Origin of the sequence: Bifidobacterium anseris, assembly GCF_002860345.1 — a bacterium.
In the GTDB taxonomy this organism is placed as follows: domain Bacteria; phylum Actinomycetota; class Actinomycetes; order Actinomycetales; family Bifidobacteriaceae; genus Bifidobacterium; species Bifidobacterium anseris.
The window spans coordinates 115344-230686 of record NZ_NMYC01000001.1; the positions used below are offsets into that span (position 1 = coordinate 115344).

At 65.7% G+C, this 115343-nt stretch carries 90 protein-coding genes, 1 other RNA gene and 5 pseudogenes (2 of these 96 cut by a window edge); 66 read left to right on the forward strand and 30 right to left on the reverse strand.

All coding sequences use genetic code 11. The features are described from left to right. From CGZ88_RS00490 to CGZ88_RS00510, 5 genes and pseudogenes are all read left to right on the forward strand, one after another. Window positions 1-327 carry the 3' end of a DUF3375 family protein gene (locus CGZ88_RS00490; protein ID WP_101670850.1) on the forward strand. Its footprint begins 1278 nt before the window's first position, so the window shows 327 of its 1605 coding nt (coding positions 1279-1605); its start codon lies off the left edge, out of view; the stop codon is at window positions 325-327. Window positions 328-434: 107 nt separating this feature from the next. Further along, window positions 435-1089: pseudogene (locus CGZ88_RS00495) on the forward strand (DUF4194 domain-containing protein); the annotation flags it as partial. Window positions 1090-1441: 352 nt separating this feature from the next. After that, a complete protein-coding gene (locus tag CGZ88_RS00500) occupies window positions 1442-4975 on the forward strand; it encodes an ATP-binding protein (RefSeq protein WP_243390014.1) in 3534 nt (1177 codons plus the stop codon). After that, a complete protein-coding gene (locus CGZ88_RS00505) occupies window positions 4975-6150 on the forward strand; it encodes a DUF3322 and DUF2220 domain-containing protein (RefSeq protein WP_243390015.1) in 1176 nt (391 codons plus the stop codon). Before CGZ88_RS00500 ends, CGZ88_RS00505 begins: the two co-directional genes overlap by 1 nt. A 105-nt stretch (window positions 6151-6255) precedes the next feature. Then, the gene (locus tag CGZ88_RS00510; protein WP_165778675.1) at window positions 6256-6906 is read left to right on the forward strand and encodes a DUF4190 domain-containing protein; all 651 of its coding nucleotides are present in this window, start codon (window positions 6256-6258) and stop codon (window positions 6904-6906) included. A 139-nt stretch (window positions 6907-7045) separates the two neighbouring features. On the opposite strand, the gene dtd is transcribed toward CGZ88_RS00510, so the two are convergent. The 6 genes from dtd to CGZ88_RS00540 form a co-directional block, all read right to left on the reverse strand. After that, complete coding sequence (gene dtd / locus CGZ88_RS00515) at window positions 7046-7525, reverse strand: D-aminoacyl-tRNA deacylase (RefSeq protein ID WP_026645164.1); 480 nt, start codon at window positions 7523-7525, stop codon at window positions 7046-7048. 94 nt (window positions 7526-7619) lie between these two features. Continuing rightward, window positions 7620-8519 (reverse strand): carbohydrate kinase family protein, encoded by a 900-nt coding sequence (locus CGZ88_RS00520; protein WP_026645163.1) that lies wholly within the window; start codon window positions 8517-8519, stop codon window positions 7620-7622. Between the two features lie 81 nt (window positions 8520-8600). After that, window positions 8601-9812, reverse strand: coding sequence for an ROK family transcriptional regulator (locus CGZ88_RS00525; RefSeq protein ID WP_101670852.1), 1212 nt, complete (start codon window positions 9810-9812; stop codon window positions 8601-8603). Window positions 9813-10084: 272 nt separating this feature from the next. Continuing rightward, entirely contained in the window at window positions 10085-10771 is a 687-nt protein-coding gene (locus tag CGZ88_RS00530) for an NAD(P)H-binding protein (protein ID WP_034523768.1), read from the reverse strand. Between the two features lie 259 nt (window positions 10772-11030). Next, window positions 11031-11558: an NUDIX hydrolase gene (locus CGZ88_RS00535; RefSeq protein WP_101670853.1), complete on the reverse strand. Its 528-nt coding sequence runs from the start codon at window positions 11556-11558 to the stop codon at window positions 11031-11033. Beyond that, complete coding sequence (locus CGZ88_RS00540; RefSeq protein ID WP_026645159.1) at window positions 11555-13138, reverse strand: aminopeptidase P family protein; 1584 nt, start codon at window positions 13136-13138, stop codon at window positions 11555-11557. The genes CGZ88_RS00535 and CGZ88_RS00540 overlap by 4 nt, the downstream gene beginning before the upstream one ends. 454 nt (window positions 13139-13592) lie before the next feature. On the opposite strand from CGZ88_RS00540, the gene CGZ88_RS00545 reads away from it, so the two are divergent. The 4 genes from CGZ88_RS00545 to CGZ88_RS00560 all read left to right on the forward strand — a co-directional run bounded on the left by CGZ88_RS00545 (window position 13593) and on the right by CGZ88_RS00560 (window position 17221). Next, window positions 13593-14156, forward strand: coding sequence for a GNAT family N-acetyltransferase (locus CGZ88_RS00545; protein ID WP_026645158.1), 564 nt, complete (start codon window positions 13593-13595; stop codon window positions 14154-14156). Window positions 14157-14296: 140 nt separating this feature from the next. Further along, entirely contained in the window at window positions 14297-14887 is a 591-nt protein-coding gene (locus CGZ88_RS00550; protein ID WP_133120864.1) for a hypothetical protein, read from the forward strand. Between the two features lie 113 nt (window positions 14888-15000). Continuing rightward, window positions 15001-15489 carry a hypothetical protein gene (locus CGZ88_RS00555; RefSeq protein WP_101670854.1) on the forward strand — a complete coding sequence of 163 codons (489 nt, stop codon included), beginning with the start codon at window positions 15001-15003 and terminating at the stop codon, window positions 15487-15489. A gap of 115 nt (window positions 15490-15604) precedes the next feature. Continuing rightward, window positions 15605-17221: a bifunctional folylpolyglutamate synthase/dihydrofolate synthase gene (locus tag CGZ88_RS00560; protein ID WP_051198602.1), complete on the forward strand. Its 1617-nt coding sequence runs from the start codon at window positions 15605-15607 to the stop codon at window positions 17219-17221. Window positions 17222-17557: 336 nt separating this feature from the next. Here CGZ88_RS00560 and CGZ88_RS00565 read toward each other — a convergent pair. Beyond that, window positions 17558-18550 (reverse strand): annotated as a pseudogene (locus CGZ88_RS00565) (lipid II:glycine glycyltransferase FemX); the annotation flags it as partial. Between the two features lie 136 nt (window positions 18551-18686). Further along, window positions 18687-20216 (reverse strand): UDP-N-acetylmuramoyl-L-alanyl-D-glutamate--2,6-diaminopimelate ligase, encoded by a 1530-nt coding sequence (locus CGZ88_RS00570; protein ID WP_101670855.1) that lies wholly within the window; start codon window positions 20214-20216, stop codon window positions 18687-18689. Between the two features lie 167 nt (window positions 20217-20383). Between CGZ88_RS00570 and CGZ88_RS00575 the strand changes: the two genes are divergently transcribed. Both CGZ88_RS00575 and CGZ88_RS00580 read left to right on the forward strand, forming a co-directional pair. Continuing rightward, window positions 20384-21103: a sigma-70 family RNA polymerase sigma factor gene (locus CGZ88_RS00575; protein WP_081664094.1), complete on the forward strand. Its 720-nt coding sequence runs from the start codon at window positions 20384-20386 to the stop codon at window positions 21101-21103. A 74-nt stretch (window positions 21104-21177) separates the two neighbouring features. Beyond that, window positions 21178-21387: pseudogene (locus CGZ88_RS00580) on the forward strand (hypothetical protein); the annotation flags it as partial. An 83-nt stretch (window positions 21388-21470) separates the two neighbouring features. Here CGZ88_RS00580 and CGZ88_RS09215 read toward each other — a convergent pair. Both CGZ88_RS09215 and CGZ88_RS00585 read right to left on the reverse strand, forming a co-directional pair. Further along, complete coding sequence (locus CGZ88_RS09215) at window positions 21471-21545, reverse strand: 50S ribosomal protein bL37 (protein ID WP_369803150.1); 75 nt, start codon at window positions 21543-21545, stop codon at window positions 21471-21473. An 85-nt stretch (window positions 21546-21630) separates the two neighbouring features. Then, the gene (locus CGZ88_RS00585) at window positions 21631-22602 is read right to left on the reverse strand and encodes an aldose 1-epimerase family protein (RefSeq protein WP_026645151.1); all 972 of its coding nucleotides are present in this window, start codon (window positions 22600-22602) and stop codon (window positions 21631-21633) included. 187 nt (window positions 22603-22789) lie between these two features. Between CGZ88_RS00585 and CGZ88_RS00590 the strand changes: the two genes are divergently transcribed. Next, a complete protein-coding gene (locus CGZ88_RS00590) occupies window positions 22790-23770 on the forward strand; it encodes a 4-hydroxy-3-methylbut-2-enyl diphosphate reductase (RefSeq protein ID WP_026645150.1) in 981 nt (326 codons plus the stop codon). A gap of 86 nt (window positions 23771-23856) precedes the next feature. Here the strand turns inward: CGZ88_RS00590 and ybaK are convergent, their stop codons facing one another. The 3 genes from ybaK to CGZ88_RS00605 form a co-directional block, all read right to left on the reverse strand. After that, complete coding sequence (gene ybaK / locus CGZ88_RS00595; protein WP_026645149.1) at window positions 23857-24366, reverse strand: Cys-tRNA(Pro) deacylase; 510 nt, start codon at window positions 24364-24366, stop codon at window positions 23857-23859. A 224-nt stretch (window positions 24367-24590) separates the two neighbouring features. Continuing rightward, a complete protein-coding gene (gene gap / locus CGZ88_RS00600; protein WP_026645148.1) occupies window positions 24591-25649 on the reverse strand; it encodes a type I glyceraldehyde-3-phosphate dehydrogenase in 1059 nt (352 codons plus the stop codon). A 195-nt stretch (window positions 25650-25844) separates the two neighbouring features. Beyond that, window positions 25845-26600, reverse strand: coding sequence for a thiamine diphosphokinase (locus CGZ88_RS00605; protein ID WP_243390017.1), 756 nt, complete (start codon window positions 26598-26600; stop codon window positions 25845-25847). A 137-nt stretch (window positions 26601-26737) separates the two neighbouring features. On the opposite strand from CGZ88_RS00605, the gene CGZ88_RS00610 reads away from it, so the two are divergent. The 8 genes from CGZ88_RS00610 to CGZ88_RS00645 all read left to right on the forward strand — a co-directional run bounded on the left by CGZ88_RS00610 (window position 26738) and on the right by CGZ88_RS00645 (window position 34916). Further along, window positions 26738-28372 carry a spermidine synthase gene (locus tag CGZ88_RS00610; protein WP_243390018.1) on the forward strand — a complete coding sequence of 545 codons (1635 nt, stop codon included), beginning with the start codon at window positions 26738-26740 and terminating at the stop codon, window positions 28370-28372. 279 nt (window positions 28373-28651) lie between these two features. Continuing rightward, window positions 28652-29341 carry a translation initiation factor IF-3 gene (gene infC / locus CGZ88_RS00615; RefSeq protein WP_101670857.1) on the forward strand — a complete coding sequence of 230 codons (690 nt, stop codon included), beginning with the start codon at window positions 28652-28654 and terminating at the stop codon, window positions 29339-29341. A gap of 17 nt (window positions 29342-29358) precedes the next feature. Then, window positions 29359-29550, forward strand: coding sequence for a 50S ribosomal protein L35 (gene rpmI / locus CGZ88_RS00620; RefSeq protein ID WP_026645144.1), 192 nt, complete (start codon window positions 29359-29361; stop codon window positions 29548-29550). 47 nt (window positions 29551-29597) lie between these two features. Beyond that, a complete protein-coding gene (gene rplT / locus CGZ88_RS00625) occupies window positions 29598-29981 on the forward strand; it encodes a 50S ribosomal protein L20 (RefSeq protein ID WP_026645143.1) in 384 nt (127 codons plus the stop codon). Between the two features lie 420 nt (window positions 29982-30401). Next, window positions 30402-31325, forward strand: a complete 924-nt coding sequence (gene xerD, locus CGZ88_RS00630; RefSeq protein WP_026645142.1) for a site-specific tyrosine recombinase XerD — start codon at window positions 30402-30404, stop codon at window positions 31323-31325. A gap of 106 nt (window positions 31326-31431) precedes the next feature. Beyond that, on the forward strand, window positions 31432-32271 hold the full coding sequence (locus CGZ88_RS00635) for a ParA family protein (RefSeq protein WP_026645141.1): 840 nt from the start codon (window positions 31432-31434) through the stop codon (window positions 32269-32271). A gap of 290 nt (window positions 32272-32561) precedes the next feature. Then, the gene (locus CGZ88_RS00640; protein WP_026645140.1) at window positions 32562-33383 is read left to right on the forward strand and encodes an NUDIX hydrolase; all 822 of its coding nucleotides are present in this window, start codon (window positions 32562-32564) and stop codon (window positions 33381-33383) included. Between the two features lie 126 nt (window positions 33384-33509). Then, the gene (locus CGZ88_RS00645; protein WP_026645139.1) at window positions 33510-34916 is read left to right on the forward strand and encodes an MFS transporter; all 1407 of its coding nucleotides are present in this window, start codon (window positions 33510-33512) and stop codon (window positions 34914-34916) included. Window positions 34917-35098: 182 nt separating this feature from the next. Here CGZ88_RS00645 and CGZ88_RS09060 read toward each other — a convergent pair whose 3' ends face one another. Next, window positions 35099-35248 (reverse strand): hypothetical protein, encoded by a 150-nt coding sequence (locus CGZ88_RS09060; RefSeq protein ID WP_231371443.1) that lies wholly within the window; start codon window positions 35246-35248, stop codon window positions 35099-35101. Between CGZ88_RS09060 and typA the strand changes: the two genes are divergently transcribed. From typA to CGZ88_RS00670, 4 genes are all read left to right on the forward strand, one after another. Continuing rightward, a complete protein-coding gene (typA, locus tag CGZ88_RS00650; protein WP_231371441.1) occupies window positions 35189-37087 on the forward strand; it encodes a translational GTPase TypA in 1899 nt (632 codons plus the stop codon). The two genes, CGZ88_RS09060 and typA, sit on opposite strands and share 60 nt — an antisense overlap. A gap of 139 nt (window positions 37088-37226) precedes the next feature. Beyond that, entirely contained in the window at window positions 37227-37742 is a 516-nt protein-coding gene (locus CGZ88_RS00655) for an alcohol dehydrogenase (RefSeq protein ID WP_243390019.1), read from the forward strand. Beyond that, complete coding sequence (locus CGZ88_RS00660) at window positions 37742-38785, forward strand: prephenate dehydratase (RefSeq protein WP_101670858.1); 1044 nt, start codon at window positions 37742-37744, stop codon at window positions 38783-38785. The genes CGZ88_RS00655 and CGZ88_RS00660 overlap by 1 nt, the downstream gene beginning before the upstream one ends. Before the next feature lie 50 nt (window positions 38786-38835). Then, entirely contained in the window at window positions 38836-39879 is a 1044-nt protein-coding gene (locus CGZ88_RS00670) for a prephenate dehydrogenase (protein ID WP_051198643.1), read from the forward strand. A 17-nt stretch (window positions 39880-39896) separates the two neighbouring features. Here CGZ88_RS00670 and CGZ88_RS00675 read toward each other — a convergent pair whose 3' ends face one another. From CGZ88_RS00675 to CGZ88_RS00685, 3 genes are all read right to left on the reverse strand, one after another. Next, complete coding sequence (locus CGZ88_RS00675) at window positions 39897-40154, reverse strand: DUF6725 family protein (RefSeq protein ID WP_101671092.1); 258 nt, start codon at window positions 40152-40154, stop codon at window positions 39897-39899. A 165-nt stretch (window positions 40155-40319) separates the two neighbouring features. Then, window positions 40320-43154, reverse strand: coding sequence for an ABC transporter permease (locus CGZ88_RS00680; RefSeq protein ID WP_101670859.1), 2835 nt, complete (start codon window positions 43152-43154; stop codon window positions 40320-40322). Between the two features lie 7 nt (window positions 43155-43161). Continuing rightward, on the reverse strand, window positions 43162-43974 hold the full coding sequence (locus CGZ88_RS00685) for an ABC transporter ATP-binding protein (RefSeq protein ID WP_034523765.1): 813 nt from the start codon (window positions 43972-43974) through the stop codon (window positions 43162-43164). Window positions 43975-44594: 620 nt separating this feature from the next. On the opposite strand from CGZ88_RS00685, the gene CGZ88_RS00690 reads away from it, so the two are divergent. The 8 genes from CGZ88_RS00690 to CGZ88_RS00720 all read left to right on the forward strand — a co-directional run bounded on the left by CGZ88_RS00690 (window position 44595) and on the right by CGZ88_RS00720 (window position 53975). Continuing rightward, window positions 44595-45191 (forward strand): IS607 family transposase, encoded by a 597-nt coding sequence (locus CGZ88_RS00690; RefSeq protein ID WP_026645131.1) that lies wholly within the window; start codon window positions 44595-44597, stop codon window positions 45189-45191. Further along, a complete protein-coding gene (gene tnpB, locus CGZ88_RS00695) occupies window positions 45184-46470 on the forward strand; it encodes an IS607 family element RNA-guided endonuclease TnpB (RefSeq protein WP_101670860.1) in 1287 nt (428 codons plus the stop codon). The genes CGZ88_RS00690 and tnpB overlap by 8 nt, the downstream gene beginning before the upstream one ends. 115 nt (window positions 46471-46585) lie before the next feature. Then, window positions 46586-47503: a tyrosine recombinase XerC gene (locus CGZ88_RS00700; RefSeq protein ID WP_101670861.1), complete on the forward strand. Its 918-nt coding sequence runs from the start codon at window positions 46586-46588 to the stop codon at window positions 47501-47503. A gap of 353 nt (window positions 47504-47856) precedes the next feature. Further along, window positions 47857-49479, forward strand: coding sequence for a peptide ABC transporter substrate-binding protein (locus CGZ88_RS00705; RefSeq protein ID WP_101670862.1), 1623 nt, complete (start codon window positions 47857-47859; stop codon window positions 49477-49479). Between the two features lie 73 nt (window positions 49480-49552). Further along, window positions 49553-49792, forward strand: coding sequence for a hypothetical protein (locus CGZ88_RS08805; RefSeq protein ID WP_133120865.1), 240 nt, complete (start codon window positions 49553-49555; stop codon window positions 49790-49792). A gap of 254 nt (window positions 49793-50046) precedes the next feature. Then, window positions 50047-50973 carry an ABC transporter permease gene (locus CGZ88_RS00710; RefSeq protein ID WP_026645127.1) on the forward strand — a complete coding sequence of 309 codons (927 nt, stop codon included), beginning with the start codon at window positions 50047-50049 and terminating at the stop codon, window positions 50971-50973. Window positions 50974-50984: 11 nt separating this feature from the next. Then, window positions 50985-51938 carry an ABC transporter permease gene (locus CGZ88_RS00715; protein WP_101670863.1) on the forward strand — a complete coding sequence of 318 codons (954 nt, stop codon included), beginning with the start codon at window positions 50985-50987 and terminating at the stop codon, window positions 51936-51938. A gap of 21 nt (window positions 51939-51959) precedes the next feature. After that, a complete protein-coding gene (locus tag CGZ88_RS00720) occupies window positions 51960-53975 on the forward strand; it encodes a dipeptide ABC transporter ATP-binding protein (RefSeq protein WP_026645125.1) in 2016 nt (671 codons plus the stop codon). A 101-nt stretch (window positions 53976-54076) separates the two neighbouring features. Here CGZ88_RS00720 and CGZ88_RS00725 read toward each other — a convergent pair whose 3' ends face one another. Then, on the reverse strand, window positions 54077-54706 hold the full coding sequence (locus CGZ88_RS00725; protein WP_243390020.1) for a hypothetical protein: 630 nt from the start codon (window positions 54704-54706) through the stop codon (window positions 54077-54079). A 235-nt stretch (window positions 54707-54941) separates the two neighbouring features. On the opposite strand from CGZ88_RS00725, the gene CGZ88_RS00730 reads away from it, so the two are divergent. The 8 genes and pseudogenes from CGZ88_RS00730 to acnA all read left to right on the forward strand — a co-directional run bounded on the left by CGZ88_RS00730 (window position 54942) and on the right by acnA (window position 66040). Next, window positions 54942-55802 carry an exodeoxyribonuclease III gene (locus CGZ88_RS00730; protein WP_026645123.1) on the forward strand — a complete coding sequence of 287 codons (861 nt, stop codon included), beginning with the start codon at window positions 54942-54944 and terminating at the stop codon, window positions 55800-55802. 203 nt (window positions 55803-56005) lie between these two features. Further along, window positions 56006-57004 (forward strand): DUF3710 domain-containing protein, encoded by a 999-nt coding sequence (locus tag CGZ88_RS00735; RefSeq protein WP_101670865.1) that lies wholly within the window; start codon window positions 56006-56008, stop codon window positions 57002-57004. A gap of 4 nt (window positions 57005-57008) precedes the next feature. Next, entirely contained in the window at window positions 57009-57821 is an 813-nt protein-coding gene (locus CGZ88_RS00740) for a DUF3159 domain-containing protein (protein WP_081664067.1), read from the forward strand. A 1-nt stretch (window position 57822) separates the two neighbouring features. Then, a complete protein-coding gene (locus tag CGZ88_RS00745; protein WP_051198595.1) occupies window positions 57823-58416 on the forward strand; it encodes a type 1 periplasmic-binding domain-containing protein in 594 nt (197 codons plus the stop codon). A gap of 82 nt (window positions 58417-58498) precedes the next feature. Further along, window positions 58499-59809: a class I SAM-dependent RNA methyltransferase gene (locus tag CGZ88_RS00750; protein WP_101670866.1), complete on the forward strand. Its 1311-nt coding sequence runs from the start codon at window positions 58499-58501 to the stop codon at window positions 59807-59809. A 10-nt stretch (window positions 59810-59819) separates the two neighbouring features. Beyond that, a pseudogene (locus CGZ88_RS00755) lies at window positions 59820-60440 on the forward strand (GyrI-like domain-containing protein); the annotation flags it as partial. A 300-nt stretch (window positions 60441-60740) separates the two neighbouring features. After that, a complete protein-coding gene (locus tag CGZ88_RS00760; protein ID WP_026645119.1) occupies window positions 60741-63221 on the forward strand; it encodes an HAD-IC family P-type ATPase in 2481 nt (826 codons plus the stop codon). Window positions 63222-63337: 116 nt separating this feature from the next. Then, complete coding sequence (gene acnA, locus CGZ88_RS00765; protein ID WP_026645118.1) at window positions 63338-66040, forward strand: aconitate hydratase AcnA; 2703 nt, start codon at window positions 63338-63340, stop codon at window positions 66038-66040. A 133-nt stretch (window positions 66041-66173) separates the two neighbouring features. Here the strand turns inward: acnA and CGZ88_RS00770 are convergent, their stop codons facing one another. Then, entirely contained in the window at window positions 66174-66437 is a 264-nt protein-coding gene (locus CGZ88_RS00770) for a DUF6019 family protein (RefSeq protein WP_034523763.1), read from the reverse strand. Window positions 66438-66576: 139 nt separating this feature from the next. Between CGZ88_RS00770 and CGZ88_RS00775 the strand changes: the two genes are divergently transcribed. Genes CGZ88_RS00775 through CGZ88_RS00785 form a run of 3 tightly spaced genes read left to right on the forward strand, consistent with a single transcriptional unit; the run spans window position 66577 to window position 69991 of the window. After that, the gene (locus tag CGZ88_RS00775) at window positions 66577-67233 is read left to right on the forward strand and encodes a sugar O-acetyltransferase (RefSeq protein WP_051198591.1); all 657 of its coding nucleotides are present in this window, start codon (window positions 66577-66579) and stop codon (window positions 67231-67233) included. A gap of 6 nt (window positions 67234-67239) precedes the next feature. Next, window positions 67240-67929, forward strand: coding sequence for an isochorismatase family protein (locus CGZ88_RS00780; RefSeq protein ID WP_081664062.1), 690 nt, complete (start codon window positions 67240-67242; stop codon window positions 67927-67929). Further along, complete coding sequence (locus CGZ88_RS00785; protein ID WP_026645114.1) at window positions 67919-69991, forward strand: GmrSD restriction endonuclease domain-containing protein; 2073 nt, start codon at window positions 67919-67921, stop codon at window positions 69989-69991. Before CGZ88_RS00780 ends, CGZ88_RS00785 begins: the two co-directional genes overlap by 11 nt. A 76-nt stretch (window positions 69992-70067) precedes the next feature. On the opposite strand, the gene CGZ88_RS00790 is transcribed toward CGZ88_RS00785, so the two are convergent. From CGZ88_RS00790 to CGZ88_RS00800, 3 genes are read right to left on the reverse strand one after another with little or no spacing between them, the layout of a single operon-like run. Then, entirely contained in the window at window positions 70068-71363 is a 1296-nt protein-coding gene (locus CGZ88_RS00790; RefSeq protein WP_243390021.1) for an ABC transporter permease, read from the reverse strand. Continuing rightward, the gene (locus tag CGZ88_RS00795; RefSeq protein WP_101670869.1) at window positions 71350-72627 is read right to left on the reverse strand and encodes an ABC transporter permease; all 1278 of its coding nucleotides are present in this window, start codon (window positions 72625-72627) and stop codon (window positions 71350-71352) included. The genes CGZ88_RS00790 and CGZ88_RS00795 overlap by 14 nt, the downstream gene beginning before the upstream one ends. Window positions 72628-72663: 36 nt before the next feature. Further along, window positions 72664-73662: an ABC transporter ATP-binding protein gene (locus CGZ88_RS00800; RefSeq protein WP_026645111.1), complete on the reverse strand. Its 999-nt coding sequence runs from the start codon at window positions 73660-73662 to the stop codon at window positions 72664-72666. Between the two features lie 269 nt (window positions 73663-73931). On the opposite strand from CGZ88_RS00800, the gene CGZ88_RS00805 reads away from it, so the two are divergent. From CGZ88_RS00805 to CGZ88_RS00820, 4 genes are all read left to right on the forward strand, one after another. Next, the gene (locus CGZ88_RS00805; protein WP_081664060.1) at window positions 73932-75161 is read left to right on the forward strand and encodes a sensor histidine kinase; all 1230 of its coding nucleotides are present in this window, start codon (window positions 73932-73934) and stop codon (window positions 75159-75161) included. Between the two features lie 5 nt (window positions 75162-75166). After that, window positions 75167-75811: a response regulator transcription factor gene (locus CGZ88_RS00810; protein ID WP_026645110.1), complete on the forward strand. Its 645-nt coding sequence runs from the start codon at window positions 75167-75169 to the stop codon at window positions 75809-75811. Between the two features lie 377 nt (window positions 75812-76188). After that, window positions 76189-76824 carry a BUD32 family EKC/KEOPS complex subunit gene (locus tag CGZ88_RS00815; RefSeq protein ID WP_243390022.1) on the forward strand — a complete coding sequence of 212 codons (636 nt, stop codon included), beginning with the start codon at window positions 76189-76191 and terminating at the stop codon, window positions 76822-76824. A gap of 34 nt (window positions 76825-76858) precedes the next feature. Continuing rightward, window positions 76859-77659, forward strand: coding sequence for a DUF4037 domain-containing protein (locus tag CGZ88_RS00820; RefSeq protein ID WP_026645109.1), 801 nt, complete (start codon window positions 76859-76861; stop codon window positions 77657-77659). Window positions 77660-77812: 153 nt separating this feature from the next. On the opposite strand, the gene CGZ88_RS00825 is transcribed toward CGZ88_RS00820, so the two are convergent. Continuing rightward, complete coding sequence (locus tag CGZ88_RS00825) at window positions 77813-78838, reverse strand: NAD(P)H-dependent amine dehydrogenase family protein (protein WP_101670870.1); 1026 nt, start codon at window positions 78836-78838, stop codon at window positions 77813-77815. 294 nt (window positions 78839-79132) lie between these two features. Here CGZ88_RS00825 and CGZ88_RS00830 point away from each other — a divergent pair, with 294 nt between their 5' ends. Further along, the gene (locus CGZ88_RS00830; RefSeq protein ID WP_101670871.1) at window positions 79133-79963 is read left to right on the forward strand and encodes a Bax inhibitor-1/YccA family protein; all 831 of its coding nucleotides are present in this window, start codon (window positions 79133-79135) and stop codon (window positions 79961-79963) included. 99 nt (window positions 79964-80062) lie between these two features. Here CGZ88_RS00830 and CGZ88_RS00835 read toward each other — a convergent pair whose 3' ends face one another. After that, complete coding sequence (locus tag CGZ88_RS00835; RefSeq protein ID WP_026645106.1) at window positions 80063-80839, reverse strand: GTP pyrophosphokinase; 777 nt, start codon at window positions 80837-80839, stop codon at window positions 80063-80065. Window positions 80840-80979: 140 nt separating this feature from the next. On the opposite strand from CGZ88_RS00835, the gene miaB reads away from it, so the two are divergent. From miaB to CGZ88_RS00880, 9 genes and pseudogenes are all read left to right on the forward strand, one after another. After that, window positions 80980-82425: a tRNA (N6-isopentenyl adenosine(37)-C2)-methylthiotransferase MiaB gene (gene miaB / locus CGZ88_RS00840; protein WP_165778676.1), complete on the forward strand. Its 1446-nt coding sequence runs from the start codon at window positions 80980-80982 to the stop codon at window positions 82423-82425. Between the two features lie 131 nt (window positions 82426-82556). Next, window positions 82557-83567: a tRNA (adenosine(37)-N6)-dimethylallyltransferase MiaA gene (gene miaA / locus CGZ88_RS00845; protein WP_051198635.1), complete on the forward strand. Its 1011-nt coding sequence runs from the start codon at window positions 82557-82559 to the stop codon at window positions 83565-83567. Between the two features lie 67 nt (window positions 83568-83634). Further along, window positions 83635-86514 (forward strand): DNA translocase FtsK, encoded by a 2880-nt coding sequence (locus CGZ88_RS00850; protein ID WP_101670873.1) that lies wholly within the window; start codon window positions 83635-83637, stop codon window positions 86512-86514. A 74-nt stretch (window positions 86515-86588) separates the two neighbouring features. After that, window positions 86589-87227: pseudogene (gene pgsA, locus CGZ88_RS00855) on the forward strand (CDP-diacylglycerol--glycerol-3-phosphate 3-phosphatidyltransferase); the annotation flags it as partial. Window positions 87228-87549: 322 nt separating this feature from the next. Then, window positions 87550-88143 carry a CinA family protein gene (locus tag CGZ88_RS00860; protein ID WP_034523754.1) on the forward strand — a complete coding sequence of 198 codons (594 nt, stop codon included), beginning with the start codon at window positions 87550-87552 and terminating at the stop codon, window positions 88141-88143. 63 nt (window positions 88144-88206) lie between these two features. Next, window positions 88207-88722: a helix-turn-helix domain-containing protein gene (locus CGZ88_RS00865; RefSeq protein WP_026645101.1), complete on the forward strand. Its 516-nt coding sequence runs from the start codon at window positions 88207-88209 to the stop codon at window positions 88720-88722. Between the two features lie 171 nt (window positions 88723-88893). After that, window positions 88894-89133: a DUF3046 domain-containing protein gene (locus CGZ88_RS00870; protein ID WP_026645100.1), complete on the forward strand. Its 240-nt coding sequence runs from the start codon at window positions 88894-88896 to the stop codon at window positions 89131-89133. 356 nt (window positions 89134-89489) lie between these two features. Next, complete coding sequence (recA, locus tag CGZ88_RS00875) at window positions 89490-90605, forward strand: recombinase RecA (protein WP_165778700.1); 1116 nt, start codon at window positions 89490-89492, stop codon at window positions 90603-90605. Next, window positions 90605-91504 (forward strand): regulatory protein RecX, encoded by a 900-nt coding sequence (locus CGZ88_RS00880; protein ID WP_081664058.1) that lies wholly within the window; start codon window positions 90605-90607, stop codon window positions 91502-91504. The genes recA and CGZ88_RS00880 overlap by 1 nt, the downstream gene beginning before the upstream one ends. A 7-nt stretch (window positions 91505-91511) precedes the next feature. Here CGZ88_RS00880 and rnpB read toward each other — a convergent pair. Continuing rightward, window positions 91512-91893, reverse strand: an RNA gene (rnpB, locus tag CGZ88_RS00885) — RNase P RNA component class A. Between the two features lie 193 nt (window positions 91894-92086). On the opposite strand from rnpB, the gene hpf reads away from it, so the two are divergent. Both hpf and secA read left to right on the forward strand, forming a co-directional pair. Then, complete coding sequence (gene hpf, locus CGZ88_RS00890; RefSeq protein WP_026645099.1) at window positions 92087-92773, forward strand: ribosome hibernation-promoting factor, HPF/YfiA family; 687 nt, start codon at window positions 92087-92089, stop codon at window positions 92771-92773. Window positions 92774-93014: 241 nt separating this feature from the next. Beyond that, entirely contained in the window at window positions 93015-95942 is a 2928-nt protein-coding gene (gene secA / locus CGZ88_RS00895; protein ID WP_101670874.1) for a preprotein translocase subunit SecA, read from the forward strand. An 85-nt stretch (window positions 95943-96027) separates the two neighbouring features. Here the strand turns inward: secA and CGZ88_RS00900 are convergent, their stop codons facing one another. Continuing rightward, window positions 96028-96975: a DUF6892 domain-containing protein gene (locus tag CGZ88_RS00900; protein WP_026645097.1), complete on the reverse strand. Its 948-nt coding sequence runs from the start codon at window positions 96973-96975 to the stop codon at window positions 96028-96030. 164 nt (window positions 96976-97139) lie between these two features. Here CGZ88_RS00900 and trpD point away from each other — a divergent pair, with 164 nt between their 5' ends. After that, the gene (trpD, locus tag CGZ88_RS00905) at window positions 97140-98189 is read left to right on the forward strand and encodes an anthranilate phosphoribosyltransferase (protein WP_026645096.1); all 1050 of its coding nucleotides are present in this window, start codon (window positions 97140-97142) and stop codon (window positions 98187-98189) included. 68 nt (window positions 98190-98257) lie between these two features. Here the strand turns inward: trpD and CGZ88_RS00910 are convergent, their stop codons facing one another. Next, window positions 98258-98788, reverse strand: a complete 531-nt coding sequence (locus tag CGZ88_RS00910) for a hypothetical protein (protein WP_101670875.1) — start codon at window positions 98786-98788, stop codon at window positions 98258-98260. Between the two features lie 48 nt (window positions 98789-98836). On the opposite strand from CGZ88_RS00910, the gene CGZ88_RS00915 reads away from it, so the two are divergent. Continuing rightward, window positions 98837-99562 (forward strand): lysophospholipid acyltransferase family protein, encoded by a 726-nt coding sequence (locus CGZ88_RS00915; protein WP_026645094.1) that lies wholly within the window; start codon window positions 98837-98839, stop codon window positions 99560-99562. Window positions 99563-99693: 131 nt separating this feature from the next. Here CGZ88_RS00915 and CGZ88_RS00920 read toward each other — a convergent pair whose 3' ends face one another. Together CGZ88_RS00920 and CGZ88_RS00925 are read right to left on the reverse strand one after the other, a co-directional pair. Then, window positions 99694-101916 (reverse strand): Stk1 family PASTA domain-containing Ser/Thr kinase, encoded by a 2223-nt coding sequence (locus tag CGZ88_RS00920; protein WP_101670876.1) that lies wholly within the window; start codon window positions 101914-101916, stop codon window positions 99694-99696. 84 nt (window positions 101917-102000) lie between these two features. Next, window positions 102001-103089, reverse strand: coding sequence for a polyprenyl synthetase family protein (locus CGZ88_RS00925; protein WP_101670877.1), 1089 nt, complete (start codon window positions 103087-103089; stop codon window positions 102001-102003). 280 nt (window positions 103090-103369) lie between these two features. Here CGZ88_RS00925 and CGZ88_RS00930 point away from each other — a divergent pair, with 280 nt between their 5' ends. The 3 genes from CGZ88_RS00930 to CGZ88_RS00940 all read left to right on the forward strand — a co-directional run bounded on the left by CGZ88_RS00930 (window position 103370) and on the right by CGZ88_RS00940 (window position 108247). After that, the gene (locus CGZ88_RS00930) at window positions 103370-104134 is read left to right on the forward strand and encodes a hypothetical protein (protein WP_155802789.1); all 765 of its coding nucleotides are present in this window, start codon (window positions 103370-103372) and stop codon (window positions 104132-104134) included. Between the two features lie 151 nt (window positions 104135-104285). Beyond that, on the forward strand, window positions 104286-105746 hold the full coding sequence (locus tag CGZ88_RS00935; RefSeq protein ID WP_101670878.1) for an RNA polymerase sigma factor: 1461 nt from the start codon (window positions 104286-104288) through the stop codon (window positions 105744-105746). A 170-nt stretch (window positions 105747-105916) separates the two neighbouring features. Then, a complete protein-coding gene (locus CGZ88_RS00940; RefSeq protein ID WP_026645090.1) occupies window positions 105917-108247 on the forward strand; it encodes a DNA gyrase/topoisomerase IV subunit B in 2331 nt (776 codons plus the stop codon). Between the two features lie 27 nt (window positions 108248-108274). Here the strand turns inward: CGZ88_RS00940 and CGZ88_RS00945 are convergent, their stop codons facing one another. After that, on the reverse strand, window positions 108275-109426 hold the full coding sequence (locus CGZ88_RS00945; protein WP_101670879.1) for a glycosyltransferase family 4 protein: 1152 nt from the start codon (window positions 109424-109426) through the stop codon (window positions 108275-108277). Window positions 109427-109578: 152 nt separating this feature from the next. Here CGZ88_RS00945 and CGZ88_RS00950 point away from each other — a divergent pair, with 152 nt between their 5' ends. Both CGZ88_RS00950 and CGZ88_RS00955 read left to right on the forward strand, forming a co-directional pair. Beyond that, window positions 109579-110808 (forward strand): MFS transporter, encoded by a 1230-nt coding sequence (locus tag CGZ88_RS00950; protein WP_026645088.1) that lies wholly within the window; start codon window positions 109579-109581, stop codon window positions 110806-110808. Window positions 110809-110872: 64 nt separating this feature from the next. Further along, on the forward strand, window positions 110873-115343 hold the 5' portion of the coding sequence (locus tag CGZ88_RS00955; protein WP_101670880.1) for an Lhr family helicase. The gene runs 449 nt beyond the window's last position; the window shows 4471 of its 4920 coding nt (coding positions 1-4471); the start codon lies at window positions 110873-110875; its stop codon lies beyond the right edge, outside the window.

Below are 115343 nucleotides of genomic sequence, written 5' to 3' on the forward strand. Positions count from 1 at the left end.
GGCGACGACGTGGACATGGCGGCGAGTTTCAATGCGCTGGACGCCGACGAACGTAGGGAAAGCGAAGTCGTTGGCTTCCTCAGTTATTTCGGCGGCAGTCATTTCGGCAGTGATGCTGAGACGGACATGCACGGCGAGGGTGAACGCGTCTGGCGTTGCGTCGGCAGCGACGGGCGCGAACGTCGGTGGCGCACGCGCGCGCTGCTCGTGCCACACGAGGCGCTCGACGACTTCCTCAGACAGACGGACGTCACACCGATGGCGGCCGCGATGCGCGATGATGATTTGCGCGACGACGATGCGCACGACACAACGATGACGATATGACGAATGACGATACGACGAATGACGATACGACGAGCGGCCGGAGATCCGGCCGGGGAAAGCGAGGAACGGTGGCAGAGGCGATGACGAATCCGAACAACGACGCCGGCATGGACGCCGGCGTCGTCTGTGCGACGAGCGGCGGCGATTGGCGTGAGGGCGTCGAGGACGGCGCGGGCGTCGCCGATCTTGCGAACGTGCATGCGTTGTTCGACGGCGACGTCGGCGACATGCCGGCGCCGGCGCGCGAGGCGGCGATCGCACTCAAGCGCAACCGTGCGATCAGCGGCGACCTGTACCGGCAGGCGCGCGACTACATGGACGATGTGCGCCGCTCGCTCAACAACGATATGCTCGTGCCGGTCGTCGACGAATACTACGAGGTCATGTACGCCGAGCCGATCCGCGCAGACGAGTATGCGCTTCGATCGCTCAAGACGCGCGTGACGCTCAGTGCCGAGGAGGCGGTCGTTGTCGCGATGCTGCGCCGCAAGGTGCTCGAATATGAGAACGTGGGCGTCGACGCGGACTCGTGGATTGTCTCGCGCGAGGAGATCGTCCAGTCGCTGAGCGTCGGCGGCGGTCCCTTTGCCGGCCGCAACAGCGAGGAGGCGGTCATCGCGCGCGCCGACCGGCTCATCGGCGCGATGCGCACCTACGGATTCCTTGAGGACGGTGCCGACGACGCGATGTACGTGATCACGAAGCTCGTGCCCGTCGTGCTCAACGCCGACCGCATCAACCGCTGGCTCGGATTGGACGACGAGGACAGCGACGACGTTCGCGCCGATGATCGCGCTGCCGGTCGCGCTGCCGACGTCCACGACGATGTCACGACGCCGAACGACGGGCAAGCGAACGGTGCCGACAACGCGGACGAGGCGCCCGAAGTGGATGACGACGGCAATTTCGGTGACATCCTCGGCATCATCGGCGCATCCGACGATGCGACCGACGATATCGACGATGTGACCGATGATGCCAGCGACGATGACGATGACGATGCCGGCGACGTGATCGATGCCGCCGACGACGATGCAGCGTCCAACGATGCCGACGATGAATCGGCAGCCGCCGCATCCGCGCACGACGACTCGATGACGGAGGAGGTGCTGTTTTGAGCGCGACGACCGATGATCTGTACACGCCGATCGAGCTGCTGCCGCGGCATTGGATGCTCAAGGAACGCCAGCTCGTCAACTGGGGGTCGTATGACGGCCGCCACGTCTTCCGTCCGTCGATGGCCGAGGACGGCACGGTGACGCTGCTGACCGGGCAGAGTGAATCGGGCAAGTCGACGCTTGTCGACGCGCAGGTCTCGTTGCTGTACCCGGCGAACGCCGCGTTCAACAAGGCATCGAACGCCGGCCGTTCCGATCGTTCCGACTACTCGTATCTGCTCGGCCTGCGCGGCATCCGCAACAACAACGGCCACGACGAGCCGCTGTATCTGCGCGGCCGTGACAACGCCGGCGACCCCTACGCCGTCTGGGGCGCGATCGTCGACGAATACGAGGACACGGCGAACAGCGGCTCGCTGTGGATTGCGAAGTTCATGTGGCTGCCGGCGGACGGCACGTCGGAGTCGATGACGAAACTGTACGCCGTCTGTGAACGGCCGCTCGACCCCGTCCTGCTCGACGCGCGGCGCGACGAGAAATTCACGATTCCGATGCTCAGGCAGCTCTATCCGGGCGTCGTCGCCTACAACTCCGCCCGGCAGTTCCACGAGGACGTGTGGAAACGCTTCGGGCTGACCGAGGCCGCGTGCAGGCTGTTGCACCGCATGCAGGCGTCGGACGCGCCGTCGCAGCTCGACGACATTTTCCGCAAGGGCGTGCTTGACGAGCCGCGCGCGATCCGCTCCGGCCGCGACGCCGTCGAGGACTATGAACAGTACGCGCAGAACTTTTCGAGCATGGAACGCAACCGCACGCGCGTGCGCAGCCTTGAGACGATCATCGACGAATACGACCAGTACGAGGCCGCCGACTGTGGCGTGCGCGAGCTGCGCGCGATCGACCCCGAACATGACACGACAGGCGAACTGCGCGCGCAGTGGCTCGACATGCGTCTGACGCAGGACGTCGCCGATGTGCTGCCGCAGTACGAGATCCTCGCCGAACGCAGCGCCGCCGACGTCGACGAGACGCGTGCGCGCGTCGCGCGGCTCGACGACGAGGTCGCCTCGCTCATCCGTCAGCTCAGCGGCTCCGGCGGCGACGAGATCGAAGGGCTCGAACGCAAGCTCGCGCAGGCGAAGCAGGACATGGGCCGCGTCACCGAACGCGCCGAGAAGCTCGCGCCGTATTTCACGAAGGCCGGCGAACAGCTGCCCGCCACACGCGAGCAATGGCAGCGGCTCGCCGATGACTACGCGGCGCGCGAAGACTCCTACGAGAGCCGCCGCGCCACGCTCAGGCAGCGGCAGTACGAGGCCTTCGACGCACACAAGCAGGCGCAGGAACGGCTCGACGAGCTCAACCGCGACTACGCGCGCAAGGAACGTTCGCGCACGCGCATCACGAAGGAGATGGACGAGACGCGTGCGATGATCGCGCGCGCCACCGGACTGACGGCCGCCGAACTGCCGTACGTCGCCGAACTGATGGACGTCGCCGACGATGCCGAGGACTGGCGCGCGGCGATGAACGTCGTCTACGCGTCGATCGCGCCGATCCTGCTCGTCGACCGCCGTTACGAGGACGGCTTCGCAGCGAAGGTCTCGACGATTCCGCGCGAGGCGATGCCGCGGCGCAACTGGCAGTTCGTCGACACCGACATCGACGTTGATATTGACGCTGACGACGCCGCGCCGCGCGAAGGATGGCTTTCTGGCAAGCTCACGTTCAACGACGAGTCGCCGGTCGCCGCATGGGTGCGCCGCCGCGTCGCTGACCCGCGCACCGACGCGCGCTGCGTTGAGGCGATCGACGACCTCGACGAGCACGGACGTCAGGTGCAGCGCGACGGCCAGATCAAGGATGGCCGCCGCGGCAGCCACGGCACGAAGGGCATCGCGGCCGTCATCGGCTTCGTCACTGAACGCTACCTCGACGAGCTGCGTCGTGAGATCGCGCAGGCCGGCGACGCGCTCGCGCACGCCGACGCCCACGTCAAGGAACTCGACGCCGAGGCGCGCGGGATCGAGACGGCCCACGCGCTCGCCGAACGACTGCGCGACTACAGCTGGCAGGACGTCGACGCGAACGGTGTGCAGCTGCGGATCGAGGCGCTGCTGACGAGGATCGATGAACTGCGCGACGACCCGCAGATCGCGCAGATCAGCGCCGCGCTCGACGGTGCCAAGCAGGAGCTCGCGAAGGCGCGCGCCGCCGCATACAGCGCCGAGGACGACCATCGGCGCGCGCAGGCGGCGCTCGCGACGGCACGCCAATGGATCGCCGAACGCGCACAGCTGGGCACGGGCGGTCTGCCGGCCGTCGACGAGGCGTGCGCGACATTGCTCGAACGCTGCTACCTCGCCTATTTCGGCGACGGCACGAAGGAGGCGGGCGAACGCGTCCGCCGCCTGCTCGCCCTCGACGATCAGGCGAGCGGCTCGCACGGCGGACACGCGCGCGCGAACGCGACGTCGGCGCGCCGCTTCATGGAACTCAAGACGTCGGTCACCGACGGCGTGCGTACCAGAATCGGCGAACTCGTCGCGCAGCGCGACGCGCGACGCCGCTCATGCGAGGCGAGCATGCGCGCCTACCTCGACCAGTACGCGTCCAGCGATGCACGCATCGACGCCGACGTTGAGAACGCGCGGTACTTCATGCACGATCTCGAGGAGCTCAAGCCGAACATGATCGGCGACGAGGCGGTGCACGTCGAATACTTCAACTCGCTCAACAAGATCTACCAGGACCTCGCCGAGCTGCAGCAGATGCTCAAGGCCGACACACAGCGCATCCGCGAACAGATCGACAAGATCAACCGGCTGCTCGAACGCTACCCCTTCGGCGCGCGGCGCGGCCGACTGTCGATCGTCGTGCAGGTGCGCAACCCGGACGCCGCGTTCCTCGCCGCGCTCGGCAGGCAGATCGAGCAGATGAGCGCGTTCCGCGAAAACGGCGGCAACGACGTCGAACGCTGCAAGCGGCTGTTCAACGGATGCGCGCCGTTCATCGCACAGCTCAAGGAGAGCTTCGACGAGTTCGCCGGCACCGGACACGGCAACGCGAACCTCGACCCGCGACGACGTTCGCGCTTCTTCGGATCGGTGGCGCACTCGGACGGCCAGATCGAACATATCAACTCGACCGGCGGCGGTTCCGGCGGCTATCTGCAGGAGCTCACGTCTTTCGCGTATGGCGCGGCGCTCATGTATCTGCTCGCCAACGACAATGCGACGCGGCCGTCGTACGCGACCGTCTTCCTCGACGAGGCGCTCATCAAGGCCGACGGCCAGTACACGCGCCGCGCGCTGAGTGTGCTGCCGGGTCTGGGATTCCAGGTGATCGTCTCGGCGCCCGAATCGAAGACGAACGAGATCATGGGATCGGCGTCGAAAACCGTCATCGCGAGGAAGGACCCGGACAGCGGCCGCACGGTGCTCGAAAACACGTGGATCGACGACGATGAGGACGCTGCTGACGATGCCGCTGCTGCTGACGCCGCCGCGCCGCGCGACGGGGAGCGCTGATGGGCGGGGGTACCGCGCATCCGCAGGGCACGGCGACACCCGACGACCTGCGCCGATGGGTCGCGCGGACCGTCGAACGCGAGATGTTCGCCGTCGATGACCCGTGGCCGCGCACGAAGGCCGTGCAGTGGCCGAAGGAGGCGATGCTCGTCTCCGACGTCAACGCCGTGCACGACGCGAACAACGCGCTCAAGGACTTCGCAGCGCGCTACGGCTGCGACGTGACGTTCACGGCACGCCGACTCGGCGCGCGCGTCATGCTCATCGACCACGTCACCGTGCCCGATGAGCAGGCGGCGCTCGCGATCGCCGGCGGTCGGCTGCGCCACGCACGCGAACGGGTGCTCGCACGCGCCGCGCAGATCGAGCAGACGTGCGGCGTGGCGCCTGAGGTCGCGATGCGCGCGGTGCAACGCCTCGGCGACGAGACGGACGTCGACTTCGCGCTGTTCACGGCGGCGGCCGCATGGTTCGGTGCGCATGACAACGTAGTCGCGGCGATGACGGCGCGCGAGGTGCCGCTTGAGGGATTCTCGGCGAAATGGCTCGGGGGCGCGCGCTCGCGGCGGCGGGCGGCGATCTGCACGGTGCTCGGCGTTGACGCGCTGCTGTTGCGCGAACGTCCCGAGGAGCTGCGCTACCGCTACCTCGATCCTGCGGCGGCCGGCGCTCCCGACCGCATCGCCGTGACGCCGCAACGTGAACCGGAACATTCGGTGCGCCGCGCGATCATCGTGGAGAACAAGGACACGTATCAGGCGATGCCGGCCTTCGCCGACGCGCTGTGCGTGTTCGGGTCGGGCTTCGCCGCCGTGCGCGCCGCGCGGCTGCTGCCGTTCCTCGCCGACTGCGACGTCGTGTATTGGGGAGACCTCGACGCGGTCGGTTTCGAGATCCTTGCCGCCGTGCGCGCCTCCGGCGTCGACTGCATGAGCATCCTGATGGATCGGGCGACTTATACGCGCTACATGCGCTTCGGCACGCGGCTCGACGCGCACAGCCGCGCAATCGGCGCGTGTGAGCCATTGGCGGCTTCGGCGATGCGGCTCGACGACGACGAATATGCGCTCTACTGCGCGCTGTGCACGCCCGGGGAGATGGAAGTGCCGCGCATCGAGCAGGAACGCATCCCGATTGCGTGCGCCGTGGAGGCGCTGTGGTCGATCGGCTGGTGAGGGCGGCGCAACATCGGACATATATGGCATCCGGGAATGTGCGAGTCGTGCGCGGAATCAAGACGGCGCGTGTGGGATTCGCAACGCTCCTTTAGGATGGAGAACATGGCAAACGAGAACGAACCCACGCCGATGGACATGACGGGCGGTAACGCCCAGTTGCCGTACGGCGACACAGCGAATGGACAGCTGGGATCGGGCGGCGCCACCAATGCGGCAGGCGCGCCCAGCCAGCCGGAGTACGGCGCCTATGCCGATCCCGGCATGAGCGACGACGAACGCTACCCCTTCGGCAAGCCGGAGCGGCCGGCGGCGGACGCGGCAACACAGTCCGCACAGTCCGCACAGCCGGGGCAGTACCCGCAGGCGCCGTATCCGGGCGTGCAGTATCCGAGCGACCCTTATGGGCAGCAGAACAACCCTTACGCCCAGCAGCAGGGCAATCCCTACGCGCAGCAAGGCGGCTACTACGGGCAGCCGGATCCTTACGGCACGAATCGCCAACGGTATCAGGATTATGAGCGCCGCACCGGCACGCCGGAGGGCAACGGCTACGACGGCATGTGCATCGCCGGTTTCGTGATGTCGCTGATCATTCCGCTGTTCGGCCTCATCTTCTCGATCATCGGACTCGTCAACGTGCAACGCAACGGCAAACGCGGACGCGGATTCGCGATCGCCGGCCTCATCATCAGCGTGCTGTCGTTCCTCATGTCCTTCCTGATGCTGAGCACCGGCATGCTGCGCACATGGTGACCATGCTGTCGTGATGCGCCGCGCGGCGTGAGATATGCGCTGTGATGTATAGTGGCATCATCCGCGTTCCCGCGGGCGACCGCGGGAAGAAGTACGGGAATTCGGGCGGCGACCGGTGACGGTCGCCGCCCGAATTGCGTCAGATGCCGAGTTCGTCGGTGTCGAAGAGGATTGTGACGGGGCCGTCGTTCGTCAGCGAAACGTTCATATGCGCGCCGAAGCGGCCGGTCTTCACATCGAGTCCCTGCGCGCGCAGCGCGTCGTTGAAGGCGAGCCAGACCTCCTCGGCATGCGCGGGCGCGCCGGCGGCGACGAAACTCGGACGGTTGCCTTTGCGCACGTTGCCGTAGAGCGTGAACTGCGAGATCGACAGGATCGCGCCGTCGACGTCGTGGATCGAACGGTTCATTCTGCCGTCCTCGTCCTCGAAGACGCGCAGATTCGCGATCTTATGGGCGAGCCAGTCGACCTGCCGTGCGCCGTCGGAGTCGGCGACGCCGACGAGCAGCATGTAGCCGACGCCGATGCCGCGCTCGGGGAAGGTCGGATCAAGTTCGCCGCTGGATTCGTCGGTCACGGTCACGGCCGCCCGACTCACTTTCTGGAGTACAACGCGCATGCCTGCACTGTAGCGCGCATGGCGGAACGACGATGGCGCCCCGCGGCAAAATCGCCACGGGGCGCCATCATATGTGCGAGCGCGTCGTTTCGGCTCACTGGCCGAGGATGTCCTTGAGGTAGTCGGGCATCGTCTTCGGGTAGGTCGGCCATGCGCCTTCCTGCGTGCAGACGAACGCGGCCGTGTTGACGGCTGCGCGGTGCGCCAGTCCGAGTGAATCGCCGGAGAGGATGCGGCCGGTGAAGGTGCCGGAGAACGAGTCGCCGGCGCCGACGGTGTCGACGACGGTCACGCGCGGCGTGCTCAGCGTCGAGATCTCGCCGTCGTTCGACATGATCGTCGAGAACGTCGCGCCGCCGGTGAGGATCAGGTAGCGCAGGTCGTACTGATCGATGAACCACTTGCAGGCCTCTTCGTCGGAGGTGTCCTCGATGCCGAACATGCCGCGCAGCAGCAGCAGTTCCTCGTCGTTGATCTTGAAGACGTTCGCGTAGCCGAGCATCTCCTCGATGAGTTCCTTCGAATACATGTCGCCGCGCAGGTTGATGTCGAAGAACTTGAGCGCGCCGTCCTTCGTGTGCTTGAGCAGTTCGATGATCGTGTCGTGCGATTCGGGGGAACGCAGCGCGAGCGTGCCGAAGCACACGGCGTCGGCCTGCTCGACGATGTCGATGAGCTGACGCGTGTAGGAGATGTGGTCCCAGGCGACGTTCTCGACGATCGTGTACTCGGGGATGCCGTTCTTGAGCGCGACCTCGACGGTGCCGGTCGGCCATGCGTTGCGCTGCAGGACGGCGTGGATGCCGGACTTCTCGGCGGCGATTGCGAGCTCGTCGCCGAGGTCGTCCTCGCCGACCGCGCTGATCGAGTACGCTTCGGCGCCGTTCATCATCGCATGGTAGGCGAAGTTGACCGGCGCGCCGCCCGCGCGCTTGCCGGTGGGGAGCATGTCCCACAGGAGCTCACCGAGGGAGACGACGATTGGCTTGGCCATGATGACCCTTCTTTCTTCTGTTGGTTGTTGTGGTTGTTCGATTTGATTGGTGGAAGTGCTGTTCGCCGCCCACGCGAGGCGTCAGTCGCCGCGTCTTCGGCGTGCGATGTCGGCGAAGCGCGACGGCTGTTCGAGGAACGCGGTGATCGCGACGGCCGCCGCGCCGGTGACGGCCGCGTCGGTCGGCAGGTCGGAGAGCGTGACCGACGTCGTGGCGGCCAGCTCGGGCAGCACGCGGTCGTCGACGACGCGCATCGCCGACGCGAGCAGCGGCTCGCCGGCATGCGAGACGATGTCGCCGATGATGATGCGCCGCGGATTGAAGGCGTTGATGATCGTGATGAGGCCATAGCCGACGTAGGTGCCGATATGGCGCACGAGTTCGAGTGCGCGTGCGTCGCCGTCCGCGGCGAGCGCGAACAGCGCCTCACATGCCTCGATATGCGTCATCGTGTCGGAGTCGGCGACGATGCCGCCGTCCTCGTCGAGCGCCTTGTGGATCGCGACGGCCGAGCAGTAGCGTTCGAGGCATCCGTAGTTGCCGCAGTCGCAACGCCTGCCGTTGACGTCGATGCTCACATGGCCGATCTCGGTTGCGGTGCCGCGCGCGCCGTCGATCGTGCGTCCGCGTTCGACGACGCCGAGTCCGACGCCTTCACCGATCAGATAGTAGGCGAGGTCGTCGCGCGCGCCGTCGTCGCCGAACAGCTGCTGCGCGAGTGCGCCGGCGCGCGCGTCCTGCTCGATGAACACCGGCACGGCGAAGGCGTCGGCGAATTCGGCGGGGAAGTTGACATCGCGCCACTGCTGCATCGACGAGACGACGGCCGTATGGCCGCAGTCGCGCAGATAGGGGCCGGGCACGGCCATGCCGATCGCGACGACGGTGCTGAAGCGCGCCATGATCTGTCCGATGAGCGTCTTGAGCGACGTGATCGCGTCGCCAATCGACGGATGGTCGGCCGTCATGTCCACCCAGATCCGCTGCGCGTTGCCGGCGAGGTCGAACAGGCCGACCTGGATGAGGCTGCGCGCGAACTTGACGCCGATGAAGTGGAAGCGTTCCGGATCGAGCCGCAGGCCGATCGAGCGGCGGTTGCGCGCGCCTTCGATCTCGCCGGTCTCGCTTATGAGGCCTTCGTCGATGAGCTTCGCCGTGATCTTCGTGATCGCGGCCGGCGTCAGGCCGAGCGATTTCGCGATCTGCGCGCGCGAGGAGACGCCGTTGTTGTACAGGAAACGCATGACGCGCGAACGGTTGCATTCCGACTGGTTGAGTTGTTCGGCCGCCATCACACCTCCCTGTGTCCGTCCGCCGTGTCCGTGGCTGCCGTAGTCGCGGGCTTCTTTTGATTAACTACGTTAAATGTTAACTTCGTTAATTCATGATGGCAAGTCGACACGCCGAAGAAGCGAGAAGAGAGAGGAGGACGTGATGGACGACGAAAGGCCGGCGCTGCGGCTGCATAAGTCATATATGCAGCCGCAGCGCCGGCCTCAGGTGGTAGCTGTTGCGACGGTCAGGGGAGCGGCCCTCCGATCGTCAGCTCGTCATCGTGCTTGCTTTACTCGGACAGATGCTCGGTCGAGTTCGACAGCATCCACGACGGACGGTCGCCTTCGGTGCCCGGCTTGTCCAGACCGATCGAGGAGCGAATCTCCTCTTCCGGGTTGAACAGCAGCGTGACGACTTCGCTCGCGACGGACTTGCGCGACACCTCGGTGCCCTTGAACAGTTCGCCCTTTTCGGTGATCTCGAAGTCGACCTCGTCCTTGTCGGTCAGCCAAGCCGGACGGATGATCGTGTAGTCGAGGTCGCTTGCCTCGATAACGTCGGCGGCCTTGCGGTAGTTGGTCAGGTAGTCGCCGAGGATGCGCGCGTTCCACGCGCCGAACTCGCCGGGGACCTCGCCGTGGATGCCGAGCGACGAAATCCAGATCAGACGCTTGACGCCGGCCTTGTCCATCGCCGCGACGGTCGCCTTCGCCATCGGGATGATGTCGGCGCTGCTGTCACGGCCGCCGGCCAGGTTCGCGTAGACAGCGTCGGCGCCTTCGATCGCCGGAAGCAGGTCGGCTTCGGACTTCGCGTCGCCGGTGACGATCGTCACATGCTCGTTGTCGAGCACGTCGGCGCCGAGTTCGTTGTCGCGGTGGATGAACAGCGTCAGGTCGACGTCGCCATGTTCGAGCAGCATCTGCTCGGCGAGACGTGCGATACGTCCGTTCGCTCCAAGAATCGTAATCTTCATGGGTATCACCTCGTATGGTTAGGGCGCCCGTAGGGACGTCCACGGTGGCGGACGGAGCGTGTCGCGGTCCTCGTCCGCATTGCTGCCGTTCATCTTAGGACGGTTCGGGCGAGGATGCGCCGTGCTTGCTCTCAGCTCATTTTTGCGGAAACTGGGTCGGTCCGCGTGCCGTGTCGAGCTGCGACGCGATGTTGTGCGCGAACGGATGAATCGGGAATGCGGCATGCGTCTCGCCGATCCATCCGTTCGGTGCGGCGGTTCAGCGATGCACCGTCGTGCCGCGGAACGTGAAGCTCGCGCGGGCGTCGCCGTCGTCGCGGCGGCGCAGGAAGTCGCGCGCGGCCTCGATGCGCTTGCGCGAGCTCGGCGTCATCGGCTCGGGCAGTTCGTCGGGGTCGAACCAGCCGACCGACGTCGACTCGTCGTCGCCGATGCACGGCTCGCTGCAGCCGTCGGGATCGACCTCGGCGACGAACAGATGATCGAGGTACTGCGTGCGGTCGCCGTTGGGATAGGTGATGACATGGTCGTCGGCTTCGACACAGGCGAGATCGGTGACGATGACGTCGACGCCGGTCTCCTCCTTCGCTTCGCGCGCGATCGTGTCCGCAGGCTGCTCGCCCGGTTCGATGATGCCGGAGACGAGTGCCCACTTGCCGGTGTCCGCGCGCTGTTCGAGCAGCACGAGGCCGTTGTCATCGACGATGTACGCGCAGGCGCCCATGAGCCACAGCGGTGCGTGTCCGATATGCTCACGCAGCTCGAGGATGAACGTCGGCGTCGTCATCGCGCGTCCTTCGCGCCTTCGGCGGCCATTTGCGCCATCCACGCCTCGACGTCGTCGATTTGCTTGGGGATGCCGGCGGAGATCCATTCGGGGCCGTCCTCGGTCATCAGCACGTCGTCTTCGATGCGGATGCCGATGCCGCGGTACTCCGGCGGGATCATCAGATCGTCCTCGCGGAAGTAGAGTCCCGGCTCGATCGTGAACACCATGCCCGGCGTGATCTTCGCGCCCTGATACGACTCGTAGCGGGCCTGCGCGCAGTCGTGCACGTCGAGGCCGAGATGGTGGGCGACGCCGCAGGCGAGCCAACGGCGATGCTGCTGGCCTTCGGGAGACAGGCTCTCCTCGACGTCCACCGGCAGGATGCCCCAGTCGTGCAGCCGTTCGGCGATGACGCGCATGCAGGCGTGGTGGATGTCCGAATAGGTCGCGCCCGGCTTGGCGGCCTCGAAGCCGGCCTGCTGCGAGTCGAGCACCGCTTGGTACAGCTTCTTCTGGAAGTCGGTGAACTTGCCGTTCGTCGGGAACGTGCGCGTGATGTCGGCCGTGTACAGCGAGTCGACTTCGACGCCGGCGTCGATGAGCAGCAGCTCGCCGGCGTTGACGGTGCCGGTGTTGCGGATCCAGTGCAGGATCGGCGCATGTGCGCCCGAAGCGATGATCGTGTCGTAGCCGACCTCGTTGCCTTCCTCGCGCGAGATCGAGTTGAACGCGCCTTCGAGGATGCGTTCGGAACGCGGCTTGCCGAGCGCATCCGGGAGCTTGCGCAGGATGTTATCGAAGCCGTGCTTCGTCGCGTCGACGGCACGGCGGATCTCGCGCACCTCGAAGTCGTCCTTCTCCATGCGCGCCTCGGAGGCGAACTCGTGCAGCTTATCGTCGCGCACCGTGTTGTCGGCCTCGTTCGGGAAGCCATGCCCCTCGCGCAGCTCGTTCACTGTCGCCGTGACCTGCGGATCGGTTTCGCGAATCACGCGTAGCTGCACGGCGCCGGCCTCGTCGCCGACGTCCTTGCCGAGCATGTCGGCCAGCTGGGCGATGTCATGCGTCTCGATGCCGGTCATCGCCTCGAGCTCGTTCAGTCCCGCGCGCGGGCCGACCCAGTATTCGCCGTAGTGCGGATCCTTGAAGAAGTCCTGCGTGTAATGGTCGGCGCGCGGCGCGACGAACAGCATCGGCGTGTGCGTGCCGTCGGCGTTCGGGTCGAGCACGAGCACGGCGCCCGCCTCGTAGTCCTGGCCGAGGCCGGTGTAGTAGGAGAACGCCGAATCAGGGCGGAACGCGTAGTCGCAGTCGTTGTTGCGCACCTTCGGCTGGCCGGCGGGGATGACGAGCCGTTCGCCGGGGAAGGCCTCGCTCAGCGCCTGCAGTCGCGCCGGGATGTAGGAGGCGGACTCAAGTCGTTCGATCGTCGGCTCGTTGTCGTCCCAGCCGCTGCTCATGAACTCGACGAAGGCGTCGGAACGCGGACGCAGCGAACGGTTGTTGACGCGGTCGCCCATCGGCTGGTCGTCGCCCGGCGCGGCCGCCTGTTCGCGCGCCTCGTATTCCTTGTCCTGCTCGGTGATCACTTCGCTCATATCGATCCTTTCTGCGAAGTTCGCGGATGTTGTCGTCGTCGCCCAACATCGTAGTCGCCGCAGGAAACCTGTTTCGCCGGGCGGATGAACGGCACCCGGCGCCGCCTGCGCGCGTCGCGTATGGCGTCGAGGCGCGCCGCCGCATAGGTCGATAGTTCGTCCGTGCGGACGGGTTATGCGATGCGCGCTTCGTTCGATCGTGCGTCGCCGGCGAGTCGACGGTCGGCATTGAATGATGATGTGCGATGATGTGCGCATGGCATCGCCTTCATGCGCGTATCTGTTCGCTTGTGCGGGGAGGCATAGGGGGCGTCACGCATATATCGAAAGAAGCGGCGCCGAATACGGTTATGCGGGCGCGCACGCTGCTGCGAGGACGCCGGCGCGCGCCTTGCGGAGAAACACCGGCCGGTCCATGCCTGGGAACGGCAGCCTACGCGCCTACAATGAACCTATGAGTATCTATGACAGCTGTCCGCAACTGTGTGACGACGCCTACCGCATCCGGCTGATCGAACCCGACGACGCCGACGATCTGCTCGCCGTGTATGGCGACAGGCTCGCGCTGCCGTTCTTCAACTCCGACAATTGCCATGGCGCGAACTTCTACTGCCGCGACGTGCACGACGTGCGCGCGAGCATCGCCGCATGGCTCGACGAATACGCGCGGCGCGGCTTCGTGCGCTTCGCCGTCGAATCGTTGGCGACGGGAACCGTGATCGGCACGCTGGAGATGTTCCGTCGCGAAGCCGACGACTATTACGACGGCTGCGGCATCCTGCGCGTCGATCTGGCCGTCGATTACGAACGCGAGGACGTCATCCGCGACCTCCTCGACCTCGTCTCCGCGCCGTTCATGACATTGTTCGGCTGCGCGAGGATTGCGACGAAGGCGCCGCTGTACGCGGTCGAACGCCGCGCCGCGCTTGCCGGCGCCGGCTACACCGCGCGCCGCCAGCCGCTGATCGGCCACGACGGCACGCACTACTACGACTACTGGGTGATGGAACGCGCGTAGGACGCATGTAATCATCGATGATGCGAAAACCGGCTGCATCGGCGTGTCGATGCCGTCGATATCGCCAGCGAGAGGGACAATCAAGGCACGACAAAAATCGAACGATACGGAAAAACGGGGGGATTGCGATGGGGAGATCGATGCGAGTAAGCGTGGCGGCGGCGTTGCTGACGGCGGCCGTCATGACGGCCGGAGGATGCGGGACAAGCGAAGCGCAGCGGAACGACGCCACACCGCCGGCTGCCTCCGCCACAGCGACGCAGGGCGCGGATGAGGAATACCATGTGCTGCCCGAGTATCAGGCCAATCGACTCAAGGACGAACTGCGGGACTTCCCGATGGCGGGCAAGACGATTGAGTTCGCCGGACCCGTGCCGAGCTACACGGAAACGAACGGCGCACGCGCGCCTCAGACGATGCAGAACAGGACCGAGCTGGAGTTCAGCGCAAACAAGTCATACACGCTCGTCGCCATGTGCACGGGCGAAGGTGGCGCGAACGTGGAATGGCAGCTCGGCGTGCAGTTCAACAGACAGCATCTCGAATGCAGGCCGTACAGCGGCACGCAGTACATGAACGCCGGCGTGGCGGACATGGGCGTGACCGGCATCGGCGCCGACTCGAGCACCGTCACGATCACGCCGGACGAGGGGACGAAGGCGGAGTTCGCCTACCGCATCGACGAATCGGATGCGCCGGTGCCGATCGTCGACGACGACGCCACGGCGTAGGACGCGACGCCGCAGTGAGGGAAAACGACGGAAGCGACAGCACGGGGAGAACACGGCACAGTGAGGGAAGGCACGGCACGGTGAGGGATAAGACATCAACGAATAAGACATCAATGGATACGACGGCGGCGGACGAAACGGTGGAACCGACGCCGCCGTGGAAGATCATCACGGTGATGACGGTCATCAGCGCGCTCACGGTGGCCGCGTACTGGCTGTGGCCGAAGCCGCTCGACACGTCGCACACGCAGCTCGAGATCTCCGCATCATCGAAATTCACACGCGCGCAGCTCGACGATCTTGTGCAGGCCGTGTACCGCGAGAACGTGAGCATGAAGAGCTGCAGCGTCGACAAAGTCAAGTACGACGAGAAACAAAGCGAAGAGATCGTCGACATGGAAATCGCAGACTACGACGAAGGACACGGCTCGGCGTTGGGCCGCGCCGCGCGCCAACACGGTCGCGACGGCGCGGCGGTCGTGTTCGTCGACATGACCTGCCGCGAACACGTGGACGACGAAGACCATATGGAGGAGTTCATGCTGCTGCCGCAGGCCGACGGCACACAGGCATGGGAACTGCAGGACCGCGGCAACGGCTGAGCGGACGGCGCGCGGCGTGCGCTCGCGCAGGACGGTCGGGCGCGGGCATAGAATGGACGGTTGTATCACAGCTGATGGAGCACAGCTGACGCAAGCAGCGGGAAGGTCGGAACGCATGGCAGACAAGAGCAGTATCCGGGACGTCGAACGTGACATCATGAGTCGTCCGAGCGAGAGGAACACGACGAACCTCGACCTCAAGCGAATGAAGATGATCCTCGACCTGCTCGGCAATCCGCAGGACTCATTCCGCGTTATCCACATCACCGGCACGAACGGTAAAGGGTCGACGGCGCGCATGGCGGAGGCGATCTGCCGCGCGTACGGCATGCGCACAGGCCTGTACACGTCGCCGCACCTCGAACACGTCAACGAACGCATCGCGATCGACGGGCAGCGCCTGTCCGACGACGACTTCGTCGAACTCTGGGACGAAGTCAGGGACTTCGTCGCGCTCGTCGACAAGAAAATGGACGAGGAAGGCTCGCCACGCATGAGCTTCTTCGAGGTGCTCACGACGATGGCGATCTGGAAGTTCGCGGACGCGCCGGTCGACGTCGCGATCGTCGAAGTCGGCATGGGCGGACGGTGGGACGCGACGAACGTGCTCGACGCGGACGCCGCAGTCATCGGGCCGATCGACATGGACCACATGGCATGGCTCGGCAGCACCGTCGAAGAAATCGCCGATGAAAAGGTCGGCATCATCAAGCCGGGCTGCACGGCGATCATCGGCGAACAGCCGCATGCGGACCAGGTCATGCCGATCATCAGGGAAGCGGTCATGGAGAACCATGCGACGCTCATCCGCGATGGCTACGAGGCGGAAGTCGTCGCGCGCATGCCGGCCGTCGGCGGACAGGTCGTCACGCTGCGCACGCCGAACGGCACCTATGCCGACGTGCCGCTCGACAAATTCGGCGAACATCAGGCGCACAACGCGCTCGCGGCACTGTGCGCGGCCGAGGTCGTCATCCCGGTCACCGGCGCGCTCGACGGCGATCTCGTCGCCGAGGCGCTCAGCTCGGTGAAGATTCCGGGACGCATCGAACAAGTGAGGAACTCGCCGACGATCATCATCGACGGCGGCCACAACGTCAACGCCGCCGAAGCGCTACGCGCGGCGATCGAGGAAAACTACGACTTCACGCAGCTCGTCGCCGTCGTCGCGATGATGGAGGATAAGCAGGTCGAGGAGTATCTCGGTGTGCTCGAGCCGATTGTCAGCGAGATCATCGTCACCGAGAACTCGTGGAAGGACCGCGTGATGCCGGCTGACAAGCTCGCCGAGATCGCGCGCGGCGTGTTCGGACCGGAACGCGTCACCTGCATCCCGTCGCTGCCCGATGCGATTCAGGAAGCGGTCAACCGTGTGGACGCCGACGATGAGCTCGGCGTCGGCTACGGGCACGGCGTGCTCATCTGCGGCAGCTTCGTCACTGCGGGCGACGCGCGCATGCTGCTCAAGGAATCGATCCACCCGGATTTGCGCAAGCCGAAGGAGGAACGCGTCCATCAGGTCGCGGTGACGCCGCAGGGCCGGGATGAGGCTGCCGGTGTTGCGGGTGCGGGTGTTGAGATGGACGCCGCTGAGCGCGAGTACGAATCCGATGCGGACACCGACTTCGACGTCTTCGACATGAACAGCATCCTCGGCGTTGACGATGAGGCTGATGAGGGCGGCGAGGAGGCCGACGGCAGCGCCGACGACGGGTCTGCTACCGCCGACTGAGCGCCCGCTGCAGCAGTATGTGGCTGAGTCCAAGCACCGACTGCCGGCGGAGAGGAGATGCAACAGAGGGCGGCGACCGGGGAGTCACCGCCCTCTGTTGCATGGCAGATGAGTCGCCAAGTAAGGGAGAGCCTACTTGGCGGATTGCGGATTGAGCTTTTCGGCCGTAGTCGCCGGCTTTGCGGCGGCGTCAGTGGCCGCCTTCTGCGGCGTCTGCGTCTCCGCCGTCTGCCGCGGCTGCTGCGGCTGCTTCTGCTCCGCCGCCTTCGACGTCTGCGCCGCCTTCTGCGCGGATTCGCGCTGCTGCTCTTTTTCCGCGTTGCCGTGCACCTTCGGCTTCAGCGCGCGGCGTACATCCTGGAGGAGGCGCAGCGACTTGTAGAAGGTCTTCTTGATCGGCACGTCGCGGCCGGCGGCGATCGTCGTCGTCTCCTCGGCGAACTTCGTCTTGAACGCGTTGAGGGACTTGAGCGACGGCGCGAAATCGTTGCCGATACCCATCAGGTCGAGTCTCTCGTAACCCATGCGCCCGAGTTCGCAGGCGACCGTGTACAGCAGCTTGTCCGGCACATGATCGCGCTTGACGGACGTGAGCATCGACGCATAGTAATACACGCCGGTCTTGCCCTGCAATGTGACGATTGTCCAGGCGACGACCTTGCCGTCGATGCGTGCGCCGAACACGCGGCAATGCTCGGGGCCGAGCGCCTTGATCATGTCCGTATAGTCGCTCATCGGCGCCGGCGTGAAGCCGTCGCGCCGTGCCGTCTCCACCATGACCGCGTAGTAGTCGGTGAAGTCCTTCGTCGCGATCTCGGTTTCGTCGGCGCACACCGCTGGCGATTCGCGCAGCGCCTTGCGCACGTCGCGCCTGCCGCGCTTCTTCATGCGCGCGAGGAGCTCCTCGTCGCCGCCGGTGATGTCGAGCACGACCGTCTCGTTGTACGGGACCGTCGAAAGCACCGGGTAGGTGCCCTTGTCCGTCCATGTGTCGATGCGCAGGAACGCGACGTGCTTGTCATGCGTCCTGACGAAGTCGACGAGTTCGGCGATGACCTGCTGTTCGAGCCGCTCGTCGGGCTTGCTTTTCCAGACCGGCCCGTGCATCGAGCGCAGATAGTGGTAGCCGTGCGTTTGCATGTCGATCAGTGAGACGACGGCGACGACGTCGTTGCCGTCGCGGATGATCAGGCATCCCCACGGCGTGCGTCCCTCGACGCCGGCTTGGAAATCCGCCCATACCGACGTCTGCTCGATCGGCAGTTCGATGCCGTTGGCGTCGGCCTCGCGTTCCATCGTCTGAGGGCTGACGCGTTCGATCGTGATCATGATGTCCTTTCGTTCCTTGGCGTCCCTATTCTATGCGTTCGCGCGATTCCATGCGTTTGTGCGATTCCATGCGTTCGTGATTGCACTGCGTCCGTGATTGCGACGCGCCCCGCGCGATGCTGTGCGTCCGGCGCGTTCAGCTGAACAGACGCCTGATAATCGCCGAGTCGCCCTCGTACGGCACATGCTTGTTGTGCATCTTGATCCAGCGTTCGTCGCCCTTGCCGATGAGCAGCAGCACGTCGAAGCCGTCGTGGTCGCGCGCTTCGGCGACGATGTCCTCGACGGCGGTGGGACGGTCGATGATGATCGACGCGTCGACGTCTGGATTCGTCACATCGCCGAGCATCTCCTCGGCGATCGCCATCGGATCCTCCTCGTTCGTGTCCTCGGTCGTGAAGACGAAACGCTGCACGCGGTCCTGCGCGGCTTCGACGATCTCGCGGCGGCGGTCGAGCGCCTTGTCTCCCGCCGACCCGGTCAGCAGCGTGATGCGCGGATGGCGCGCGCCGTATTTGCGTGTCACGAAGTCGAGCAGCGCGTTGACGGATGCGTAGTTGTGCGCGTAGTCGACGATGGCGACCGTGTTCGAATGCGGATCGGTCGATTCCTCCATCCTTCCCGAGATGCGCACGTGCGCCATCGACGCGAGCGCACGCGGATCGTGGATGTCGATGCCGACGATCTGCGCGAGCGCGAGCGCCGCGCAGGCGTTCGCGTAATTGAAGTCGCCTTCGATGGCGAGGCTCAGTTCGCCGAGTGGCTGGCCTTCGGTGAACGCGAAGGTCGTGTGCGTGTCGTCGACCGGCTGCGCGGTGACGTCGGCGACGGCCTCGTCGATTGAGAAGGTCGTGACGGGCACGTGCGCGATCGTCGCGTCCTCGGCGACGAGGTCGGTGTAGTCGCCGGGCACGCCGAGCACGAGCGCGCGCGTGTTGCGTACGATCTGGCGTTTGCAGTACAGGTAGTCCTCGAAGGAGGGGTGTTCGATCGGGCTGATGTGGTCGGGGGAGATGTTGAGGAACGCGGCGGCGTCGAAGGTCAGGCCGTAGACGCGGTTGACTTTGTACGCCTGCGAGGAGACCTCCATGACGAGGTAGCGCATGCCGTTGTCGACCGCTTCGCGCATCATGCGCGCCGCGTCGAGCGATTCGGGCGTCGTCAGGTCGGATTCGACGTAGTGCACGCCGTCTACGCAGTTGTCGACCGACGAGAACAGCGCGCACTTGTTGCCGCTCATCGCGTTGATGATCGCGTGCGTGAAGTACGAGGTCGTCGTCTTGCCTTTCGTGCCGGTGACGCCGATGAGCTTGAGCTCGCGTTCCGGATAGTCGTAGAAGGCCTGGGAGAGCAGGCTGAGCGCCTTCGTCGCGTCGTCGACGATGAGGCCGGGCGCGTGGGTGACGTCGCTGTAGTCGTGTTCGGCGACGTATGCGGCCATGCCGGCCTCGTCGCCGCCGGCGAGGTATTCGGCTTTGAAGTTGCCTTTGCAGCACATGAGTGTGCGCGGCTTGATCTGCTTGGAGTCGTAGGTGATGTGCGCGAAGGGGACGTCGGAGTCGGGGATCGTGGACGCGAAATCGGTCCAGCGGTCCGGTGTGATGATCTCCCGCAGCAGATCGTGCTCGCTCAGCAGTGCGGCTGCGGATTGCAATGTCAACGTCATGGCTCGTGCGCTCCTTGAGGTACCTGGTGATGTCGTCCATGCATTCTACCGCGCGGGTTGCATCGACTCGTCGGCGCACGTGGCCGGGCACGTAACGCCGTGGGCTTGAGCGGAGGGACTTGCGTACAATGGGAGGCGTGAGCGAACAAGAGACGAAAGCCGAGACGATGGAGGCCAAGCGCGCGCGCTTCGAGAAGCTCGCGATGCCCGCCGTCAACGCGCTCTACCGTCAGGCGATGAAATTCACCAACAATCCGGAGGATGCGCAGGATCTCGTCCAGGACACCTTCGAACGCGGCTTCAAGGCCTTCGACTCGTTCAAGCCGGGATCGAACTTCGAGGCGTGGATGACGACGATCGAGCGCAACGCCTTCTTCAACCAGTACGCGAAGGCGAAGCGCCGTCCGCAGCGGGCGAACGATTCGACCGGCGAATACGACGACTGGGACATCTACGCCGCCTCCGAACATGCCTCGCAGGGTCTGCGCTCGGCGGAGCAGGAGTATCTCGAGGCCTTCGCGCCCGAGGAGATCATGGCGGCGCTCAACAAGCTGCCCGAGGAACGTCGGCAAGTGTTCATCGATGCGGCGATCGACGGCAAGTCGTATCAGCAGGTCGCCGACGAGCAGGGCATCAAGATCGGCACCGTCATGAGCCGCCTCAACCGTGCGCGCACGCAGCTGCGCAAGGAGCTCGCCGAATACGCGGCGGCGCGCGGCTACGGCAAGGTCTCGGATGGCGCGAAGCCGACGCGTCGGCGCGGCCGCAAACCGGCCGCGGACGTCGTCGCCGTCGTCAGCGGAAATAAAAGGGCGTCGAAGGCCGTTGAATCTGATAGCGACCACGAACTCGTGGACGATATGACGACGAAGGGCGGTGCGCGATGAACGCGGATGAACGGCCCGGACAGGAACGACTGGGAAACGACGAGATGAACGAAGCGAACAAGGAAGCGGTCGGCGGCGATTGCTTCGATCCGGACACCTGCTGCGATCGCTATGAGCAGATGATGATTCGCGCGATGCGTGCGGTGCTGCGTCCCGAGGAGGCTCCCGAATGCCTCTACGAGAAGCTCAGGATGACGCTGGACGCGTGCTGCGGTCACGCGCATGTGACGCATACGGTCGTCACGCACGCCGTCGTGCACCATCCGGGCGCCGACGGGCAGTGAGACGGCGCTCGAATACGGAAAAAGCCCCTTGGGAACCAAGATTCCCAAGGGGCTTTCGCGTTGTTCAGGCCGAAGTCGGTGAATCAGGCATTTGGCCTTTTGCCGTGGTTCGCAGCCTTTTTACGACGAGCCTTACGCTTACGTCCGCGCATTCCCATGATGGACTCCTTTGGATAGAACAATCAATGCTAGCCTTGATTAGCCTACAGGATTATCGCATGGCGTGCCGACGTGGCGCACTGTTCAGTCGCGCATGCCGATGGACATGCGCGTCGCGCTCACTTGCGCCGGCTCGATGCGGATCAGGTCGATGCCGGTGTTGAACGCGTTCGCGTACGCCGTCTGCGGCTCGACGGCGACGCCGGCGGGGCGGATCTCGGCGGGGAAGCCGGTGCCGGTGCAGATCTGGAACGATGTGATTGTCTCGTCGCCGCTGATTGCGACGCGGCTGCCGTCCGGCCTCGTCAGCGTCGCCGTCGCGATGCCGGCCGCGTCGTGGTGGACGTCGGTGAGCGCGTCGTCGTACGGCTGTTCGTCGAGCGCGCGCGGCACGCGGAAGTCGAATTTCGTGCCGTCGACCGATTCAGTGCCCACGGGGATGAGTCGTTCGTTGACCTGCACATGGGTGTCGGCGTCCACTTCGAGCGTGCATTGCGCGTTGTGCGCGTCGATCTCGTCGCCGTAGCCGTCGAAGCCGTTGGCGATCCACGGGTGGATCGCCAACGCCCACGGCGCCGCGTGCCTCGAGCGGTTGTGCGCGCGCACGAGGATGTGCAGACCGTCGTCGTCGAGCGTGTAGGTCGCGGTGACGAACAGGTCGAAGGGGTAGTAGGCGACCGGCGGCATGCGCCATGACAGCGTCGCCTCGCATTCGGTGAGCCGTTCGAGACGCCAGTACTGGTCCTTCGCGAAGCCGTGGATCGCGTTGTCACGGTCGGGTTCGTTGATCGGCAGCTGATAGTCGACGCCGTCGAAGGTGTAGCGGCCGGAGGCGATGCGGTTGGGGAAGGGGATGAGCAGCTGCCCCTGGCAGCACGCGGCGATGTCGTCCGCGCCGAGCGGGACGGTCACGTGCACGCCATCGCAGGTCAGGACGCGCAGCGTCGCGCCGAGTTCGGCGATGACGGCGCGGTAGCGGCCGTGCTCGATCGTGTACTGGTCGCCGGTGCGCGGCGGCAGATCGGAGGTTGGGGACAAAGACGTCGTCAGGGACATGGCATGCTCCATTGGTTGCCAGGTGCGCGGCGGATCCGTGTCCGCCTGCACTCCGGAGGTGGTTAGTTCATCGAGTTATCATAGTCGCCGCCGCCTATGAGTGTGCATATCTGTGGTCGGGGCGCCCATGGTCGGCGTGCATATCGTTTGCTATCGTGGAAAGCCGGTCGCAACAGGGAGGGCGAACATGGCACGACGTATCATTCTGGCGAATCCGCGCGGATTCTGCGCGGGGGTGGACCGCGCGATTCAGACGGTCGACACAATCCTCAAGGCCTCGCACGGGCCGCGTCCCGACGGGCTGCCGCCAGTCTACGTGCGTCGGCAGATCGTGCACAACCGGCATGTCGTCGAACAGCTCGCCGCGCGCGGCGCCGTGTTCGTCGAGGAGCTCGACGAGATCCCAGACGAGGCCGCGGCCGCCGGCATCCCGGTCGTCTTTTCGGCGCACGGCGTATCGCCGGCCGTGCAGCGTGAGGCGGACCGGCGCGCGCTCGCCGTCGTCGATGCGACGTGCCCGCTCGTGGGCAAGGTGCACCGCGAGGTGCTGCGCTTCGTGCGTGAAGGATACGAGATCGTCTATATCGGGCACGACGGCCACGACGAGGCCGTCGGCGTCGTCGGCGAGTCACCGGAGCATGTCCATCTGATCGAGCACGCCGCCGACGTCGACAAGCTTGAGTTCACGCCGGACACGAAGCTCGTGCTGCTCACGCAGACAACGCTCAGCGTCGACGAGACGGCGGACGTCATAGCCGCGCTGCAGCGGCGCTTCCCGTGGATCGAACTGCCGCCGAGCTCGGACATCTGCTATGCGACGTCGAATCGGCAGGAGGCCGTCAAGCTCGTTGCGCAGCAGGCGGACTGCATGGTCGTCGTCGGTTCGGCGAACTCGTCGAACTCGGTGCGGCTGATGGAGGTCGCGAACGAGGCGCTCGGCGCGCGCGGTGAAGCGCATCGCGTCGACGACGCCGCCGAAATGGATCCGGCATGGTTCGATGGCGTCGACACGGTCGGCGTCTCCTCGGGCGCGTCCGTCCCCGACGAACTCGTCGCCGGTGTCGTCGAACGGCTGCGCGGGCTTGGCTTCAGCGAAGTCGACACCGTCGAAACGATCCGCGAGAACATGCACTTCGTGCTGCCGAAGGAGCTGCGCGCGCAGCGGTGAGCGGACGTCTGCGCCGCGTGCGCACGTTGTAGCTTGCGGTGGCACGGTCAGCTCAGTCGGACGGTCAGCTCGGTCGAATGATCAGCTCAGTACGATTTGTTCGTCGTGCCGATTGGCGCGACGGTCGCGCCGAGCACGGCGACGAGGTCGTGCGGGTCGACGCCGAGGCTCAGGCCGCGTTTGCCGCCGGAGACGAGGATGACGTCGAAGTCCATCGCCGAGGCGTCGAGCACGGTCTTGTGCCGCGTCTTCTGCCCGAGTGGGGAGATGCCGCCGACGACGTAGCCGCTTTCGCGCATCGCGACCTTGGGGTCGGCCATCTCCGCCTTCTTCGCGTCGACGGCGTGCGCGAGCTCCTTGAGGCTCATATGCCCGTTGACCGGCACGACGCCGATGACGCGTTCGTCGCCGGTGTCCGCCATCAGCGTCTTGAACACCTGCCGTTCGTCGTAGCCGAGCTTCCTGGCGGCCTCCAACCCGTAGCCGTCGGTGTCGTTGTTGCTGTGTTCATATTCGTGTACCGTGAACGCGATTCCCGCCTGTTCCAGTTGCGCGATCGCCGGCGTCGCGGCCGCCTTCTGCTTCTTTTTGCCCATGCGCACCAGTATAGGAGCGGCGTCGATGCCGATGCGCGTGGCGAAATGCGCGGGTTGACTGCGCTGTCGTCGCCAGCGAAACTCTCGACGTCCATACAAACAGAGGTGGCCCCATCCTTTCGGTTGGGGCCACCTCGATGAGTCATGCGACGTCATTCAACAGAATCATTCATCAGTTGATGGGTCGCGGATGAGCGGGCCGCCGCGGCGACGCCGCCCGTCGCTCACTCGGAGATCTCGGCGAAGTACTCGAGCGTGCGCACCATGTTCGACGTGAAGCCGTACTCGTTGTCGTAGAAGGCAACGGTGCGGGCCATCGTCACGCCGTCGACGGTGTTGACGTCGGTCTGCGTCGGATCGAAGACGCCACCGTGGGTGTCGCCGACGATGTCGCCGGAGACGATCTCGTCATCGTTGTAGCCGTAGTAGGCGCAATCCTCGAACGCGTCCTTGAACGCGGCGTTGATCTCGTCGACGGTCGCGTCCTTGCCGAGGACGGTGAACAGCTCGGTGATCGAGCCATCCGGGACCTGCACGCGCTGGGCGTGGCCCTGCAGCTTGCCGTTGACCTCCGGGACGACCTTGCCGATCGCCTTCGCGGCGCCGGTCGAATGCGGGATCGTGTTGATCGCGGCGGCGCGCAGTGCACGGCCGCTCTTGTTGCCGCGCGGGCCGTCGAGGATCATCTGGGTGCCGGTGTAGGCGTGGATCGTCGTCATGAAGCCGGCCTTGATGCCCCACTTGTCGTTGAGCAGCTTGACCATCGCGGCCATCGAGTTGGTCGTGCAGGAGCCTGCGGAGACGATGTTGTCGTCCTTCTTGAGGATGTCGTGGTTGACGCCGAAGACGACGGTCGGGGTGGTCTCGTCCTTCGCCGGGGCGGAGATGAGGACCTTCTTGGCGCCGGCGTCCAGGTGGGCCTGGGACTTCTCGGCGGAGGTGTAGAAGCCGGTGCACTCGAGCACGAACTCGACGCCGTCGTTGGCGACCCACTTGAGGTCGCGCGCGTCGCGCTCAGCGTAGACCGGGTATTCCTTGCCATCGACGACGATGGCGGTGTCGGTGGCCTTGACGTCGACCGGGGTGCCGTCGACGTGCTTGAAGACGCCGTGGGTGCTGTCGTACTTGAGCAGGTAGGCGAGAGCAGCCGGCGAGGTCAGATCGTTGATCGCGGTGACCTCGATGTCGGCGGCTTCGCCGCCCTTCTCCTGCAGCTCGAAGATGCGGCGGAACGCGAGGCGGCCGATGCGGCCGAAGCCGTTGATACCAATCTTAACTGTCATGTAGTTTCTCCCTTGGGGAACAGCCGGCGGCCAATGAACGCCCGCCGGCGTGGTTAACCAACGTGCCCCATTCTAGTGGCGTTGCTTGACCAAGGCGGCCGCCCTGCGCGTCGAAAACCGTTGGAATTGGTTGCGAACGGTTGCATTGAACGGTCCTCAGCCCACGCCGTCGGCAATCATGCGCTGTGAGCGCAACTATCCGCGATCCGCGAGCGCCGCGCTCACATGGGTGGAAGGCGCGCCAAGCGTCTCGGCCGCCGCAGGCGCACCTACGAGCGTGGGCAACGGTGCGGCGGCGTCGAACACGACGGTCAGCAGTCCCTTGCGCACACGCACCTCGGCGACGAGCCCGTCCACGAATTCGTTGCTCAGGCCGTTGACCTGCAGGTTCGTCATCGTCGCGTCATGCAGTTCGTACGCGAGCCCGCGCTCGTCGACGCCGCGCGCCTCGTCGCTGTGCGCGAACACGGAGATGTACTGCGTGCCGTGCACGGGGTGCGCGGGGAACGTGAGCGCCGCGTCGCATATGGCGGTCACGATCTGCCCGGCACCGTGCAGGAACGCGATGCCGCCGTGCGCGGCGATGAACGCGAGCTGTTGAATGTTGGAGATCGTGTGGTCGACGCGCCCGCCCAATCCGCCGTAGATGTGGAACGCGCGGCCGCCGTGCGCCCATCCGATCTTCAGCGCGCTCAGCAGGTCGGGGTCGTCCTTCTGCGGCGGCAGCGCCACGGTCTCGGCGCCGATCGCGCTGCGCGCGCTGTGGACCGAGTCGAGGTCGCCGACCACGGCGTCCACCTGCACGCCGAGCTCGCGCGCGTGGTCGTAGCCGCCGTCCGCGGCGACGACGAATGTGCCGGGTGGCACGTCAATCGGCTCGCGGTAGTACTCGCCGGCCGCGAATACCACGCAGGTGGGCAGGGGTGTGCGCGCCGTCCGTACCGGTGCCATGGCCGCTCCTTGGGTTGTGTGTTGGCTTGCGCAGTGCATGTTGCGTACTGTATAAGCCACCGTACCGTATGTATATGTACTTGCCGCGCCGCGCAATGAACGCGCGCCGGGCGCGCAGTGGGAGGAGTCGCAGGGAAGTGAGCGGTGCCGAGGGCGTGAAGCGGCCGATCCTCGCGTCGAAGGTGTTTCTGTATGTCACCGAGTTCGTCTCGGGCATGGCCGTCATGGCGGCCGAACTCGGCGCCCAGCGCCTGCTCGCGCCGTATTTCTCGAGTTCGCAGATCGTGTGGACGATCATCATCGGCACGATCATGATAGCGCTCGCGTTGGGCGCGGTGTTCGGCGGCAGGTGGGCGGACCGCGACCCCGACCCGGACCGCATGTACATGCGCGTGCTCGTGGCGGCCGTGTGGATCGCGCTGATCCCGCTTGTGGGCAAATATATTGTGATGCTCGTCTCCGGCGCGCTCATCGTGACCGTGTCCACGAACTTCCTGACGATCGCCGCGTTCGTCTGCTGCATGGTCATCTTCGTGCCGCCGCTGTTCCTGCTGGGTACGGTGACGCCGGCGCTCAACAAATTCGCGACCGATTCGCTCGAAGACAACGCGTCGGTCGTGGGGCGGCTATCCGCCTGCAACACGGTCGGTTCGATCCTCGGCACATTCCTACCCACCTTCGTCACCATCCCGGCCGTCGGCACGTTCGTCACATTCCTCGTGTTCTCCGGGCTGCTGCTGGCGCTGCCCGTCACCTACTTCCTGTCCGCACAGGTGCACCGCGTGGCGTGCGCGGTCAGTGTGGTCGTGTTCGCGGCGTCCGCGGTGTGCTCGCCGCTCACCGGCTTCGCGTTCTGGATGGACAAGCGCACGCTCGCGTATGAGGGTGAATCGATGTACAACTACCTGCAGGTGCAGGATATGCCCGACCGTACGATCCTCTCCACGAACGTGCTCTTCGGTGTGCAGTCGGTGACGATGAAGAGCAACGAACCCACCGGCATGTATTACGACGTCGCGCTCGCCGCGCCCGCGATCGCCGAGCATGCCGACTCCGCGCTGATCCTGGGCATGGGCACTGGCACATATGCGCGCGCCTTGCGCAAGTATTCGCCGGGGACGACGGTGACGGGCGTCGAGATCGACAGCAAGATCACCCAGCTGGCGAACACGTATTTCGACGAGCCGGCTGACATCGGCGTGGCCATCTACGACGGGCGCGCATGGCTTGCGGCGAGCCACGAGCGGTTCGACGTGATCATGGTCGACGCGTATCAGGACATCACAATCCCGTTCCAGATGAGCTCGAAGGAGTTCTTCGCGCTCGTGCATGAGCATCTCAACGACGGCGGCGTCATGGTCGTCAACATGAACATGATCAGCGACGGCGAAGGGTCGATCAACGAGGCGCTCACCGACACGATCGCGAGCGTGTTCGGCGAGTCGAACCTCGTGACGGCGGATGTGCCGCATACCACGAACCGCGAGCTGTTCGCGCTCAAGCGCGGCTCGGCGTCGTCGCCGTCCATCCGCCAGCGGATCGCGGCGATGCGCGCGGGGAACACGGCCCTCGACCGCGCGGTCGATCAGGTCGATCCGGTGTTCGAACCGGTGCATGTGGGGCGGCGGCCAGTGGTGCTCACCGACGACAAAGCGCCCGTGGAAGTGCTCGGCATGCGCGCGATCGACGGCATCATCGCCGAACAGGCAGGCCCATACCGGCAGATCCTGCGCGACGAGGGTATCGGGGGACTGCTGCGCGAAGTGCGCTGACACGCGGATGGCTGTTGTCGGGGGCTGTGCTATACTCAACAAGGCTTGAGAAATCAAGAAAGCGGGAAACCCACCTGGAAGTCCATCATGACTTCGGGTCATAGGCACGGCCTGCGCTGCATGCATTGCGGCAGGGGCGTTGCACGCGACCGACGGACGGCATGTCCGCACGGCGTCGCGCGGCAGGAACAAATGGTCGATTTTCGGCGATGTTCCATGATGCCTGTGAATCGGAGATGATGACGGCGCGGATGGGCGACCGCTGCAGGAAACCATAGGATTGGAGTCATCATTAGCGACGAACCACGCATTAACGACGAGATTCGCGTCTCACAGGTGCGCCTTATCGGACCGAACGGCGAGCAGGTGGGAGTCATCGCGACTTCCGTCGCACTGAGCCTGGCGAAGGAAGCGAACCTCGATCTCGTCGAGGTGGCACCCAACGCGAAGCCTCCGGTTGCCAAGCTGATCGACTACGGCAAGTTCAAGTACAACGAGAAGATCAAGCAGCGCGAAGCGCGCCGCAACCAGAGCACCGCGGAAATCAAGGAGATCCGTTTCCGCCTCAAGATCGACGAGCACGACTTTGAGGTCAAGAAGGGCCATGTCGAGCGCTTCCTCAACGGCGGCGACAAGGTCAAGGTCACGATCATGCTGCGCGGACGCGAACAATCGCGCCCCATCGGCGGCGTCGAGCTGCTGCAGCGCCTTGCCGACGAGGTCGCGGAATCGGGAACGATCGAATCCGCGCCGAAGCAGGAGGGCCGCAACATCATCATGACCCTCGCCCCGAAGGGCAAGAAGGTGCACACGCAGTCCGAGCAGCGCCGTCGCGGTGCGGAATCCCGCGCCGAACGTCAGGCGCGTCAGGCCGCACGCCTCGCCGCCAAGCAGGAGGCCAAGGCCCAGGAGGCGAAGGAAGCACAAGCCGTCGTCGCCGAAGCAACCGAGACTTCAGCAACGAAGTAACAACAAGGAGGGCAGCAATGCCGAAGATGAAGACAAAGACCGCGGCCGCCAAGCGCGTTCGTGTGACGGGTTCCGGTAAGCTCATGCACGCTGGCTGCGGCATGCGCCACAACCTCGAGCACAAGTCCGCTCACAAGCGCCGCGAACTGAAGCGCGACTCCGTTCTGCCGACGTCGCAGGCCAAGAAGATGAAGGGCCTGCTGGGCTGAGACCGGCAAGTCGAGATCGTTTCAAGAAAGAAAGCTGAGGAACAACAATGGCACGTGTCAAGCGCGCAGTGAACGCCCACAAGAAGCGTCGTACAGTTCTCGAAAGGGCCTCGGGCTACCGTGGCCAGCGTTCCCGCCTGTACCGCAAGGCGAAGGAACAGCTGCTGCACTCCTTCAACTACAACTACCGTGACCGCAAGGCGCGCAAGGGCGACTTCCGCAAGCTGTGGATCCAGCGCATCAACATCGCCGTGCGTAACGAGGGCATCACCTACAACCGCTTCATCCAGGGCCTGCGCCTCGCCGGCATCGAGCTCGACCGCCGTGCGCTCGCCGACCTCGCCGTGAACGATCCGGATACGTTTAAGACGATCGTCGAGCAGGCGAAGGCCGCGCTGCCCGAGGACGTCAACGCTCCGGTCGCCGCCTGAGCCGACGGACGAGTGACGTTCCGTCCGCCCGATGGCGGATCGGGGCATCGCCCACAGAGATGACACACCGATATATCGGTGGTGAAGAGCCGAACCCAGCCCTGTGCCGGGTTCGGCTCTTCGTATCGGTGGTAGTCAGTGGTAGTCGATGGTAGTCAAGTGGTTGAAGCCAATCACATACTGCCGTGTTGGATGCTGTAGATGGCAGTCGGTGGTTGAGGTCAATCATGGACTGCCGTTGCGGGCGCTGTAGATGGTGGTCGGTGGTTGAAGTCAATCATGGACCGCCGCGTCTGCTACGGACTGCCGTGGTAGACGCGGCGGTGGCAGATGTAGTAGTAGATATATGTAGATATATATGGTATCGGCGGATAGATGACGACCGGGCGTACGCGGATCGGAGGGCGAAGGAGGATGGGGATGGCGAATGGGCTGCGGATGGCGGAATCGAAGTTCCTTGCGACGATCGACGTCGAACGCGGACTCGCGAAAGCCACCGTCGAAGCCTATGAACGCGATCTCGACCGCTATCTGCTGTGGCTTGACAGGCACGGCGTCGACGACGCGCGCGCGATCACGTCGCTGCACGTCGAGGCGTTCATGCAGTCGCTCGCTATCGACGGGCAAAGCTCGGCGACCCGCGCGCGGCATTTGGCGAGCGTGCACATGTTCCACCGGTTCATGCTCGGCGAGCATCTCGTCGACGACGACATCTCGCAGCAGGTGAAGGCGCCGAAGGCCGGGTCGGCGCTGCCGGACGTCCTCGACGTCGACGAGGTCACCGCACTGCTCAAGGCGGCGCGCCCTGCAAGCACGGACGACGCGGCCGGACTGCGCGACGACGCGCTGCTCGAGTTCATGTACGCGACCGGCTGCCGCGTCAGCGAAGCCGTCGGCACGAATCTCGACGATTTCGACTTCGACGAGCAGGTCGTGCGCCTGACCGGCAAAGGCGACAAGCAGCGGCTCGTGCCCTTCGGCGACTATGCGCGCGACGCGCTGACCGACTACTTGAAGTACGGCCGCACGCCGTTGCAGGAACGCGCGAAGAGTGCGCCGGAACTGCGCGCGACCTTCCTCAATCTGCGCGGGCGTCGCCTGTCGCGGCAGTCGGTGTGGGAGATCATCCGCCGCGCAGGCGAACGTGCACATATCACGCGTCCGTTGCACCCGCACACGCTGCGGCATTCGTTCGCGACACACCTCATCCAGGGCGGCGCGGATGTGCGTACCGTGCAGGAGCTGCTCGGGCACGCGTCGGTCAAGACGACGCAGATCTACACGCATATCAGCCCCGAAGCGCTCATCGAAACGTATATCACCGCTCATCCACGCGCCAAATAGCCGATTGCGGTGCGTACGAAGCGGTACACTGAACATTTAGTAAAGACAGGACGTCACCGATGCGCCGGCGGCGTCGGCACATGCATGACCTGATAAAGTGAGCGGTATGCCTACGGATTTGCTTGGACGAGAATACGAGACCTTCCCGGTACCCGAGCCGTTGCAGCAGCACGGTCCGGCGCGGGTCATCGCCATGTGCAACCAGAAGGGCGGCGTAGGCAAGACGACGAGCTCGATCAACATCGCCGGCGCGCTCGCACAGTACGGCAGGCGCGTGCTCATCGTCGACTTCGACCCGCAAGGCGCGGCGACGGTGGGGCTCGGCATCAACGCGAACGTGCTCGACAACACGATCTACACGGCGTTGTTCGACCCGAAGGTCGACGTGCACGACATCATCCAGCCGACGAAGTTCGCCGGACTCGACATCATCCCGGCGAACATCGACCTGTCGGCCGCCGAAGTGCAGCTCGTGACCGAAGTGGGACGCGAGCAGATCCTCGCGAGCGTGCTGCGTCCGGTCATCAAGGAGTACGACGCGATCATCATCGACTGCCAGCCGTCGCTCGGTCTGCTCACCGTCAACGCGCTGACGGCGGCGGACGGCGTCATCATCCCGGTGGCTGCCGAGTTTTTCGCGTTGCGCGGCGTGGCGCTGCTCATGCAGTCGATCGAGAAGGTGCAGGCGCGCATCAACCCCGGGCTCGAGGTCTTCGGCGTGCTCGTGACGATGTACACGCATACGCTGCACTGCGACGAGGTCGTGCAGCGCATCTACGAGGCCTTCGGCGACAAGGTGTTCCATTCGGTCATCTCACGCTCGATCAAGCTGCCCGACGCGAACGTCGCGGCAGCGCCGATCACCTATTACGCGCACAACCACAAGACGGCGCGCGAATACCGGGAGGTCGCGCGCGAGCTCATCGCGAAGGGGATCATCGCGTAAGCGGCTGCGGTCGCGGCGGCCTCGGCGGCTGTTACCTCGGCGACATGCAGGCCCCGTGCCCACGAGACGATCGCGGGCGCGGGGCCTGCGTTCGTGTATGGGGAGTGCAGGGGAGCACCGATCATCGTGGACCACTATATGGTCAGCACTTATAGTCATGTTGACTATAAGTGCTATGCTGACGATGACACAACGCGGATGGCGATTCGTTCGCCGCGTAGATGGAAACCGCACATGCGAATCGCATATGGCAGACCGCGTGCGGCAACGACGGTGGAGGAGCGTGGACGATGGGCATCGGCAATGTCAGCGAACGCCGCGACGAGGCGCCCCAGGTGGGCGTCACCTCGGTCATCCTCGCCCTCGGCCCGGCCGACGACGGCGAACGCCGCCGGCTGTGGCTGCCGCTCGTGCGCCGCGTGCGCGAGCCGTTTCGCGGCGCGTGGGCGCTGCCGGGCGGCCCGCTCAAGGCGGGTCGTTCGCTCGAACGTTCCGCCTACGAGACGCTCGCCTCGACAACCGACCTGCATCCGGGCTACCTCGAGCAGCTGTACACCTTCGGCGACCCCGAGCGTTCGCGCGGGGGAGTGCCGATGGTCTCGATCTGCTACTGGGCGCTCGTTGGGCAGGTGGATGTCGCTTCGCTCGAGCCGCGGCACAACGTGGCGTGGTTCGCCGAGGACGCGCTTCCCGAACTCGCCTTCGACCATCGCCGCATCGTCGACTATGCGATCTGGCGGCTGCGGCATCGTCTCGACATGCCCAAGGTCGTGCGCGAGCTCGTCGGCGAGACCTTCACGCTGCGCGAACTGCACGCCGTGAGCGAGGCAATTGAAGGACATCCGGTCGATCTGGCCAACTTCCGCCGACGCACGCTCGCATCGGGGATGCTCGAGGAAACCGGCGAACGTCGCCGCGTCGGCCGTCAGCGTCCGGCCGCGCTCTACCGTTTCCGTGCCGACGCCGATGCGCCGGCGGATGACGCGCTGCCGCAGGGCTTCGATGCCGGCGAACTGTCGAGGATCGTCGATGCATCGCCGACGGCAGACGATGCCGGCGCGCGCGACCATCTGGGCGCGCTCGCGGCGCTGACGACCGCCGCGCGGCCGTGAGCGCGGGCGTGTGCCAGACGACAGCCGCCGAACCACCGCAGCCGTCACATCAATCATCGAATGAACCATTCGAACCACCACAATCACAATCACAATCACAATCAACGCAGCCCATGGGAGGTACCAATGACCGCTGCAGAACGACCAATCGGCGTGTCCTCGCGCGGCGCGAACACGCAGCCGCCGCGTGAACGCGTCGCGAACGAAAGCGAACCGCTCACGCGCAACGAACGTCTCGACAGGCTTCCGTTCAACCGCGCACACCGCAAGCTGCTCGTCGCCTCCGGCATCGGCTGGGCGTTCGACGCGATGGATGTCGGCCTCGTCTCCTTCGTCGTCGCCGCAATCGCCGCCGACCCCCACTTCAACCTCGACGCTGTGCAGAAGTCGTGGGTGCTGTCGATCGGCTTCATCGGCATGGCGATCGGCGCCGCGCTCGGCGGCTGGTTCGCCGACCGTTGGGGACGCAAGACCGTGTTCACGGCGACGATGATCGTCTTCGGCGTCGCCAACGGCGCGATGGCGTTCTCGTGGACGCTCGCGATGCTGCTCGCCGCGCGCTTCGTCATCGGCCTCGGCCTCGGCGCAGAACTGCCGGTCGCCTCGACGCTCGTCTCCGAGTTCTCGCCGGCAAAACAGCGCGGCCGCATCACCGTGCTGCTCGAATCGTTCTGGGCCGTCGGCTGGATCATCGCGGCCGCAATCGGCTACTTCGTCATCCCGAACACCGGCGATTGGGGCTGGCGTTGGGCGCTGCTCATCGGCGCGCTGCCGCTGCTCTACGCGATCGTCGCACGCCGCCAGTTGCCCGAGTCGGTCCGTTTCCTTGAGGCGCAGGGCCGCGACGAGGACGCCGAGCGTTCGGTGCGCTACTTCGAATCGGCGAGCGGCGTCGAGCCGGTCGCGAGCCGCAAGGCCGTCAAACTGCCGAAGATCCGCACGCGCGAGCTGTTCGGCCGCAAGTACCTCGGCGTGACGGTGGCGATCTGGGCCACGTGGTTCTTCGTCAACTTCTCGTATTACGGCGCGTTCACATGGATGCCGAGCCTGCTCGCCGACCAGTTCGGCTCGCTGACGAAGTCCTTCGGCTACACGTTGGCGATTTCGCTCGCGCAGCTGCCGGGCTACTTCCTCGCCGCGTGGCTCGTCGAACGCTGGGGCAGGCGTCGCACGCTGAGCGTGTTCCTCGCCGTCTCCGCGCTTGCCGCGTTCCTGTTCTCGCGTTCGGCGAACGTGACGCAGGTGCTCGCCTTCGGTATGCTGCTGTCGGCGTCGAATCTCGGCGCGTGGGGCGTGCTCTACGCGGTCACGCCGGAGATCTACCCGACGCGTCTGCGCGGCGCGGCCTCGGGCGCCGCGGCCGCCTGCGGCCGTGTGGCGGCGATCATCGCGCCGCTGCTTGTGCCGTGGTTCCTGTCGATGGCCGGCGGTGACAAGTCGGTCGCCTTCGTCGTCTTCGCCGTCGCCTTCGTGCTGGCCTGCGTCGCCGCGCTCTTCCTGCCGGAGAAGACCGGCGCGACACTCGACGACTGATCAGCGCATATGCCGGGGTCCCCGACGTCCCGAGCCATCCACATCTTTGGGCGGCCGATGGGATGTCGGGGACCCTTGTGCGTCCGCGGTGGGTGCCGAGTGCGCCATATGCGTCCATGACGGCGCCGTGTCAGCATCGTCGCGTACCATGTTGATGGTTTGTGTACGAATGGTGAACTTGATCAGGGTTCGGCACGGTTACGCAGGAAATCAATGGTTTTTAGGAGAAAACATTCATGGCGGTTCGCGGCGATATTCGTAATGTGGCAATTGTGGCTCACGTCGACCACGGCAAGACCACGCTCGTCAACGCAATGCTTCAGCAGTCCCATGTATTCAACGAACGCGAGGAAGTTCCCGATCGTGTGATGGATTCCAACGACCTCGAGCGTGAGAAGGGCATCACGATCCTCGCGAAGAACACGGCCGTGCAGTACACCGGCCCGCTCGCCGAGAAGTACGGCCATCCCGAAGGCATCACGATCAACGTCATCGACACCCCGGGCCACGCCGACTTCGGCGGCGAGGTCGAACGCGGCATCTCGATGGTCGACGGTGTCGTACTGCTCGTCGACGCCTCCGAAGGCCCGCTGCCTCAGACCCGTTTCGTGCTGCGCAAGGCGCTCGAGGCGAAGCTGCCGGTCATCCTGTGCGTCAACAAGGTCGACCGTCCCGACGCGCGCATCGACGAGGTCGTCGGCGAAGCCTCCGATCTGCTGCTCGGCCTCGCGCAGGACGTCATCGAGGAAGGCGTCGACCTCGACCTCGACTCGCTGCTCGACCTGCCGGTCATCTACTGCGCCGCGAAGGCTGGCTATGCGTCGACCGACGAGCCGGCGAACGGCCAGCTGCCGAACAACGACAACCTCGAGCCGCTCTTCGAATCGATCATCAAGAACATCCCGGCTCCGGAATACGATCCGGACGCACCGCTGCAGGCCCACGTCGCGAACATCGATTCCTCCGACTTCCTCGGCCGTCTCGGTCTCGTGCGCATCTACAACGGCAACCTCGAGAAGGGCAAGACCTACGGCTTGTCGCGCGTCGACGGCTCGATCGAGAACTTCCGCGTCTCCGAGCTGCTGCGCACGCAGGGCCTCGACCGTCTGCCAGTCGAGTCGGCGGGCCCCGGCGACATCGTCGCCGTCGCTGGCGTCAACGACATCATGATCGGCGAGACGATCGTCGACCCGAACGATCCGCGCCCGCTGCCGCTCATCCACGTCGACGACCCGGCGATCTCGATGACCTTCGGCACGAACGATTCGCCACTTGCCGGCACCGAAGGCAAGGACCACAAGCTGACGGCCCGCATGATCAAGGACCGCCTCGACCGCGAGCTCATCGGCAACGTCTCGATCAAGGTGCTGCCGACCGATCGCCCGGACGCGTGGGAGGTGCAGGGCCGCGGCGAACTCGCGCTCGCCGTCCTCGCCGAGCAGATGCGCCGCGAAGGCTACGAGCTGACCGTTGGCCGTCCGCAGGTCGTCACGAAGACGATCGACGGACAGCTGTGCGAGCCGATGGAGTCGACGACGATCGACGTTCCGGAGGAGTACATGGGCACCGTCACGCAGTTGATGGCCGACCGCAAGGGCCGCATGGAATCGATGTCCAACCACGGCTCCGGCTGGATCCGCCTGCAGTTCACGGTGCCGTCGCGTGGCCTGATCGGCTTCCGCACGGCGCTGCTGAGCGCGACGCGCGGCACCGGTATCTCGTCGTCGCTTTCGGCAGGCTATGCGCCGTGGGCCGGCCAGATCGTCACCCGCCAGAACGGCTCGATGGTCTCCGACCGTCAGGGCGTCGCCACGCCGTACGCGATGCAGCGCCTTCAGGCGCGCGGCAACTTCTTTGTCGAGCCGCAGTCGCCGGTCTACGAAGGCCAGGTCGTCGGCGTCAACAACAAGCCCGACGAGCTCGACGTCAACATCACGCTCGCCAAGCACATGACGAACATGCGTTCGGCGACCGCCGACGTCCTCGAGACGCTGACGCCGCCGATCAAGATGAGCCTCGAGGAGTCGCTCGACTTCGCGAACGAGGACGAGTGCGTCGAGGTCACGCCGGAGTCGATCCGCATCCGCAAGATCATCCTCAACCGCGAGGATTGGTACAAGTGGCGCGCCAAGCAGCGTCGCGCGAACAACAACGCGCAGAACGCGAAGTGATTCGTCGCTGACGACACAGTCGACTCAACGCAGCCGGGTCCGCACATCGAGCGCGGGCTCGGCTGCGTTTTCATTGGCTGCAGTGCATCGGCCGCCGCCTGCCCCTCGTCTTCGCGCGGTCCGCCTACACTGGGTGGCTATGAGCAGCTCCGACTCCAATCCGACGGCCATGCATGCCACGGTGCCGGATTCCACAATCCCGAATGCCGCCGTGCGCCGCCCCGCGCCCCACCGTTCCGATGTGCCGTGGAGCCACCGGTGCAACGTCTTCGTGCGCTGCCTCATCACGCTGCTGAGCGCCATTGCTGCCGGTGCGCTCGGCACGCTCGCGCACCGCATGGGCGCGTCGTCGAACATCCCCTACGGTCTCGTGCTCGCGTTCATCCTCATCGGCGCCTCCGCATGGTGCGCGCGCTCGCGCGGCGGCGTCCTCGGCTTGGCGCTGCATCTGAGCGTCTCCTATCTGACCGTCTGGTGGCTTGCGATGCCCGGCCCCGGCGGCGACCTGATGCTGCCGATCGGCTTCCATTCGACGACGATGCCATGGTGGTCGCAGCATGTGGGCTACATCTGGCTCTACGGTTCGCTCATCGTTCAGGTGCTGCTGCTCGTCTGCCCGGCGCGCTGGTTCCGCATCGGCGGAAAGGATGAGTGATGGGCACGCGGCGACTGTACTATCTCGGTCCGGAAGGCACCTTCACGCATCAGGCGGCGCTTGAGGCGGCACGACTGCTCGGCGGCGACGTCACGCCCGAACCGCTTGCCGACGCCGCCTCGATCGTGCGCGCCGTCGGTGAGGGGAGCGGCTGGGGCGTCATCGCTTGGGAGAACAACGTCGAAGGCTACGTCGTGCCGAATCTCGACATGCTCATCGACGCCGCCGACGTCGCCGGTTTTGCGCGCGTCGGCGTCGACGTGACCTTCTGCGCATTCGTCACGCAAGCCACCTACGACGAGGCGATGCGCTCGCGCGCCGATGGCGAATCCGAACTCGACGCCGTGTGCCGCATGTGCACGAGCGCGTCGGCGCATCCGCACGGATTGGCGCAATGCCGCCGTTTTACGCAGTCGCATCGGTTGCGCGAAGTGCCGGCGGCGTCGAACGCGGCCGCCTGTCGCGACCTCATCGACGGTCGCATCGCCTTCGGTCCCGAGATCTGCGGACGGCTGTACGGACTGCGCCGCGTCGCGCGCCATGTTGAGGACTTCCACGGTGCGCGCACCGAATTCCTCGTCATCGCGCGCCGCGACGACGCGCGCGCCGAACTCGACGCCGCATGCGCGCGCGGCGTCGCCGAATTCGAATCGATTCTCACGTTCATTCCGTTGGCGACCGGTCCGGGCGTCCTCGCCGACGCGCTCGACGCGATCCGCGACGCCGGACTTAACATGACGAGCTTCATCTCGCGGCCGATCAAAGGCCACGACGGCACCTACAGCTTCATCGCGACGCTCGACGCAGCGCCGTGGGAGCCGCGCTTCCACGCGCTGCTCGTCGAAATCATCGAACACGGCGATTGGATCAAGACGCTCGCCGTCTATCCGCGCCGCGAGCGGCCGCATCCGCCAGTGGACGAGTGGATGCTTCCGCAAGGCGGGGTACGATGCACTATGGAGACCAACGCCATCGAGACCAACGGGGCATCGTCTGCTCTTGCAAGCGATGATGCGACGATGCGAAAGGAACTGCTGTGGTAGAAGAGGTAGCCGTCGAGGTGACGGACGCGACGATCGAGGAGACCGCGACGATGCCGGCGATCGGCCCGGAGGGCATCGAATGCCCGCGGCACATCGCGATTGTCGGACTTGGACTGATCGGCGGTTCGCTCGCGCTGCGCCTGCGTTCGGCGGGCGTGTGGGTGAGCGCGTGGAACCACCGTCCGCACCCGTACGCGGCTGCGCGCGCCGCCGGAATCGACTGCAAGGACAGTCTCGAAGAGCTCGTCGCTGAGCATCCGGACGTCGTCGTGCTGTGCAATCCGCTCGTCGCGATGCCGAAGATCCTCGAGACGATCAAGCCGATCATCGACCCGACGCGCACGACGCTCACCGATGTCGGCTCCGTCAAGGGACTCGTGCGCGAGCAGGTGCATGCCGCTGGCATCACCGATTGCTACGTTGGCGCCCATCCGATGACTGGCAACGAACGTTCCGGCTGGGCGGCGGCCGATCCGTCGATCTTCGACAACGCGCTGTGGGCGCTCACCTACGACCATCACACCGATTACGCGCGCATCGTGCAGGTCGCCGGCATGATCACGCGCGGCCTGCGCAACACGATGATCGTCGTCGACGACGAGACGCACGACCGCGCCGCCTCACTGATCTCGCACATGCCGCACGTCGTCTCGACGGCGCTCATCAACGAGCTGACCGACAACCCCGACCGCAATATCGCGGCGGCGCTGTCCGCGGGCTCATGGCGCGACATGACGCGCGTCGCATTGACCGATCCGCAGCGCACGGCGGCGATGATCGTCGAGAACGCCGGCAACGTCGAGACGCTGCTGCGCAGCATGGCGCGTCGTCTCGAATCCTTCGCCGACGCGCTGCATGACGACGACAAGGCCGCGCTGCACCGTTTCTTCACCGAAGGCCAGCCGTACCGCGACTACAAGGCGAAGCAGCGTGAGGCGGCCGTCACCGGCGAGACGCAGACGGTGTTCACGACACTGAAGGTCAGCGCCGACGACTGGCGCGCCGACTTGCTCGCGTCGGCGAAGCGCGGCGAGCACATCGTGCGGTTCACCTCCGGCCACCACGCGCTCGCCGAACGCCAGTTCATCATCTGATTGCGAACGCCAGTTCATCATCCGATTGATTGTCTGACTGGACGTTCCGGCACCGGTTTGAGGATCGCGATCTGCTCGGGGCGAATGCTGACGTCCTGCGCCGGCCGCGATCCGTTCGCGGCCGCGTCGCGCGTCAGCTCGAGCGTCGTACCGTCCCATGAGCGGACATGGCCGACGACGTCGCGGTACTGCATGCGTCCGGTGTGTTCGTCGATCCCCGCGTACAGTCGCACGACGACGCGCGCGCCTGCGGGGATATGCTCGGGAAGTCTCATCATCATGCGCCTTTCGTGCAGAACCCTGCAGAACAGGGGAGTGGAGGGCTGAAGGCCCGACTATCACGTGGATTGTAGACGCCGTCGTCGGCAACGGGCAGGGCCCGGTTTCCGTATCGATACGGAAACCGGGCCCTGCGTTGTTCGGATCGCGGAGTCGTGCGCTCACTCGCTCGCGACGGCGTTGAGCACCGGCTGCTTGAGCGCGCGCCGCGCCGGCGAGATGCTCGCGACGAGACCGACGAGGATCGCGACGACGAGGAACAGCACAAGCTGATCCCACGGGATCGCCAACGTCGTCAGACCCTGCGATTCGTAGGCGGCACGGATGACGACGCCCGCCGCGACGCCGACGATGATGCCGACGATCGTGCCGAAGACCGACAGGATGACCGCCTCGATCGCAAGCATGCCGCGCACCTGTCCGTTCGACGTGCCGATCGCGCGCAGCAGGCCGATCTCCTTCGTGCGTTCGGACACGTTGAGCGCGAGCGTGTTGACAATGCCGAAGATCGCGATGACGATCGACAGCGCGAGCAGCGCGTAGATGATCGCAAGCATCGAGTTGATCATCGAGCTCATCGACGACTTGAACTCGTCGCGCGTGAGCACCGAGACCGTGTAGAACGGCTTCACGGTCTTCTTCAGATCCTCGCCGAGCTGCTTGACGTCCGCGCCGGGCTTGGCCTGCAGATACATCTGCGTGACCATCATCATGTCCTTGTCGGTGAGCGTTTCGGCTGTCGGCAGCGAGATGAAGATGCTGTCCGAATACAGCGAGTCGTCGATGATCGCGCCGATCGTGATCTGCGCCTTCTTCGTCTCGGTCTTCATCTTGACGAACTGCTTCGGATCGACGTTCTGCGCTTGCTTGACGACGTTCTCGGCTTCCTTCGCCTTGGCCTGGGCACCTGCGACGTCTCCGGCGGCCGCAAGACGCTGCGCTTCGGTCTGCAACGCCGTCGCCTGCTTCTCGATCTGCTGCTGGTACGCCTCGGACGCCTGCTTCGTGGCTTCCTCATCGACCGATGTGTTCTTCGATTCGAGGTCGACCGTGTCGCCGATCGTCCAGTGTTCGTCATCGGCGACCGTCCGACCGATCGCGGCCTCGCCTCGCTCGATCGCCTGCGCGGCGTCGCCTTCCTGGGATTCGATCGGCGCGATCTTCGTGAGCAGATCGGTCTTGATCGCTGCCGTCATGACGTCCTTCTTGGCGTTCGTCGCCGTCACCGTCGGCAGCATGTACACGGCCGACGAAGCGCCGACGCCCTTGGTGTTTTCGATCGCGTCGACGGCCTTCGCGGAAATCGGCTGCGTCATGCTCGCCGTCATCGCCACATAGTCGGCGTTCACGTTGTTGTCGACGAGGTTGCTCACCGACGTCTTCATCGAGGAGGCGACGACGCCGAGGCAGCTGACGATTGCGACGCCGACGAAGAGCGCGGCCGCCGTGTTCGCCGTGCGTCGCTTCGCGCGTCCGATGTTGCGTGTTGCGAGCTTGCCGGTGACCGGGAACAGCTTCGTCGGGATCCAGCCGAGCACGTGCGCCGACGGTGTGACGAAGGCCGGCGCGCACACGATCGCGCCGATGATGATGAACGCCGCGCCGAGGCCGAGCGTCCAGCCGGAGCCCATGTCCTTGAGCCACGCCCAGTCGACGCGCTTGTCGGCGTCGAGATAGCACAGCGTCCACCATGCGGCACCGATGACGACCATCGCAATGCCGATCCAGCCGCGGGCCTTGACCGGCTTTTCCGGATTGACGGTCTCGTTCATCGCCTGGATCGGAGGAGCGGTCGCGGCCGTCTTCGCCGGCAGCGTCGCGCCGGCGATCGTCACGACGACGCCGACGATCAGGCCGATGACGACGTCGGTCGCCGACGGGGCGGGCGATCCGGACAGCGGCATGCCGCTGCTCGTCATGCCCTTGGCGATCAGTTCAAGCAGACCCCAGCCGAGCAGCACGCCGATGCCGGAGCCGACGAGGCCGAGGATGACGGCCTGGATGAGGACGCTCGCGAAGACCTGCGTCGGTGAGGCACCGACCGATCGCAGCAGCGCGTAGCCGCGCATCGATTCGCGCACGATCATCGTGAAGGTGTTCGCGATGATGAACGCGCCGACGAACAGTGCGATCGCCGCGAAGATGAGAATCAGCGGCTGGATGAAGCCGAGCTGGTCCTGAATGCTCTTCGTCGCGTCGTCGCGCACCGAATCGCCGGTCACGGCATGCGCGTCGGCGCTCTTCGGCAGCTCCTTGTTGATGCGGTCAGCGAGCTGCTGCTGCGCCGCCTCGTCGAGCGGCGTCGTCTTGTCGCCGTAGACGCCGATGAACTGGACGCTCGATGTGTCCTCGCCCTCCTGCTGCAGCGTATGCTCGACGAAGCTCGGGCGCGCGAGGATCAGGATCGCGCCGAGCTGCGTCGACGGCGATGTGAAGACGCCCGAGACTTTCATCTTGTGCGCCTCGCCGTCGATGACGACCGTCGCCGTGTCGCCGGTCCTGAGTCCGGCCTTGTTCGCGGTGTCCTCGAGCAGCGCGATCTGGTCATCGCTCTTCGCGTAACCGCCGGAGACGAAATGCACCGAGCGCCACGGGTCGTCGGTGTCGACGCCGATGACGAGCGTCGGCGCGCCGACCGTCGTCATCGCGTCGCCGTTGCGGTCGAGCAGCACGACGTTGCTCAGCTGGTGCGTCGCGTCGGCGCTGACGACGCCGTCGACCTTCTCGATGTCGGCGATGACGTCGGTGCTGATCTCGTTGTAGGTGCTGTTGTAGCTGGTGACGCTGCCTCCGTTTTCCTTCTTCTGCTCGGTCGCGCCGCGCACATAGACGTCGGCGTCCGAGTTCGAGCCCATCATCTGCGCGACCTGGTCGTTGAGCATCTCGCGGAAGCAGAACGAGCCGACGACGAACGCGACGCCGAGCGCGATCGCGATGATCGACATGATGAAACGGCGGAAATGCGCCTTCGTGTCTCTGAGTCCGATCTTGAACATCGTTGGCTCAGCCCTCCTTGACGGCTGCGGATTCGACGTTGACCGGGCCGTTGTCCGGATCGTCGTGTTCGGCGAAGACGGCGAGGATCTCGTCGTAGGTCGGGTGGTCCATGTCCTGCGTGATCGAACCGTCGGAGAGCACGAGCACGCGGTCGGCGAAGCTCGCGGCGCGCGGGTCGTGCGTCACCATGACGATCGACTGGCCGTAGTCGCGCACGCACTGGCGCAGGAACTCGAGCACCTCGCGGCTCGAACGCGAATCGAGGTTGCCGGTCGGCTCATCGGCGAAGATGACTGACGGGCGTTCCATCATCGCGCGGGCGCAGGCGACGCGCTGTTGCTGGCCGCCGGAGAGCTGGCTCGGACGATGATCGAGGCGGTTTTTCAGGCCGACGACGGAGACGACCTTGTTGAACCAGTTGCGGTCGATCGGGCGGTGCGCGATCTGTAGCGGCAGCAGGATGTTCTCCTCGGCCGTCAGCGTCGGCACGAGGTTGAAGGACTGGAAGATGAAGCCGATCTCCTTGCGGCGCAGCTGCGTGAGCTGCTTCTGGTTCATTGACGAGACCTCGAGCTCCTCGACGAAGACCTCGCCGCTCGTCGGCACGTCGAGACCGGCCATGCAGTGCATCAGCGTCGATTTGCCGGAACCTGACGGGCCCATGATCGCCGTGAGCTCGCCACGGCGGAAGTCGACGCTGACGTGGTCGAGCGCCGTCACCTGGCTGTCAGTGTCGCCGTAGGTCTTGACCAGATCGACCGCCTTCGCGACGATCGGGTCGGTCTTCTCCATGGTGTCGCCTGTGGATTTCCTGTTCATGTGAACCTTTCGCGTATGTATGTGATTGCGCATGGACGCGCAGTGCGCGGGACATGCGCCTGATGTCGTTACCCGATACCCAATCATCCGCCGCTTCGCCTGCGCGAAGCCATGACCGCCGTCACCTTCGGCGTTGCCGGATCGGCGTCGCATGTGACAGCGGTCACAATCGCGCCGATGTGCGGATCTGCACAACCGAAGCGTAGCGTGTCGGCGGGCGTCGGGTGCGGGAATGTCCATTTTCCCTGGGATTCCCACGTTCCCGATTCGCCGCCGCCGTGGCCACGTCGCGGTCGCACTCCCTACTATCGGTGATATCGTCGCCGCCGTCCGCCAGCTTATGGTTGCAACCCGCTCGAACGACGGCAACCATTGGTTGCATCGGCGTCGTTCCAACGATTTCGCGATGCCTGCGTTGTCATTGCGCGGCCAATGCGTCGCCGTTGCTTGTCTCACGATGCGAGACCGGAGGGCGCCGCCGGGCGCCATGCAACCGTTGTGTCACCGCTGTGCAGCGGCCGTACCTTTTGCGCACAGCCGACATGCGAATGATGGCGGGGGTTGTTAGCTGCTGACTGATTGGTTTGCTTTAACGTATTTCTGAGTACTATACTGTAGTTATGCGAGTAAAGGAATGGGCTAAGCTGGAAGGCTTGAATGTTCAGACGGTATGGCGTTGGTGCCGTAGCGGGAACATGCCTGTCCCTTTCACGCGCACGAAGTCGGGTGCGGTGCTTATCCACGACCCGAAATACGAATCTGACAACACCCGCGAACCCATCGCGGAGGGACGCACGGTCTGCTATGCGCGCGTGAGTTCCGCCGACCAGAAAACAGATTTGCAACGTCAGGCAGACCGTCTGAAAGCGTTCGCCGTCGCAATGGGTGTCACGGACGCCGAAGTGGTGACGGAGACGGGTTCCGGCATGAACGGTTCACGTCGCAAGCTCAACAAGGTTCTGGCCGACCCGACTATTGGCACGATAGTCGTTGAGCATCGTGACCGTCTGGTACGCATGGACTTCCAGCTAATCCAGTCCGCTCTCGAAGCGCAGGACAGGCGTATCGTCGTTGTGGACGATACGGAGATGGATGATGACTTGGTGTGTGACATGACCGAAGCGCTCACCTCGTTCTGCGCCCGTCTGTACGGCAAGCGCGCGGCGAAGCATCGCGCCATGAAAGCGTTGGAAGCGGCGGGTGAGAACGATGCTTAAGGGAATCGACGTGGCGCTCGATCCGACGCCGACGCAGGAACGTCTCATGCGTCAGCATGCGGGCGCTGCACGATTCGCCTACAATGCGGCGTTGGCTCACATCAAGGCTTGTCTTGACCGCCATGAGAAAACGGGATGGTCGTACTACGGTCTGCGCCGCTGGTGGAACGGCAACAAGGACGTTCTTGCCCCGTGGTGGAAGGAAAACAGCAAGGAAGCGTACAACACCGGACTGGAAGCGCTGTCCAATGGGCTGACGAACTGGTGGAAGTCCAAGACCGGACAGCGCAAAGGCCGTCGCGTGGGGTTCCCGAAGTTCAAGAAACGCACCAAGGCCAAGCGTCGGTTCACGTACACGACCGGAGTTTTCGGCATCATCGAAGGCGACCCATACGGGTTGAAGCTGCCGCGCATCGGCCGTGTGCATTGCATGGAGAACATGCTCCTGCGCACGAAAGGCGGGAAGGTCACTCGCATGACCGTCTCCTACCACGGCAACCGCTGGCACGCCGCACTCACCGTTGACGTGTCTGAAACCGTTGCTCCACGGCGGAAGCCGGAAGGTTCCGTCGGCGTCGATTTGGGCATCAAGACGCTTGCCACGATGTCGGACGGCACCGTGGAATGCAATGAGCGTTTCCTGCGCAAGGCGCAGGACATGCTGCGCCACGAACATCGCGCACTGTCTCGCAAACAGTACGGCTCGAACCGTTACCGGAAGCAGCAGTCACGGCTGGGCAGGGTCGAGAACCATGTGGCGAACCAGCGTCGGGACAGGCTCGACAAGCTCACCACACGTCTCGCCAACACGTATGCGGACATCCACATCGAGGACTTGAACGTGCAGGGCATGATGGGCAACCACAAGCTCGCCAAAGACATCGCGGACGCCGCATTCGGCACCATTCGCACCATGCTCACCTACAAGACCGCGCAGACGGGTTCACGGCTGCATATCATCGACCATTGGTATCCAAGTTCCAAGACGTGCTCGAACTGCGGGGCGGTAAAAGCCACACTGTCCCTCAACGAACGAACATATCATTGCGAACATTGCGGATACACGATTGACCGCGACCTTAACGCGGCAATCAACATCAAGAATCACGTCGCCCCGAGTGCCGAGGAGACGGTAAACGCACGCGGAGGGAATGTAAGACGCGACAGCCCACGGGTTGCCGTGCGAAACCCTGTGAAACGTGAACCAAGCAGCAGCGACCGTTGCGTAGGACTTGGAGTTTCCGCTGGCAACGGCGGAATGCTAACTAAAACAAACTAGTTAGCAACGGCGATAGAGTCTGAACGATACAGTGGACTCACATTTACAGTGGACTCACATGTACAGTGGTCGCACATCGTTGGCGGCACAGGCGGCATGAACAGGGGAGCGGACGATGGCGGATGCGCGACGCATGATCGAGGAATACGTCGACTACTTGCGCGGCGCGAGGGGACTGAGCGAGCACACGGTGGCCGCATACCGCGGTGATCTGCTCGGCTGCATCGCCATCCTCGAATCGGGAGGCACGACCGAGCTCGATAACGTGACGCTCGATGACCTGCGCATGTGGATGGCGCAGGAGTCGAAGCAGGTCGCCAAAAGCAGTCTCGCGCGCAAGACGATCGCCGTGCGCGGATTCTTCGCCTGGGCGCATCGGCGCGGACGGATCGCCCATGACCCGGCGGCCTCGTTGCGCACGCCGAAACTGCCGAAGACGCTGCCGGCCGTGCTCAACGAGACGCAGGCCGAAGCGCTGATGGACAAGGCGGACGCGGAGCCGGCCGACACGGACGATCCGCATCGTCGGGCGCTCGCGCTGCGCGACTGTGCGATGCTCGAAATGCTCTACGCGACCGGCATCCGCGTCGCCGAACTCGTGTCGATGGATCTGGACGACGTGCGCTACGGCAACCGCACGATCACCGTCACCGGCAAAGGGAACAAGCAGCGCGTCGTGCCCTTCGGAGCGCCGGCGCAGCATGCGCTCGAACGGTGGACGTCGCAGGGCAGACCCGTGCTGGCGAACGAGCGTTCGGGGAGTGCGCTGTTCCTCGGCGCGCGCGGAGGCCGCGTCGACCAGCGCGTCGTGCGCGCCGTCGTGCACCGCGAGGCGGCGCGCGCCGGCGTGCCCGACATCTCGCCGCACGCGCTGCGCCACAGCGCGGCGACGCATATGCTCGACGGCGGCGCCGACCTGCGCGAGGTGCAGGAGATGCTCGGCCACGCGTCGCTGCAGACGACGCAGCGGTACACGCACGTCTCGATCGAGCAGCTCAAGGCGCGATACGCGCAGGCTTTCCCGCGCGCATGAGCAAGGATTTCACGTAGTGAGAACGATTGCCGGACATCGTTGGCAATGTGACACCCTGCGTTGCAAACGCTCGCATCGGCATGGCAATCGATATACGTAAGGAACCGATTCGCCATATGCATTGAGGTGACGGCGTTTCCTGACGGAACCGCCAGCCGTGCATGCCGCCATGTGCGCCGGCGGAACGGCGAATGCGGGCGTCGGTGATGACAGCGTTATCGGTTTCGGTGGTTGCATGGCTGTGGCACAATGGGAAGTTAATCGGCGATGGGGTCGGAACTTGAAACGGTTTCGACCCCATCGTTTTCGGCGGCGGGAACCGCCGAACGACTGCAAGGAAAAGGAGTGATCCCATGAAGAAGAAGGCAATCGCCGTCGTCGCAGGTGCCTGCGCGCTCGGCATGCTGCTCGCCGGCTGCGGTGGATCGGGTGATTCGAACGCCAGCGGCAACGTCATCACCGCGTTCAACTCGGAACCGCAGAACGCGCTGATTCCGGGCGACACGAACGAGACCGGCGGCGGCAAGGTCGGCCAGCTGCTCTTCGCGAACCTCGTGCGCTACGACTCGAAGGGCGACACGAAGATGGAGGTGGCCGATTCGATCGAGCCGAACAAGGACGCGACCCAGTACACCGTCAAGCTCAAGGACGGCTGGAAGTTCACCGACGGCACGCCGGTGACGGCCGAATCCTTCACGAAGTCGTGGAGCTACACGGCCAATGCGAAGAACGCGCAGAAGTGCTCGTCGTTCTTCAGCATGATCAAGGGCTATGACGACCTGCAGAAGGACGGCCTCAAGGGTGACGAACAGCTCTCTGGCCTCAAGGTCGTTGACGACAAGACCTTCACCGTGGACCTGACCCAGCCGGATTCGGTCTTCCCGACGAAGGTCGGCTATCTGGCCTTCGCGCCGCTGCCGGAGTCCTTCTACAAGGATCCGAAGGCCTTCGGTGAGAAGCCGGTCGGCAACGGTATGTACAAGCTCGACAAGTGGGACCACAACTCGCAGATCGTGCTGACGAAGAACGCCGACTACAAGGGCGACGAGAAGCCGAAGAACGACGGCGTCACCTTCAAGATCTACACGTCCTCCGACTCCGCCTACGCCGACGTGCAGGCCGGCAACCTCGACGTGATGGACACCGTTCCGGCCTCCGACACGAAGACCTTCGAGAAGGATCCGTCGGTCGAAGCCTACAACAAGGCCGGATCGGTCATCCAGACCTTCACGATCCCGGCGGGCATGAAGCATTGGGAGACCAACACGAAGGAAGGCCAGCTGCGTCGCCAGGCGCTGTCGATGGCCATCGACCGCGAGCAGATCGTCAGCAAGGTGCTCAACGGCGTCGGCACGCCGGCCACCGATTTCACGGCGCCGGTCATCCCGGGCTATTCGAAGGACCTCAAGAACGGCAAGTACCTCAAGGCCAATCCGACCGAGGCCAAGAAGCTGTGGGCACAGGCCGAGGCCATCTCCACGTGGGACGGCACGCTCACCTTCTCGTTCAACGCCGATGGCGGCGCGCAGCCGATCTACGACGCGATCGTCAACCAGGTGAAGAACAACCTCGGCATCAAGGCCGCGACGAACCCGATGCCGACCTTCCAGGAGTTCCGCAACGCGGTCTCCGAGCGCAAGATCGACGGTGCGTTCCGCACCGGTTGGCAGCCCGACTACCCGTCGGCCGAGAACTACCTGTACCAGCTCTATGATTCGGACGCGGCCGACGGCCACGGCTCGAACGACGGCGACTACAAGAACGCCGATGTCGACGAGCTGCTGAGCAAGGCAGCCGCCGCGACGGACAGCGACGAGCAGATCGACCTCTACCATCAGACCGAGGAGATCCTGCTCGAACAGCTGCCGGCCATTCCGCTGTACTACTCGAACGCCAACGGCGTTGCCGCCAAGGGCGTCAAGGGCTTCGAGATGGATTGGCAGAACCAGCCGATCTACGCGAACATGACGAAGTAAGCCGGCTGGCGGTGGCCGCCTGATCCATGGACGGTCACCAGCACAGACGACGTCACCAGCACAGACGACATCGATGTCATTGACGTCATCTCCGTCATCGACGACGAAGGGCTCCGGAACCACCGTGGTTCCGGAGCCCTTCGTCGTCGATGACGTCGCTCAGATCGGCGGCGTCATGCGCCTGCGCCCCTCAGTCCTGCCGCGTCTCCTCGGCGGTCTCGGACTCGTCATCGAAGAACTCGATGCGGACGGTCACGGTCGGCTGATCATGCATACGCCCCCCTTTCCGGTCATTTTTGATGTAAATGTATAGTTTAGCAATATAAATCCATCGTTTTTCGTCGCGCTCACAGTGTGGGACGTGGTGCGGCGCCACGCATCGCCGTCACATTGCGCGAAGGCGCGCTGTTCGCCCGGAACGTGGACAGAACGTGTCCGCTTCGGACAATGGCATGAACAAATCGCCCCGGAAGTCAAGTCATGCGGTAGACTTGCTGGATACCGCGACCGCGAGCGGCATGATGCGTCATGCCCGAATGCGGTCTGTACGACAACAAGGAGCAACCAATGGGCAAATATCTTCTGCGCCGCATCCTGCAGATGATCCCCGTGGTTCTCGGTACGACACTGTTGGTGTATGCGCTCGTCTTCGCACTCCCGGGAGACCCGGTCAAGGCGATGTTCGGAGACAAGCCCGTCAATGAAGCCGTCGCTGCCCAGATCCGCGCCGAATACAATCTGGACAAGCCGTTCTTCGTACAGTATTTCCTGTTCCTGAAGAACGCGTTGAGCCTCAACTTCGGTGAGACCTTCGCCGGACAGCCCGTCATCGCGGAGATCGGGCGCGCGTTCCCGGTCACGATCAAGCTCGCGCTCATGGCGTTCTGCTTCGAGGCGATCTTCGGCTGCGTATTCGGCGTCATCTCCGGCCTGAAGAAGGGCAAGTGGTACGACTCGGTCATCCTGATCGTCTCGCTGCTGCTCATCTCGGTGCCGACCTTCGTCACCGGCTTCCTCGGCCAGTATTTCCTCGGCGTCAAATGGCGCATCCTGCCGGTGACTGCCGGCTCGAACCCAGGCTTCCTCGATCTGCTGATGCCGGCGATGGTGCTCGGCTCGGTCTCGATGGCCTACATCATCCGCCTTGCGCGTTCCGAGGTCTCATCGAACATCGCGCTGGACTACGTGCGCACCGCGCGTGCGAAGGGCATGAGCAACACCTCGGTCACCTTCCGTCACATCCTGCGCAACTCGATGATCCCGGTCGTCACCTATCTGGGACAGGACCTCGGTGCGCTGATGGGCGGTGCGATGATCACCGAACAGATCTTCAACATCCATGGCATCGGCTTCCTCACCTACCAGAGCATCCTCAAGGGTGAGGCGAACATGGTCGTCTCGGTCGTCACGCTGCTCACGCTCGTGTTCGTCATCTGCAACCTGTTGGTCGACATGCTGTACGCGGCGCTTGATCCGCGCATCCGTTACGCGTGAGGGAGGGCACAATGACAGACATCACGAAACCGCTGCCGGGACAGGAACGCTACGTCGCGCCGCTCGACGAGACGCCGCTTGAGACCGTGGACACGGTCGACGAATCGGCGCCCGCGACGAGCATGTGGGCCGACGCCTGGCGCACGCTGCGCAAGAACCCGTTGTTCATCATCTCGGGCGTCCTCATCATCTTCATCATCTTCGTCGCGCTCTTCCCGGGCGTCTTCACGAAGAACGACCCGAACTACTGCGACCTCACCAATTCGTTGGAGCCGGCGCGCCCCGGACACCCGTTCGGATACGACCTGCAGGGCTGCGACGTCTACTCGCGCGTCATCTACGGCACGCGCACGTCGCTGAGCGTCGGCATCCTGACGACGATCATCGTCGTCGCCGTCGGCACGCTCATCGGTGCGATCGCCGGCTTCTTCGGCGGTTGGGTCGACGCCGTCCTCAGCCGTATCGTCGACATCTTCATGGCGATCCCGATGCTGCTCGGCGCGATCGTCGTCCTGCAGATGTTCCGCACGGTCACGTCGATCTGGAAGGTCGTCCTCGTGCTCGCGCTCTTCGGCTGGGTCTCGACGGCGCGCATCGCGCGCGGCGCCGTGCTCTCGTCGAAGAACCTCGAGTTCAACACGGCGTCCACGGCGCTCGGATCGACGCCGACGCGCAACCTGTTCCGCCATATTCTGCCGAACTCGGTTTCGCCGATCATCGTCATTGCGACGACCTCGCTCGGCTCGTACATCGTCTCCGAGGCGACGCTGAGCTTCCTCGGCATCGGCCTGCCGACGACGACAGTCAGCTGGGGCGGCGACATCTCGAAGGCGCAGTCGATCCTGCGCACCGACCCGATGGTGCTGTTCTACCCGTCCGTCGCGCTCGCGATCACCGTGCTGGCGTTCATCATGATGGGCGACGCCGTCAAGGACGCGCTCGACCCCAAGAGCCGCACGGCCTGAGATTTCCCGTAGGAGTAAGCAATGACAGAAGACACGAAGATCGAGGAGAAACTCGAGGATCTGCAACGGCAGGAGGGTCCGCTCCTCGAAGTCAAGGACCTGCAGGTCGACTTCACGACCGACGACGGCCGCGCCGTGCACGCGGTGCGCGATTCGTCGTTCAGCGTCTACCCGGGGCAGTGGGTCGCGATCGTCGGCGAATCCGGCTCCGGCAAGTCGACGTCGGCGATGGCTTGCCTCGGCCTGCTGCCGGGCACCGGCAAGGTCGTCGGCGGTTCGATCAGGCTCAACGGCACCGAGATCTCGCACTACACGCAGAAGCAGTTCGCCGCCGTGCGCGGCTCGAAGATGGGCCTTGTGCCTCAGGATCCGATGAGCAACCTCAACCCGGTGTGGCGCATCGGCACGCAGGTCAAGGAGGCGCTCGTCGCGAACAACATGGACGTCTCGCACGAGAAGCGCTCCGACCTCGCGAAGGCGCTCGCCGACGCGGACATCGAGATCAAGAGCGAAGGTGACGAGACCTTCCTCGGCTCGAAGGAGCTGCCTGAGCTCATCGAGGCGGCCGAGCAGGCGCTCGTCAAGATCGGCAAGAGCGGCGAGGCGCTGACCAAGAAGATGGAGTACTTCCGCTCCGAATGGGTCCCGGGCTCCGAGACGCGCTGGCGTGTCGCCGACGACCTGATCAAGGCGGGCGTCAACGACGACGATGCATGGTACATCGCGAAGAAGTACGTCACCGGCTCCTCGATGGAGGACCGCATCGCCGGTCTGCTCGACGAGGCCGGCCTGCCGGACGCGGCCGTGCGCGCACGTCAGTACCCGCATGAGTTCTCCGGCGGTATGCGCCAGCGCGCGCTCATCGCGATCGGTCTGGCATGCCGCCCCGAGCTGCTCATCGCCGACGAACCGACCTCGGCGCTCGACGTGACCGTGCAGAAGAGGATCCTCGACCATCTGCAGGGGCTCACCGACTCGCTCGGCACGGCGGTGCTGTTCATCACGCACGACTTGGGCCTTGCCGCCGAACGCGCGCAGCACATCGTCGTCATGTACAAGGGCCAGGTCGTCGAATCCGGTCCGTCGCTCGAGGTGCTCCAGCATCCGCAGCATCCGTACACGAAGCGTCTCGTCGCCGCCGCGCCGTCGCTCGCCTCGCAGCGCATCGTCTCCGTTGAGGAGCGCGGCGCGGACGCGAGCGCGCTCATGGAGCACAAGGTCAACGAGGATTCGCTTGAGCACGCCGACACGATCATCGACGTCGAGCATCTGACGAAGGAGTTCAAGCTCCCGCGCCGCAAGGAGATGTTCAAGGCCGTCGACGACGTGAGCTTCAAGGTCAAGCGCGGCACGACGCTTGCGATCGTCGGCGAATCCGGCTCCGGCAAGTCGACGGTGGCGAACATGGTGCTCAAGCTGCTCGAGCCGACGAGCGGCACCGTCACCTACAATGGGCAGGACATCGCCCAGTTCACGGGCAAGTCGCTGCTCGACTTCCGCAGGCACGTGCAGCCGGTGTTCCAGAACCCCTACGGTTCGCTCGACCCGATGTATTCGATCTTCCGCTCGATCGAGGAGCCGCTGCGCATCCACGGCATCGGCGACAAGAAAAGTCGTGCGGCGCGCGTGCGCGAGCTGCTCGACATGGTCGAACTGCCCGAATCGGTCATGCGCCGCTATCCGAACGAGCTGTCCGGCGGTCAGCGCCAGCGCATCGCGATCGCGCGCGCGATGGCGCTCAACCCGGACGTCATCGTATGCGACGAGGCCGTCTCGGCGCTCGATGTGCTCGTGCAGGACCAGGTGCTCCATCTGCTCAACGATCTGCAGGCGAAGAACGGGCTGAGCTACCTGTTCATCACGCATGATCTGGCCGTCGTGCGCCAGATCGCCGACGACGTCGTCGTCATGCAGCACGGCAGGCTCGTCGAGCACGGCACGACCGACGAGGTCTTCCTGCATCCCAAGCAGCAGTACACGAAGGATCTGCTCGATGCGATCCCGGGCGGCAAGCTCGAGCTCGGCCTCGACCTGTAATGTGATCGCTGCCTGATTGCTCAGGCGGCGATCACATTACCGATCACATTACCGATCACATTACACAGACGGCAACACTCAGACGGAGGAGCGCAATCCGGTCATTCCTCGACCGGATTGCGCTCCTCGTCGTCGTTTGCGTCATCATCATCGTTGCCGTTAGTGTCTTTGTCGGCGTTGTCGTCATTGTTGACGACGGAGCCGTCCTCCTGGGCGAAGCTGTAGGCGGCCATATGGTGCGCCTTGCCGATTCTGTGGATCGAATCGAGCAAATCGAAGGCCTGCGCGAAGATGATCAGCGAGAAGATCTCGTGCGTCACTTCCTTTGTGAGCAGGTCGCCGCCGGGAAGATGGCCGAGCAGCACGAACGCGAAGAACATCGTCGGATAGATGAGCTGGCGTTGGTAGCTGTAGAAGAACGTGCGGTCGCTCAGATGGTAGACGCAGATCGGCACGAGGTTGATCGCTGAGAAGATGAGCTGGATGAGGACGAGCACGCCGACGCCGCGGTTGAAATTGTCGTAGAAGACCTTGCCGAAGATCGACAGGAAGATGATGACGTAGACGTTCGCGCCGATGAGATACCACAGCTGCAGACGCCGGGAATTCGTGAAGAAGCCGGCGATGAACACGACGAACACCGAGATCTCGACGAAGATGTCGCTGTAGAACTCGCTGTCGTCCCGCAGCGAGACGATCGCACACACGAGTGCGACGGCGACGAGCGCCATGCACGCGAGGAACATTTTTGGGATACAGCGACGGGCGCCGGCATGCGGGGACACGGGGGAAGAAGTGGACATTCATTGCTCGATTCGTTGACGGGATTCGTTCATCCGATGACGCCTCCCACGGTAGTGCGCGCCCATGGGCGGCGTTCAACTATGCCGTGGCCGAACGCGGCGGCCATGCGCGTGTCGTGAATCGGAGGACGTTCGGACATGCGCGCGGGTAGGCTCGTGAGCTATGACGATGACGATCACGACCTCGAACCTCAACGGCATCCGCGCCGCGAAACGCAAAGGCATGGAGAAATGGCTCCTCAAGCACACGCCGGACGTGTGGTGCATGCAGGAGACGCGCGCCCCGCAGGAGATACTCGACGAGATCTTCCAGCAGATCGGCGCCGACTACGTCGAGGCGGGGAAGGTCGACAGTCCCGACGATGTCCATACGCTCGACGACGTGTGCGCGATCAAGGGACGCGCCGGCGTCGGCCTCGTCAGCGTGCTGCCGATCGTCGACACGCGCATCGGCCTGCCCGGGCTCGACGAGGACGTCGACACTGGACGATGGATCGAGACGGACGTGACGACCGAACAGGGGTACACGGTGACCGTCGCATGCGTGTACGTGCATGCGGGCGGCGACGGCAACGACATCAAGGAGACGCAGAAGTACCGCTTCCTCGACGCGATGACCGAACGCATGGAGCAGATGCGTCAGGAGGCGGCGGGCGGTGGCAGGCAGGCCGTCATCTGCGGCGACTTCAACATCGCGCACCGGCCGATCGATCTGAAGAACGCGAAGGCGAATCTGACGACGCACGGTTTCCTGCCGGCCGAACGCGCCTACATCGACAAATGGATCGACGAGATGGAATACGTCGACGTCATGCGCGATCTCGCCGGCGACATCCAGGGGCCGTACACGTGGTGGAGCCAGCGCGGCCGCGCCTTCGACAACGACGCCGGCTGGCGTCTCGACTACCAGTTCGCGACGCCCGAGCTCGCGCAGACGGCGCGCGGATTCGTCGTCGACCGCGCCGAGGAATGGTACAAGCGCTGGTCGGACCACGCGCCGCTGAGCATCACCTACGACGTGTGAGCGACGGAAACGACGCAATCGCACGGCATTGGTCGCACGGCATCAACCGTGGAAAAGTCGTGACGGGACACGGGATCGAGCGGACGCGGGCCGTGCGCCCGTGCTAGGCTGGTGGCGATGATCGTCGGCCGCGCCGTGGGTGCCCGGCCGACGGCGCAGGCACGCGCACCAGCAGACATCAGCAGACAGGAGACGAGGCACAGATGGGACTGTTCGGATTCGGCAAGAAGAAGAAAGAGAAGGAAGCGGCGGCGAAGGAACGCGAAGAGCGTCTCGCCAAGGCCGTCGCCTCGCAAACCGAGGACATCGCGCGGGAAGACGCCGACGACATCGACGTCACCGCCGCCGAACAGCCGGACAGGGACGCGAAGATCGCCGACGAGGAGCGCGATGCTGAGCGGCGCGCTGTACGCACCGATGAATCCGAAGGACTGCCCGAAGCCGCCGACGTCGAGGACAACGACGGCGACGACGATGAAGCGCTCGCCGTGCCGACCGAGGCCGTCATGGACTACCAGGGCCGCGGCGAACAGTTCGGCCCGTGGGACATCGACGAGGAGAACGGCCCCGACTATGACGAGTATCTGTCGCTCGGCTCGTTCTACATCCCCTTCGTGCAGGGCATCCAGCTGCGCCTCAAGGCGAGCAAGGCGGACAACACGCTGCTCGGCGCGACGGTGACCATCGGACGTTCGAGCCTCGAACTCGAGGCCTTCGCGGCGCCCAAGACGATGGGCCTGTGGGACGACGTGCGCGACGACCTCGTCGCCGCGAACCCTACCGCGACCGTCGAACCCGGCATCTTCGGCGCCGAGGTGCGCCTGCCGATCCAGCTGCCGAACGGCAAGAAGCACATCACGCGCATCGTCGGCGTCGACGGTCCGCGCTGGATGCTGCGTGGCATCTTCTCCGGCCCCGCCGCCGACAATCCGGACAGCCCGGAGGCGAAGGTGCTCGACCGCTTCTTCTCGTACATCGTCGTCGACCGCGGCGAGGAGCCGCTCGCGCCGCGCGACCTCATCCCGATGGCGCAGCCGCTGACGCCGGGCGAGCGTCGCGCGATGGCCGAAGCCTCCGACGACGCCGGTGACGAGACGCCGGCGACGATCGACGGCAAGCCGACCGGCCCGATGAACTCCGACCACGAGGTCGAGCAGAAGACGACGCTCTCGCGCGGCCCGATGTTCTCCGAACTGCGCTGACGGCATGGCTCAGACACGCAAACGCACCGGACTCGGTGCGCTCGCATCCAGCGACGGGAACGACTTCTCGGTCATCGAGGCGATCGGCGGCCCGCGAGGCGTCGTCGAATCGATGCTGCCGGGCGTCGTCTTCGTCGTCATATTCATCGTCACGAGCGACCTGAAACTCACCGTCATCGTCTCCGCGGCGCTCGCGGTGGCGCAGGTCGTTGTGCGCCTGTGCCAACGGCAGTCGGTCATGGGCGCGCTTTCGGGACTCGTGGCTGTCGCGATCTGCCTGATATGGGCGTGGAAGAGCGGCGAGGCGCGCAACTACTACATGTACGGCTTCATCACGAACGCCGTCTACATCGTCGTCCTGCTCGTCTCGCTGCTCGTCAAGGTGCCTGGACTCGGCTTCCTCATCGAGTTCATCCGCTCGCTGCCGACCGAACGATTCCGCGCATGGCTCGACGGCTGGCGTTCCGACGCCGCGCTGATGCGCGCCTACACGACGATCACATGGCTGTGGATCGGCGTGTTCGCGCTGCGTCTGGTCGTGCAGGTGCCGCTGTATCTGACGAACCACGTCGGCTGGCTCGGCACGGCGCGCCTGCTGATGGGTATCCCGTTCTGGGCGCTCGCGATCTGGGTGTCTTATCTGATCGTGGCCAATCCGATGCACCGCCACAAGCAGCTCGAACGCCAGCGCGCCGAGGAGGAAGGCGCGCGCGAGGCGGAGAAGAGCGCGCAGCGAAGTGCACAACACGAATCGAACGACGATAGTCAGTCAAACACTGAGCAGCACGACGACGGCGATCCAGGGACGGGAGCCTGACATGGCCAATGGCATCATCCTCAAGGTGGCGGTGGGCGTGTGCTGTGCGCTTGCCGTCTTCGCGCTCGCCTCATGCGCGCCGAAGAACGCCGCCGTCGGCGACACCGGATCGTCGAGCACCGACGCCCCGGCGCATGTCGATTCGCCGGGCGAGACGCAGACGGTCGCAATCGTCGGCTCCGCGAACGGCGCGGACGGCCTCGTCGAGGAGGCACTGGACGCCGACGGCTACAAGGTCGTCCTCACGCCGGTGACGGACGCGGATGGCACGACTGATACCGATGCTGCAACGGCCGCGCGCATCCAGGCGGTGCGCGACGCCGTCGGACGCAACATGAGCCTGATCGTCATCGGCGAGGCGGACATGGCGCATCAGGCCGACCAGTGGCGCGACGCGCTGCAATCGGCGCGCGACGCCGGCATTCCGGTCGTATTGCTCGACCCGGTCTCGACGCCGGACGACGACACATTGTTCGCCGCGTCGCTCAAGGTCAACGACCGCATGATGGACGCGACTCCGGTCGGCGAGGCCATACGTCAGGTCATCGAGGACGAGCCGCACGAGCGCGACATCATCGTCACGACGCTGCACTGAGCGCGTCGGCATCACCACACGAACGCAGATACGAACGCAAGCAACGCGCGCCGTACGCACGGCCGCGGGGACAGGAGCAGGCATGGAAGCCACGGTGGACATCGAACGGTACGCGGATCAGGGACGATGCGTCGCACACATCGACGGGCGCGTCGTCTTCGTGCGCTTCGCACTGCCCGGCGAACGCGTGAGGATCGCGCTCGACGAACCGGCCGACCGCAAGGACCGCTTCTGGACCGGCGAGGTCGTCGAGGTGCTCGAGGCGAGTCCCGACCGCGTCGAGCCGGCATGGCCGCTCGCCGGGCCGCTCTCGACCGGCGGCGGCGTCGGCGGCGCCGACCTCATCCACGTCTCGCTCGAAGGTCAGGAACGCTGGAAGGAAGCCGCCGTCAAGGACGTCATGGCACGCCTTGGCCACGTCGAACTCGACGAAGTGCCCGTCTACGCGATGCCCGGCGACGAGGAGACGGGCGGCCTCAACTGGCGCACGCGCATCGAGATGATCACCGACGACGAAGGTAGGTCGTCGATGCACCGGCGCGGCAGCCATGTGCGTGTGCCGATCGACACGATGCCGCTCGCGACGCGCGCCGTGCTTGAGGCGGCCGCGATGAACAACATCTGGGACGGCGACCTGCCGGCGAACGCGCAGCTGCGCATCGCCGTGCCCGAACCGCGCGTCGACGCCGCCGACATCGCGACGCCCGAGGCACTGCGCCGCGCAATCGGCGACAACTACGCCGTCATCGTCGACGGCAAGGTGCGCCACGGCAGCCGCAATCTCACCGAACGCATCGTCGTCGACGGCCGCGAATTCACGTACACGGTCGACGCGGCCGGCTTCTGGCAGATGCACCGCGAGGCGCCGCAGGTGCTGCCGCAGTACGTCGTCGACCAGATCCGCGAGGCGATGGACGGCCGCGCGCCGCGCAATGGGCGCAACCTCGTCATCTGGGATCTGTACTCCGGCTCGGGCCTGTTCACGCTGCCGCTCGCGACGCTGATCGACGAACACGCAAAGCTCGTCAGCATCGAAGGCGCGAAGACTGCCGTCGCGAACGCCCGTCGCAATCTCAAGGCCGCCGGCGTGCACACCGTGCAGGCGCTGTGCGGGGACGTGCTGCGCACGCTTGGCAAGGATATCGACCCGCAGCGCGCGCATCCGGACATCGTCGTCCTCGACCCGCCGCGCGCCGGCGCGAAAGCGAAGGTGTGCGCGAAGATCGCCGATTCGGGCGCGCCGGTCGTCGTCTACATCGCCTGCGACCCGGCGTCGCTCGCGCGCGACACGGCGACGCTGACGCAGCGCGGCTATGCGCTGCGTTCGATCGCCGCCTTCGACATCTACCCGATGACGCATCATGTGGAGACGGTCGCCGTCTTCACGAAGTGAGGGAACGACGATGGTCTTCGACTTCAAGAAGGAATACAAGGCATACTATCTGCCTGCGCGGCGGCCGCAGTTCGTCAACGTACCGCCGATGCGCTGCATCGCCGTGCGCGGCGACGGTGACCCCAACGAGCCGGACGGCGCTTATCACCAGGCGCTCGCGATGCTGTACGCCGTCGCCTACACGATCAAGATGAGCAAGAAAGGCGATCATACCATCGCCGGCTACTTCGATTTCGTCGTGCCGCCGTTGGAAGGCTTCTGGTGGCAGCGCGACGGCGGCGCAGTCGACTTCGCCCACAAGGAGGGCTTCGCGTGGATCAGCGCGATCCGCATGCCCGATTTCGTCGCCGCACAGGACGTGGCGTGGGCGAAGGCGCAGGCCGCCATCAAGAAGAAGCTCGACTGCTCGGCCGTGGAGTTCCTGCGCGTCGACGAAGGGCCGTGCGTGCAATGCCTCCACGTCGGCTCCTATGACGACGAGCCGGCGACGATCGCGGCGATGGACATGTACACGCGCGCCCACGGCTGCACACCCGACTTCGCCGACGCCCGCCGCCATCATGAGATCTATCTGAGCGATCCGCGCCGCGTCGCCCCGGACAAACTGAAGACGGTCATCCGCCATCCGGTGCGCGCGGTGGAGGGTGCGGCGGCCAGCGCAGTGGAGCACGGCAGCGTAGTGGACAGCGTGGCGGCGGATGCCACGGACGGCCTTCCCACCGGCTTTGGCGCATGCATCCCCATGCCGGAGTTTACGACGATCGACAGGTGACGCACGCGGCGACAACGTAATCAATATGCGTAGCCGCGGGGGAGCGGGCGCGCGGCCCGATGCACACGGTCGGGTAGACTGGCGCGCATGAGCGAAACGACGAAGGCGGCCACGGCCGCGGCAACGCACGGCGACGTTCCGAAGACGGACGCGTCGAGGATGCCGGAGGTATCCGAACGGGGACTGACGGGCGCCGAGGTCGCCGAACGCGTCGAACGCGGGCAGGCGAACGCCGTCAAATCGTCGACGTCGCGTTCGCTCGCCGACATCGTGCGTGCGAACGTGTTCACATTGTTCAACGGCATCATCCTGACGGCGATGGTCATGGTGCTCATCGCCGGCTCGTGGAAGGACGCCGTCTTCGGCTTCGTCATCATCATCAACACCGGCATCGGCATTGTCACCGAGCTGCGCGCCAAGCACACGCTCGACAAACTGTCGATCCTCGTCGCCTCCGACTACCTTGTGCGCCGCGACGGCACCGACGTCGACGTCTCGCACAACGACATCGTCCTCGGCGACTATCTGTGGCTGCGTTCGGGCGAGCAGGTGCCGGCCGACGCGACGATCGTCGAGACATGGGGACTCGAACTCGACGAATCGATGATCACCGGCGAATCGCGCACCGTGCGCAAGAAGGACGGCGACACCGTCTATTCGGGATCGACGGCCGTCTCCGGCATGGCGCTCGTGCACGTGACCGCCGTCGGCGCGCACAGCTACGCCGCGACGCTCACGGCGCAGGCGAAGGTGTACAAGAAGAACGTCTCCGATCTCAACAAGGGCATCAACACGATCCTCAAATTCATGACCTTCCTCGTCGTGCCGCTGTGCGTGCTGCTCATCATCACGCAGATGCGCACCGTCGGCGGATGGTCGGCGGCAATCGCGACCGGAGAATGGCGGCAGGCCGTCGTCTCGTCGGTCGCCGGCGTCGTCGGTATGGTGCCTGAAGGCCTCGTGCTGCTCACGTCGCTCAACTTCGCGCTTGCGGCAATCAGGCTCGCGCGCAAGAACACGCTCGTCCAGGACCTCGACTCGGTCGAGACGCTCGCACGAGTCGACTGCCTCAATCTCGACAAGACCGGCACGATCACCGACGGCGGCATCGTCTACGACGATTGCGTCACGCTGCCCGGCTGCGCAAACAAAAACCACGCGCTGCAGGCGCTCTACGACCTGGCGAATGAGGCGAGCCCGAACGGCACCGGTCGCGCCGTGCTCGCAGGCCTGAGCAAACAAGGATTCAACGGCACCGCGGATCTTCAACGCGTGCCGTTCTCGAGCGCGCGCAAATGGAGCGCCGTCGCGTTCCACGACGCCCCCGAGGCCGGCCCCGACGGCGTGTGGTACATGGGTGCGCCCGAAGTGCTGCTCTCGGCGCTCGACACATCGTATCCGGACGTGCTCAAGCAGGTCGACGGCTATGCGAACGACGGCATGCGCGTGCTGCTCGTCGCGCACGCCGCCGGCGCCGTGCCGCCCGATTTCGAAACCGACCCGAAGCTCGAGGAGAACGCCAGACCGGTCGCGATCGTGCTGTGTTCCGAACACATCCGCGACGACGCCGAGGCGACGCTCGGCTGGTTCCGCGAACAGGGCGTGCGCTGTCGCATCATCTCCGGCGACAACCCGGTGACCGTCGGCGCGATCGCCGGCAAGGTGCGCCTGACCGGCGAGCGCAAGCCGGTGGCGATGGACGCGCGCAAGCTGCCGAAGGACGTCGACGAACTCGCGCGCGTCCTTGAGGACGTCGACGTGCTCGGCCGCGTGCTGCCCGAACAGAAGAAGGCGATCGTGCAGGCGCTGCACACGCAGCGCCACATCGTCGCGATGACCGGCGACGGCGTCAATGACGCGCTCGCGATCAAGGAGGCCGACCTCGGCATCGCGATGGGCAACGCGGCGCCGGCGACGAAGGCCGTCGCCGAGGTCGTCCTCGTCGACTCGAAGTTCTCGCATCTGCCCGATGTCGTCGCGCGCGGCCGTCAGGTCATGGCGAACATGGAACGCGTCGCGAGCCTGTTCCTGACGAAAACCGTCTACTCGGCGCTCATCTCCTTCGGCATCGTGCTCAGCATGATCCCGTTCCCGTACCTGCCGCGCCACATCAGCTACATCGGCGCGCTGACGATCGGCGCGCCCGCCTTCCTGCTCGCGCTCGCGCCGAACACGCGCCGCTATATCCCCGGCTTCCTGCGCCGCGTCTTCGCGTTCTCGCTGCCCTGCGGCGTCGCGACGGCGCTCGCTGTGCTGCTGTCCGCATGGTTCATCCCGAAGATGATGGATTGGGACGTCGCCACGTCGGCGGCCGAACTGACATTGTGGCGTTCGATGTGCGCGACGGTGCTGTTCGTCATGGGCATCTACGTGCTCGCGCGCGTCGCGACGCCGCTCAACTCGTGGCGCGGCTGGCTCGTCGCGGCCTTCGCGGCCGCCGGCGTCGTCGGCATGTGCATCCCCTTCGTCGCGCATTTCTTCGCGTTCGAACTCCCCGGCGGCACGGCGCTGCTCGCGCTCGGCCTGCAGATCGTCATCGCGACGCTGCTGTTCGCATTGAGCGTGTGGCTGTTCCCGAAGTTCCTGCCGAAGGCGATGCGCGGCGTCATCTCACAATACAAACGCGTTTCCAAGCGGTGAAACATCGTCGCGGTATCGTCATGTGATGGCCGCCGCGGCACGATCGCGCGCGGCGTGCCCGATACACGCAACCGGACCGTCTTGCGGCGGTCCGACACTGAAGTTCGGAGGAACCTATGTCCATGCGCGACGATCAGTTGGACGTCCTCAACGTCGGGGGAGAGTCGTACGACTACTACCGCATCGGCGATCTTGAGGGCATCGATCACCTTCCCTATTCGCTCAAGGTGCTCGTGGAGAACCTCGTGCGCAACATCGACGGCGCCAACATCACCGACGCGCAGGTGCGCGAGCTGCTCGCGTGGGATCCGGCCGCGGACCCGAGCCATGAGATCCAGTTCACGCCGTCGCGCGTCGTCATGCAGGACTTCACCGGCGTGCCGTGCGTCGTCGACCTCGCGACGATGCGCGACGCCGTCAAGGCGCTCGGCGGCGATCCGGAGGTCATCAACCCGCAGGTCCAGTCGGACATGATCATCGATCATTCGGTGCAGATCGACGCCTACGGCGTAGACGACGCCGTCCAGATCAACATGGACATCGAATACGAGCGCAACGGCGAACGCTACCAGTTCCTGCGCTGGGGGCAGCAGGCCTTCGAGAACTTCCGCGTCGTGCCGCCGGGAACCGGCATCATCCATCAGGTCAATATCGAATACCTCGCGCAGGTCGTCATGACGAAGGCCGCATCCGACGGCCGCGCGCTCGCGTATCTTGACTCGTGCGTCGGCACCGACTCGCACACGACGACCGTCAACGGCCTCGGCGTGCTCGGCTGGGGCGTCGGCGGCATCGAGGCCGAGGCGGCGATGCTCGGACAGCCGATCTCGATGCTCGTGCCGCGCGTCGTCGGTTTCAAGCTCAAGGGCTCGATCCCCGAGGGCGTCACGGCGACCGACGTCGTGCTGACGATCACCGACATGCTGCGCCGCCACGGCGTCGTCGGTAAGTTCGTCGAGTTCTACGGCGAGGGCATCGCCTCGGTGCCGCTTGCCAACCGCGCGACGATCGGCAACATGAGTCCGGAGTTCGGTTCGACGTGCGGCATTTTCCCGATCGACGAGGTCACGCTCGACTATCTGCGCCTGACCGGCCGCTCCGATGAGCAGGTCGCGCTTGTCAAGGCGTATGCGAAGGCGAACAAGCTGTGGCACGACGTCAACGACCCCGACTATGCGGAGCCGCAGTACTCCGAGTATCTCGAGCTCGACCTGTCGACCGTCGTCCCGTCGATCGCCGGCCCGAAGCGTCCGCAGGACCGCATCGAGCTCGCGAAGGCCAAGACGACCTTCGAACAGACGCTGCCCGGCTATGTTACCGAGAAGACGAACGGCAACCCGGTGCACGTGTCCACCGATTTCCGCGGCGATTTCGATCTGCGCAACGGCGACGTCGCCATCGCGTCGATCACGTCGTGCACGAACACGTCGAACCCGTCGGTCATGGTCGCCGCTGGCCTCATCGCGCGCAACGCCGTCGCCAAGGGCCTGCACCCCAAGCCGTGGGTGAAGACCTCGCTCGCGCCCGGCTCGCAGGTCGTCGCCGACTACCTCAAGCAGGCCGGTCTGCAGGACGATCTCGACCGCCTTGGCTACCAGCTCGTCGGCTTCGGCTGCGCGACCTGCATCGGCAACTCCGGTCCGCTGCTGCCCGAAATCTCCGCGGCGATCAACGAGAACGACCTGACGGTGACGGCCGTGCTGTCCGGCAACCGCAACTTCGAGGGCCGCATCAGCCCGGACGTCAAGATGAACTACCTCGCCTCGCCGCCGCTCGTCATCGCCTACGCGCTCGCCGGCACGATGGACTTCGACTTCGAGACCGAGCCGCTCGGCACCGACCCGGAGGGTAATGCGGTCTTCCTCAAGGACATCTGGCCGACGAACGAGGAGGTCGAGCAGGTCGTCTCCGGCAACGTCAGCCGTGAGATGTTCCTCAACGACTACGCCTCCGTCTTCGAGGGCGACGCGCGCTGGAAGGGCCTCGACGTGCCCGAAGGCGAACTGTTCGTCTGGAACCCAGATTCGACCTATGTGCGCAAGCAGACCTTCTTCGACGGCATGAGCGCGACGCCGGCGCCGGTCGAGGACATCCGCGACGCGCGCGTCCTCGCCTTCCTCGGTGATTCGGTCACAACCGACCACATCTCGCCGGCGGGCGCGTTCAAGGCGACGAGCCCGGCGGGCGAGTACCTGATCGAGCATGGCGTCGAGCCGAAGAACTTCAACTCCTACGGTTCGCGCCGCGGCAATCATGAGGTCATGGTGCGCGGCACCTTCGGCAACATCCGTCTGCGCAACATGCTGCTCGCCTCGGTCGGCGAGGAGGTCAGGCCCGGCGGCTACACCTACGACTTCCTCGCGATGAAGCCGACGACGATCTATGAGGCGTCGCGTGACTACATCGCGGCGAACGTCCCGCTCGTCGTCATCGGCGGCAAGGAGTACGGCACCGGTTCGTCGCGCGACTGGGCCGCAAAGGGCACGGCGATGCTCGGCGTCAAGGCCGTCATCGTCGAAAGCTTCGAGCGCATCCACCGTTCGAACCTCATCGGCATGGGCGTCCTGCCGCTGCAGTTCCCCGAAGGCGAATCGGCCGAGTCGCTCGGCCTTGACGGCACCGAGACCTACTCGATCGACGGCATCACCGCGCTCAACGACGGCGTGACGCCAAAGACCGTGCACGTCGAGGCGACGCACAAGGACGGTTCGAAGACCGAGTTCGAGGCGGTCGTGCGCATCGACACGCCTGGCGAGGCCGACTACTACCGCAACGGCGGCATCCTGCAGTACGTGCTGCGCAACCTGATGGCCAAGTAGGCCGTCCGCGCTGCGCGCAGCAGACGACGAGGGGCGTCCACGGAACTTCCGTGGACGCCCCTCGTCGTCTGCTGCGCCATCGGCATGGGGGCGGCCGTCGCCGGAGCGTGACACGGCGTCCGGCCACGTCGGCCTACTTGTCCGACTTCCCGGCGGCCTTCGCCGCTTGCTTGCGCTGCTCGTCGGCGACGATCGCTCGCACACGTTCCTCCTGCAGCGCCTCGCGTTCGGCCTGCAGCTTGTCGTCCTTCGTGATGGGCGTCGCCACCTTGCCCATCTGCTCGTAGGCGTCGATGATGCCGGCGCGCACGGCGGCGCGAATCACGTAGTACAGCGCCCAGATGCACAGCGCGGCGATGATGATCATGAACAGGATCGTGTAGATGGTACCGGCCATGGTCGTAGCTCCTTTTGATATCGTCTTTCCTCACGTGATGCCATCGTTGGCAAACACTGAAGGTCATTATAGGCACCATCCGCCGGGCCGTCCGTTTTCTCGCCTGCGAGCACAAGGCTCTCCGCTAGAATCGTGTGCTATGGCGAACAACGACACCGTGAACAACGAAACCCCCGATACGCGCGAGCGCGACCGCATGCTCTCCGGCGAGCTGTACATCGCCGACGACCCGTATCTGCATGAGCTCGGACGCCGCCGTCGCGCACTGCAACAGCAGATCAACACGTCCGCGTGGGACGCCTTCGACGAGCGCGCGCGGCTGTTCCACGAGCTGTTCGGCGCATTCGGCGAGGGCTCGTACATCGAGCCGCCGTTCCGCTGCGACTACGGCTGCAACACCTTCATCGGCGAGCGTTTCTACGCGAACACCGACTGCATCATCCTCGACGTCGCGACCGTCACAATCGGCGACGACGTCTTCTTCGGTCCGCGCGTCGCGCTGTACACGCCGTACCATCCGATCGACGCGGACATCCGCAGCATGCAGCTGGAGGGCGGCCTGCCGATCCGCATCGGCTCCAACGTCTGGTTCGGCGGAAACGTGACCGTCTGCCCGGGAGTCACGATCGGCGACGACGTCGTCATCGGCGCCGGCAGCGTCGTCACGAAGGACATTCCCTCGCATTCGGTCGCCGTCGGCAATCCGGCGCGCGTCGTGCGCGGCATCGGCGGCGACGACCGCGCCTACTGGAGTGCGCGCGTCGACGAATACCGCGCGTGGAGGGACGCGCGCTGACGTCCGATGCGCGGCGCGCGACCCGGTGCATGCGAGGGCGCGTGCATTAGAATAGCGAACGTGTGCACGAAGAAGACAGCATTGATCATCGTCGACGTCCAGCCGACGTTCACCGAGGGCGGTGAGCTCGCCGTCGAGGGCGGCGAGGCCGTCGCCCAGACCATCCATGACTTCGTCGAACGCGAGCGCGGACGGTACGCGCTCATCGCCACGACGCAGGACTGGCACGTCGACCCCGGCGACCACTGGTCGGCGCAGCCGGACTATGTGGACACGTGGCCGCGGCACGGCGTCGCCGGATCGGCGAACGCGCGGCTGCATCCGGCGATCGAATCGCTCGACGTGCCGCACCACATCAGGAAAGGGCAGTACGCGGCCGCCTACTCCGGATTCGAGGGTGTCGAGGACAACGACGAGCGCATCCCGACGCGCGACGAGGTCGACGCGGCGATGGCGGCAGGGCGTTCGCTCGACGCGCTGCTGCGCGCGCACGGCGTCACGCGCGTCGACATCGTCGGCATCGCGCTGTCGCACTGCGTGCGCGACACGGCGCTCGACGCGGTCGCGCGCGGCTATGAGACGCGCGTCTACGAGGACCTGAGCGTGCCGGTGAGCGCACAGCTCGGCGCTCAGGCCGTCGAGCGGATGCGCGACGCCGGCGTCACGATCATCGAGGGGGAACGATATGTCGATTAGCGCAAGCGAAAAGCCGCTGTCCAAGGTCTTCACATCCGACTACCGTTTCGCGATCCCCGCGTTCCAGCGCGCCTACAGCTGGCACGATGTGCAGATGCGTCAGCTCATCGAGGACGTCTCCGACGCGTGCGCCGTCGACGACGGCCCGTATTTTCTCGGCTCGCTCATCCTCGTGCGCGACGAGCACGGCATGCATCAGGTCATCGACGGCCAGCAGCGCCTCGTGTCGCTGTCGATCGTCTTCTCGGTGCTGCTCACGCTCGAAGAGGACCCGCAGCTGGCGGCGAGCCTCGCCGGGCTGCTCACCGAAGCCGGCGACAAACTGCGCGGCATCGCCGCCGAGCCGAGGCTCAGCCTGCGCGAACAGGACGAGGGATTCTTCCGCGAATACGTGCAGCGCGGCGACCTCGAGGCGCTCTTCGACCTGCGCGAGGCCGACATCGCCACGACGGCGCAGCGCAACATCCAGACGAATGCGAAATGCGCGTACGACATGCTCGCGCCGCTCAAGGAGGAGGAACGCCGCCGCTTCGCCTCCTACCTCGTCAACGACGTCATGTTCGTCATCGTGACGACCGACGACATCTCCGGCGCCTACCGCATCTTCGACGTCATGAACATGCGCGGCATGCCGCTGACGCCGTCCGACGTCTTCAAGGCGAAGGTCGTCTCCGGCATCTCGAGCGCCGCCCGCGACGTGTACGCGCGCTACTGGGACGACATCATGGAGCCGATGGGCGACGACAACGCGCGCATCGAACGATTCTTCGCCGACCTCGACCTCATCTTCACGCGCGCGCCGATGTGCCAGTCGCTGCTCGCCGACTTCAGCGACCATGTGCTCGCGAAGTACATCGGCAAAGGACAGTGCATCGAATTCATCGACGACGTGCTGCGGCCGTACGCGATCTGTGACGAGATCCTGCACAAGCCGGGAGAAAGCCTGCTGCCGGCCAAGGTGCGCGATCTGCTCGCCGGACTCGCCGACTATCCGTACGACGACTGGAAGCCGGTGGCGCTGTGGTCGCTCGTGCACACGCTCAAGAACCTCGACGATCCCGACACCGTCGTCTTCGCGGGCGGCAAAGTCGGTCCGCATGTCTTGCTGCACGACGGCGAACGGCTCGTGCAGATCCTCACGTTGCTCGACCGTGTCACCGGCATCGACTGCCTCAACGGCAAGTCGGAGCTTGAACGGCGCACGCGTTCGGCGACGATCGTGCGCGATCTGGCCAAGGGGATGCCGCTGCAGCGCATCGCCGGCTTCCATGTCAGTGGCGATGAACAGCGGCTTGCGATGCTGCATCTGCGCGGCGAACTGTCGATCGACGCAGGCATGAAACGGCTGCTGCTCATCCGGGCGAACGAACAGCTCGCCGGCGAACGCATCACGCGGCCGCGCAGCCTCAACGCCGTGCCGATCATCCCCGAACGCATCTCGTCGCGTTCGCCGTTCGCGTCGTGGCCGGCGGGCACATGCGACTACTGGGCGGAACGGATCGGCAATTATGTGCTCACGCAGACGATGCCCCGCTCGCTTGAGGATGTCGACGATTTCGCGACGCGACGCAATTTCATCCTGCGTTCCGCCAGCTCGCAGCGGTTCCCGCTCACGCGCGCGCTGCTCGACCTCGAGACGCTCACGCCGCAGTTCCTGCAGCTGCGGCAGAAGCAGATCATCGACCTGATCGCGCAGGCGTGGCGCATCAGCTACGAGGACATCGTCGTCGCCGAACAGGAGGAGCGACGCCGCGAGCGCGCGGGCGGCAGCACGCATCGGCCGAAGCGCACGTCGAAGCGGGTGACGGTCGCCGAGGTCGTGCGCGCCGGGCTGCTCAAGGAAGGCGACCGATTCGTGTGGGTGCGGCCGCGCAAACACGAGACGTGGGTCATCACCGTCACCGGCGACGGCTTCCGCGGCGACGACGGCACCGAATACGCGACGCCCACGGCCGCCGCACGTGCGGTCGGCGGCGCGAGCGCGAGCCTCAACGTCTGGAAACGCGAGTCGGATGGCCGCGCGCTGAGCGACATCTGGAAGGCCTACCGCGCCGCGATGTAGAAATGCCGCAGCCGATCATCGCGTGCACAGTGCGCGCGCGACGATCGGCTGCGGGGCCGCTTGAAGCGGCGCGGGGTCAGACTTCGGCGAGTTGGGTGGTGCCGGGGGCGGCGAGGACAGGGTGGCTGCGGCGACCTTTCGAGAAGGCGAGGCCGAGGCAGATGAACGCGACGCCGAAGAGCAGCACGAGGCCGTTGCACGACAGCCAGCCGCCGAGGTCGACGCGGCCGTCGACGCCATCGACCGCGTCGATCGACTGGCAGAACCACCAGCCCGGCAGCAGCTTGCCGATCGTGATCATCACCTTCGGCATCATGTCGATCGGGAACGCCATGCCCGACGTGAACATGACGAGCAGGCCGTATACGTTCGCGATCGCGTTGATGGCCACGGCGTTGACCGACAGCATGCTGATCATGAAGCCAGACGCCACCGACACGAGCGCGTACAGCGCCAGCGAGACGCCGGAGTACAGGATCGTCGGCAGCGGGATGCCGTCGATCGGCAGGCCGGCGAGCGCGGGCAGCGCGAGTGAGATGCCCCAGTACAGCAGGCTGACGACGATGCCGAAGAGCGCGCAGCCGGCGAACTCCTGGATGACCATCGTGCCGGTGCGCTGCGGCGACGCGTACAGACGGCGGCGCACGTTCGCGCCGGCGAAGGCGTTCATCGTCAGCGCCGTGCACACGAGCATCGCGGCGAGCAGCGGGTAGACGCCCATCTTGACGGTCTGTACGTAGGCCGTGCGCGCCGCCTCATGACGGTCGCCCGCAGCGCCCGGGTCGTCGGCGACGGCGATCCGCGGATAGGCGTCCGAGGCGTCGGCGAGTGTGTCGACGACACGGTCTGCGGCGTCGGCGAGTGCCGCCGCGCTCACCGACGCGTCATGCGCGGCCGCGAGCGCGGCGGTGCGTGTGAGCCGCAGGAACTCGTCGACCTGAAGTCGGGCGAGTGAGCCGTAGGCGCCGGTGAAGCTGACGACGACGTCGAGCTGCGGCATGCGCGCGTCCCGCCCGATCGCGTCGGCGAGGCGGTCCGTGTAGCCGTCGGGGATGATGACGATCAGGTCGGCGTAGTTCGAGGCGGCGGCCGTCTGCAGCTGCTCGTCGGTCGTGCCGACGTCGACGAGGTCGCAGTCCCTCTCGAGGAAGGCGCGCATCGGCTCGTCGAGGCCCGCGCCGTGCGCGTCGCGGTTGACGACGGCGACTTCGGGGCGCGCCGAATCGAAGGTGGTCGAATTGTCCATCTTGGACAGGTCGGAGATGAGCGACCAACTCAGGCCGAACATCATCAAGCACAGCCATACGACGTAGATGAGGATCATCAGACGCTGCGCAAGCAGGATCTTCAACGTGGCTTTAAAGGTGCGCATAACGCTGCCTCCTGAGGAACACGGTCGCCAGCACGAGGGCGAGGACGGCCATCGTCAGCAGGATGCCGACGGTGCGGAAGAACGGGGTGTAGGAATCGTAGTAGAGGATGTCGTAGAACAGGTTCGTCACCTGCTGCGTGGGGTTGATCGTCGCGACGACCGGCATGTTGCGCTGGATCCAGTCGCTGAGCGCCATCGCGCCCGAGCCGTACAGGCCGCTCAGGAGCGACAGCGCGCACGAGAACGCCGTCGTCAGGCCGATCTTCGCGCCGGCGGTCAGCTTCGGCAGCGAGCCGAGCAGCGTGCCGAGCGCGTTCGCCGTGAACGAGGCGACGACGATCGCGAGCAGCGTGGCCGTCCATCGTCCGCCGAAGGAGATGCGGCACACGAAGTGGATGTAGAGCAGCGTGACGACGAGCGAGCAGAACGTGCACAGCCAGCTGGCGAGGAATCCGCCCATCAGCTGCTTGAAGCGCGTCAGCGGCGCGAGCGAGCGGCGCATGCCGAGCGCCGAAAGGTTGGCCTGCGTCGAACATACGGTCGTCACGGCGAAGGTCATCGCCATCAGCGCCGTCATCGCGAGCAGCGCATAGTAGTAGCGCGCGCCTTCGTCCGGCTTGAAGTTCGTCAGGCGCACCTGTCGCGTGAAGTCCGGCGATTCGCCGACGGCGGCCGTGAACGACGGCGACGCGAACGCGGACGGGTCGGTATGCATGATCTGTTCGAGCGTCAGTGTCTGGCGGTTGAACATGCCGATCGCGCCGTTGAGGATGCTCAGCGACACCGGCAGTCCCGGCGAGGACATCGCGTCGCTCGCGTTCGAGACGGTCGCGCGGCTGATCGTCATATGCGGCAGGCCGTCGTCATCGACGCTGATGAAGCCGCGCACGTCGTCGTCGCGGTTGATCAGCGCGATCGCCTCGCGCGTGTCGTCGACGGCCGTCAGCTCGAGCAGGTCGCGCAGGTCGACGCCGCCGGAATCGACGTCCGCCGCCTCCTGTGCCGCGGGCGTCGCGGCGCAGGAGGCGGGCGTGATCGGGTCATACTGCATCGCGGCGAGCAGCGCGCGCGTATCGTCCGCCTTGCAGTAGGCGTCGTCGGCCACGACGGCGAAACGCATCGTCGTGATCGCATAGGTGGCGTCCAGATTGCCGAACATGCCGAGGAACATCGTCGACAGCAGGATCGGGAAGCAGAACAGCCAGAACAACGACGACTTCTCGCGCAGGTTGATGCGCAGCGTCGTCAGGAACGTGGTTCCCATCGTCGTCTTTCCTTTCTTTTTGTCGCTCCGGGCGGCTCAGTCGCGCAGGTCGGTGCCGGTGAGCGCGAGGAACACGTCGTTGAGCGTCGGCGTGTGCGAACTGACATGGCCGGCGGGTACGTCGAGGTCGCGCAGCGCCTGCAGCACGTCGATGAGGTTGTGCGCGCCCTGCACGCAGGAGACGACGAGCACGTCGTCCTCGTAGTCCGCGTCGCGCACAACGTCGAGCGCGCGCAGCGCCGCGAGCGTGCGTTCGCGCAGGTCGGCGTCCGCGGCGAGTGACGGCGTCTCGATGCTGATGCGTTCGCCGACGTCGATCATGCGCTTGAGTTCTTCGGCGGTGCCGAGCGCGATCTGACGGCCGTGGTCGATGATCTGGATGCGATCGCAGATCTGCTCGACCTCCTCCATGTAGTGGCTCGTGTACACGATCGTCGAACCTTCGGCGTTGAGTTTGCTGATGCCTTCGAGGATCGAGTTGCGGCTCTGCGGGTCGACGGCCACCGTCGGCTCGTCGAAGAAGATCAGCTCGGGCTTGTGCACGATGCCGCATGCGATGTTCAGGCGCCGCAGCAGGCCGCCCGAGAGTTTGCGCGGGCGGAAACGGCGATAGTCGCCGAGGCCGACGAATGCGATCGCCTCGTCGACAAGACCCTTGCGGCGCGCGCGGTCGGCGACGTAGAGCGAGCAGAAGTACGAGATGTTCTCCTCGACCGTCAGCTCGTTGAAGACGGCGATGTCCTGCGGGACGATGCCGATGCGGCGCTTGAGGTCGTAGCTCGTCGGGCCCATCGGCTCGCCGAAGATGCGGATCTGCCCCGAATCGTAGGTGAGCAGGCCGAGGATGCAGTTGATCGCCGTCGTCTTGCCCGAGCCGTTGGGGCCGAGCAGACCGTAGATCTCGCCGCGGCGCACGCGCATGTTCAGGTAGTCGAGGGCGAGCTTGTCGCCGTAGTGCTTGACGAGTTCGTCGACGGCGATCGCGGGGGAGGGGTGCGCGACGCGCTGCGCGGGGCGGGTTGCCGTGCGCGTCATGGAATCGGCATGGGTCGTATCGTTCATGATTCCATGATGCGCGGCGCGGCGCGCGCAAAACGGTGTCCCAAGTCCCCGTTCGCGTGGACGTATCGTGACAATTGTCATCATCGGACGCGCCGGCGGCCGTGCGATGCTCGATAATGGAAACGGCCGGGTGGCGCGCGTCTGTGTGCGTGGACAGCGCGCGTCGCACAGACGTGTGCAGGCGGCACATCAAGGCATATCAGGACTTATCAGGACGCATTTGGCACAGGGAGGAGCGGGACATGGTGGACACGATCGTGCATGTGCTCATGATCGCCGTGTGCGCGCTGCTCGCCGTGCTCGCGCACGACGATGTCACCGCCGTCGCGATCGTCGGTCTCCTCATCGCCGCGACGCTCGCCGCGCTCACTGTGCTCATCGGCGTCCGCCCGTGGTTCGCACTGGCCACCGCGTTCTGCATCGCCGCATGCGCGGTGCCCACATGGGCGACGCTGCTGCCGGTCGTCGGCTGCGACGCCGCCTACCGGATCGTCGAAGGCGCGTGTCCCCGCACACGCCGCGCACGCTTCGCGCTCGCCGCGATCCCGTGCGCCGGCGCGTTCGTTGTGGCGCTGATCGCGCTCGCGCACGTCACAACGAACGCGCCGGCAGACGAGTCGACGATCGTCGCGCTGCTGCTCGTACCGCTGACGGCGGTGACGAGCGTCGCCGGATACCTGCGCGCCGACGGACTGCGCGCGCAGATGCGCTACCGCGCGCTCGCCGACGAACGACGAGAACGATTGCGCCTGTCGCACGCGCGCATCAATGACGTCGAAGCGTCGCGCGCCGCCGACATGCGCCGCGCGCGGCTCAACGAACGCACGCGCATCGCGCGCGAGATCCACGACAACGTCGGCCATCTGCTCACGCGCGCGATCATGATGGCGCAGGCCGACCAGGTTGTCGCGACGACGGTCGGCGACGACGTGCACGCCGCGCAGTTCGCGAGCCTCGGCACGACGCTCGACGAGGCGATGACGATGATCCGCCGATCGGTGCACGGCCTCAAGGACGAAGGTACCGACTTCCACGGGATGATGCAGGACGCGGCCGCCGTCTCCGACGCCTCGTCACTGCAGGTGCGGCTCGACGACGGTATCGGACAGGCGCCGTCCGCGCTCGCGCACTGCTTCGCCGCTGTCATCCGCGAGGCGCTGACGAATACGGTGCGCCACGGCACGGCGTCACACGCGACGGTGCGGCTCATCGATCTGCCGGGGCTGTGGCAGCTCGTCGTGCAGGACGACGGCGGTCCAATCACGCGTACGCCGTCGCGTTCGGGCGGCATCGGTCTGGCGGACATCGAGGAACGCGCACGCGCGCTCGGCGGCAACGCTACGTGCGGGCCGTACGCGCAAGGCTGGCGCGTCTTCGTCTCGGTACCCAAGACACTCGGCGACGACGCGGCGGCTGCGGGTACGCGGGCGGCGCAGTCGGAAATCAATGTGATGCAACGGATGGAGGGATGATGGCGATTTCGGTGGCCATTGTGGACGACGATCCAATCGTGTGCTCGTCGATCGGCACGATTCTGACGGCGACGGGCACGGCGACGGTGCTGTGGACGGCGCATGACGGCGCGGCGGCCGTGCGCGAATACGCGGCGCACGGGCCGGACGTGCTGCTCATCGACGTGCAGATGCCCGGCATGGACGGCCTCGACGCGGCCGAACGGATCCTGCGCGAGCATCCAGGCGCGCGGATCCTCATTCTGACGACTTTCGCCGACCCCGACTACATTCGCCGCGCCGTCGAACTGCATACGAAGGGGTATCTGATCAAGCAGGACGTCGCGTCGGTCATCCCGGCCGTGCAGGCCGTCATGGCTGGGCAGATCGTGCTCGGCGCCGAAGTGCTCGGGCAGCTGACGGCGCCGCAGGCCTCCGCGCCCCAGCCGGACGACGTTGTGCCGATCATCGAGGACGAACGATTCGCACGGTTGACCGACCGCGAGCGCGACGTGGCCGCGCTTGTCGCCGAAGGCTACGACAACCGGCAGATCGCCGCTGAGCTGCATCTGAGCGAAGGCACCGTGCGCAACCGCATCAGCGACATCCTTGCGAAGACGAACATCGCGAACCGCACGAAGCTCGCCGTCGAATGGCTCAGCTGTCACTGATGTGGCTGGTTGGTGAGGCAACGGTGGCCGGTGGTTGAGCTCAATCGCATACTGCCGTTGCGGCGGCGGTCGGTGGCAGTCGATGGTTGAGTTCAATCACGTACTGCCATCGGAGGGGCGACGGATGGCAGTTGGTGGTTGAACTTAATTACGGACTGCCGTTGTAGGGGTGTGCGGTGGCAGTTGGTGGTTGAGCTCAATCACGTACTGCCGTTGGTCGTTATGGTTGGTTGTTGCGGCGGCAGACACTGCACAGATGGACGCCGTGCAACGAATGCTGACATTGTTGCAGGAGATGTATGCAAATGTTGTCATACTGATACACAATATGAGTAGGATGATTTTGTTTTCAAATCTGCATAGGTTATCATTGGGTCATGGAGACAGCAGACACCGTTACGAAGACAGTGGCAAACGCAGCGGACGCAGCAGCTACGCCGGTGGCAGCGGCCGGCACGATGCTGGACGTCAACGGCACTTCCTATGAGGTCGTGCGGCTGCTTGGCAAGGGCAAGGGCGGGTATTCGTATCTCGTGCGCGATGCGGACGGCGTCGGGCTCGTGCTCAAGCAGATCCACCACGAGCCCTGCTCGTACTATCAGTTCGGCGACAAGCTCGCCTCGGAGCTCAACGACTACCGGCGGCTGAACGAGATCGGCGTCGCGATGCCGCGGATGATCGACGTGGACGAGGACGCCGAACGCATCCTCAAGGAATACGTCGACGGGCCCACCGTCTACGAGCTCGTCCTCGCCGGCGGCGTGCGCCCCGAGTACATCGAGCGGATGCGCGCGATATGCCGCAGGCTGTACGCAGCGGACACGAACATCGACTACTTTCCGACGAACTTCGTCGTGCGCGGCGACGTGCTGCTCTACGTCGACTACGAATGCAACGCCTATATGGAGGAGTGGGACTTCGAGCATTGGGGATCCGCTACTGGAGCCGCACGCCCGAACTGCTCGCCTACGCCGCCGAACACGGCGACGACGTGCGCGAAACGGACGCCGTAGCCGCTGATGATGAACCGATGAACAAGGAGGAATCATGACACCGTTCGAATCACTGTGGCGCGCTTTCGCGCAGCTGCCTGAAGTGACGGCGATCGCACTCGGCGGATCGCGCGCCGGCGGCGTGTACGACGCGACGAGCGACTACGATCTGTACATCTACTGCGACGCGCTGCCGAGCGAGGCCGAGCGCCGCGCGATCATCGCCGAACATTGCGGATACGCCGAGATCGGCAACGCGTTCTGGGAGCTCGAGGACGATTGCACACTCAACGACGGCGTCGACATCGACATCCTCTACCGCAGCCTCAACGATTTCGCGCGCTCGATTTCGGCGGTCGTCGACGAAGGTGAGGCGGCCACCGGATATACGACGTGCATGTGGCACAATCTGCTGCGCTGCCGTGTCCTGTTCGATCGCGACGGGCGTCTCGAGGCGCTGCGCCGGCGTTACGCGGTCGACTATCCGGACGAGCTGCGCGCGAACATCATCGGCAAGAACATGCGTCTGCTCACCGCGAACCTGCCGTCCTACGACCATCAGATCGCGAAGGCGGCGTCGCGTGGCGACCTCGTCAGCGTCAACCATCGCACGGCCGCATATCTGGAGTCGTATTTCGATGTGCTGTTCGCGCTCAACCGGCTCACGCATCCGGGCGAGAAGCGCATGGCGAGCTATGCGCGCGAGCATGCGGGGCTGCTGCCCGCGCATTTCGACGAGGATCTCGACACGCTGTTCTCGTCGATGTTCACCGACGCCGACGCGACGTCGCGCACGCTCGCGCGGATGACCGACGAATTGGGCGGCCTCGTCGACATGGCCGACCGCGCCGCCTGAGCGCCGACGACCGCAGACGCTAACTGACCGCAGAACAGGGGAGGGGCGTGGGCTCGGCACATGCGCTGAGCCCACGCCCCTCGTTATCTCTCTTCTCTGCGTCGGCGACCGCCTGCTCTGTTTCCGCCTCCGTCTATCGGCGGTGTCGTCGGCTCACGCGACGTACAGCGCGGCCGGGTAGGTGAGGTAGCGGATCTCGTCGAGCTGGTCGACGGTGACGTATCCGGCCGGCGCGTTGAGCACGTCGGGGATGCGGTTGACGACCGTCGCGCAGGTGTGCTCGACGGTGGCCGGCTTGACGACGTGGAACTCGGTGTCGGGTTCGCCTTCGATCTTCCAGTCGCACATGTCGCCGTCGTCGGGGCCGTAGACCTTGCCGATGCATGCGGTCTCGAGCACCGGTCCCTGCATCGTCTCCGTCGTGACGACCGCCGACATGCCGACGCACCTGCCGGCCGGGATCGTCTCGCCCATCGTCTGCGAATACACGTCGACGTCGTTGAAGTACGGCACCGCCTTCTGCGTCTGCGATTTGATCGTCAGGCCGAGCTTCTGCGCGAGCGCCTCGTTCGAGTTCCACACGTACGACGGCACGATCTCCTCGGGGTGCGCGAGCTGCGCCTCGAACTCCTCTGCCGTCAGGCCCACGCCGTGCGCCTTCGCGAGCGCCAGTCCGTAGTCCTCGACGTTGTAGCTGACGGCGCCGGTGATCTTGTCGACGCGATCGCAGCCGCCGGCGACGAGCGCGACCATGTTGATCCAGAAGATGTCCTGCATCCCCGTGCCCACAATCGTCGCGCCGTGTTCCTTGGCGATGCGGTCGAGGCGGTTTGTGACGGCCGGGTTCGTCGTCCACGGGTAGATCGCCTCCTCGCAGGTCGTGACGACGTTGACGCCGTGTTCGAGGCACAGCTCGCACATCGGCGCGATGTCGTCCATGAAGCTGAACAGCGTGACGACGGCGATGTCGGCGTCGCATGAGTCGAACACGGCCTCGGCGTCGTCGCTCACCTTGACGTTGAGCGGGCCGATGCCGGCGAATTCGCCGATGTCCATGCCGACGACATCCGGGTTGACGTCGATTGCGCCGACGATCTGGATGCCCTTCTCATGCATGTAGCGCACCGTGTACTTCGCCATCTTGCCGCAGCCGTACTGAATCGCTCGTATTGGTTCCATCGTCGCTCCTTTGGTCACATGGATGGATGCGTCCGCTCCAGCCGTCGTCGACATCGGTGTCTGCATCAGCGGCGTGGGACGTGCCATCCACTATAGCCCGCCGCGCGGGGCGCGAACCGCCGGCGAAGACCGCCCAAACGCCGCCGAGGGCGGGAATACCGCCGTCGCGGCACCTGTTGTGAAGATACTGCGAACATTTACGGACGCTCATGGTTTTCCCAGCGCGCTTTCAGCCAAGCGGCGCGGACGGCCGGTAGAATGGGGGTCCGATACGAAACCATCAAGGAGCAACGAATGACTTATGGTCAGCAGCCGGGCGAGCGTCGCCCGGACGGCGCGCAGCCGTACGGCGCGGCGCCGCAGTACGGCATATACGGCGCGAACCAGGGCGCCGGCACGATGCATCAGGGCGCCGACGGCATCTACACGATCCAGCCCACCGCCGTCACCGAACGCGCCGAGCACGTCTCGATGACGCGCGCCTACGGCGAGATGACGATCGCGCTCGTGCTCACGGGCCTCGTCGCAATCGTCACGAACATGACGGGCCTGTATGCGCGTTTCATCCTCGCGACCGGCACGCTCGGCGTGTGGCTGCCGATGATCGTCGAGGTCGGCATCGCCATCTACCTGGGCATGCGTGTCATGAACATGAAGTCGTCGACGGCGCGCGTGTGGTTCTACGTCTACGCGGCGCTCATGGGCTTCTCGCTGAGCGTCATCTTCAGCTTCTACGAGATTGCCACGATCGGCTACGCATTCCTCATCAGCGCCGTCTTCTACTTCGCGCTGACGATGTTCGGCCTGACGACGAAGGCGAACATGCTCAAGGCGGGCCCGGTGCTCGTCATCGGCCTCATCGTGCTCATCGTCACGCAGGTCGTGCTGATGTTCGTCGCGCCGACGAACACGACGCTCAAGATCGTCGCCGCGATCGGCATCGTGCTGTTCGCCGCGATGACGATCTACGACGCGCAGTTCACGAAGCGCGTCTTCGCGCAGTACGCGTCGCAGGGCCCGGAGATGATCAAGCGCGTCTCGATCCTGTGCGCGCTCAACCTCTATCTCGACTTCGTCAACATGTTCCTCTACGTGTTGCAGCTGCTGGGACTGAGCCGCGACTGACGCCGACGCATACCAACGCGGGCGCCCGCACACATCCTCTTGTTGATGTGTGCGGGCGCCCGCGTTTTGTGTTCCGTGGCGATTGCCGTACGCCGTCCGTCAGCTCAGGTGACGCGGCGCGCCGTCGGTCGCCGGCGCCTGCGAACCCTGCGGCGCGCCGTTGATGTCCCGATGGATCGACTGCATCTGCGTTTCGACGTTCTGCAGCGAACGTGCGCAGTCGAGCAGCGTCTGCGAATGCTCGGTGAGCTTGGCGTCGGGAAGGTCGGTCTTGTAGCGCAGCGCATGCTCGAGGCTCGCCCAATAGTCCATCGCGATCGTGCGGAACTGCACCTCGACCGGCGTGTAGTGCGCGCCACTCGACAGGAACACCGGCACCGCGTAGATGACGTGCAGCGAACGGTAGCCGTTCTGCTTGGGGTTGAGGATGTAGTCCTTGACGCGCAGCACCTGGATGTCCGACTGCGCGGACAGATAGTTGGCGACCGAATACACGTCGTCGCGGTAGTTGCAGATGACGCGGATGCCGGCGACGTCGAAGAGGTTGTCGCGCACCGACTTGACGGTGAACGGCAGATGCTTGCGGCGCATCTTCTCGATGATCGAATCGATCGACTTGAGACGGCGCTCCATATGGTGGATCGGGTCGTGCGAGAAATGCACCTGGAACTCCGAATCGAGGATCTCGAGCTTCGTGCTGATCTCGTACATCGCGCCCTCGTACACCTGCATCTGGTCGATGAACTCGGTCACGGCGTCCACTTCGGACGTCTCGATTGCCGGCGCGCCGTCGCGTTGCTCGAGCTCGTCGGCGATCGCGCTCAGGCGGGCGCGCAGTTCATTGGTGTTCACACGGTTCTGACGGTCAAGTATCACGATCGACCATTGTAGCGGGCGCGCCTGTCGGCATGCTGAAAACGGCCAGCGTCGACGCTGCGGGGCGTGGATGTGCGGCTGCTGTGACGATGCGCGGCAGTGCGGTCGCACTGTGCCCGCCCTCGGTTAGCATGTGCGGTATGAACGAAGAGATGATGACCGAAGAGGAACGTGCGCTCGCGACCGGAGGCGACGAGGGCGCGGGGCGCGGCAGGGGCGTGTTCGCCGTGCACACGCTCGGCTGCCAGATGAACGTGCACGACTCCGAACGCATCGCCGGCGTCCTCGAGGCGGCCGGCTACGTGTGCGCAAGCCAAGCGCAGGAGGAGGCGCATGACCTCGACCTCATCGTCATGAACACCTGCGCCGTGCGCGAGAACGCCGCCGAACGCATGTACGGGACGATCGGCCTGTGGGCGAAGATGAAACGCGAACGTCCGGGCATGCAGATCGCAATCGGCGGCTGCATGGCGCAGCTCGACCGCGAACGGATCGCACGGCGCACCCCATGGGTCGACGCCGTCTTCGGCACGCGCAACATCGAGGATCTGCCGACACTGCTCGAACGTGCGAAGGCCACCGGCAAGCCACAGACAAAGGTCAACGAACGCCTCGAGGTCTTCCCGAGCGAACTGCCGGTGCACCGCGCGTCGAAGACGTCGGCGTGGGTGGCGATCTCGGTCGGCTGCAACAACACGTGCACGTTCTGCATCGTGCCGACGACGCGCGGCCGCGAGCGCGACCGCCGTCCCGGCGACGTCCTCGACGAGATCCGCGCCGTCGTCGCCGACGGGGCGAAGGAGGTCACGCTGCTGGGGCAGAACGTGAACTCCTACGGCTACGGCATCGGCGACCGCTACGCGTTCTCGAAGCTGCTGCGCGCGTGCGGGGACATCGAGGGCCTCGAGCGTGTGCGGTTCACGTCGCCGCATCCGGCCGCGTTCACCGACGACGTCATCGCGGCGATGGCCGAGACGCCGAACGTCATGCATCAGCTGCATTTCCCGCTGCAGTCGGGCTCCGACCGCATCCTGCGCGCGATGCGCCGCTCCTACCGTTCCGAGCGTTTCCTGTCGATCCTCGACAAGATCCGCGCGGCGATGCCGGACGCGCAGATCTCGACCGACATCATCGTCGGATTCCCCGGCGAGACCGAGGAGGATTTCCGCGACACGCTGCGCGTCGTCGAACAGGCGCGCTTCTCGTCGGCGTTCACGTTCATCTATTCGCCGCGTCCGGGCACGCCGGCGGCGTCGATGGAGCAGGTGCCGCACGAGGTCTCGCGCGAGCGCATCGAACGGCTGCTCGCGCTGCAGGAGCGCATCACCGCCGAGAACCTGCGCGGCTTCGAGGGACGCGACGTCGAGGTCATGGTCACGGGGCGCGCCGGCAAGAAGGACGGCGAGACGCATCGCGTGACCGGCCGCGAGCGCACCGGCGTGCTCGTGCACGTCGGCGTGCCGGAAGGCGAGCCGATGCCCGAGGTCGGCGATTTCGTGACGGCGACCGTCACGCATGCCGGCGTGCACAACCTCATCGCCGACCCGGACATCGCGGCCGGACAGACCTATATGGTGCGGCGTTGAAACGGCGCGCGCACGACGACGCGCAGATGGAGGCGACGATGGACGACGATGTGACGATGAACGATGCTGCGATGACGAACGCTGAGACGGCGAACAATATGATGACGGACACTGCGACGACGGACGCTGCGATGATGAATGATGCAGCCGCCGCGCAGACGACGCCGCGCGTCGTGTCGATCGTCGGGCCGACGGCCTCAGGCAAGACGGGACTCGGCATCGCGATCGCGCGGCGCCTCGCCGAGCGCGGTGAGCGCGCCGAGATCGTCAACGCCGACGCCTACCAGATGTACAAGGGAATGGACATCGGCACCGCGAAGGCAGACTCCGACGAGCGCGCCGCCGTGCCGCATCATCTGCTCGACGTCATCGGGCCGCAGGAGACGATGACGGTCGCGCGTTTCCAGCAGATGGCGCGCGCAAGCATCGCCGATCTGCAGGCGCGCGGCGTGCGTCCGATCCTCGTCGGCGGCTCGGGACTCTATGCACGCGCGGCGATCGACGACATCACATTCCCAGGCACTGATCCGGCCGTGCGCGCGCGTCTCGAGGAGCGCGCCGAACGCGAAGGGCCGGGCGTCCTGTTCGCCGAACTCGAGCGGCTCGACCCCGAGGCGGCGGCGCGCATGGATCCGCACAATCCGCGGCGCACGGTGCGCGCGCTCGAGGTGATCGAGGTCACCGGCAGGCCGTATTCGGCGTCGTTGCCGCGCTACCGCTACGTCATCCCGTCGGTGCAGATCGGCCTCGACCTGCCGCGCGCCGAGCTCGACCGGCGCATCGACCTGCGCACGAAGACGATGTTCGACGACGGCTTCGTCGAGGAAGTGCGCCGGCTGCGGCCGTATCTGGGCGCGACCGCCTCGCGTGCGCTCGGCTATCAGCAGGTCATCGACTATCTCGACGGCCTGAGCGACCTCGACGAGACGCGCTTCCTCGTCGCGCAGAAGACGAAGCGCCTCGCGCGCAAGCAGATGGGCTGGTTCGGTCGCGATCCGCGCATCCACTGGCTGCAGGCGCTCAACCCGCGGCTCGTGGATCTGGCGATGGGGATCATCGACGTGGCCGACCGCGGCGGCTACGACGCCGTCGACATGCATGCGGACGAGTACGTCCGCCATCATCTCGGCGACCTGACGTGACGTCTGGGCGACGCCGGCCGCGCGCCGTTTCGGCGGGCGCGGCCTCGCGATAGAATCAAGGACTGTTATGGCACGATCCACATCCTCGAACGCAAGCAAACGACCGCGCAAGGCGAGCTCGACAGGCTCGTCGGCGCCGGCGTCGAAGGGGCGCCGTCCGGCGCAGGAGACCGACGAACCATCGTGGAAGCGGGCGCTGCTTGCCGTGCCGCGCGCCTTCGGCGCCGCCGTGCGCAAGGTGAGCGTCGGCGACTATGATCCGGCGTACCGCCGCGACGGCCTGTGCTTCGTGCTCATCGTCCTCGCTGTCTTCTTCGTCGGCTCCGAATGGTTCCGCGTCGACGGGCCGCTCGGACGCGGGCTGCACGCATTCGCCTCCGGATTGTTCGGCGTCATGAGCATCGTCGTTCCGGTGCTGCTCGTGCTCGTCTCGGTGCGGCTGATCCGCAACTCCGGGCGTGGCTCGGGCAATCCGAGCGTGCTCGTCGGCTGGACGATGCTGCTGTGGTCGGTGTGTTCGATCATCGACGTCGTCATGGCCGCCGACACGAAGGAGTTCTCCTGGCCCAACCTGCAGCACGCCGGGGGCCTGTTCGGATTCCTGATTGGCTCGCCGCTCGCGTGGGGGCTCTCGCAGAGCTTCGCGATCATCGTGTTCGTCGTCTCAGCGCTGTTCTCGCTGCTGCTCATCACACGCACGCACGTCACTGAAGTCCCCGCCAAGCTGCGCGCATTGTTCGGCGGCGCCGCGCACGAGGACGGCGAACGCGACGGCGACGACGAATTCCCCAACGAGGTGCGCGTTGGCGACGACGACACGCTGCGCTTCGCCGAGGGCGTGCCGACGCATGACGGCGACGACGAAGCGGATGCGCCGAGCCGTCGCGAAGGCTTCCTCAGTCGTCTGTTCCGCCGGCGCAGGCGTCGCGACGACGACGGCAAGCTCGACAGCTACGCCGGCGACGAGGCTTTCGTCAACGCGGCGAGCCGGCACGGCGAGACCGCCGAGACGCGCGTCGCCGGTTCGCCGCGCACGGTGAGCAGCGGCGGCGCCTACAACGACGACGCGACGCGCAGCATCGACTCGAACACGTGGTCGGCGCAGCAGCCGGAGGTTCACACGACGCCGATGCCGTCGGGGTCGATGCCGGCTGTGGCGGGCGCCGGGGCGGCGGCCGACCCGTGGGGCGCGCTCGACGACATGTCGTCGCTGCTCGTCTCGCCGCACACCGGCGAGGTCGTCGACATGCGCGCGTCCGCGCCTCAGGCGGCCGCCGCATCGCCGATGCCGGGCTCGGCGGCCACGTCGGCTGCAACGTCGGCCGCGGCGACGCCGAACGCATCAGCCGACGGCACCGCCGCCAATGTTGCTGCTGCCGCCGCCGACACTGCCGCCGCGGGTGCCGAGCTCGCGCCGTATCGGCTGCCCGATCCGAATCTGCTGATGAAAGGCAAGCCGCACGCGGCGCATACGCAGGCGAACGACAACGTCATCCGCGCGCTCGACAACACGTTCCAGCAGTTCAAGGTCGACGCGAAGGTCGTCGGCTTCCTGCGCGGCCCGTCGGTCACGCAGTACGAGGTCGAGGTCGCCCCGGGCGTCAAGGTCGAGAAGGTGACGAACCTCGACAAGAACATCGCCTACGCCGTCGCGAGCTCCGACGTGCGCATCCTTTCGCCGATCCCCGGCAAGTCGGCGATCGGCATCGAGATTCCGAACACCGACCGCGAGATCGTCCATTTGGGCGACGTGCTGCGTTCGGACAAGGCGATGAACGACCCCAACCCGATGCTCGCCGGCGTCGGCAAGGACGTCGAGGGCCATTTCGTGACCGCCGACCTGACGAAGATGCCGCATCTGCTCGTCGCCGGCGCCACCGGCTCGGGCAAGTCGAGCTTCATCAACTCGATGCTCACGTCGATCATCATGCGCGCCACGCCCGAGCAGGTGAGGATGATCATGGTCGACCCCAAGCGCGTCGAACTGTCCGCGTACGCGGGCATCCCGCATCTGCTCACGCCGATCATCACCGATCCGAAGAAGGCGGCGCAGGCGCTCGAATGGGTCGTCAAGGAGATGGACGCGCGCTACAGCGATCTCGAGTTCTTCGGCTTCCGCCACGTCAAGGACTTCAATGAGGCGGTGCGCGCCGGCAAGGTGCACGCGCCGGCCGGCTCGAAGCGCAAGGTGGCGCCGTACCCGTACCTGCTCGTCGTCGTCGACGAGATGGCCGACCTGATGATGGTCGCGAAGAACGACGTGGAAAGCTCGATCCAGCGCATCACGCAGCTCGCGCGCGCCGCCGGCGTGCACCTCGTGCTCGCAACGCAGCGCCCGTCGGTCGACGTCGTCACCGGCCTGATCAAGGCGAACATCCCCTCGAGGCTCGCGTTCGCGACGTCGTCGGCGACCGATTCGCGCGTCATCCTCGACGCGACCGGCGCCGAGACGCTCATCGGACAGGGCGACGCGCTGTTCATGCCGATGGGCATGGCCAAGCCGATCCGCGTGCAGGGAGCGTGGGTCAACGAATCGGAGATCCGCAAGGCCGTCGACTTCGTGCGCCAGCAGCGCAAGCCGCATTACCGCGAGGACATCGAGCAGATGGCGAACGAGGCGGAGAAGTCGAAGCTCGACCCGACCGAGGACATCGGCGGCGATATGGACGAACTGCTCGCGGCCGCCGAACTCGTCGTCAGCTCGCAGTTCGGTTCGACGTCGATGCTGCAACGCAAGCTGCGCGTCGGCTTCGCGAAGGCGGGACGTCTGATGGATCTGCTCGAGTCGCGTGGCGTCGTCGGACCGTCGGAGGGGTCGAAGGCGCGCGAAGTGCTCGTGCAGCCGGCCGACCTGCCGCAGGTGCTCGCGTTCATCAAGGGCGAGACGACGTCGTTGACCGGCGGCGGGGATCAGCCGTCCGAGCCTGCGGCGACGCCCGCAGCCTGAGTTTGCGCCGCGCCGCCGCATGCGCCACGGTATTGTCACGCGACTGTCATACGGCGTGGGGTAGTGTGAACGGCATGGAACAGCGAAGCAAACGTGCAGCATGGTGGGACGGATGGAACACTCCGGCGAATCTCGTCACCTTCTCCCGCATCATCCTCGTCATCGTCTTTCTCGGCCTGTACATCGGCGCGGGGCAATGGGGCTCGCGCAACATGGGCATGCGCTGGGCGGCGGCGGCCATCTTCGCGCTCGCCGCGTCGACCGACAAGATCGACGGCTGGATGGCGCGCAAATACAATCAGGTGACCGAACTGGGCAAGCTGCTCGATCCGATCGCGGACAAGCTGCTCACGCTCGGCACGCTCATCGTGGCCGCGAGCCTCAACGAGTTCGGCATCGCATGGCTCGGCTGGGTCGTCACCGCGCTGTTCTTCGTGCGCGAGATCGGCATCACAGTGATGCGTTTCTTCGTCATCGACCACGGCGGCTCCGTCATCGCCGCCTCCCAGCTCGGCAAATACAAGACCTTCACGCAGTGCCTCGGACTGGGGCTGCTGCTCATCCCGGTGTGGTCCTTCGTGCCGGCCGGCGCGCATCCGGCGTGGCTGACCGTCTATTTCGTCGTCACCTACACGCTGATCTACTTCTCGCTGATCCTGTGCCTGTACTCGGGATGGGAGTATGTGCGCGGCGTGCTCAAGGCGTCGAAGTCCGCCGGCGCGCACGCCAAGGGCGCGGCGAGCGCGGCTGCACAGCCGCGCTCTGATGCGGCCGAAATCAACGACGCGGATGCAGCTACGTCGGCGTCGACGCAGCATCGTTTTGACGATGCCGCCGCGTCGTCCGGACGCTGAGGCTGCACGGCAACGTCGATATCGGCGAAACGATATCGACGACAGTGACGATGCCGAAACGCCCGCGGCCGGTCGACGACATGCCGCGCTGTGGCGTTCATGGGTGCGCGCTCCTAGGATGGAGCGCGCACGCGCATATACGGGCTTCGCGTGCGTGCGCATGACATATGGAAGGTGGGTCATGACGAGACAGTTCGAATATGCGGGCGCCGATCCGCGCCGAATTGACGATATGGGACGGCTGCGCGACTACTGCGACGAGCAGGCGGCGGCGATCCTCGCATGGTGTGAGGCACGTGGTGTGAAGATCGCGTGCGCCGAATCGCTCACGGCAGGCCTGCTCGCCGATGCATTCGTCAGGATCCCCGGCGCCTCGCGCGTCTTCCTCGGCTCAGCCGTGACCTACGACATCCACGCGAAGGCGAAGGTGCTCGGCGTCGACGCGGAGCTGCTGCGCACGCACGGCGCCGTCGACCCCGAGGTCGCACGCCAGATGGCGGCGTCGACGGCAAAACTGTTCAGCCAACCGGAATATCGCTCCGGGATTATCGGACTGTCGACGACCGGTGTCGCGGGGCCCGGACCGGACGAGGGAAAACCGGCTGGATTGGTGTACTTCGGCGTGTCGCTGCCGAGAAGCGAGTATTTTTTCACGAGTTCTTCACAATACGCAGTAGAGTTGGAATTGCAAGGTTCTAGAGAGGTTATTAGACAGCGGACCGTGGGCTGTGTTCTGGGAAACCTGAGAGAATTCACAGGTTCTTCACAGGAATGATTCCCGATACTGGAAATGAAGAACACTGTCGATAAGGAAAGGAGTGTGATTGCCATGAACACTATGGATATGATGACTTTCACCGAAGGACAGACCGAGGTCAGGAAGGTCGAGGTTTCCACTCCATCGCGCAACGGAACGGCACGCATGCGTGAACTGACGCCGGCCCAGCGCCGCGCCGTCATGTTCGCGCAGCAGCAGGTGCTTCGCGCCCGCGCCGCCAAGAAGGCCAAGGACGAGCGTCAGGCCGCGCTCGTGCGCATGTGGCAGGAGGAGGACGCGGAGACTGCCAAGCCCCGCGCCGTCGTCCGCAAGCGCGAAACGATGGGCGAGGTCAAGGAGGTCTCGCTGCGCGAGGCCATCGGCCACGTGCTGCGCGACCTGCGCACGCACGACCACAAGACGCTGCGTGAGGTCAGCGAGAAGGCCGGGGTCTCCCTCGGCTATCTCTCCGAAGTCGAACGCGGACAGAAGGAGGCCAGCTCCGAGCTGCTCGCGTCGATCTCCGAATCGCTCGGTCTGAGCACGTCGCAGATGCTGCGCATGGTCGCCGACTACCTCGACTCCGTGGACGCCTGAACGACGGACCGATACGGCGCGCGCCGCGCATGACGGCCGCTGAGCGCCTGAACATGAATGGGGACGCCCCGGTGGGGACGTCCCCATTCCCGTTGTGTGAGGATCTTGCGCGTTGGGCTTTCGCAGGCTGGGACTTTCGCGTGAGCCGCGCGCGGTGTACAGTGGCGCGGTATGCGTGAACGAGAATTCTGGGAACTGCTCGAGGAAGTGTTCGGCTCGGCCTACGGGCGCGCGCTCGCCCATGACCAGGGGTTGACGAAGCTCGGCGGCCGCACCGTCGTCGAGGCGCTCGCCGACGGCGAGGAGCCGCGCGTCGTATGGAATGTGCTGTGCGACCAGATGGACGTGCCCGACGCGCGGCGCTGGGGCAAGGACCACGTCGCCCCGCCGCTGCCGGTCGACTTTCGTTGACGGCGCCGGTCGGCTTGTACAGGCGGCGCTCATTGGTTTTCAGGGACATCGCTTGATTTTCAGGGACATCGCTGAACGTCGTGCGACACGCCGCCGATGTTCGAACAAATGTTCGTATCTTCCGGTATGATGGTGCCTCGACACAGCCGACACGGCTGTGCAGCGCTCGGCGAAATGTGGATAACGGGTCCGTCCGTACACATACTTCCATCAGGGCGGACACACGCCGTGCCCGTGCATATCGTGGATGGCGCCCGCGCGGCCCGGACCGCGTGCGCGCCCGTGGCAACGTAAGACAAAGGAGGGCTGCGATGGCAGCAGCGAAGGCGGAGAAAGCCAAGGAGTCCGACAAGGACATGAGCTTCGGGCCGAATGTGGACCCGCGGCGTCAGGAGGCGCTCAGGAACGCGCTCAAGCAGGTGGAGAAGAGCTTCGGCAAGGGATCGGCGATGCGTCTGGGCGACAAGCCCGAACAGGACGTCGAGGTCATCCCGACCGGCTCGCTCGCGCTCGACATGGCACTCGGCATCGGCGGCCTGCCGCGCGGCCGCATCGTCGAGATCTACGGACCCGAATCGTCCGGCAAGACGACGCTCGCGCTCCACGTCGTCGCGAACGCGCAGAAGAACGGCGGCGTCGCGGCGTTCATCGATGCCGAGCATGCGCTCGACCCGGTCTACGCGCGCAATCTGGGCGTCGACACCGATTCACTCATCGTCTCGCAGCCGGACAACGGCGAGCAGGCGCTCGAGATCGCGGACATGCTCATCCGCTCCGGCGCGCTTGACGTCATCGTCATCGACTCGGTCGCGGCCCTCGTGCCGAAGGCCGAGATCGAAGGTGACATGGGTGACAGCCATGTCGGCCTGCAGGCGCGTCTGATGAGCCAGGCGCTGCGCAAGATGACCGGCGCGCTCGCGCAGGCGAACACGACGGCGATCTTCATCAACCAGCTGCGCGAGAAGATCGGCGTCTTCTTCGGCAGCCCGGAGACGACGACCGGCGGCAAGGCGCTCAAGTTCTACGCGTCGGTGCGCATGGACATCCGCCGCATCCAGACGCTCAAGAGCGGCGACGACGCGGTCGGCAACCGTACGAAGGTCAAGGTCGTCAAGAACAAGATGGCGCCGCCCTTCAAGTCGGCCGAATTCGACGTGCTCTACGGCGAGGGCATCTCGCGCGAAGGCTCGGTGCTCGACATGGCGCTGCAGACCGACATCGTCAAGAAGTCCGGCTCGTGGTTCACCTACGAGGGGGAGCAGCTCGGCCAGGGACGCGAGAACGTGCGCCGCTTCCTCAAGGACAACCCGCAGATCGTCGACGAGATCGAGAACAAGGTCAAGATCGCCTACGGTCTCATCGACGCGCCCGAGGACACCTTCGCACAGGGCGAGGAGGTCGAATCGACGATCGAATCCGAGGACATCGCCACGACCGAGGCCGGCGGCGAGACGGCGAAGAAGAACGGCTGATGATCTCCGTCGAGGAGTTCCTCGTGGCGCATCCGGTGCCGGCGGCGCCGCAGGAGGTCGTCACCGGGCGTGACAAAGGTCGTGGCGGTGGCAAGCACACGGCCGTCCGCGACGACGTGGCCGTTCGCGACAATGCGGATGCCCGCGAGGACGCTGTCGCCTATGACGATGCTATTGGCTGCCGCGGCGCGGATGTTCGTGAGGACGATGCCGATTGTGGCGACATAGCTGTCCACGATGACACGGCCGCGCCGCGCTCGTCTGCCCGGTTCGGTGGCACTTTCGGCGCATCGAGGGACGATGACGTAGTCCGTTATGCGCGTAGTGGACGACGCGCCGGCGCACGCAAGGCCGATCGTCGCGATGAGCGCCGGCGTTCGGCGGGCGGCTTCGCCGTCACGCAGACCGATGATCCGCGTGACGGCGAACGATGCAAGGAGGCGGCGCTGCGGCTGCTCGACGCGGCCGCCCGTTCGACGGGGGCGTTGCGCGCCAAGCTCGCCGAACGTGGCTACGCCGACGACGTCATCGGCGAGGTCGTCGACCGGCTGACCGAGCTGCGGCTGCTCGACGACGAGGAATACGCGCGCGCGGTCGCGCGGTCGTGCGCGAACCGGATGATGGGAATGCGTGGCGCCGTCATGGAGATGACGCGCAAGGGCGTCGACCGCGCGCTGGCGACGCGCGTCGCCGCCGAGGCCGACGCCGACGGACTCTTCGTCGACGCGGCATGGGCGCTCGGCCGCTCCGTCGCCGTGCGCACGCGCGGCAAGGATCCGCAGGTCGCGCGCCGCCGCTTCTGGAGCGCGGGAGGCCGCAAGGGGCATGATTCGCAAATGCTGCGCGAAGTCGGTGAGGCGCTGTTCAGCGCACGCGGCGACAATAGGGGAGACGAATAGAAAGTAGAAGGTGAGACCTCTTATACCCCGGGTTCTGTCGTGACGCGCCACGCCGAAAACCCGGCACGACGCGCCACGGATGGCCATCCATCTCGACCTGACGTCGCCGTCAGGCTCTAGCAGCCTACCCGAAGACATTGGGCGAGCAGCCCTCAAGCGTCTTCTGCTTGGCCTTGCTCCCGATGAGGCTTGCCATGCGGCCGGCTGTTGCCAGCGGCCCGGTGGTCTCTTACACCGCCGTTTCACCCTTACCCGTCCCGAAGGGCGGGCGGTCTGTTCTCTGCTGCGCTATCTCTCAGGTCGCCCTGGGCGGACGTTATCCGCCATCGTGCTCTGCGGAGCCCGGAAGTTCCTCAACCATTGCTGGTCGCGGCCATCAAGAGGTCTCAAAGGCAGTATTCTAACACGATGCGCGACATCGCGGTCAATCATGGACGGGTCGTATCGAAAAAAAGTTAAACCAGCAGCTTTACCGCACTTTCCCGCATGTCGTCGGTTACAATGAGTGATATCCGGACGGCGGAACCGTCGTCCCGGTCCGTATATAGCGGCATGCCGCCGCTTGAGTCTAGGGAGGTCCACATGGATATCGTGATTACCGGCCGTCACATTCAGATCAAGCAGAAGTTCCGTGACGTCGTCGAAAGCAAGATGAATCGTGTGACCGCAATCGCCCCTGATGCGCAGCGCGTCCAGGTCGTGCTGTCGCATGAGGGCAATCCGCGTATGCATGACACGGCGATGCGCGTCGAGCTCACCGTCATCGCCGGCGCCACCGTCATCCGCGCCGAGGCCTCGAGCCTCGACGAGATCAGCGCGCTCGATCTGGCGCTCGACAAGCTGACGCTGCGTCTGCGCCGTGCTCGTGACCGCCGCAAGGATCACCGCAAGAACTACACGCCGGTCCCGGTCGACGCGGGCGAGTTCGTGCCGCCGTCCGAGGAGGAAGAGGACATCATGGGCGCCGCCGCCGACGCCAACAGCCCGGCCGCCGCGGTCGCGTCCGATCTCGGCCCCGGCGAGTCCATCGAGGTGCACGTCGGCGATACGCCGATCGTCATCCGCCGCAAGCTCCACGTCGCCGAGCCGATGAGCATCGACGAGGCGCTCTACGAGATGGAGCTCATCGGCCATGACTTCTTCCTGTTCGTCAACAAGGACACGATGCGCCCGTCCGTCGTCTACCACCGTCACGGCTGGAGCTACGGCGTCTTCGAGATCGACACCCCGGAGAACATCAAGAAGGCCGAGGAAGCCAAGAAGGCCTGATCTTGGGCCATACGCGCCGGCAATCTGAAAGGTCGCCGTGCAGCGGTCGGTCGGGGACGGCTCCCGAGGAGGGGGGCCGTCCCCGATTTTCGTATCCGGGGAGGGGCGCCGGACGGGCGTTTGTGGATGTCCTGTGACAGAACGTGAGAAATTTACGTAAACAGGTCGAAAAACGAAGGGGAAAATCCGTCCGTCCGTTATTGTGGATGATGTTAGCGACCATCTCACAAAGGGAGTGACATTGGTAGACATCGTAGACAAGGCCCTTCGCATGGGCGAAGGCCGTCAGATCAAGCGCCTGGAGAACGTGGCCAAGGAGGTCAATGCGCTCGAGGACCAGATCGCGGCGCTGAGCGACGAGGAACTCAAGGGACAGACCGCCAAGTTCAAGGAGAAGCTCGCCAACGGCGCGACGCTCGACGACATCATGGCAGAGGCCTTCGCCACCGTGCGTGAGGTCTCGAAGCGCACGCTCGGCCAGCGCCACTTCGACGTCCAGCTCATGGGCGGCGCGGCGCTGCACTGGGGCAACATCGCCGAAATGAAGACCGGTGAAGGCAAGACGCTCGTCGCGACGCTGCCGAGCTACCTCAACGCGCTCGAAGGCAAGGGCGTGCACGTCATCACCGTCAACGACTATCTCGCGAGCTACCAGAGCGAGCTCATGGGCCGCATCTACCGCTTCCTCGGCATGAGCGTCGGCTGCATCGTCACCGGCCAGAAGCCGGCCGAGCGCCGCAAGCAGTACAACGCGGACATCACCTACGGCACGAACAACGAATTCGGCTTCGACTACCTGCGCGACAACATGGCGTGGGAGAAGAACGAGCTCGTGCAGCGCGGCCACCACTACGCGATCGTCGACGAGGTCGACTCGATCCTCATCGACGAGGCGCGTACGCCGCTGATCATCTCCGGTCCGGCCGAGGGCGACGTGACGCGCTGGTACCGCCAGTTCGCCAAGCTCGTGCTCAAGCTCGTGCGCGACGAGGACTACGAGGTCGACGAGAAGAAGAAGACCGTCGGCATCCTCGACCCGGGCATCACGAAGATCGAGGACTACCTCGGCATCGACAACCTGTACGAGCCGAGCAACACGGCGCTCATCGGCTACCTCAACAACGCGATCAAGGCCAAGGAGCTGTTCCTGCGCGACCGCGACTACGTCGTCACCGGTGGTGAGGTGCTCATCGTCGACGAGCACACCGGCCGCATCCTGCCGGGCCGCCGCTACAACGAAGGCCTGCATCAGGCGATCGAGGCGAAGGAGAACGTCGAGGTCAAGGCCGAGAACCAGACCTTCGCGACGATCACGCTGCAGAACTACTTCCGCATGTACGACAAGCTCGCCGGCATGACCGGCACCGCCGAAACCGAGGCCGCCGAGTTCATGGGCACCTACAAGCTCGGCGTGCTGCCGATCCCGACGAACCGACCGATGATCCGTCAGGACAAGGACGACCTGATCTTCCGCACGAAGAAGGAGAAGCTTCAGGCGATCGTCAAGGACGTCGCGGAACGCCACAAGAAGGGCCAGCCGGTCCTGCTCGGCACCGCCTCCGTCGAAGCCTCCGAAGTTGTCTCCTCACTGCTCGACGTCGTCGAGATCCCGCACAAGGTCCTCAACGCGAAGCAGCACGAGAAGGAGGCGGCCGTCGTCGCCGTCGCCGGCCGCAAGGGCGCCGTGACCGTCGCGACGAACATGGCAGGCCGAGGCACCGACATCATGCTCGGCGGCAACGTCGAGTTCCTCGCCGACGCCAAGCTCAAGGAGGAAGGCTACTCGCCGGAGGACACGCCGGAGGAGTACGAGAAGCTGTGGCCCGAGACACTCAAGCAGATCAAGGAGCAGGTCAAGGACGAGCATGAGGAGGTCGTCGAACTCGGCGGTCTGTACGTGCTCGGCACCGAGCGCCACGAGTCGCGCCGTATTGACAACCAGCTGCGCGGTCGTTCCGGCCGTCAGGGCGATCCGGGCGAATCGCGCTTCTACCTGAGCCTCGAGGACGACCTGATGCGCCTGTTCAACACGCAGCTCGTCGCGCGCGTCATGGCCAAGGGCATGCCGGAAGGTGAGCCGATCGAGTCGAAGGCCGTCTCCAAGGGTGTGCGCAACGCGCAGAAGGCCGTCGAATCGCGCAACTTCGAGATCCGCAAGAACGTCCTCAAGTACGACGATGTGATGAACAAGCAGCGCACCGTCATCTACTCCGAGCGTCAGGCGGTGCTCAAGGGCGAGGATATCCACGAGGACATCGAGCGCTTCATCAAGGACACGATCACGAGCTACGTGACCGGTGCCAAGCGCGGCTCCGACAAGCCGAAGGACTGGGACTGGGACGGCATGTTCAAGGCCGTGCGCGGCATCTTCCCGACGACCGTGACCGAGGACGAGGCCAAGAAGGCCGCCGAAGGCCTCAAGGGCGAGAAGGCCGTCGACGCCGTCGTCGACCTCTTCGTCAAGGATGCGCAGGAGCAGTACGCGCAGTTTGAGGATAAGCTCGGCAAGGAGGGCCTGCGCACGCTTGAGCGTCGCGTCGTGCTCGCCGTGCTCGACCGCAAGTGGCGCGAGCACCTCTACGAGATGGACTACCTCAAGGACGGCATCGGCCTGCGCGGCATGGGCCAGCGCGATCCGCTCGTCGAATACCAGCGCGAAGGCTACCAGATGTACAACTCGATGATCGAAGCGATCAAGGAGGAGTCCATCCAGCTGCTGTTCCATGTGGACATCGACTCGGTCGCGCAGACGCGCGACCACGAGGATATGGCCCAGGATGTCACCGACGATCAGGTCGTGGATGCCGCGGAGACCGCGCTCGGTGAAGGTGTGGACGTCGACGAGCTCAACGACGACGAAGTGCGCGAAGTCGAGCCGGAGGAGCCGTCGAAGTACGACGACACCGCCGATGAGACCGCAGTCGCGATGGGCGAAGAAGTCAAGCACGCAGTCGAGCAGATCGACGAGAACGACATGCACTCGCCGATCGGACCGGCTCCGATCTCGCACGCCGAAGGCAAGGTGCCGGCGAACAAGCGCCCGAAGAACGAGGAGCTCAAGACGCCGTGGGCGGACGGACGCACATTCCCGGGCACGCCGAAGAACGCGCAGTGCCCGTGCGGTTCGGGCAAGAAGTACAAGATGTGCCACGGCCAGAACGAGCAGTGAGCCGACCCAAGCGTCAATCACTGATCGGGATATGACGGCGGGGGCGCCGCAGCAGTTGCTGCGGCGCCCCCGCCGTTTTCAAATTTCATAGCGGGCGCACGTCGATGCCGTGCGCGGCGAAGACGGTGCTGACGCCGGCGTAGTCGCCGCTCATGATCGTCGCCGAGCGCAGATTCGGGAACTGCGCCAGTTCGGCCGTGCTCACGGCGTCGAGGTCGAAGACGTCGTCCTCGCCGTCCCACTGTGGAATGATGTTCATGTACACATCGTCGGCGCCGTCCATCGTGAACGACGTGAGTTCAGATGCCAGCCGGGCGGGGATGGGCAGCCGCTTGAACCAGTTGAGTGCAGGACGGATGACTGTCTCGCTCTCGGTGTCGATTGGTTTGCCGGAATACTGCGCGGCGAAATCGAAGATGTCGAAGCGCGGCGTGAGCACCTCGAGTTCGTACATGAGCCGCTGGATGACGGCGAGCTTGAAATTGAGATGGGTGAAAGCCAGCACCGGTTCCTTTGGTTTGCGGATCGTGTAGTTCGCCGGAGGGAACCTGCGCTCGGGACAAAAAGAGACGGACAGCGGATCGTTGACGTCGGGTGCCGGACCGTCGGGGCCGTGGCCGTCTTCGGGCCAGCGGATGACATGGAGTGCGCCGATCTCGTCGCGGTCGGAGATGAAATACAGCGGATTTCCGCCGGCCTTCGCGATGCGCGCGGCGCAGGGGGAGTCCGGCAGCACGCGCTCGCGCCATTGCGGGCGCACAGCGGGACCGCAGTAGACGTCCATGCCGGTGATGATATGGTCGTCGTCGATGTACGCGTCGCGTTTGCGCAGCCAGTCCATCGGTGCGCGCAGGGGAGCGAATACCAGACCGAGCCCGTCGTAGACGAGATGGCGCGCGCCGTGCTCGTCCACGACATCTCGGTCCGGCATGCAGCCGAGCGCGGCAGTGAGCTCGCCGATGGACATCGGGAAGGGGACGGTGACGGCGTCGAAGCTGACGGCGTCGTCGGACAAGAGGATTGTATGCGGCATGGGTGCCTCCGTCGATGTTGCGATCGGTGTTGCGATGGAGGTGATTGTAGAGAGACGCAGACCAGACGTGAGGCGCATGACCATGATGCGGGAATCGAAACAGGTTCGTTGCACGGCCTTCCTAGACTGGTCGATGCATTGCACGATACCGATGAGGAGAGGTCATGGCCGACATCACCTGGAAAACGATCCTGATGAAGCTCGTGAAGGGCGAGCATCTGAGCGCCGAGGAATCCGAGTGGTTCGTCGACGACCTCATGCAGGGCAACGCGCAGCCGGCGGCCGTCGGCGCCGTGCTTGCAACGCAGCAGCAGCTGGGCCTGACGGCCGCCGAGGTCGCGGGCGCCGCGAAGGCGATGGTGGCGCACGCCGTGCCGCTCGACGTGAACCGTGAATGCACCGACATCGTCGGCACCGGCGGCGACGGCGCGCACACCGTCAACCTGTCGACGATGGGAGCCGTCATCGCGGCGGCCGCCGGCGTCATGATCGTCAAGCACGGCAACCGCGCGGCGAGCTCGAAATGCGGCGCCGCCGACTGCCTCGAGGCGCTCGGACTGCCGCTCGACCTCAAGCCGGCCGCCGTCGCCGAGATCGCCGACGAGGTGGGCATCACCTTCGCGTTCGCGAAGACCTTCCATCCGGCGATGCGCTTCGTCGGACCGGTGCGTGCCGCGCTTGGCGTGCCCTGCGTTTTCAACGTGCTCGGACCGTTGACGAACCCGGCGAACCCGAAGCACATGGCGATCGGCTGCGCGAATCGCGCGATGAGCCCGATCATGGCCGCCGTCTACGCGGCGAACGGCCAGAGCGGTATGGTCTACACATCCAACGAGGGACTCGATGAGATGGCGCCGACCGGTCCGATCTCGGTGTGGGAGTTCAAGGACGGCGAGGTCGTCGAGACGACCTTCGACCCGATCGAGGAACTGGGACTCGCGAAGGTCACGATCGACGATCTGCGCGGCGGCGAGCCGGACTACAACGCGCAGGCCGCGCGCGACCTGTTCGCCGGCAAGGACGTGCCGTTCCGCACGACGGCGCTGCTCAACGCGGCATCGGCGATCGTCGCCGACGGATCACTCATCGACGCCGACGCGACGCTCGCTGAACGCTTCCGTCAGGCCTATGCGATCGCCGAACGCACCGTCGACGAAGGCAAGGCACAGGCGCTGCTCGACGAGTGGATCGCCGTCGCGAAGAGCAAGGCCTGAAGGCAGCGCAAGGCCTGAACGGGGCCTTGCAATGTGGATTATTCGGCGCCCGCGGATGAATGGATCGTTCAGACGCGGGCGCCGTTGTCCGAATCGTCGTCGTGAATGACGTCGCGGCCCTCGTGCTGCGCGATGAGGCCGCCAGCACCGACGAGGACGCACAGCGCGGCGATGAGGCCGACGATGCCGGCGACATGCGGCAGGCAGGCGGCGAGGATGACGCCGACGACGCCGATCGCGCCGATCGCTGCGCAGATGAGCTTCGAGACGCGGATGCCCTTGAGTGACGGGTTCGGCGCCGAGAAGCCCATGCCGTGGCGGTCGAGGACGTCGTCGGTGTCGAGCCAGCTGCTTGTGTAGTCGCGCGGGCCGCGCCCCGCGCCGGTGAACGCCTCGTCGGACAGGTCGTCGACGGTGAGCATCGTCTTTTTCTCCTCGCGCCGGGCGTGGCGGTCGAACTTCTTCGCCGTGCGCGAGCGCTCCACATCCTCGAGCTCGCCGGCGTGGTCGTTGAGGAAGGCCTCCCAGTCGTCATGTCCGGACGCATCGTTGCCCCGGCGCGCGTCGCCGTCGTTGCTGCTATTGTTGAGGTTGGTCATGACCACTACTGTAGCAAGCGGAATGTGAAGCGCGTAAGGAGACTTCGGATGCTGTACTGGTTTTTCGTCAAGACGCTTGGGCCGATCGCGCGGCGGCGCTTCAATCCGACGGTCGAGGGCCTCGAACACATCCCGCATGAGGGTGGCGCGATCATCGCCGCGAACCATCTGGCCGTCATCGACGACGCGCTGCTGCCGATGACGTGCCCGCGCATGATCCATTTCATGGGTAAGGCCGAATACTTCGAAGGCAAGGGCCTCAAGGGCCGGTTCAAGAAGTGGTGGTTCTCGTCGGTCGGCGTCTTCCCGGTCGACCGTTCCGGAGGCTCCAAGTCGCTCGGTGCGCTCGAGCATGCACGTGAGATCATCGAGGACGGCGAACTGTTCGGCATCCACATCGAAGGCACGCGCAGCCCCGACGGCCGCCTGTACAAGGGACACACCGGCGCCGCGCGACTCGCGATCGAGACCGGCTGCCCGATCGTGCCGGCCGCGATCATCGGCTCGCGCGAGCTGCAGCAGCCCGGTCAGGTCATCCCCGGCAAGGGCAGCAGCAAGGTCATCTACGGCGAGCCGATCCCCGTCGAGAAGACGGCCGCCGATCAGGTCACGCATGAGCGGCTGCGCGAACTGACCGACGAGGTCACGCGCCGCATCCAGGCGATGAGCGGACAGGAATACGTGCCTGAATACGCGCAGGTCGTCAAGAAGCAGATGCAGCAGGAGCAGGCGGCGATCGACGCTGCCGCCGCGCAGGAAGCCGACCGCGAGTAGAAGAAGCAGAACGTTCCGTGGCTTCCGGTCGGAAGCCGCATATGGAAGGAGCCGGGCGACCGATCATGGCCACCCGGCTCCTTCCATATGCGCCGCCGTACTCGAGTGGCTACACTCAGACTACGTACTGCTCAGACGACGCGGATCGTCACCGTCGTCGGTTCGCCGTCCTTCGTGCGCTTCGGCACGTCGGTGCCGGCCGCCGGATCCTGGCTTTGGACGAGGTGCAGCACCTCCGCGCCGGCGAGCGGCCTTTCGATCTTGACCTTGAAGCCGAGCGCCTCGAGCTCCTTGCGCGCCTCGTCCGTCGATTTGCGGACGACGTCGGGCATCTTCACGGTCTCCGGGCCCTTCGAGAGCGTCACTGTGACCGAATCGCCCCAGTGCAGCGTCGATCCGGCGTCCTGTGAGGTGTAGAGGACGCGGCCCGCGGCGACGCTGTCGCTGTACTCCTCGTTGAACGTGACCTCGAGCTTGTCGTCCTTGAGAGTCTTCTGCGCGTAGTCCTTCGTCTGGCCGATCAGATCGGGCATCTGCACCGGCATCGGCCCCTTGGACAGCACGACGTCGACGGTTTCGTTGTGCGCGATCGTCGTGCCTGCATCCGGCGTAATGCTGATGATCATGCCCTGCGGCACGTCGAGCGACCATTCGTCGGTGTCGTCCGCATGCTTGACGTGTTCGATGCCGGCCTGCTTGAGCGCGGCGAGCGGATCGTCCGACGATGTGATGTCCTCGGGGATCGTCACCTGCTGCACGCCGAGCGAGACGACGACCCTGACCATCTGCTCGTGGCGTTTGCTCACATGCGCGTCGACGTAGGCCGGATCGGTGGAGATGATGTCGCCTTCGGGCACGTCGTCGCTGTGGGCCTCGCTCACCGCATAGTGGATGTCCGCGATGTCGAGCGCGCTTTTGTACTGCTTCCAGTCCACGCCGGTGATCTTGCATGGCGCGTTCTGCTCACACGTGAGTCCCTCGGGCTTCGGCATCGTGTTGTAGCTGCCGGGGCCCGCGTAGTACCACCACGCCCATGCGCCGCCGGCGCCGAGCACGGCGAGCACCGCCACGATGATGCCGATGATGAGGCCGACATGGCGCTTGCGGCGCGGCTGCATCGCCGTCGGGCTGTCATCGCCCGCCGGGGGACGCCCATCCGTGGGGGAGGACTTCGGCATCGCGATCGTGCTCGTCGGATCGTTGTTCGCGCGCGGCGCCATGCCGCTGTGCATGCGCGCCATCGGCTGCGCCGGCGACCCCGGATGGACGTCGGAAGCCGGCTGTGTGCTGGGTGTTGATTGTGTGCTGGGTGTTGATTGCGCGCCCGACGTCGGTTGTGTGTGGGGTGTCGATTGTGCGTTGGGCGTCTGCTGCGTGCCGGGTGTCTGCTGCGCGTTGGGCGCCGGCGTGGGCATGTTCGCGGCGTTCGCGGCGAGCGCTGACATCGCCGTCGTCGCCTGCGGCTGTGCGGACGGGTCGTAACGGTAGCGCAGCGCGTCCGGCGGCAGCGTGCGCATGAGCTCCTGAAGTCGGTCGAGTGCGACCGACGCGTCGGCGGGACGGTCGGACACGTCGCGGTTCGTCAGGCTGGAGATGAAACGGGCGACGCGCGGGTCGATGCCGGTGCACACCGTCGCGACCGACGGCACGTTCTCGTTGACGTGCTTGAAGACCATCGTCACCGGATTGTCGGTCTGGAACGGCACGCGGCCGGCGAGCATCTCCCAAGCCATGATGCCGACCGAGTAACAGTCGCCCTGCGGCAGCGCCTCGTTGTCGCTGATCATCTCCGGCGCGAGGTACGCGGCCGTGCCCAGCAGCATGCCGGTCGACGAGAGCGTGGCCTGCGAGATCGCCTTCGCGAGGCCGAAATCGGTGATCTGGACGCGCCCGCGGTTGTTGATCAGGATGTTCTCGGGCTTGATGTCGCGGTGCACGACGCGCGCCGCATGCGCCGCCGCGAGTCCGCTGAGCGTCTCGGCGACGACGCGCAGCGTCTCGCGCACGCTGAACGTGCGCTTGCGCTGCATCTCGGCGCGCAGGTTGACGCCCTTGACGTATTCCATGACGAGGTAGTCGAGGCCGTCGTGCTCGCCGGTGTCGTAGACCTGCACGATGTTGGGGCTCGCGATCGAAGCGGCTGCGTTCGCCTCGCGGTGGAACCTCGCGATGAACTGCTCGCGGTACGGTCCCTGCGCGAGCTGCTGATGCATGATCTTGATCGCGACGTCGCGGCCGAGCCTGACATCCACCGCCTGATAGACGGTGGCCATGCCGCCGTCCGCGATCTTGCGCACGATGCGGTAGCGGCCGTCGACGAGCCTGTCTTTGGGCATATCCTGCGCTTCACTCATGCTTGATCCGTCGTATCCCTTACCCGAAAAGCTGTGCGGCCGTGAAGGCCGATGACGACGTCATTCTACATGGTGGTGTGCTTCTCATGCGCGCGCCGACTGAGGGATGAACCGCGCGCAGATCGCGGTCAGGCGCGCGGTGCGTTCGGCGTCGAGTCCCATCGCGTCGATCGCGTCGCACGCGCGGTTCCACATCTCCTCGATGCGCGCGTAGGAGCGGTCGATCGCGCCGGTCGAGCGCATGAGCGCCGTGACGCGTTCGACGTCCGACGCCCCGCGCCGGCGCTTCGCGTAGATGCGCGTGAGCTCGCGCGCCTCCTTCGGCGAGGCGGCGCGCAGCGCGTCCGACAGCAACACCGTGCGCTTGCCTTCGCGGATGTCGCCGCCGACGGGTTTGCCGGTCTGGCTCGACGAGCCGATGACGTCGATGAGGTCGTCGGCGAGCTGGAAGGCGACGCCGAGCGGCCAGCCGATCGCCATCGCATGGCGCGCCGCCTCCTGCTGGTCCATGCCGGCGGAGAGGAACGCGAGTTCGAGCGGCGCGATCGTCGTGTAGCTCGCCGTCTTCCAGCGGAACACCTCGTAGGAGGCCTTGCCGAGCCGGTCCGGATCATTCAACGGCATCCGCTCGATCGCCAGGTCGAGCACCTGGCCGATCTCCACTTCGTGATGCATCGTGATGAACGTGCGCCGCAGATCCCTCGCCTGCGGGATGTCGAGCCGCTGGCTCGCGTCGTCCATGATCGCCGTGCAGGCGGTGGCGAGCAGATCGCCGAGCATGACCCCGAGTCCCCGGCCGATCGCCTCGCTGTGCGTCGCCTGTTCGAGCGCGCGGTGCGCCGACGGCTTGCCGCGCCGCAGATCGGCGTCGTCGATGATGTCGTCGTGCACGAGCGCCGCCGTCTGGAACACCTCGATCGCGCAGGCAATGTCGAGCATCGCGCAGCGGCGAGCCTCGCCAGCGTCCGGCGCGAACAGATCGTAGGTCTCGAGCGCGAGCAGCGCGCGCAGCCGCTTGCCGCCTTCGCTCGAGACGACGGCCTGGTCGATCGTGCGTTCGAGCGTGTCGTCGAGCTCCGGGGGGATGTCGGCCTGCCGGGCCAGTCCCGCGTATTCGCGCACGAGCGCGCCGATTCGCGATTCGATCTGCTGCAAGTCAGTGGAGGGGCTCATAGCTGCCATTCACCCACAGCGTTGCGACAATCGCAGGCGTTCCATGATGGCTGACGGCGATCGCATCGGCGATCTTCGACGGCCATCGTCGGCGCCCCGGGCGTGGCGGATTTCCCCGTGCGCGAATTGTGGATAACGGTACCGTCCGTACACATGCCCCCGTTCGGCTGGACGCCGCCGGTGCGCCTTGGCGAGAGTGGAGACGCGTCCGGTTCCGTGTGGATCCGGACGCTCGGCCGACGCGGCCGGAACAACAGGCCCGACACGATGAACGGAGGCAATGATGGGCAGCTACAACGAGGAGACCAAGCGCAACGAGACGACGATGGACGAGAACATCGAGTCGACCAACCGTGACGCATCGATCGGGACGGCGGAGGCCGTCGGCACGCTGTTCGTCCCGCTCGAGGGATTCGAGCCGGACGAGGATCGGATCATCGACGAACGCGACGCCGAGCGCTGCCAGACGCTGCACGAGCGCTACCGCGAGCGCTGCCGCGACCGCGGCCCCGACGAGGCGACCGGCGAACGGTTCGCCGAGGTGTGCGCCGACTGGCTCGCATGGCTCGACGCCGACGACTTCGACCCCTTCGACTGCGAGGCGGAGCGGCTGTGCGCGCTCGCGGTGCTGATGACCGATTCGCTCGCCTCGCGCGACGCGCTCATCATGACGCTCGTCGCGCCCGGCGACACGCACGACGCGGCGGATTTCGCCGGCTTCGCCGTCCATCCGCACGCGCCCGGCAACGCGGCGCGCATGGAACGCGAACTCAATGCGGCGTTCACAGCGCAGGAGCCTCCCGACGTCGAACGCATCCTGCGCGGCGTCGAGATCTGCGAGCGCGCCGCGCAGATTGTGCCCGACGCCTTCGCCGCGCATCCACTCGCCGTCGCCTCCTACGGGATGTGGTGGACCGGCGACGCCCGTGCGCTTAAGACGGCGGCGCACGCGATCATGCTCGACGAGGGGATGCGTCTGGCCGGCATCATCCTGACGGCGTTGCTGCGCGGCGTCGCACCGCAGTGGCTGGAGACGCGCCCGTGACGCGGCCGACGACATGCGCGGGGACGTGGAATAATCGTCCCCGCGACATGGTTAACTCACTTAGTGCGCGACTTGCCCTTGCCGCAACTATGCCTTCGCGAAGGGAGGCGGCCCGGGCGTCGCATGATCATGAGCGAGCAGGAGGAACAGTTTGGCCACGAAGCGAACGGCGAACACCACGGGCAAGTCGGAAGACAAGGACACCTCCACCGTCGAAGGCGCCTCCGCCAAGAAGGACAAGAAGGAGACGGCGGGCAAGCCGGCGAAGCGTACGCGCAAGAGTACGTCCTCCGCGTCGGGCACGCGCAAGGCCGCGGCGAAGAAGAAGTCCGCATCCACCGAGGCCACGAAGCAGCCGCGCAAGGCCGCGGCGAAGAAGAGCGCGAAGAAGGAGACGGCCAAGCGCGCCGCGCAGCCCGAGGACGACGAGGACGTGATGCTCGACGAGGACGACGAGCAGATCGACGAGGAGAGCCTCGACCTCGACGAGGACCTCGATGACGTCGATGACCAGGACGAGGACGACGACGAGGACGAGGACGAATCGGAGCCCGAGCCCGAGGAGGACGAGGACGACGAGGAGAAGAAGCCCGAGGAACCCAAGGAGAAGGGCGCCTTCGTCGTGCGCGACGACGATGACGACGAGACGCTCGCGCCGACCGGCACGAACCCGCGCCGCCGCGTCGTCACGACGGGCGCGACCGCCGATCCGGTCAAGGACTACCTCAAGCAGATCGGCCGCGTCTCGCTGCTCAACGCCGAACAGGAGGTCGACCTGTCCGAACGCATCGAGGCCGGCCTGTATGCGCAGCACCTGCTCGACACCGAAGGCGACAAGCTCGACTTCAAGCGCAGGCGCGAGCTCAAATGGGCGGCCGCCGACGGCAAGAAGGCGAAAGACCATCTGCTTGAGGCGAATTTGAGGCTCGTCGTTTCGCTCGCCAAGCGCTACACGGGACGCGGCATGCTCTTCCTCGACCTGATTCAGGAAGGCAACCTCGGCCTGATCCGCGCCGTCGAGAAGTTCGACTGGAAGAAGGGCTTCAAGTTCTCCACCTACGCAACCTGGTGGATCCGTCAGGCGATCACGCGCGCGATGGCCGACCAGGCGCGCACGATCCGCGTGCCGGTGCACATGGTCGAGGTGATCAACAAGCTCTCGCGTGTCCAGCGCCAGATGCTGCAGGACCTCGGCCGCGAGCCCACGCCGGACGAGCTCGCGCGCGAACTCGACATGCCGGTCGAGAAGGTGCAGGAGGTGCAGAAGTACGGGCGCGAGCCGATTTCGCTGCACACGCCGCTCGGCGAGGACGGCGATTCGGAGTTCGGCGACCTCATCGAGGACACCGACGCGATCGCGCCGTCGGACGCCGTCGCCTTCTCGCTGCTCCAGGAGCAGTTCCGTCAGGTGCTCGAGACGCTCTCGCCGCGCGAGGCGGGCGTCATCAAGATGCGCTACGGCCTCGAGGACGGCCAGCCGAAGACGCTCGACGACATCGGTCGCGTCTACGGCGTGACGCGTGAACGCATCCGCCAGATCGAGTCGAAGACGATGTCGAAGCTGCGCCATCCGTCGCGTTCGCAGACGCTGCGCGACTTCCTCGACCAGTGACAGCAATCTGAGCAACGGTGCGGCGGCCCGCTCAGGTCGGCCGCCGCAGCACAAGAGCGCGGGCCATGCGGCTGCGCGCTCTTTTGCGTGCAACCTTGACATGACCTGCATGACAGAACCTGCATGACAGACGGGCGGCCCGCGGCCGCCGCAACCCAGGAAGGCGGAAGATGGCGAAGAAAGACTACGGCGCCGACTCGCTGACGGTCCTCGAAGGCCTCGACGCGGTGCGCAAGCGCCCCGGCATGTACATCGGCACGACCGACACGCAGGGCCTCATGCACTGCCTGTGGGAGATCATCGACAACGCCGTCGACGAGGCGCTCGCCGGTGCGTGCACGCACATCGTCGTCACGCTGCACAAGGACGGCTCGGTCGAAGTCGCCGACAACGGACGCGGCATCCCGGTCGACGTCGAGCCGAAGACGAAGCTCACCGGCGTCGAGGTCGTGCTCACGAAGCTGCACGCCGGCGCGAAGTTCGGCAACGCCTCCTACAACGCGGCCGGCGGCCTGCACGGCGTCGGCTCGTCAGTCGTCAACGCGCTGAGCTCGAGGCTCGACGTCGAGGTCGACCGCAACGGCAACACGTATCACATGGCCTTCCATCAGGGGCATCCGGGCGTCTACACGGACGCCGACCCGGCGCATCCCTCGCCGGACGCCCCGTTCAAGAAGACGCGCAAGAACCGGCCGACCGAACTCGAGATCATCGGTCACGTCAAGCCGAAGACGACTGGCACACGTATCCGCTACTGGGCCGATCCGGAGATTTTCAACGACACGGCGCGCTTCGACTACGATCAGCTCATCGACCGTGTGCGCCAGACGAGCTTCCTCGTGCCGGGGCTCAAGATTGACGTCGTCGACGAACGCATTGAGGCGACCGGCGACGAGCGCGTCGACGCGCTCATCGAGGACGACGTCGACGTCGCGCAGGCCGCGCAGGCGGAGACCGACGAGGATGAGAACGCCGCGATCGAGCGTGCCGAGGCGGGCGACGACGCGATCGCGCGCACCGAGGCCGAGCAGGCGCAGCAGGAGGCGAACGCGGGTGTCGCGACGACGCTCGAGGCCGAGGTCGCACCGTCGTCCGCGGCGCCGACGCCGGGGCATCGGCGCGTCGAGGAGTTCCGCCACACCGGCGGCGTCGTCGACTTCGTCGACTTCCTCTCACATGGCGAGCCGATCTCGAACATCTGGAAGATCACCGGGCAGGGCACCTACCATGAGGAGACGCAGGCCGTCGACGAGCACGGCGACCTGCACGCGCAGGACATCACACGCGAATGCGACGTCGACATCGCGCTGCGCTGGGTCAACGGATACGACACGACGATCCGCAGCTTCGTCAACGTCGTCGCCACGCCCGGCGGCGGCATGCACGTCGACGGATTCCTCAACGCCGTCACCAGGCAGGTGCGCAAGGCCGTCGAGGACAATGCGCGCAAGCTCAAGGTGAATCTCAAGGACGCGAAGATGAAGGTCGAACGCGACGACATCCTCGCCGGCCTCGTCGCCGTCGTCACCGTGCGTATCGCCGAACCGCAGTTCCAGGGGCAGACGAAGGACGTGCTCGGCACCGCACAGGTCAAGCCGGTCGTCACGCGCATCGTCGACAAGCAGTTCTCCGAGATGATCACCGGCGCCAAGCGCGGCTACAAGGAGCAGTCGTCGCGCGTGCTCGAGAAGATCGTCGGCGAGATGCACGCGCGCATCCAGGCGCGCAAGACGAAGGAGGTCGCACGCCGCAAGACGGCGCTCGAATCGGCGAGCATGCCGCCGAAGCTCTCCGACTGCCAGCCGGGCAACGACGACGTCGCCGAACTGTTCATCGTCGAGGGCGATTCGGCGCTCGGCACGGCGAAGGCGGCTCGCAACTCGGCGTTCCAGGCGCTGCTGCCGATCCGCGGCAAGATCCTCAACGTGCAGAAGGCGTCGCTCGCGCAGATGCTGTCCAACAAGGAATGCGCGGCGATCATCCAGGTCGTCGGCGCCGGGTCGGGCGCCTCCTTCGACCTTGCGCAGGCGCGCTACAACAAGATCATCATGATGACCGACGCCGACGTCGACGGCGCGCACATCCGCACGCTGCTGCTGACGCTGTTCTACCGCTATATGCGTCCGCTCATCGAAGCCGGCCATGTGTATGCGGCCGTTCCGCCGCTGCACCGGATCGCGCTGACGGGGTCGCGCAAGGGCGAATACATCTACACGTACTCCGACGACGAACTCGCCGGCAAGCTCGAACAACTCGATCGCGACCACATCGGCTACGCCGACGACATCCAACGCTACAAGGGTCTGGGCGAGATGGACGCGAACCAGCTCGCCGACACGACGATGGACCCGCGCACGCGTCTGCTGCGGCGCATCCGCATGGAAGACGCCGAGCGCGCGAGCGCGATCTTCAGTCTGCTCATGGGCGACGAGGTGCCGCCGCGCAGGCAGTTCATCGTCGACAACGCCGACGACTTCGACCGTTCGAAGATCGACACCTGATCCGTTGACGGCGCCGCAGCGGCGCCGTCAACGGCGGCGGTCGGCGATCGCGCGCCGGTAGACCTCCTCGAGACGGTCGGCGACGCTACCCACATCGTAACGTGCCAGCAGGCGCAGCTCGCGCTCGTGCAGCGCCTGCGCCCAGTCGGGGTCGACAAGCGCGCGGCGGATGCGGTCGGCGAGCACGCGCGCATGGTCGGCGCCGACGTCGAAGAGCGCATCGTCGTCGCCGAGCAATGTGGAACGATAGCCGGGATTGTCCCCGGCGAGCGTGACGCCGGCGCCCGAGGCGATCGCCTCGAGCAGCACGATGCCGAAGGATTCGCCGCCGGTGGCCGGGAAGACGGCGACGTCGGCGCTCGCGAGCAGCGCCGGTTTGTCCTCCTCCTCGACGAAGCCGAGGAACTCGATCGGCGTGCGCAGCGCCTCGGCGCGGCGTCTGCATTCGTCGAGCAGCGGCCCCTTGCCGGCGAATTTGACGTGGAAGCCTTCGGGGAACATGTCGTGCGCCTCGCCATAGGCGATCGCGTCGAGCAGCAGTTCGGCGCCTTTGCGCGGCACGAACCGTCCGAGGAACACCGCAAGGTGTTCCTCGGATGACGACGGCCCGGTCCGTCTCGCGGCCCGGGCCGCGCCGGCGAGCTTGTCCACATCGACCGGGTTGGGGATGACGACGCCGCGCACGTGCGCGGTCTGTTCGGCATAGCGCGCGGCGACCTGCGAGACGGCGACGACCTCGTCGACGCGGCGGTGCGTCGACGCGTTGATCAGGCCGAGCAGACGGCCGCCGACGCGCGACGCCAGATCGGCCGAGGCGATATGGTAGGTCGCGACGACGCCGGTGTGGCGGGAGGCGGCCGAAAGCACACGTCCGGCCATGAACGGGCTGTAGGGCGCCTGCACATGCAGGATGTCGAAATCATGGGCCGCGAGCGTCTCGCGGATCCTCGCACGCTTCGCCGGCAGCGGGATGCGCATGCGGTTGCCGTTGAAGCGCACCATGACGTTGCGGGAGAGCGGATGGGTGTTGGGCACCGGCGAATCGTGCGTCTCACCGACGAGGTAGTGCACGTCGTGGCCGCGGCGGCGCAGCTCCTCGCCGATTGTGACGATATGCTGCTGCACGCCGTCGAGCACGTCGAGCGTGTCATCGAAGACGAATCCGATGGTCAAAGGCATAGGCGACAGTCTATGTCCCCGAAACGACCGAGAGGGTGAGAGAGACGGATCTGGATTTTCTTGCGGAGGGAATATAATCGGGGCGTCCATTCGTGTCATGTCCATCGATGTTCGTGCATCGATGTCCTGTCCGTCGCCGCAAAGGAGCTGCCATGACCAATCTGCTGCTTGCGATCATCTATCTTGCGTTCATCTCGCTCGGGCTTCCCGACGGGCTGCTCGGCGCCGCATGGCCGACGATGAGCGGCCAGCTCGGCGCGCCGCTGTCCTGGGCCGGCGGCGTCTCGATGGTCATCAGCGCCGGCACGATCGTCTCCGCGCTGCTGAGCGACCGGCTGACATTGCGTTTCGGCGCGGGGCGTGTGACGGCCGCATCGGTCGGTCTGACGGCGCTCGCGTTGTTCGGCTTCTCGTTCGCACCGAACTACTGGACGCTGCTCGTCATGGCCGTCCCCTACGGTCTGGGCGCCGGCGGCGTCGACGCGGCGCTCAACAACTACGTGGCGGTCCACTACACGAGCCGGCATATGAGCTGGTTGCACTGCATGTGGGGCGTCGGCGCGCTGCTTGGCCCGTACATGATGGGCTTCGCATTGTCGCGCCAATACGGCTGGCAGTGGGGATACCGTTCGGTCGGCGTGCTGCAGGTCGTGCTGACGGCTGTGCTCATCGCGAGCCTTCCGCTGTGGCGCAACCGCACGGTCACATCGGCAGCTCCGACGTCGGATACGTCATCGGATACGAAGAAGACGGCGGAGAGGACAGCGGATGAGCCGCGCAAGCCGCTTGGCCTGGTCGGCGTGCTGCGCATCCGCGGCGCCGCGCAGATCCTCATCATGTTCTTCTGCTACTGCTCGATCGAGCAGACGACGATCCTGTGGGCGAGCAGCTACATGGCCGGCGTCGACCATGTGGACGCGCAGACGGCCGCGAGCTATGCGAGCCTCGTGTTCATCGGCATCACCGTCGGCAGGTTCGTCAGCGGATTCCTGACGATGCGGCTCAGCGACGCGTGGATGATCAGGCTCGGCGCTGCGATCATCGTCGCCGGCGTCGTGCTGCTCGCATTGCCGGTGCCGGGCGTGTGGAACGCGGTCGCCGGCTTCGTCGTCATCGGCCTCGGCTGCGCACCGGTCTACCCGTGCATCATCCATTCGACGCCCGCATATTTCGGCGCAGACAAGTCGCAGGCGATCGTCGGCGTGCAGATGGCGAGCGCCTACGTCGGCACGATGCTGATGCCGCCGCTGTTCGGCCTGATCGCGCAGCACACGACGCTCGGGCTGCTGCCGTGGTATCTGCTCGCGTTGGCCGCGGGGCTCATCGTCATGCACGAATGGCTGCGCGCGCTGCGGCGCGACTCGATGCATGCCGTAGGCTGAACGCTCCGCGCAGACACCGCCGACGACTTGCGCCGCGGACGGTCGCAGGACGATAATCGAACATATGGTCGAATGCATGGCATCCTTCAGCGAACCGACGCGGCGCTGGTTCAGCCGCGTCTTCGGCGCGCCCACCGAGGCGCAGACGCTCGCATGGCCTGCAATCGCCGCGGGGGGCGACGTGCTCGTCATCGCCCCGACCGGCTCGGGCAAAACGCTCGCGGCGTTCCTCGCGGCGATCGACCGCGTCATCGCCGGCATGGCGAGCGACGCCGTCGCGAACATCGGCGATGACGCGGCCGCGGCGAAACAGGCGGTGAAAACGACACAGCCAGAGAAGACGGCACAGCCGACGAAATCGAAACAATCGGGGAGGAAGAAGGGTTTCCGGAAGGCGAAGCGCGGTGTGCGCATCCTGTACATCTCGCCGCTCAAGGCGCTCGGCGTCGACGTCGCGAAGAACCTCGAGGCACCGCTCGACGGCATCCGCCACGAATACAAGGCCATGGGACTGGCGGTGCCGCAGGTCTCGATCGCGACGCGCAGCGGCGACACGACGGCGCAGGAGCGCCGCGCGATCGTCGCGCATCCGCCGGACATCCTCGTGACGACGCCGGAATCGCTGTATCTGATGCTCACCTCCAAGGCGCGCGGCATCCTCGAGACGGTCGACACGGTCATCCTCGACGAGGTGCATGCACTCGCCGGCACGAAACGCGGCGCCCATCTGGCGCTGAGCCTCGAACGGCTCGATGCGCGCCTCCCGCGGCCCGCGCAGCGCATCGGCCTGTCGGCGACCGTCAACCCGGTCGAACAGGCGGCGCGCTTCCTCGCCGGCGCGCGCGACGTGACGATTGCGCAGGCACAAAGCTGCCCGCGACTCGACATCAGGATCGTCGACGCGGGCGCCGCGCTCGGCGCGACGCGCACGATGGGAGGGAACGCCGGCTCCAAGGATTCAGTCGACGGCACAACAGCGTCGGCAATGCGCACCACGTCGACGCATATCACCGGCGTGACGCCGGCGATGGAACGCGCGGCACGCAGACGCGGGCAGTCCGATGCGCTGACGCCGCGCGCGGACGGCGCGGCGCCAGCGGGCGGCGGCGAGCCGAACGCCTCCGTGTGGCCGTACATCGAATCCAGTGTGCTCGACGAGGTCCTCGCGCACCGCACGACGCTCGTCTTCGTCAACTCGCGCGGCCTGGCCGAACGCCTCACCGCACGGCTCAATGATCTGTATGCGAGCCGACGCGGCGCGACGCGCGACGAGGGACGCGAACCCGCGCACTACAATTCGCTCATCGGTTCGACGACGAAGCTCGTCGGTGCCGTCGACCCCGACGATGTAGTTGCGATGGCGCACCACGGCTCGGTTTCGAAGGACCGCCGCAAGCAGATCGAAACGCAGCTCAAACAGGGCAGGCTGCGCTGCGTCGTCGCGACGAGCAGCCTCGAACTGGGCATCGACATGGGATCGGTCGACCTCGTCATCCAGATCGCGCCGCCGCTGTCGATCTCCTCGGGACTGCAGCGCGTCGGCCGCGCCGACCACCATGTCGGCGGCATCTCCCACGCGATCATGTATCCGTGCACGCGCCAACAGATCGTCGCTGCTGCCGCGAGCGCCGAGCACATGCTCGCCGGCGCGATCGAGCCGCTGCACGTCCCGCAGTGCCCGCTCGACGTGCTCGCGCAGCAGACGGTGGCCGCCGCGAGCCTCGAACCGCTCGACGCCGACGAGTGGTTCGCCACGGTGCGCCGCGCCGCGCCCTACATGCATCTGGAACGCGACGTCTACGACGCCGTCGTCGGCATGGTCTCGGGCGCCTACGACGGCGAGGAATTCTCCGCCTTCCGGCCGGCGCTCGTCTACGATGCCGCGACGCATACGCTCGCCGCCCGTCCCGGCGCGCAGCGTCTCGCCGTGACGAGCGGCGGCACGATCCCCGACCGTGGCATGTACACGGTCGTGCTGCCCGAGGCCGAGGCCGGACGCGGCCCGCGGCGCGTCGGCGAACTCGACGAGGAGATGGTCTACGAATCGCGCGTCGGCGACATCATCACGCTGGGCACGACGTCGTGGCGGATCGAGCAGATCACGAACGACCGCGTCGTCGTCGTGCCGGCACCGGGGCGCAGCACGCGCCTGCCGTTCTGGCACGGCGAGGGCGACGGCAGGGACTACGGATTCGCTCTGGCGATCGGACGGTGGGTCGGCGAAGTGGGCGCCGGACTCATCGCAGCCGCGCGGGCAGACGTGGACGTGGTTGCCGCGGCGGACGGTGATGCCGAGGACGGTGCTGGCAAGGACAGTGCTGGCAAGGACAGTGCTGCTCAGGGCGACGTCGCCGCACAACCGGCCGTCGCGAAGCCGCGGTTCACGCCCGAGGTGCGCGCACGGCTCGTCGACGACGGCCTCGACGATGCCGCGATCGACGCGGCCGCCGCATTCCTCGCCGCGCAGAAGGCCGCGACCGGCGTCATCCCGGACGCCACGCACATCGTCATCGAACGGTGCCGCGACGAGGAGGGTGACTGGCGCGTCCTCGTGCACGCCCCCTTCGGACGGCGCGTGCACGAGCCGTGGGCGCTCGCGATCAATGCGCGGCTGCTGCAGCGCTACGGCGTCGACGGGCAGATCTACGCGGCGGACGATGGTCTCGTCATCCGGTTGCCCGACGGCGATGGCTCGATCGACATCGCCTCGCTCATCGCCTTCGACGCCGACGACGTCACACGCCTTGTCGAGACGCAGGTCACCGGCAGCGTGCTGTTCGCCGCGCGGTTCCGCGAATGCGCGGCGCGCGCGCTGTTCATGCCGCGCGCCGACCCGTCGAAACGCGTGCCGCTGTGGCAGCAGCGACTGCGCGCCGCGCAGCTGCTCACGGCGGCGCGCACGCACCGCAACTTCCCGCTGCTGCTCGAGACGGCGCGCGAATGCCTGCAGGACGTCTACGACGTGCCGGCGCTGCGCGAAGTGCTCGACGGGCTCGCCGACGGTCGCATCGGCGTGTACGAAAGCGTCACGACGACGCCGTCGCCGATGGCCGAGCAGCTGCTGTTCGGCTTCATCGGTTCGGTCATGTACCAGTACGACGTGCCGCAAGCGGAACGCAACGCGCGGCTGCTGTCGATGGATCCGCAGGTGCTCGAACGGCTGCTCGGCTCCGACGACCTCGCGTCGGTGCTCGACGACGCCGTCATCGACGACGTCGCGGACGCGCTCGCGCGGCGCACGTTCTGGAACACGCTCGCCGACGACGACGTGCGCGGGCGCGTGCACCGCTATCTGTCGACGCACGGACCGTTCACGGCGGACATGATGATCGCCGACCTGCGGCTGCCCGCCGAGGCGTGCATCGACGAACTCAACGCGCTGCAGGCGTCCGGCGAGGCGCTCGCCGGCCGTTTCGACGACCGTCTGCCCGCCGACGTGCCGCAATGGGTCGCGCGCGATGTGCTCAAACGCATCCGTTCGCGGTCGCTCGCCAAGGCGCGCAAGTCCATCAAGCCGGTCGCCGTCGCGGACTTCCAACGTTTCGTGCTTGAGCGGCAGGGCGTCGGTTCCGCCGGCGGCCAGCGTTTCGACGGCGTCGACGGCGTCATGCGCGTCATTGAGCAGCTCGAGGGCGCCGCGCTGCCGATCGACGTGTGGGAGTGCGCCGTGTTCCCCGCGCGTGTGCGCGACTACACGCCGACGATGCTCGACGAGCTCGTCGCCGCGGGGGAGGTCGTCTGGGTCGGGGCGTCGTCTGCGTCGTCGTCTGCGTCGGCGTCTGCGTCGTCATCGTCATCGTCGGATGGGCTCGCCGCGGTCATGCTGTTTCCCTTCGATTCGACGCAGCTGCAAGAGCGATGCGCGCCGGTGGATGCGCAGACGCAAGCGCAGACGAAGACACAGACGAACGATGACGGACGCGCGGACGACGACGGATCTACGGACGACGCATCGGCGCCGCTCGGCGTCGGCGACGCGATCGTCGCCGCGTTGGCGGACGGCGGCGCCTACGGGCCGCAGCCACTCGAGGAACGCGCACGCGCATGCTGGGAGCGTGCGGGCGCCGAGCCGTGCATCGACGAGACGACCGGCGAAGTCGTCGGCACCGCGTGGAGTCATACGCGTTTCGAGGATGCGCTGTGGTCGCTCGCGCGGCGCGGACGTATCACGAACTCGTCATTCGCGGTGGCACGCGCATCGGAGACGCGCGGTGCGCCGGCACGTCCGACGCGACGCCGCCGCATGCGCGCGCATATGCCACGGCCGACGATGAACGGCGGCCTGTGGTCGCTCGTGCGCGCGGTCGGCGAACCGTGCACGCCGGAGGAACGTGTCATCGACCTGATCGATGTGCTGCTCGACCGCTACGGCGTCATCACGCAGCCGGTCGTCGACCACGAGGGCGTTCCCGGCGGCTTCTCGGGCCTCTATCCGGTGCTGCGGCGCATGGAGGAGCAGGGCGTGCTGATGCGCGGCGTGTTCGTCGACGGCTTCGGCGCGGCGCAGTTCGCCAGACGCGAGACCGTCGACACGA

Coding starts and splice junctions, on each gene's coding strand:
- CGZ88_RS00505 (WP_243390015.1), top strand. CDS start 4,975: ATGGGCGGGGGTACCGCGCATCCGCAGGGCACGGCGACACCCGACGAC.
- CGZ88_RS00510 (WP_165778675.1), top strand. CDS start 6,256: ATGGCAAACGAGAACGAACCCACGCCGATGGACATGACGGGCGGTAAC.
- dtd (WP_026645164.1), bottom strand. CDS start 7,525: ATGCGCGTTGTACTCCAGAAAGTGAGTCGGGCGGCCGTGACCGTGACC.
- CGZ88_RS00520 (WP_026645163.1), bottom strand. CDS start 8,519: ATGGCCAAGCCAATCGTCGTCTCCCTCGGTGAGCTCCTGTGGGACATG.
- CGZ88_RS00525 (WP_101670852.1), bottom strand. CDS start 9,812: ATGGCGGCCGAACAACTCAACCAGTCGGAATGCAACCGTTCGCGCGTC.
- CGZ88_RS00530 (WP_034523768.1), bottom strand. CDS start 10,771: ATGAAGATTACGATTCTTGGAGCGAACGGACGTATCGCACGTCTCGCC.
- CGZ88_RS00535 (WP_101670853.1), bottom strand. CDS start 11,558: ATGACGACGCCGACGTTCATCCTCGAGCTGCGTGAGCATATCGGACAC.
- CGZ88_RS00540 (WP_026645159.1), bottom strand. CDS start 13,138: ATGAGCGAAGTGATCACCGAGCAGGACAAGGAATACGAGGCGCGCGAA.
- CGZ88_RS00545 (WP_026645158.1), top strand. CDS start 13,593: ATGAGTATCTATGACAGCTGTCCGCAACTGTGTGACGACGCCTACCGC.
- CGZ88_RS00550 (WP_133120864.1), top strand. CDS start 14,297: ATGCGAGTAAGCGTGGCGGCGGCGTTGCTGACGGCGGCCGTCATGACG.
- CGZ88_RS00555 (WP_101670854.1), top strand. CDS start 15,001: ATGGATACGACGGCGGCGGACGAAACGGTGGAACCGACGCCGCCGTGG.
- CGZ88_RS00560 (WP_051198602.1), top strand. CDS start 15,605: ATGGCAGACAAGAGCAGTATCCGGGACGTCGAACGTGACATCATGAGT.
- CGZ88_RS00570 (WP_101670855.1), bottom strand. CDS start 20,216: ATGACGTTGACATTGCAATCCGCAGCCGCACTGCTGAGCGAGCACGAT.
- CGZ88_RS00575 (WP_081664094.1), top strand. CDS start 20,384: ATGGAGGCCAAGCGCGCGCGCTTCGAGAAGCTCGCGATGCCCGCCGTC.
- CGZ88_RS00585 (WP_026645151.1), bottom strand. CDS start 22,602: ATGTCCCTGACGACGTCTTTGTCCCCAACCTCCGATCTGCCGCCGCGC.
- CGZ88_RS00590 (WP_026645150.1), top strand. CDS start 22,790: ATGGCACGACGTATCATTCTGGCGAATCCGCGCGGATTCTGCGCGGGG.
- ybaK (WP_026645149.1), bottom strand. CDS start 24,366: ATGGGCAAAAAGAAGCAGAAGGCGGCCGCGACGCCGGCGATCGCGCAA.
- gap (WP_026645148.1), bottom strand. CDS start 25,649: ATGACAGTTAAGATTGGTATCAACGGCTTCGGCCGCATCGGCCGCCTC.
- CGZ88_RS00605 (WP_243390017.1), bottom strand. CDS start 26,600: ATGGCACCGGTACGGACGGCGCGCACACCCCTGCCCACCTGCGTGGTA.
- rpmI (WP_026645144.1), top strand. CDS start 29,359: ATGCCGAAGATGAAGACAAAGACCGCGGCCGCCAAGCGCGTTCGTGTG.
- rplT (WP_026645143.1), top strand. CDS start 29,598: ATGGCACGTGTCAAGCGCGCAGTGAACGCCCACAAGAAGCGTCGTACA.
- xerD (WP_026645142.1), top strand. CDS start 30,402: ATGGCGAATGGGCTGCGGATGGCGGAATCGAAGTTCCTTGCGACGATC.
- CGZ88_RS00635 (WP_026645141.1), top strand. CDS start 31,432: ATGCCTACGGATTTGCTTGGACGAGAATACGAGACCTTCCCGGTACCC.
- CGZ88_RS00640 (WP_026645140.1), top strand. CDS start 32,562: ATGGGCATCGGCAATGTCAGCGAACGCCGCGACGAGGCGCCCCAGGTG.
- CGZ88_RS00645 (WP_026645139.1), top strand. CDS start 33,510: ATGACCGCTGCAGAACGACCAATCGGCGTGTCCTCGCGCGGCGCGAAC.
- CGZ88_RS09060 (WP_231371443.1), bottom strand. CDS start 35,248: ATGGGACTGCTGAAGCATTGCGTTGACGAGCGTGGTCTTGCCGTGGTC.
- CGZ88_RS00655 (WP_243390019.1), top strand. CDS start 37,227: ATGAGCAGCTCCGACTCCAATCCGACGGCCATGCATGCCACGGTGCCG.
- CGZ88_RS00660 (WP_101670858.1), top strand. CDS start 37,742: ATGGGCACGCGGCGACTGTACTATCTCGGTCCGGAAGGCACCTTCACG.
- CGZ88_RS00670 (WP_051198643.1), top strand. CDS start 38,836: ATGCCGGCGATCGGCCCGGAGGGCATCGAATGCCCGCGGCACATCGCG.
- CGZ88_RS00675 (WP_101671092.1), bottom strand. CDS start 40,154: ATGAGACTTCCCGAGCATATCCCCGCAGGCGCGCGCGTCGTCGTGCGA.
- CGZ88_RS00680 (WP_101670859.1), bottom strand. CDS start 43,154: ATGTTCAAGATCGGACTCAGAGACACGAAGGCGCATTTCCGCCGTTTC.
- CGZ88_RS00685 (WP_034523765.1), bottom strand. CDS start 43,974: ATGAACAGGAAATCCACAGGCGACACCATGGAGAAGACCGACCCGATC.
- CGZ88_RS00690 (WP_026645131.1), top strand. CDS start 44,595: ATGCGAGTAAAGGAATGGGCTAAGCTGGAAGGCTTGAATGTTCAGACG.
- tnpB (WP_101670860.1), top strand. CDS start 45,184: ATGCTTAAGGGAATCGACGTGGCGCTCGATCCGACGCCGACGCAGGAA.
- CGZ88_RS00700 (WP_101670861.1), top strand. CDS start 46,586: ATGGCGGATGCGCGACGCATGATCGAGGAATACGTCGACTACTTGCGC.
- CGZ88_RS00705 (WP_101670862.1), top strand. CDS start 47,857: ATGAAGAAGAAGGCAATCGCCGTCGTCGCAGGTGCCTGCGCGCTCGGC.
- CGZ88_RS08805 (WP_133120865.1), top strand. CDS start 49,553: ATGTCATTGACGTCATCTCCGTCATCGACGACGAAGGGCTCCGGAACC.
- CGZ88_RS00710 (WP_026645127.1), top strand. CDS start 50,047: ATGGGCAAATATCTTCTGCGCCGCATCCTGCAGATGATCCCCGTGGTT.
- CGZ88_RS00715 (WP_101670863.1), top strand. CDS start 50,985: ATGACAGACATCACGAAACCGCTGCCGGGACAGGAACGCTACGTCGCG.
- CGZ88_RS00720 (WP_026645125.1), top strand. CDS start 51,960: ATGACAGAAGACACGAAGATCGAGGAGAAACTCGAGGATCTGCAACGG.
- CGZ88_RS00725 (WP_243390020.1), bottom strand. CDS start 54,706: ATGGCGCTCGTCGCCGTCGCACTCGTGTGTGCGATCGTCTCGCTGCGG.
- CGZ88_RS00730 (WP_026645123.1), top strand. CDS start 54,942: ATGACGATGACGATCACGACCTCGAACCTCAACGGCATCCGCGCCGCG.
- CGZ88_RS00735 (WP_101670865.1), top strand. CDS start 56,006: ATGGGACTGTTCGGATTCGGCAAGAAGAAGAAAGAGAAGGAAGCGGCG.
- CGZ88_RS00740 (WP_081664067.1), top strand. CDS start 57,009: ATGGCTCAGACACGCAAACGCACCGGACTCGGTGCGCTCGCATCCAGC.
- CGZ88_RS00745 (WP_051198595.1), top strand. CDS start 57,823: ATGGCCAATGGCATCATCCTCAAGGTGGCGGTGGGCGTGTGCTGTGCG.
- CGZ88_RS00750 (WP_101670866.1), top strand. CDS start 58,499: ATGGAAGCCACGGTGGACATCGAACGGTACGCGGATCAGGGACGATGC.
- CGZ88_RS00760 (WP_026645119.1), top strand. CDS start 60,741: ATGCCGGAGGTATCCGAACGGGGACTGACGGGCGCCGAGGTCGCCGAA.
- acnA (WP_026645118.1), top strand. CDS start 63,338: ATGTCCATGCGCGACGATCAGTTGGACGTCCTCAACGTCGGGGGAGAG.
- CGZ88_RS00770 (WP_034523763.1), bottom strand. CDS start 66,437: ATGGCCGGTACCATCTACACGATCCTGTTCATGATCATCATCGCCGCG.
- CGZ88_RS00775 (WP_051198591.1), top strand. CDS start 66,577: ATGGCGAACAACGACACCGTGAACAACGAAACCCCCGATACGCGCGAG.
- CGZ88_RS00780 (WP_081664062.1), top strand. CDS start 67,240: ATGCGCGGCGCGCGACCCGGTGCATGCGAGGGCGCGTGCATTAGAATA.
- CGZ88_RS00785 (WP_026645114.1), top strand. CDS start 67,919: ATGTCGATTAGCGCAAGCGAAAAGCCGCTGTCCAAGGTCTTCACATCC.
- CGZ88_RS00790 (WP_243390021.1), bottom strand. CDS start 71,363: ATGCGCACCTTTAAAGCCACGTTGAAGATCCTGCTTGCGCAGCGTCTG.
- CGZ88_RS00795 (WP_101670869.1), bottom strand. CDS start 72,627: ATGGGAACCACGTTCCTGACGACGCTGCGCATCAACCTGCGCGAGAAG.
- CGZ88_RS00800 (WP_026645111.1), bottom strand. CDS start 73,662: ATGACGCGCACGGCAACCCGCCCCGCGCAGCGCGTCGCGCACCCCTCC.
- CGZ88_RS00805 (WP_081664060.1), top strand. CDS start 73,932: ATGGTGGACACGATCGTGCATGTGCTCATGATCGCCGTGTGCGCGCTG.
- CGZ88_RS00815 (WP_243390022.1), top strand. CDS start 76,189: ATGGAGACAGCAGACACCGTTACGAAGACAGTGGCAAACGCAGCGGAC.
- CGZ88_RS00820 (WP_026645109.1), top strand. CDS start 76,859: ATGACACCGTTCGAATCACTGTGGCGCGCTTTCGCGCAGCTGCCTGAA.
- CGZ88_RS00825 (WP_101670870.1), bottom strand. CDS start 78,838: ATGGAACCAATACGAGCGATTCAGTACGGCTGCGGCAAGATGGCGAAG.
- CGZ88_RS00830 (WP_101670871.1), top strand. CDS start 79,133: ATGACTTATGGTCAGCAGCCGGGCGAGCGTCGCCCGGACGGCGCGCAG.
- miaB (WP_165778676.1), top strand. CDS start 80,980: ATGAACGAAGAGATGATGACCGAAGAGGAACGTGCGCTCGCGACCGGA.
- miaA (WP_051198635.1), top strand. CDS start 82,557: ATGATGAATGATGCAGCCGCCGCGCAGACGACGCCGCGCGTCGTGTCG.
- CGZ88_RS00850 (WP_101670873.1), top strand. CDS start 83,635: ATGGCACGATCCACATCCTCGAACGCAAGCAAACGACCGCGCAAGGCG.
- CGZ88_RS00860 (WP_034523754.1), top strand. CDS start 87,550: ATGACGAGACAGTTCGAATATGCGGGCGCCGATCCGCGCCGAATTGAC.
- CGZ88_RS00865 (WP_026645101.1), top strand. CDS start 88,207: ATGGATATGATGACTTTCACCGAAGGACAGACCGAGGTCAGGAAGGTC.
- CGZ88_RS00870 (WP_026645100.1), top strand. CDS start 88,894: ATGCGTGAACGAGAATTCTGGGAACTGCTCGAGGAAGTGTTCGGCTCG.
- recA (WP_165778700.1), top strand. CDS start 89,490: ATGAGCTTCGGGCCGAATGTGGACCCGCGGCGTCAGGAGGCGCTCAGG.
- CGZ88_RS00880 (WP_081664058.1), top strand. CDS start 90,605: ATGATCTCCGTCGAGGAGTTCCTCGTGGCGCATCCGGTGCCGGCGGCG.
- hpf (WP_026645099.1), top strand. CDS start 92,087: ATGGATATCGTGATTACCGGCCGTCACATTCAGATCAAGCAGAAGTTC.
- CGZ88_RS00900 (WP_026645097.1), bottom strand. CDS start 96,975: ATGCCGCATACAATCCTCTTGTCCGACGACGCCGTCAGCTTCGACGCC.
- trpD (WP_026645096.1), top strand. CDS start 97,140: ATGGCCGACATCACCTGGAAAACGATCCTGATGAAGCTCGTGAAGGGC.
- CGZ88_RS00910 (WP_101670875.1), bottom strand. CDS start 98,788: ATGACCAACCTCAACAATAGCAGCAACGACGGCGACGCGCGCCGGGGC.
- CGZ88_RS00915 (WP_026645094.1), top strand. CDS start 98,837: ATGCTGTACTGGTTTTTCGTCAAGACGCTTGGGCCGATCGCGCGGCGG.
- CGZ88_RS00920 (WP_101670876.1), bottom strand. CDS start 101,916: ATGAGTGAAGCGCAGGATATGCCCAAAGACAGGCTCGTCGACGGCCGC.
- CGZ88_RS00925 (WP_101670877.1), bottom strand. CDS start 103,089: ATGAGCCCCTCCACTGACTTGCAGCAGATCGAATCGCGAATCGGCGCG.
- CGZ88_RS00930 (WP_155802789.1), top strand. CDS start 103,370: ATGATGGGCAGCTACAACGAGGAGACCAAGCGCAACGAGACGACGATG.
- CGZ88_RS00940 (WP_026645090.1), top strand. CDS start 105,917: ATGGCGAAGAAAGACTACGGCGCCGACTCGCTGACGGTCCTCGAAGGC.
- CGZ88_RS00945 (WP_101670879.1), bottom strand. CDS start 109,426: ATGCCTTTGACCATCGGATTCGTCTTCGATGACACGCTCGACGTGCTC.
- CGZ88_RS00950 (WP_026645088.1), top strand. CDS start 109,579: ATGACCAATCTGCTGCTTGCGATCATCTATCTTGCGTTCATCTCGCTC.